The organism is Streptococcus agalactiae (assembly GCF_949788565.1).
GTDB classification, from domain to species: Bacteria; Bacillota; Bacilli; order Lactobacillales; family Streptococcaceae; genus Streptococcus; species Streptococcus agalactiae.
In genome coordinates this window covers 1-95,000 of record NZ_OX460931.1, presented here as the reverse complement: position 1 = coordinate 95,000, position 95,000 = coordinate 1, and the positions used below count along the sequence as shown (strand labels likewise).

Here is a 95,000-nt window from a genome sequence, read left to right as displayed (position 1 = left end):
TAACATCCTAGTTGTCTGTGCAACCCCACATCCTTTTCCACTTAACATATATTTTGGGACCTTAGCTGGTGGTCTGGGCTGTTTCCCTTTCGACTACGGATCTTAGCACTCGCAGTCTGACTGCCGATTATATCTCGTTGGCATTCGGAGTTTATCTGAGATTGGTAATCCGGGATGGACCCCTCACCCAAACAGTGCTCTACCTCCAAGAGACTTAACATCGACGCTAGCCCTAAAGCTATTTCGGAGAGAACCAGCTATCTCCAAGTTCGTTTGGAATTTCTCCGCTACCCACAAGTCATCCAAGCACTTTTCAACGTGCCCTGGTTCGGTCCTCCAGTGAGTTTTACCTCACCTTCAACCTGCTCATGGGTAGGTCACATGGTTTCGGGTCTACAACATGATACTATGACGCCCTATTAAGACTCGGTTTCCCTACGGCTCCGTCTCTTCAACTTAACCTCGCATCATATCGTAACTCGCCGGTTCATTCTACAAAAGGCACGCTCTCACCCATTAACGGGCTCGAACTTGTTGTAGGCACACGGTTTCAGGTTCTATTTCACTCCCCTCCCGGGGTGCTTTTCACCTTTCCCTCACGGTACTGGTTCACTATCGGTCACTAGAGAGTATTTAGGGTTGGGAGATGGTCCTCCCAGATTCCGACGAGATTTCGCGTGTCTCGCCGTACTCAGGATACTGCTAAGGTTAATCTATCATTTTAAATACGAGGCTGTTACTCTCTTTGGCTTACCTTCCCAGGTAATTCTTCTATAATGATTAATCCTATATCGCAGTCCTACAACCCCGAAGTGTAAACACTTCGGTTTGCCCTCCTGCCGTTTCGCTCGCCGCTACTAAGGCAATCGCTTTTGCTTTCTCTTCCTGCAGCTACTTAGATGTTTCAGTTCACTGCGTCTTCCTTCTCATATCCTTAACAGATATGGATACTAGTCATTAACTAGTGGGTTCCCCCATTCGGACATCTCTGGATCAGCGCTTACTTACAGCTCCCCAAAGCATTTCGTCGTTAGTCACGTCCTTCTTCGGCTTCTAGTGCCAAGGCATCCACCGTGCGCCCTTATTAACTTAACCTTATTAACCTAGTTTCTTTAAAACTAGAAAACTCATTAAATATTCACAGCGTTTTCGGTTTATTTTCTTGTTACTTTCTACAATCTATTTCTAGATCGTGGAATTTGATATAGATATTCAATTTTCAATGAACAATTTGAATCTTTCGATTCAATGGAGCCTAGCGGGATCGAACCGCTGACCTCCTGCGTGCAAAGCAGGCGCTCTCCCAGCTGAGCTAAGGCCCCACAAGACCTCTCAAAACTAAACAAGACACAAATGGCAGGTTTCCTTATCCTTAGAAAGGAGGTGATCCAGCCGCACCTTCCGATACGGCTACCTTGTTACGACTTCACCCCAATCATCTATCCCACCTTAGGCGGCTGGCTCCTAAAAGGTTACCTCACCGACTTCGGGTGTTACAAACTCTCGTGGTGTGACGGGCGGTGTGTACAAGGCCCGGGAACGTATTCACCGCGGCGTGCTGATCCGCGATTACTAGCGATTCCGACTTCATGTAGGCGAGTTGCAGCCTACAATCCGAACTGAGATTGGCTTTAAGAGATTAGCTTGCCGTCACCGGCTTGCGACTCGTTGTACCAACCATTGTAGCACGTGTGTAGCCCAGGTCATAAGGGGCATGATGATTTGACGTCATCCCCACCTTCCTCCGGTTTATTACCGGCAGTCTCGCTAGAGTGCCCAACTTAATGATGGCAACTAACAATAGGGGTTGCGCTCGTTGCGGGACTTAACCCAACATCTCACGACACGAGCTGACGACAACCATGCACCACCTGTCACTTCTGCTCCGAAGAGAAAGCCTATCTCTAGGCCGGTCAGAAGGATGTCAAGACCTGGTAAGGTTCTTCGCGTTGCTTCGAATTAAACCACATGCTCCACCGCTTGTGCGGGCCCCCGTCAATTCCTTTGAGTTTCAACCTTGCGGTCGTACTCCCCAGGCGGAGTGCTTAATGCGTTAGCTGCGGCACTAAGCCCCGGAAAGGGCCTAACACCTAGCACTCATCGTTTACGGCGTGGACTACCAGGGTATCTAATCCTGTTTGCTCCCCACGCTTTCGAGCCTCAGCGTCAGTTACAGACCAGAGAGCCGCTTTCGCCACCGGTGTTCCTCCATATATCTACGCATTTCACCGCTACACATGGAATTCCACTCTCCCCTTCTGCACTCAAGTCCTCCAGTTTCCAAAGCGTACAATGGTTAAGCCACTGCCTTTAACTTCAGACTTAAAGAACCGCCTGCGCTCGCTTTACGCCCAATAAATCCGGACAACGCTCGGGACCTACGTATTACCGCGGCTGCTGGCACGTAGTTAGCCGTCCCTTTCTGGTTAGTTACCGTCACTTGGTAGATTTTCCACTCCTACCAACGTTCTTCTCTAACAACAGAGCTTTACGATCCGAAAACCTTCTTCACTCACGCGGCGTTGCTCGGTCAGACTTCCGTCCATTGCCGAAGATTCCCTACTGCTGCCTCCCGTAGGAGTCTGGGCCGTGTCTCAGTCCCAGTGTGGCCGATCACCCTCTCAGGTCGGCTATGTATCGTCGCCTTGGTGAGCCTTTACCTCACCAACTAGCTAATACAACGCAGGTCCATCTCACAGTGAAGCAATTGCTCCTTTTAAATAACTAACATGTGTTAATTACTCTTATGCGGTATTAGCTATCGTTTCCAATAGTTATCCCCCGCTATGAGGCAGGTTACCTACGCGTTACTCACCCGTTCGCAACTCATCAGTCTAGTGTAAACACCAAACCTCAGCGTTCTACTTGCATGTATTAGGCACGCCGCCAGCGTTCGTCCTGAGCCAGGATCAAACTCTCATTAAAAGTTTGAGCTTTGCTCTTTTCTGTCTCGCTGACAGATTTATTGTTTTTTTGTCATTGACGGATTTACAGTGTAAATCCACCCTGCACATTCGTTCGTCTTGTTCAGTTTTCAAAGGTCTTTGCCTCTCTTGAGACAACTTCTATATTCTAGCAAACTTATTCTGCTTTGTCAACTACTTTTTTTAAGTTGTTAACTACGCGCTAATAGAAACTGCTCTCTTGAGACAACTTATTCATTATACTAAATATTTCTACTTCCTGTCAATACTATTTTTGTATTTTATAAATTTAGTATAGATATAACTATGCCTCTATATTCAATTAAGAGAAATTATATAACCACTATTGAGAAATGTAATCTAGCGATTAAATTCTTTGCTCATTGAAAATATCCAATAAATATAATAATGCATAAAACGCCTGCTTACGAAATATAAACAAAATTGTTTGTATTTCGTAAACAAGCGTTACCTATTTAACAATATATGATGAGTGTTCCCGCTGAGAATAATTCTCAGCGGTAGACCAGAGCTAGACTAAGAATCAATTGATTCCATCATCATAACACTCAACAAAATTGATAAAAATTATACTAATTCAATAATTGCCATTGGGGCAGCATCGCCACGGCGTGGTTCTGTTTTAAGAATACGAGTGTATCCTCCGTTACGTTCAGCATAACGAGGTGCAATGTCGTCAAAAAGTTTTTGAAGAGCTGTTGTTGATGTATATTTATCAGAAGCTTCATCATAGTTTTCTGATGCAATTTCATTACGTACATAAGCAGCAGCTTGACGACGAGCATGTAAATCACCACGTTTACCTAGAGTAATCATTTTTTCAACTGTTTTACGGATTTCTTTAGCACGTGCTTCAGTAGTTACAATTGATTCGTTGATAAGAAGATCGGTTGTCAAATCACGAAGCATTGCCTTACGTTGTGAGCTAGTGCGTCCTAGTTTACGGTAAGCCATTATGTCCTCCTATTTTATTTATCGTTTTTTAATCCAAGACCTAGATCGGCAAGTTTGATTTTAACTTCTTCAAGACTCTTACGTCCTAAGTTTCGGACTTTCATCATTTCAGGCTCAGTTTTTTCTGTTAAATCAAATACTGTATTAATTCCAGCACGTTTTAAACAGTTATATGAGCGCACTGACAAATCAAGTTCCTCAATTGTCCGGTCAAGCACTTTCTCATCGTTCACTTTCTCTGTTTCCTTCATTACTTCAGTTGCTTTAGCAACCTCTGTTAAATCAGTAAACAAGTTTAAGTGTTCAATTAAGACGCGAGCTGAAAGACCAAGAGCATCCTCAGGAATGATTGTGCCATTTGTCATGATTTCAATAGTTAATTTATCAAAGCCATCGTTACTACCTACACGAGCAGGTTCAACTTGATAATTAACTTTTTTCACTGGTGTATAGATTGAATCTACAGCCAATGTTCCCACTGGTGCATCATCTTTTTTATTTCCTTCTGCTGGAACATAACCTCGGTTTTTAGCAACTGTCATTGTTGCTTTCAAACTGTGACCTTCAGCAATTGTGAAAAGATAATGGTCAGGGTTTACAATTTCGATATCACTATCTGTTAAAATATCTCCGGCAGTAATTTCTGCAGGACCTTCAACGTCTAGTTCGATAATCTTTTCGTCTTCGACGTAAGATTTCACAGCAAGTCCTTTTACATTAAGGATGATTTGCATCACATCTTCACGTACACCTGGGATAGTATCAAATTCGTGTAATACTCCATCAATTTTGATTGATGTGACTGCTGCACCTGGAAGTGAAGACAGAAGCACACGACGAAGAGAGTTTCCTAGAGTTGTACCGTAGCCACGTTCTAGTGGTTCGATGACAAATCTGCCGTAATCTTTATTTTCATCAATTTTTGTTATTATTGGTTTTTCAAACTCAATCATTTAGTTACTCCCTCTTAAACGAAAAGTTGTGTACTATAAAATGCTATGATTATACACGACGACGTTTTGGAGGACGAGCACCATTATGTGGTACAGGAGTCACATCACGAATTGCAGTTACTTCAAGACCAGCTGCAGCAAGGGCACGGATAGCAGATTCACGACCTGAACCAGGACCTTTTACAGTAACTTCAACAGTTTTAAGACCGTGTTCTTGTGCAGATTTAGCAGCAGCTTCAGCAGCCATTTGAGCAGCAAATGGAGTAGATTTACGAGAACCTTTAAATCCAAGAGCACCAGCTGATGACCATGCAAGAGCGTTACCATGCACATCTGTAATCATAACAATAGTGTTATTGAATGTAGCGTGAATATGAGCAACACCAGATTCGATGTTCTTTTTCACACGACGTTTGCGTGTTGGTTTAGCCAATTGTTTTACCTCCTATTTTATTTTTTCTTACCTGCAATCGCAACAGCTTTACCTTTACGAGTGCGAGCGTTATTTTTAGTATTTTGTCCACGGACAGGAAGTCCACGACGGTGACGGATTCCACGGTATGAACCGATTTCCATCAAACGTTTAATATTCAAGTTTACCTCACGACGTAGGTCACCTTCAACTTTGATTGCATCAACTTCACGACGGATAGCGTCCTCTTGATCTGGTGTCAAATCTTTAACGCGGATATCTTCAGAAATACCTGCAGCTGCTAAGATTTTTTTAGATGTAGAAAGACCAATTCCGTATACATAAGTAAGTGAAATTACTACACGTTTGTCATTTGGAATATCAACTCCAGCAATACGAGCCATTTTATCTCCTTTCTATATTATCCTTGACGTTGTTTGTGTTTTGGGTTTGTCGGACAAATTACCATAACACGACCGTTACGACGAATAACTTTACAGTATTCGCAAATTGGTTTAACCGATGGTCTTACCTTCATGTTTTAATCCCTCCAATTATTTCGACTATTTAAAGCGGTATGTGATGCGTCCACGTGTTAAATCGTATGGGCTCATTTCAACAGTAACACGATCACCTACCAAAATACGGATGTAGTTTTTACGGATTTTTCCTGATACAGTTGCCAAAATTTGGTGTCCATTTTCCAACTCAACAGTAAACATTGCATTAGGCATAGTTTCAACAACTTTACCTTCAATTTCAATCACATCTTCTTTTGCCACGCAAAAGTACCCCCTAAATTTCGATTTGATGTCCTCTGTAAAGAGGTAACAATTATAAGTCAGACTAACTTAGTATATCATTACTAATCTACTTATGCAAGTAGATTAGCATAATTTATTTGAGTTCTAGCAACGCTTGTTCAACATCTGCAAAAACTTCTGTTATTTCTTGATTACCTTCAATATCTGTAACAAGACCAAGCTTACGATAGTGTTCAAGAATAGGTTCTCCTTGAGCAATATTAACGTCCAAGCGACGTTTGACAGTTTCAGGCTTATCATCTTCACGTTGATAGTAATCTTCTTCTTTATAATCTACTGGTGGGTTGAACACTTTATGGAAAGTTTCACCAGTTTTACGATTGATAATACGACCACTCAAACGCTCTACAAGACATGATGGATCCACTTTAATATTAATAACACCATCTAAGCGTAGTCCTAGTTCTTCAAGCGTAGCATCTAAGGCGTGTGCTTGTTCAATAGTACGTGGATACCCATCAAGTAAAAAACCTTTTTCTGCGATATCATCCTCAGCTAAGCGCTCTTTTACAATCCCGTTTGTTACTTCATCAGGAACCAATTCACCTTTATCAATATAACTTTTAGCTAAACGCCCCATTTCGGTTTGATTAGCAATTGCGGCGCGGAACATATCCCCTGTTGAGATATGAGCAACACCAAATTCTTCAACAATCTTAGCTGCTTGAGTACCTTTACCAGCACCAGGCAAACCCATAATTAAAAGATTCATTATAGTCTCCTTATTTTATTTTTAAATAAATCCAACACAGCGTGTCGGACTTATTAAAAAACAAAATAGAAGGTTGACAGAGTCAACCTATATTCTATTCTGTTGTATTCATGAATCCAACATAGCGTCTCTTTAAAAGATAGCCCTCGAGTTGTTTCATACCTTCAATACCTGTTGCAATCAAAATGAGTAAGCTTGTCCCACCTAACGCAATACTTGATGACAAATGCAACGCTTGTTGAGCAATAATTGGTAACAAGGAAATAAATGCTAGAAATACTGAACCAATTGTTGCTAATTTTTTCAATAGCGATGACATATATTCTTCTGTTTCTCGTCCTGGTCGAATACTTGGAATGTAGGACGAATTTTTTTGAAGATTCTCTGCTGTCTTTTCAGGGTTTACTTGTACAAAAGTATAGAAGAAAGAGAACAGAATAATCAAGATAGCATAGATAATCATACCGACTGGGGTTTGATAATTAAGTAATTCTTGGAGTTTAGTAAGCCAAGGAATTTCTTTACCATTTTGAAAGAAAGGAATAATCGTACTTGGAATTGTTGTAATCGAGCTAGCAAAGATAACGGGAATAACACCAGCTGGATTTACTTTTAGAGGAAGATATGAACTTGTAGGAGCTCCTTGAACAAGTTTTGTATATTGGATTGGAATTTTGTATTCAGCTTGTTGAATAAATGTTGTAAAAAATACAATTGCTAATACTGCTACAATAAGAATCCCGACAAAGATGTAAGAATTTGTAATTGCTGAAGAGCGTACATTTACAAAGAAATCTTCGTAGATAGTTGTAATTGCACTTGGAATGGAAGAAATGATACCCGCAAAGATAATCATAGACACTCCATTTCCGAATCCCTTATCAGTAATTTGTTCACCTAGCCAAGTAACCACCATACTACCTGTTGTAAGGATTGCACCAATAAGCAAATATGTTTGTACATTCGGAGTTTTAACTAAAGCAACACTTGATAGAGTGTTAAAACCAGCAGTAATACCAATTGATTGTACGAATGCAAGGAACAAAGAAATATAACGTGTAGCTTGGTTAAGCTTACGACGACCTACCTCTCCTTGTTTTCCCCATTCAACAAACTTCGGAAGAATATCCATTTGAAGTAGCTGAACAACAATAGACGCAGTAATGTAAGGGCTAACTCCCATAGAGAATACCGAAAAGTTTCTCATTGCATTACCACTAACTAAGTTAAGCATATTTAGAAATGGAAGTTCACCCATTTGTTCTAAACTCTTAACATTGATGCCCGGTACTGTGATATGCGTTCCGATACGAAATACAAGAAGGATAAAGATAGTAAATAAAATTTTATTTCTTACCATCTTTACTTTGAGTGCATCTCTAAGTAATTTTAAAAACATAATGAGTTACCTCTCATTAATTAGATGACTTCGATTGAACCACCTTTAGCAGTGATAGCTGCTTCAGCAGATTTAGAAAACTTAGCTGCTTTAACAGACAATTTCTTAGTTAATTCACCATTACCAAGAATTTTAACGCCTGATTTTTCAGCACGCACGATTCCAGCTTCTTTAAGGACAACTGGAGTTACTTCAGTACCATCTTCAAAGACATTTAATTGGTCAAGATTCACAAGAGCATATTCTTTTGCATTGATGTTTGAGAACCCACGTTTTGGCATACGGCGGAACAATGGAGTTTGTCCACCTTCAAAACCAAGGCGTACTCCACCACCACTACGCGCTTTTTGTCCTTTTTGACCACGTCCAGAAGTTTTACCATTACCTGAAGATGTACCGCGACCCACACGATTGCGGACTTTACGTGATCCTTCTGCAGGTTTTAATTCATGAAGTTTCATTATTTTTTCTCCTTATTTGTAAAATGCTAACGCCTTTACGAGGGGAAAGGTACTCCCCGCAAAGACTCGCCTATACGATTTGTTTAAATCGCACCAATAACAATCAGTGCGATTTAGCATTTAATTAAGCTTCTTCAACAGTTACTAAGTGAGAGATAGCGTTAACCATACCACGGATGGCAGCATTATCTTCCTTAACAACTGAAGAGTTTAATTTACCAAGTCCAAGGGCAACAACAGTTTTACGTTGTTCTGGTTTGCGACCGATTGGAGACTTAGTCAAAGTAATTTTAATTTGAGCCATTATAATCCCCTTTCTTATGCTAAGTCAGAAACAGAAATGCCACGTAAAGCAGCAACTTCTTCTGCACGTTTTAATTGTTTCAAGCCCTCAACAGTTGCGCGAACAATGTTGATTGGAGTGTTTGAACCAAGTGATTTAGATGTAATATCTGCAACACCTGCTAATTCGATGACGGCACGAACAGCACCACCAGCGGCAACCCCAGCACCCTCAACAGCTGGTTTCAACAATACTTTCGCTCCACCAAATTCTGAACGAACTTCGTGAGGAATTGTTGTACCGACCATAGGAACTTCAACCATGTTTTTCTTAGCAGCTTCAACAGCTTTGCGAATAGCTTCTGGTACTTCTTGAGCTTTACCTGTACCAAAACCAACACGACCATTACGGTCACCAACAACTACAAGAGCTGCAAAACGTAGACGACGTCCACCTTTAACAACTTTTGTAACGCGGTTAATCGCAACAACGCGCTCTTCAAGTTCTACTGCATTATCTTTAAATGCCATTATTAAGTGTCCTCCCTATTAGAATTTCAATCCGTTTTCACGAGCTGAGTCAGCCAAAGCTTTTACACGTCCGTGATAGAGATATCCACCGCGGTCAAACACCACTTCAGAAATACCTTTAGCTACTGCGCGTTCAGCAACAAGTTTACCGACAACAACGGCTTGTTCTGTTTTTGTTCCGTTAGAAACTTCTTTATCAAGAGTTGATGCACTTGCGAGCGTTACACCCGCTACGTCATCAATTACTTGAGCGTAGATGCCTGTATTAGAACGGAAAATGTTCAAACGTGGGCGATCAGCAGTTCCAGAGAGTTTACCGCGAACGCGACGGTGGCGTTTTTGGCGGATTTTATTTTTATCTGGTTTCGAAATCACAATTTTCACCTCTTAAATATATTGTTATGTCAAAATGACAATATTAAAATGAAAGGATAGAGAATTTGCAGAAAAGATTCTACAAAATCTATCAATCCTATTATTTACCTGTTTTACCTTCTTTACGGCGTACGAATTCACCAACGTAACGAATACCTTTACCTTTATATGGTTCTGGTGAACGTAAGCTACGAACGTAAGCAGCAGTTTGTCCAACGCTTTCTTTGTTGATACCGATTACGTTGATTGTTGTTGGAGTTGGCACTTCAAAAGTAACACCTTCTGGAGCTTCAACTTCGTCTTGGTGAGACTTACCAACAGAAAGAACAAGTTTTGATCCTTGAAGTTGTGCACGGTAACCAACACCGCGCATTTCAAGAGCTTTTTTGAAACCTTCAGAAACACCAACAACCATGTTGTTCAAGTTCGCACGAGTTGTACCATGAATTGTTTTCATTTCTTTTGAGTCGTTAGGACGAGTAACTGTTACTTCAGTCCCTTCAACAGTGATTCCAATATTTTTATTAAACTCACGAGTGAGTTCGCCTTTAGGTCCTTTTACAGTAACAACATTATCCTTGTTAATGATTTCAACACCTGCAGGCAATGTAATTACTTTATTACCAATACGTGACATGTTTATTTTCTCCTGTTAAATTGTCAAGTTGCTTGAGCAACTAGTTTTCACGGGGACTCATGAGACCACAGGATTATACTGTGAGTCAATGAGCATTTTAGGTAAAATTTTACCAAATATATGCAAGTACTTCTCCACCAACATTTTTTTGGCGAGCTTCTTTGTCAGTTAAAAGACCTTCAGAAGTTGATACAATTGCAATACCAAGTCCGTTAAGAACTTTAGGCATATCTTCATGTTTAGTATAAACACGAAGACCTGGTTTTGAAATACGTTTCAAGTTAGTGATAACACGTTCACCATTTTGTCCATATTTAAGGAACACACGGATGATGCCTTGTTTGTCATCTTCAATAACTTCAACGTTTTTTACAAAACCTTCACGTTTAAGGATATCAGCAATCCCTTTTTTAATGTTTGATGCAGGTACTTCTAACACTTCATGTTTTGCTTGATTAGCATTACGAATACGAGTTAAAAAGTCTGCAATTGGGTCAGTCATAACCATTTTTTAATTCTCCTCTTATTAGCAGTTTGAATTTAATCACTTGCTAATTAATGAGTCCTTACGGACGTTGTAAGACTAGGTCTTAGTATATTTGCGTTTAAAAATCAGTGCCATTATCAACGACACCTTTTAAACACAAAGCATCATTAATTTATTACCAAGATGCTTTAGTTACGCCTGGTACTTGACCTTTATAAGCCAAGTCACGGAAGCAAACACGGCAAAGTTGGAATTTGCGGTAAACTGAGTGTGGACGTCCGCATTTTTCACAACGAGTGTAAGCTTGCGTAGAGAACTTCGCTGGGCGTTTGTTCTTAGCAATCATAGATTTTTTAGCCAATTTATTTACCTCCTAGATTACTTTGCAAAAGGCATTCCAAGGCCTTTTAGCAATTCACGTGACTCTTCATCAGTGTTAGCAGTAGTAACGATAACGATATCAAGACCACGTACTTTATCAACGTCATCAAAGTTGATTTCTGGGAAGATCAATTGTTCTTTAACTCCAAGAGTGTAGTTTCCACGTCCATCAAATGATTTCGTTGGAACACCATGGAAGTCACGTACACGTGGAAGTGAAACAGAAACTAATTTATCCAAGAATTCGTACATACGTTCACCACGGAGGGTAACTTTTGCACCGATCGCTACACCTTCACGAAGACGGAAGCCAGCGATTGATTTCTTAGCTTTAGTAATAAGTGGTTTTTGACCTGAAATAAGTGCTAACTCAGCAGCAGCTTTCTCAAGATTTTTAGCGTTTGATACAGCATCACCAACACCCATGTTAAGAACGATTTTCTCAACTTTTGGCACAGCCATAACAGATGAATAGTTAAATTTTTCTGTCAACGCAGGAACAACTTCATTAGTATATTTTTCTTTTAAGCGATTTGCCATTATGCTTCTCCTTTCCTTCGTGATTAATCAAGCACTTCGCCTGATTTTTTGTTGTAACGAACTTTTTTGCCGTCAACAACTTTGTAACCAACACGTCCTGCTACACCATTTTTATCAAGAACTTGAACGTTTGACACATGGATTGGAGCTTCTTTTTCAACGATAGCGCCTTGAGGGTTTTCGTTATTTGGTTTTTGATGTTTCTTGATGAGGGCTACGCCTTCAACAACAACTTTGTTTACTTTTGGAAGAGCTTTAAGAACTACAGCTTCAGTGCCTTTGTCCTTACCAGCAATAACGCGAACTTTGTCGCCTTTTTTTACAAACATTTGAGTTTTTCTCCTATTTTTCTTACGCCTCGAAAGGCACCCTAGGAAATCCTAGGGGACTACGTTTGTTAATCTGAGATTAAAGTACTTCTGGTGCCAATGAAACGATCTTCATGTAGCCACCTTCACGCAATTCACGTGCAACTGGGCCAAAGATACGAGTTCCGCGAGGAGTTTTATCGTCACGGATGATTACAGCAGCATTGTCGTCAAATTTGATGTATGAACCGTCTGGGCGACGTGCACCAGTTTTTGTACGAACGATAACAGCTTTAACCACATCACCTTTTTTAACTGCTCCACCAGGAGTAGCTTGTTTTACAGAAGCAACGATTACGTCACCGATGTTAGCGAATTTACGTCCTGAACCACCAAGTACTTTGATAGTCAAGATCTCACGAGCACCGCTATTATCAGCAACTTTCAAGCGAGTTTCTTGTTGAATCATTTCAATTTTCTCCTTTTAGTTTGATTAGATAATAACAGCTTTTTCCACTACTTCCACAAGACGGAAACGTTTTGTAGCTGAAAGTGGGCGAGTTTCCATGATACGAACGATATCGCCTTCTTTAGCAACGTTGTTTTCATCATGTGCTTTATATTTTTTAGAATAGTTGATACGTTTACCATAGACTGGGTGGTTACGTTTAGTTTCAACTACAACTGTGATTGTTTTATCCATCTTGTCAGACACTACGCGTCCGTAAAGAGTTTTACGTTGATTACGTTCCATTTAGAATTTCTCCTTTCCCAATCTATTATTTCATTTCTGATTGCACAGTTTTAACACGTGCAATTTGTTTCTTAACTTCGTCAAGGCGAGCAGTCTTTTCAAGTTGACCTGCTGCAGCTTGGAAACGAAGATCAAACAATTCTTTTTTGAGTTCGTTTTCTTTCTTAGCAAGTTCTTCTTGAGACAATCCACGAAGCTCTTTAACAAAATCTTTAATTTCTTGAAGTTTCATGTCTTCTCCTTATTCTGCTTCACGTTTTACGAATTTGCATTTAACTGGTAATTTGTGGCTAGCAAGACGTAATGCTTCACGTGCAACTTCTTCAGAAACACCAGCAATTTCAAACATCACTTTACCACGTTTAACTGGTGCTACCCAACCTTCAGGTGCCCCTTTACCAGAACCCATACGTACACCGATAGCTTTTGCAGTGTATGATTTGTGTGGGAAGATTTTAATCCAAACTTTACCACCACGTTTCATGTAACGAGTCATCGCAATACGGGCAGCTTCGATTTGACGGTTTGTAATCCAGTGGCTAGTTGTAGCTTGAAGTCCGTATTCACCGAATGAAACTTCTTTACCACCTTTAGCCTCACCGCGCATTTTTCCACGGAATTCGCGACGGTGTTTAACACGTTTAGGTACTAACATTTGTTATTTGCCTCCTTTAGTGTTTTTACGAGCTGGAAGAACTTCTCCACGGTAAATCCAAACTTTAACGCCAAGTTTACCATAAGTTGTGTCAGCTTCTTCCCAAGCATAGTCGATATCAGCACGAAGCGTGTGAAGTGGAACAGTTCCTTCTGAATAACCTTCAGCACGAGCGATATCAGCACCGTTCAAACGACCAGAAACTTGAGTTTTAATACCTTTAGCTCCTGCACGCATTGTACGTTGGATTGCTTGTTTTTGAGCACGACGGAAAGCAACACGTTGCTCTAATTGACGAGCAATGTTTTCACCAACAAGGTGAGCATCTAAATCAGGTTGTTTGATTTCGATGATGTTGATGTGTACTTGTTTTCCAGTTAATTTGTTAAGTTGACCACGAAGAGCGTCAACGTTTGCTCCACCTTTACCGATAACCATACCTGGTTTAGCAGTGTGAAGTGAAACAATAACTTTGTTTACTGCACGTTCAATTTCAATAGTTGAAACTGATGCGTCAGCTAATTCTTTATTAATGAATTTACGGATTGCAAGATCTTCATGAAGGTAATCCGCGTATTCTTTTTCAGCATACCATTTCGCATCCCAGTCACGGATGATTCCGACACGCATACCAATTGGATGTACTTTTTGACCCACGATTTTACCTCCTTATTTTTCTGATACAACTACAGTTACGTGAGTTGTACGTTTGTTGATTGGTGAAGCTGAACCTTTCGCACGTGGACGGAAACGTTTCATTGTTGGTCCTTCGTTAGCGAATGTTTCAGATACTACCAAGTTTGCTTTTTCCAAACCAAAGTTGTTTTCTGCATTTGCAATTGCTGAGTTAAGAGTTTTCTCAATAACACGAGCTGCTTTGTTTGGAGTGAATTTTAAGATTGCGATTGCGTCAGCAACATTCTTACCACGGATAAGATCAAGTACTAAACGTGTTTTACGAGGTGAAACACGCACTGTACGAGCCATTGCTTTAGCTGAAGTAATTTCTGCCATTGTGTCCTCCTCCTATTAACGACGTGTTTTCTTGTCGTCAGCTGCGTGACCTTTGTAAGTACGTGTTGGTGCAAATTCACCAAGTTTGTGACCTACCATGTCCTCTTGGATATAAACAGGAACATGTTTACGTCCATCATAAACTGCGATTGTGTATCCGATGAAACTTGGGAAAATCGTTGAACGACGTGACCAAGTTTTGATTACTTTTTTCTTTTCGTCATTTGCTTGAGCTTCAACTTTTTTCATTAAATGCTCGTCGACGAAAGGTCCTTTTTTAAGACTACGTCCCATTTTGTAGTTTTCTCCTTTAAATAATGTACCACAACGGCCTGTACACTATAGTGTACTACCGAGCTGGCGGATTTGTATAAGATTATGCTATTAACCTATTATTTTTGGTTACGACGACGAACAATAAGTTTGTCTGATTTAGCTTTCTTATTACGAGTTTTAAGTCCAAGTGCAGGTTTACCCCATGGAGTAGATGGTGCTTTACGACCAACTGGTGCTTTACCTTCACCACCACCGTGTGGGTGATCGTTAGGGTTCATTACAGAACCACGAACTGTAGGGCGAACACCTTTCCAACGATTACGTCCTGCTTTACCAATGTTAACAAGTGATTGTTGTTCATTACCAACAGTACCAATTGTTGCACGGCAAGTACCAAGGATCATACGTACTTCACCTGATTGAAGGCGAACAAGAACATATTTACCTTCTTGACCAAGTACTTGAGCAGAAGCACCAGCGGCACGAATCAATTCAGCACCTTTACCTGGTTGCAATTCAATATTATGGATAACTGTACCGACTGGAATGTTAGCAAGCGGAAGTGCGTTACCAACTTTGATGTCTGCTTCTGGACCAGAAATAATGCGTTGACCTACTTCAAGGCCTTTAGGCGCAAGGATGTAAGCTTTAACACCATCAGTATAGTGTACAAGAGCAATATTTGCAGTACGATTTGGATCGTATTCAATTGTTTTAACAACTGCTTCAACACCATCTTTATTACGTTTGAAGTCAATCAAACGGTAATGACGTTTGTGTCCACCACCTTGGTGACGAACAGTAATACGTCCGTTGTTGTTACGTCCTGCTTTATTCTTTAGTGAAACAAGCAATGATTTCTCAGGAGTGTTTGTAGTGATTTCTGCAAAATCCAAAGAAGTCATATTACGACGGCCATTTGTCGTTGGTTTATAAACTTTAATACCCACGTTATTTCCTCCTTAGATTATTCAGCTTCAGCAGCAAACAACTCGATTGCTTTTGAATCAGCTGTAAGAGTGATAATAGCTTTTTTAGTTTTTGAAGTAAAACCTGTGTAACGACCAACACGTTTTGCTTTGGGTTTAACTGTCACAGTGTTTACACTTGCAACTTTTACTCCGTCAAATGCAGCTTCAACAGCTTGTTTGATCAAAAGTTTGTGTGCACGTGTGTCAACTTCAAATGTATATTTCCCTGCTTCAAGAGCAACCATTGATTTCTCAGTGATAACAGGTTTTTTGATTACGTCATACAAATTCATTATGCAAGAACCCCCTCGATTGTAGAGATTGCTTCTTTAGTAACAAGAAGTTTGTCTGCGTTAACGATATCAAGAACACTTGCAGTAGTTGCAGTAGCAACTGTAACGTTTGGAAGGTTACGCGCTGAAAGTGCAGCAAATTCGTTACCTTCTTCAAGGATTACAAGTACTTTTGAATCAATGCTAAGTGCTGAAAGAACTGACGCAAATTCAGCAGTTTTTGGAGCTGCAAACGAAAGGTTTTCTACAGCTACAAATTTATCTTCAGCAACTTTTGCTGAATAAACTGATTTCAACGCAAGGCGACGAACTTTTTGTGGAAGTTTGTAGCCGTATGAACGTGGAGTTGGTCCAAAGACAACACCACCACCACGCCATTGTGGTGAGCGGATAGAACCTTGACGAGCGCGTCCAGTTCCTTTTTGACGCCATGGTTTACGTCCACCACCAGATACTGCTGAACGGTTTTTAACCGCGTGAGTACCTTGGCGAAGGCTAGCGCGTTGGCTGATTACAACATCAAAAACAACTGATTCGTTTGGTTCGATACCGAAGATAGCTTCGTTAAGTTCAACTGAGCTAACTTCTTTACCAGTTTGGTCAAATAGTTTAACGTTTGCCATTTTAACTGTTTTCTCCTTTCTTATTATTTAGCAGCTTTAACTGCTGATTTGATAGTGATAAGAGATTTCTTAGCACCTGGTACGTTACCTTTGATGAGGACAACGTTTTTCTCTGGGATAACTTGTACAATTTCAAGGTTTTGAACTGTTACACGGTTACCACCCATACGTCCTGCCAAGCGTTTGTTTTTGAAAACGCGGTTAGGCGCAACAGGTCCCATAGAACCTGGACGACGATGGTAACGAGAACCGTGAGCCATAGGACCACGTGATTGACCATGGCGTTTGATAACACCTTGGAAACCTTTACCTTTTGATGTCCCTGTGACGTCAACAACATCACCAGCTTCAAATTGTTCTACAGATAATTCTGCACCAACTTCTAAGCCTTCAATGTTTTTGAATTCACGAATGAAGCGCTTAGGAGCTGTGTTTGCTTTTGCAACATGGCCTTTGGCAGGTTTGTTACTCAATACTTCACGTTTGTCATCAAAACCAACCTGAACTGCTTCGTAACCGTCTGTTTCAACAGTTTTAACTTGAAGCACAACGTTTGGAGTTGCTTCAATGACAGTAACAGGGATGAATTCGCCTGATTCAGTGAAGATTTGAGTCATTCCCACTTTTTTCCCTAAGATTCCTTTTGTCATGAGAAAATATTTCCTTTTCTTATTTTATTTCAAAAAGTTTTTTATGAGCGTTTTTTGTGCTCAAAAAAGTTTTTTACGAGCGTTTTTTGTGCTCAGAAATCAAATTAAAGTTTGATTTCTACGTTGACACCACTTGGAAGATCAAGTTTCATCAAAGCATCAACAGTTTTTTGTGTTGGGTTGATGATGTCTACCAAACGTTTGTGTGTACGCATTTCAAACTGTTCGCGAGAATCTTTATATTTGTGAGTCGCACGAATAATTGTGTAAAGACTGCGTTCAGTTGGAAGCGGAACTGGTCCAGCAACTGTAGCACCTGTACGTGTTGCAGTTTCAACGATTTTTTCTGCCGCTGTATCAAGTGTACGGTGTTCGTACGCTTTCAAACGGATACGGATTTTTTTGTTTGCCATCTTTTCTCCTCTCGTCTATTTACGATAATAGGCTAGCTCCTCAAGAAAACCAACACGAGTTGCGTGGCAATGCAACCTAGCGTGTCGCAACCTCTTGCATCATAGCTAAAGCTGTTCATACACAGCACCAGTATATGATATCAAAAAAAAACAGCACACGCAAGCATTATTTTATTTTTTTTCAAAAAAATGCAACCATTTCTGGTTACATTTTTTGAATATATCGATGATAGCGAACTTTCAAAAACAGCCACCTAAAGATATTATCTGCTATCGTAGCCATCCAAACCCCAAGCAAACCTAATTCAAAAACTATTCCTAATAAATAACCAAGAACTACTCTGATTAACCACATGCCTATAGTCGTTGTGTAAAATGGGAGTTTAGCATTTCCTAATCCTTGCCAAGCTGCTGTATAAATCAAGGTCCCAATAGTAGCAGGTACTCCTACGAAAGATAGCAAAATAACAATCAAACTTCCTTTAATGGCAGAAGGATTATTTGTAAATAACTGTGTCAATGGTTTGCCTGCAAGAAGCATAAAACTTGATATAAGGGTCATTAGAACTAAGCCAATATAATACGAACTTTGAATAGTTTCTTCTATAGATTCTCTATTTTTTTGTCCTACATATTTTGCAGTTAGGATAATTGTAGCAGTTGCGATGCCAAGTCCTGGCATATAATTAAATTGTGTCAAGGTTTCTCCAATAGCATTTCCCGCTACAACATTTGTACCTAACTGAACAACAATAGCAACTATAACAACATCTCCAGCTCGCATCATCAGACGTTCTCCTGCTGATGGTAAGGCAAGATTCAAAATTTGTGCACTGATTTTCCAAGTCATTCTTTTTATTATTTTTTTAATAGGAAGATACTTCGTAAGGATACAAATACCAATTAATCTTGCGATAAGAGTTGATACTGCCACTCCGACCAAACCATAGCGCCACTCAAAAATAGCAAAACCTGATAAGACTGCATTGAGGAAATTGACAAAAATACTGACATACATTGGTAAACGAGGTTGCCCTTGCACACGTAAAAATGAGCCTAGGGTGGTTAACATTCCTAAAGTAACAACACCTCCACCCACAATTGCTAAATATAAACCACCAACTTGTGCGACACTTTTTGTTGTCCCTAAAAGTTTAAAGAAAGTTTGTCCAAAAACAATCGAGATAATTCCTAATATTGCCCCTATCAGTAATGTTAGAAAAATGGCTTGAGAACATACTGAAATTGCATCATCCTTCTCACTACCTGCTAACGACTTGGCCAATAGACTTGCTATACTCGCCCCTAAAGCTATAAAAATAGCTTGATAAATAGTAATTATATTATTAGCAACTGAAACACCTGATACTGCTACAACACCTAACTGAGCCACTAGATAATTATCAACTACTCCCATGAGCATTTGTAAGATATTTTCAATCATAGCTGGTATAGCTAACTGAATAATCTCTTTACTATAACGCACAGCATCTCCTTTCTATTACCCAGAATCATTAAAAAGAGAGTGATGGGAAAATTTCTAAAATGTTTCTTTCTCACTCTAAATATTTTAAAACAATCGTATTTTTATTATTGTTTCAAACCTAGACACTCTTCAACCGTTTCTCGCATATTTGAGGTAGGTACTACCGTTCTATGGATTACTTCGGCCTTTTGTAGATCTGTAACCGCCCTAGGCAAAGAAACACCTGACAAATCGTTTAAGATTGAAATAGCAGCGAAATCCTGTATCTCTTCTTTATTTGTAATAGCCTTTGTAACAACACACGGGAACTTATAAGGACTTGCTGTTGACACAATTACTGTTGGAGTTTGATCTTTAGTTTCTGTCTGATAAGCTTGATAAACAGCTGATGCTACAGCTGTATGCGGATCCTCTATATACTGATACTGGTCAAATAAACGTTTGATGTCTAATTCAACAAATTGTTCTGTCGCAAATCCCGCTACAAAGCTCTCTAAAATATTTGCTTGCCTAGCCTCTAAGGCATACTCCCCAGTAGTCACTAAATCTTCCATTAATTTTTTAGTCGTTTCTGCATCATCGCCTAAAAGGTGAAAGATTAATCGTTCTAGATTAGAGGAGACCAAAATATCCATAGAGGGACTTGATGTCACTTTAAATTCTCGATTTTTATCGTAGGTTTGTGTCTTAAAAAAATCTGTTAGAACGTTATTATCATTTGAGGCACAAATGAGTTTGGTAACAGGTAATCCAATTTGACTAGCATAATATGCTGCTAAAATATTACCAAAATTCCCTGTAGGTACACTAAAATTAATTGGTTGACCAATTAAGATTTCCTTTGACTTAACTAATTGAGCATATGCATATATATAGTAAACAATTTGAGGAACAAGGCGACCGATGTTCATTGAATTGGCTGATGATAACTGCATATGCTGCTGTGATAATTTTGATCGAAGAATGGAATTATTGAACATTTCTTTAACCGAAGTCTGTGCATCATCAAAATTTCCTTCAATCGCAACAACATGGGTATTTTGCCCGGCTTGTGTTATCATCTGCAATTCTTGGATATAACTAACACCATTTTTAGGATAAAAGACAATAATCTCAGTTCCTGGAACATCTGCAAAACCTGCCATCGCTGCCTTGCCAGTGTCACCTGATGTTGCTGTTAAAATAACGATTTTATTATCAACCCCTTGTTTTTTGGCTGCTGTTGTTAGCAAATAAGGAAGAATGGATAAAGCCATATCTTTAAATGCAATTGTAGGACCGTGAAATAATTCAAGGTGATACCGTTCTCCAACCTTTACTAACGGGGCTATTTCAGTTGTATCAAATTTAGTATCATAAGCTTGACTAATACAGTAATCCAATTCTTGTTCAGTAAAATCATCAAAAAAAGCTGACAAAACGAGTTTAGCCACTTCTTGGTAGGAAGCATCCTTAAGTTTAGTGAAATCTAAATCAACTTTTGGAAATGTGATGGGGGTAAAGAGTCCTCCATCGTCAGCTAATCCCTTTAGAATCGCTTGACTAGCTGTCACTTTATTACTAGCATCACGTGTTGATTGATATACTATTGCCATAAGAATCCCTCTTTATATAAATATCTTTTAGTTATTGTAACACAATTTAATAACATGTCCATTGTTCGTTATATAATTACCCCCCCTTTATTAAAATAAAGGGGGGGCGTAATATCATTATCACTTTGTAAAGTCGAGAACTTTACGTCCTTGAATCAATCCTCTTTCCATTTCATCGAATACTTGAGGAGCTGTATCCACAGGCACTTTTTCAACCACCGGTACTACCAAGCCTTCTGCTCCAAATGCGAAGGCTTCTTCTAAGTCTTTACGAGTTCCAACTAAGGAACCAACCACACGAATCCCATCAAGTACTGTTTTTACAATACTCAATTCCATATATTCTGATGGAAGACCAACAGCTACCACTGTACCTCCAGCACGAACGCTGTCAATCGCCTGATTAAACGCAACTTTAGAAACAGCAGTCACAACCACTCCATGACAACCGCCTGTCTTTTCTTGAATATAGGCCGCAACATCTTTTATTTCTTTGCCATTAACTGTCAAATCTGCTCCAACCTCTTTAGCTAATTGAAGTTTATCTGCGTTAATATCAACAGCTACAACATGAGCATTGAATACTTTTTTTGCATATTGGACTGCTAAGTTTCCAAGACCACCTGCACCATACACTGCAATCCACTGACCAGTAGCAGCTCCAGCTTCTTTGATAGCCTTGTATGTTGTTACTCCAGCACAAGTGATTGATGATGCTTGAGCTGGATCTAATCCCTCAGGAACCTTAACCGCATAGTCCGCGGTAACAATAGCGTATTCACTCATACCACCATCAACACTGTATCCAGCATTTTTAACACTACGACAAAGCGTCTCACGTCCTGTAGTACAGTATTCGCAATGACCGCACCCTTCAAAGAACCATGCAATAGAGACACGATCACCAACCCTCAAAGACGTTACACCTTCTCCAATTTCTTCTACTATACCAATGCCTTCGTGACCCAAAATGCGTCCTGGTACCTGGCCGAAATCTCCATGTGCAACGTGTAAATCAGTATGGCATACACCACAGTATTCTACTTTTACAAGTGCTTCACCATGACCAACTTTTGGAAGATCATGCTCAACAACTTCAACACCTGTACTAGCTTGATTAACAACAACTGCTTTCATGATAAAACCTCCTAGAAATAAATATATCTTATTTTGTAATCGTTTACATTTTATATTGTATTATTCTTCACAAACTATGTCAAGTGATTTTCAGAAAATTTTTTGAAAATATTCTTAACCGGTTAATCTTTTTGAAACTAAAAATCCCACTCAATAGAGTGAGATTCTTCGACTGCTGTTACTTACGACGTCCTGGACGTTCCTCATAACCATAATAAGCATCTTCGATGATTTCTTGCATGTGATCTACCATCGGAAGGCGTGGATTTGCTGGTGAACATTGATCTTCATATGCTAAGAAAGCTAGTTCACGAGATTTTTCTTTCCATTCTTTTTCATCAATACCTTGGTCGCGGAAATTCATCTTAATACCTAAACGTGTTCCAAGGTCATACACAGCTTTTGCATATGATTCGACAGCTTCTTCTGGTGTTGCTGCTGGTAAGCCGAGTAATTTAGCAATATCTTGATACTTTTCATCAGCACGATAGTAATTGTACTTAGGCCATGTTGCTGTTTTAGCTGGACGAGTTCCATTATAGCGGATAACATACGGCAAAAGAATTGCATTTGTACGTCCGTGTACGGTATGGAATTGTGCGCCAATTTTATGCGCCATTGAGTGAGAAATACCTAAGAATGCATTGGCGAAAGCCATACCTGCCATAGTTGACGCATTGTGCATCTTTTCACGTGCTTCAAAATCAGCATCTTTTACTGAGCGTTCTAAGTAGTCAAACACAATTTTAATTGCTTGAAGAGCAAGTCCGTCTGTATAATCATTTGCCATCTGTGAAACATAAGCCTCTGTTGCATGTGTCAATACATCCATACCCGTATCAGCCGCAATAAAACCAGGAACAGTCATAACAAGGGCCGGATCAACGATAGCTACAGTTGGTGTTAATGAATAATCAGCGATTGGATATTTACGATTATTTGCTTTGTCAGAGATAACGGCAAATGGTGTCACTTCAGAACCTGTTCCAGAAGTTGTTGGAATAGCAACAAATTTTGTTTTCTTACCAAGTTCTGGGAATTTGAACGCACGTTTACGGATATCCATGAATTTTTGAACGAGGTCATGGAAATCAACTTCTGGTTGTTCATAGAAGAGCCACATAACTTTCGCAGCATCCATAGGAGAACCACCACCTAATGCAATAATAGTGTCTGGTTTGAAGGTACGCATCAAATCTGTTCCTTTCATTACTGTTGTAATGTCTGGATCTGGTTCTACTTCAGCAAAAATCTGATAAACAACTTTATTGCGACGAAGATCAAGTTGTTCAATGATACGATCCAAGAAACCAAGCTCAACCATAGCGTGATCTGTAACAATCATGACACGTTCAACATCGCGACATTTTTGCAAATATTGAATAGAATCACGTTCGAAGTATGTTTTTGAAGGGACTTTAAACCATTGCATATTATTTCTACGTCTTCCTACTTTTTTGATATTCAAGAGATTTATAGCACTAACGTTATCACCAACTGAGTTACGTCCATACGAACCACAACCAAGAGTCAATGATGGCAAGAAAGCATTGTAAACATCCCCAATACCACCAAAAGTAGAAGGAGAATTCCAAATAACACGGATAGCACGAATTCTAGTTCCAAATTCACGAGCTAAGTCTGCATCTTTTGTATGAATAGCAGCTGAGTGCCCTAGACCATTAAACTCAACCATTTGACGAGCTTTTTCAACACCATCTTCTGTAGATTCAGCTTTCAATACTGCAATAACAGGTGATAGTTTTTCACGTGTCAAAGGTTCTTTTTCACTAACTTCAGTACATTCTGCGGCAAGAATATTTGTTCCTTCTGGAACAGTAAATCCAGCTTGTTCAGCAATCCAAACTGCTGATTTTCCAACAATATTTGGATTTAATTTTGCACCAGCACAGTTTTTGCTATTTGCTTTTGCACCAAAACAGAATTCTTCAAGAAGAGCTTTTTCTTTCTTATTAACGAAATAGGTATGATAAGATTTAAATTCTTCAACAAATTCTTTATAAATTTCTTTATCAATAATAACAGCCTGTTCTGATGCACATACCATACCGTTATCAAATGATTTAGACATAACAATATCGTGAGCAGCTTGACGGATATTAGCTGATTTTTCAACATAAGCTGGAACATTCCCAGCACCTACACCAAGGGCAGGTTTCCCACATGAGTAGGCAGCTTTAACCATCGCATTACCACCTGTCGCAAGGATAGTGGCAATACCATCATGGTTCATCAAAGCATTAGTTGCATCAATTGATGGTTGTTCAATCCATTGGACACAATTTTCAGGAGCTCCAGCAGCAATAGCAGCATCACGAACAATACGTGCTGCATGTGCTGATGATTCTTGTGCTGATGGGTGGAAGGCAAAAATAATTGGATTACGTGTTTTAAGAGAGATTAATGACTTGAAAATAGCAGTTGAAGTTGGGTTGGTTGTTGGCGTGATACCACAGACAACTCCTACTGGTTCAGCAATTAATGTCAAGCCTGTGACATCGTCTTCTTCAATAACTCCCACTGTCTTTGTATGACGCATGTTGTTAACGACGTGTTCACATGCAAATAAATTTTTTGTCGCTTTATCTTCAAAGACACCACGACCAGTTTCTTCTACTGCATGAAGAGCAAGTTCTCCATGGGCATCCAAGGCTGCAACAGAAGCTTTAGCTACAATATAATCAACTTGTTCTTGATTAAGTTGACGCATCTCATCAAGTGCTTTTAAACCGTTTTGAACCAATGTATCAATTGCAAGAGCAACATCTGTAGTTTCTACTGCTTTAGTTTTTTCAGTCATTTGAGACTCCTTTTGATTTGTTAAATGTTTCACAAATTTGTTTACGAGATTATTATAGCATATTTAAAAACTTTGTAAATAGTTTCACAACTTTTTTGTGAACTTTTTTTCAATCTTTCGGAAACATTTCTTGAAAGCGCTTTAATTATATTTGTTTTTTCATTACTAATTTTCAGATTAAAGCCAATCGATTTCATTTGTATCACCATAAACGGAGGTATCTATTATTCGTTTTCACAAAAAAAGCCGAGTACATGACTCGGACTTGTTTATTTTGCAGCTCGTTGAGCTGATTTTTGAATAGCTTTTTTGACGTTACTAACATATAAATCAGCCCCTGTAGTATCGCTATCACTATAATGCACACCATCTGTATTTCCCCAGATTTCTGGATGTTCTGTCGCAACCTTATACCAGTCAGCAACCGTTATGTAATTATATTTTTTCATTAGCGAGAGTTCATAATCACGCACTGTCGTAACTTGACTCATATTTTTAGCATTATAAGGTGTTACTATAATCAAACGGTGTCCCTTAGGCAAAGATTTAATAAATTGGCTCAAGTCTGTCTTGTAGTTATCTAATGAATTCACACCAACTGCCAAAACAACAATTTTGGACAAGGCTTTATTTTGAATACGGTTTTCAAAAATATCAAATGATTTACTAAAATTACGACTCACCGCAGCATCTAATTGTACTTCTGGTAACAATTTATTAAAAGCAGCACTTGACCTTAAGGCAACTGAATCTCCGATTACTGTCACATCACTAAGAGCACCTGCATCCCCTGCGGCTAGTGTATGTGTTCGGTTAGTATTTGTTCTAGCTTGTTGTAACGAATTCTGCAATAATTCTGTCTCAAAACTACCTATACTTGGAGCTGTCAACATTGTCACTACAGTAATAAGAGTTAGTACCCCTCCGATACTAAATAACCACTTTTTGTAAGGCAACAAGTCAAATTCATAATCAAGGAATTTAGGTTTTCTACCTAAAATAAAAGGTTCAATGACATAAAACGATAATGTTGAGAAGACTGCTGATAATACTACTGTCAAAATAACAGCTATCCAGTTTGGGGATAAACGACTAAAAATAATATAAAATGGCCAATGAAAAAGGTACATACCGTAACTGATATCAGCAAGATAAGTAATCACGAAAGGTTCTGAAATATCTGGTGTATGCTCGTGTAAAATACGTGCATTGTAAATCATTACACTAGCAAAAATGCTAGACAATACAAAACCAAAAAGATATGTTAGCCGATTATCAAAATCAAGTGCAAAAGTTAAAATCATTAGAGCAGCAAAAGCACTACCCATCATGATTAAATTATGCTTCAAAGTCAGATTTTTGATATTTTTCTTGAATCGTCCGGTAATCTCTCGAATACCAGATATTGTAGCCACCATCGCTCCTAAAAAGAACGGAAATATATGTGATAATGTAGAGAAATATATCGTTGAAAAATTATCAACGAAAAAGGCTCTAACAAACATGGTAAGGAAGCTGACTCCAAAAACTCCCATGGAAATAAGGAACAAAGTCCCCCTCAATTGCTTTTGATCTTTTGATCTTTTCGATAAGAGCCATACCGTTAAGCCCCATAAAACATAAAAATGGACCTCAATAGAAAGACTCCAGGTATGCACAAATAAGTGAGGGATAAATTGACTTTCGTAGTTACCACCAGTCAAGATTTCGTAAAAGTTGCTGGTAAAACCTAAAGCAGTCATAATTTGAGAGCCAATACTTGCTCTAAAATCGCTTTTAACCAGAAATACAAAAGGTATTGTCACCAAAACCATCAATACTAATGGTGGGAAAATACGGTAAAAACGTCTACGACAAAAACTAACAAAATCAATTTTTTTCGTTTTAGAAAATTCATCAATCAACAAGGCCGTAATCAGAAAACCAGAAAATGTAAAGAAGATGTCAACGCCAACAAATCCTCCTGGAAAACTATTCTTAAAGAAATGGTAAAGTAAAACAAGTAGTAGTCCTGTTATACGTACCAAAGAAAACCATTTTATTCTCATTTTTGATAAATCCCCTGTTTAAATGTCCCCTTATAGACTTTCTTATTTTTAGCATTGAGGCGACCTTGTCCATCAGGTTGACCTTTTTTAAAGTCACCTGTATAAGACCAGCCATGAACTGAAACAAATGTTCCTTTCCCTTCAAAGACCCCATTTACAAAATCGCCCTTATAGTAATCCCCATTCTCATAGGTTAATTTACCTTTACCAGTCATATGGTGATTAACAATAGAGCCCACATATTTTATCTTGCCGCCATCATAGCTAAGGACTCCTTGACTAGAAGTCGTTAAGGTAAATACTGATAAACCAAAAACAACAATAATTATCAAAGATAATATTTCTAGATGAGTTCGTGTTATTTTAAAATTCTTCATTTCTACTTAATCTCTACTATTATTTATTAGCGTTAACCACTGTTTACAGCCATCATTGACTAGACGATAGGTTTCCTCAAAATCACCAGTATACCATGGATCAGGAACACCACCATCACAAAAAAGGCTAATCTTATCATCATAGGTTCCTTGTGATAGAGCTTTTAAATCCTTGACATTTTGCTCATCCATACCGATGATATAATCAAAATATGCTAAATCGTCTTTAGAAATAGGTTGTGACCCTTTATCGTTAGTGTAAGGAATTTGATAACGCTGCAAAATCGCTTGCGTTCCCCTATGTATAGGATTTCCATGCTCCCATGTTGAAGTCGCACGACTCTCAACCGAGAGGCTATCCTCCTTATCTAAATTCGCCATAACAAACTCAGCCATAGGGCTACGGCAGATATTTCCAAGACAAACAAAACAGACTTTCTTCATAGCAAACTCCTTTTGGTCTATTATAACAGAAAAAAGGTACTTATAATACGTTTAACTGCTCAAAGAATAACTACAACATATCTAATACTTAACATTGCATGAAAATTAAAAAATTAAGACTAGATACCCTAGCCTTAAAATGACTTATGTTTTATTTATCAAATCGCTGATAACCTAAATGTTCGTATGCCTTATCCGTAGCTACACGACCGGTACGGGTACGCATAATAAAACCTTTTTGAATTAAATAAGGTTCGTACATGTCTTCAACAGTATCTCGTTCTTCAGCAATATTAACGGATAGAGTTCCTAAACCAACAGGACCTCCATTATACATTTCAATCATGGTTCTTAAGATTTTTTGATCGACGTAATCAAGCCCCTCGTGATCAACATCTAACATCGTTAATGCTTTATCTGTAATATTGTCATCTATCAAACCATCTCCCATGATTTGAGCATAATCTCGAACACGTTTCAATAAACGGTTAGCGATACGTGGCGTTCCACGGCTGCGACGCGCTAATTCAGAAGCAGCTTCATAAGTAATTTTCATTTCAAAAATATCTGCTGTACGCTCAATAATTTCTGTCAAATCGTTTTCTTCATAATACTCCATATGCCCTGTAATACCAAAGCGAGCACGTAAGGGATTAGATAACATACCTGCACGTGTCGTTGCACCAATTAAGGTAAAGGGCGGCAAATCTAAATGAACACTTCTACTAGTTTCTCCTGCACCGATCATAATGTCAATATAAAAGTCTTCCATTGCACTATAAAGTACCTCTTCAACCGCCATCGGCATACGATGAATTTCATCAATAAAAAGAACATCACCTGGTTCTAAATCATTTAAAATGGCTACTAAATCCCCTGATTTTTCAATTGCGGGACCTGATGTTTGTTTGAGATTGACACCCAACTCATTAGCAATTACAAATGCCATGGTTGTTTTCCCTAAACCAGGAGGGCCAAATAATAACACATGATCCAATGACTCATCACGCAATTTAGCAGCTTCAATAAATATTTTTAGCTGATCTTTAACCTTATCTTGTCCAATGTACTCTCTTAAATACTGCGGACGAAGTGTACGTTCTACCAATTCTTCGTCACCCATTGCATCACTATCTAAAAATCTTGTCATGATATTATTATAACATTTGTATAGGAAAAGTTAAGAACTAAGTTGGTGTATTAGTATCTCCCTTATTTAAAGGAAGAATAAACTGATCTTATAGTTAATCCAACCTCAAAAAATCACAGAACAGCTTACTTAGCCCATATTCCACCAACCCATTCCTAAAAACAAATCAAATGAACCTAAATTTGATAATAGAACAAGTAATACTATTAAAAAACATTTTTTAATCACTATAATAAACTCCTAAATAATATTTTGTACGTTTATTATAAATTTTTAGACCTCAGAGTCACAGGACATCAATGTCCTGTTATATCTTCTTGCCACTCCAATTCTAATTTTTTAATTAGATGCTTGTCATCAATCATTTTTGAAAACATAATTGATTGTTGGTAAGCATTTTCTGCAGACTTTATATCATTGTCAATTGTAATGAAGTATTTCCATTGGTACATAAAATATAAAGGCATTTTATGAAAATCATGTGTTGACACCATCGTTTGTCGGCTAACTTCTAACATTTCTGCAAGACACTCTTCACTATTTAAACAAAGTCCAACAAATACACAATTCAGGAGTACATGATTAAACCAAAACAAATCTTCTGCTGTAAGTTTGTGGTTCTGACTTATCAAAGTTTTACATATAGTTTGAAATACTTCTTTAGTAAATGCTCTATTGTTAAATTTAGATACAACTGCACAAGTTAAAAACAAATCTATGATAATCAAATCATTAAGAGTATATTTTTCTTTATATTTTACTTTATCAAAGCATTCGCATAAAACCTCCACACCAAAATTAATGTCTCCTGTTTGATAGACTTCAAATTTAGCTTGTAAACTGTCAATTGCTAAGCACTCGTCTTCTGGAAGATTATCATAGAATTCTTCGAAAATATGATCAAACTGACATTCTCTTAATTTTAATCGTTCAGCATCTGCATAAGTTGGAATTCTTAAAATCAAATACTTCAACTCTTTATACCGTTTAGGTAATTCTAAGCTCTCTCCTCCTGTTAAAATATCCAATTTTACATTCAATTGTTTAGCTATGTAGTGAGCTTTAGTCAAGTTTGGAATTGACTGTCCACTTTCAATCCTAGCTAATTGTCTTACAGATAACTCAGTTTCATCACCACAAAAATCTTCGCGAGTAATATTTCTAGTTACTCTCAAATTTCTTACTTTACTACCAAAATGTTTTAACATTTTCCTTTAAAAACTAACTCCTAAATTTTTCTTCTTATTATATATTATCATAATAAACTCATTTTAAGTATGTTTTTTTAATATTAATTCCTTTTAAATCAATAAAAATTCCATTACTGGTTAAAAAAACGTTAACCAGTAATGGAATTTTCTTATTTTTCTAATCCTAGTCTTTCAAAAATATCATCAACACGTTTTGTGTAATAAATCGGATTAAATAGTTCATCAATTTCTTCCTGTGTAAGACAAGAGGTAACTTTGGTGTCTTCTTCTAAAAGTGGTTTGAAATCCACTTGATTGTCCCAGGAATAAGCTGTCTTAGGTTGAACTAAGTCATAAGCTTCTTCTCGTGTCATTCCTTTTTCAATCAATTTGAGCATAACACGTTGACTATAAATCAAACCAAAAGTTGATTCCATATTGCGCATCATATTTTCCGGGAAGACAGTCAAGTTCTTAACGATATTGCCAAAACGGTTGAGCATGTAGTCAATCAAGATCGTTGTGTCAGGTGTGATGATACGCTCAGCTGATGAGTGCGAAATGTCACGCTCGTGCCAAAGTGCCACGTTCTCATAAGCTGTCACCATGTGACCACGAATCACGCGCGCTAGCCCAGTCATGTTCTCTGAACCGATTGGGTTGCGTTTGTGAGGCATAGCAGAGCTACCTTTCTGACCTTTGGCAAAGAACTCTTCAACTTCACGTTGTTCTGATTTTTGCAGACCACGAATCTCTGTCGCCATACGTTCGATAGATGTTGCAATACTTGCAAGCACTGCAAAATATTCTGCGTGGAGATCACGTGGAAGAACCTGTGTTGAAATTTCTTGCGGACGGATGCCTAATTTGTCACAGACATATTCTTCCACAAAAGGTGGGATGTTGGCAAAGTTACCAACAGCACCTGAAATCTTACCAGCTTCCACTCCTGCGGCAGCATGTTCAAAACGCTCCTGATTACGCTTCATTTCAGAGTACCAAGTCGCCAACTTAAGACCGAAAGTCGTTGGCTCGGCATGAACACCGTGGGTACGACCCATCATGATGGTCATTTTATGTTCTCGAGCCTTATCAGCCACGATATTTGTGAAATTCTCAAGATCGCGACGAATAATGCCGTTAGCTTGCTTGTAGAGGTAACCGTAGGCAGTGTCCACCACGTCAGTCGACGTCAAACCGTAGTGCACCCACTTACGCTCCTCACCAAGCGTCTCAGAAACCGCACGCGTGAAAGCCACCACATCGTGACGCGTGTCCTGCTCAATCTCAAGAATGCGGTCAATATCAAAATCCGCCTTCTCGCGAATCTTAGCCACATCCTCCTTAGGAATCTCACCCAACTCAGCCCATGCCTCGTCAGCCAAAATCTCGACCTCCAACCAAGCACGGTATTTATTTTCCTCTGTCCAAATTGCCGCCATCTCAGGGCGTGAATAACGTTCGATCATTGTTTGTCTCCTTTAACTTATTTCATTAAAATACTAGAAATGACATTGCCTAACACCCCAGTTATGGTATTCTGAACATAATCATTTTTGAAGAAACTAGACATTTTATTGACAAAATTTTTCAATTTTCTTTCATCCTCTGCCTCACTAATTTCCAACAATTCTGAATATATCGCTTTATCCGCAGTAGATAGCTGAGTGTTAATAATTAAATTTAACTGCTCAACCATATCAGTCCATGGAATTTCCACACTTTTATGTATATCGGCATTATTAATATTAGAATCTTTTATGATAGTAGAACCATTTGATATATCCCCAGATAAACTAACTTGACTACCGTTATCAATATTTGTTCCAACTATATTACCACTACCTGAGACATCATTTCGACTAGATCCAGATTCATAATTATCGCCCTTTATATTTTGGTTTTTTATATCAATTTTTATATTTTGATTTTTGTTATTGAACGATTTTGTAATTACATCGAAAACTTTATCTCTAAAATTCGAATCTTTAAAATAAAGAAAATAGTCCCTGCTAGAGCCCAAGTTAAAAATAATATAATATTTTGAATTTAAATGTTGCTTATGCTTTTTATAAACTAGGTAAGCATAGCCTACCAAAAATATAAGTCCTATAAAAGGAGGAATCAGTCCTATAATAAATAATACAAATAAAATCACATAATCTAGCAACGTTATTGGAGATGAAAAATTACTTCTACTTACCATTGAGATAGACGTTATCTGAATACTGCTATTTTTTACTATTATTGCATTATCTTTGATTGCTAATGTATCTGTCTCTAATGTATTAGAATCTTCTCTACTTACACTTTTTAGAATATCTTGAATCAATTCTTATTTCTCCTTTTATTTTTTGAAATTAATTTTTGGAATGAAAGATGCCTACAAATAAGTCACAATTATCTTTTCAACAAAGCTACAACTATATTCTGTTATATACAAATACAGTCTTTTCTATATAATTATTTTGTCATCAGACTTTGTCTATATTCAAATGCTTCTGCTTTTTCAGTCAACTCGATAGCAAGTTCTTTATGCTCCTCTAACACTGCTTTGATGTCAGAAAATGGGACTTTAAAATACTCTTTTCGCCCATTAACTTTATTAATTTTATTTTTTTCAAATCTGTTATGTAACTCTTTTTCTAATGAAAAAGCTTCCTCACTAAAAATTAAGGCATGTACATCAAATTGAAATGGAACAGATGCACTCCCTAATTCGCGAATACGTTCCATAGGATCTAGACGCCTTGTAACACCAATCTTGTAAACATCTTCTCCAAATGCACCAATATTTGAAATGATATAAACATATCCAGCAGTTGCATGCCCTTCTCGATAATCAATATCTTCTTCTAACTCATCTAGTTCTGATAATTTATCTTGGTATTCTGCTAATTGAAGATTTAATTTTTCCTTTTCTTCCTCATTAGCTGTTTTAAGTAATTCTTCAACGTTATCTAACATCTGTTTAAAGTGTTTTCTATCTTTTTCAATTTGTTTTCTCTTAGCAGCTAATTCTGCTTGAAGTTTCTTATCTTCTCTTTCCTTCGCACGTTGTTCACGAAGAAGTTCTTTTTCTTCTAATTTCTGAAGTTCATATTCTACTGCTAATTGTAACTCTGAAATTTTTAGCTCAAGATAGTCATTAGATAGACATACCAAATTTCTTGAATACATCTTATTAAGCTGATTAAATGATTTAACAACTGCATCTACTTTTTTACTTAGATTAGTAGCCGTTACCTTTACCAGGTGAGCATCAACTTCTCCATTAAAACCTCTTATCATCGCTTTAATAAGTTGATTTTGCATTGCTCGTCCTTTTGATTTACTGTTATCCAGCAACATAGGTCTTACAATAACACCCGCTTTTTTATCTTTTACTAACTGTTTCTGCCTCTTTCTCAGAGTTTCCAATTCTTCTTTATACTTAGTACTATCTGAGAACTTATATTTTCTCTCAAAAAATCCGTACTCTTGAAGATCTAAATCATCATTAAGAACTATTACCTCTTTTTGTAAAGCTTTAAGTTCTGATTGGCGTTTCTTAAGTTCATCATCAAGTTTTAAAATATCTTTAGCAACCTTTATCTGCCTTGTTAAATCATCCAAAATAGATTGTTTATCTTTTAACTTACTTTCTAAACTACTGATTTTAGCTTCCAAAGCCTCATCTTTAGGCTTTCCGAATCCAAATAGACCCATTTATTCCCCCTAAAACTCCTCCACTTTATCCGCATCTTCCTTCAACACCGTCACATGTCCCATTTTGCGGTTATGTTTCGCTTCTAGTTTACCATACATGTGGAGGTGGGCGCTAGGGTTTTCGGCAACATAGTCAATTGCCTGCTGGACGTGTTGTCCTAGGACGTTAAGCATGACGGCTGGGGCGTGGAGCTGAATCTGAGGAAGTGGTGCGCCCAGTACACCCAAGATATGGGTGTCAAACTGTGAAAAGTTGCAGGCTTCGATAGAGTAGTGCCCTGAGTTGTGGGGGCGTGGGGCGATTTCATTGACGATGATGTCATCTGCGGTCGCAAACATTTCCACACAGAGGGTCCCTGATAGTTGGAGTTTCTTGGCAATCTGTACCGCCATTCCCTTAGCCTTGTCAGCTAGTTGGTCTGAGATGCGAGCTGGTACGATGGTTTTTGACAGGATATTGTTACGGTGGATATTTTCCTGAACGGGAAAGACCGTCACATCCTGTCCATTTCCAGACACGATGACTGAGATTTCAAGGTCAAAGTTGACAAACTCTTCCAAGACACACTCAGCTGAGTTGGCTAATTGCTGCGCCTCTGGCAGGTCTTCTGCTGAGCGGATAACCTTTTGCCCATGACCGTCATAACCACCTGTCGCTGTCTTGAGGACATAGGTCTTGGTCAAGTCAAGCCCCTCTAGGTCAAGGCTAGACGTCACCACCTTATAGGGAGCGACAGTCACACCAGCCTTATTTGCCAGAAAGTCTTTTTCAAAGATACGGTTTTGAGAAATGCGGAGCAGATCAGTCCCTTGCGGTAGCTGACCAACTGACACAACGGCATCCAGACCATCAGCATCGACATTCTCAAACTCATAAGTCAAAACATCGCAACGCGCAGCTAATTGTCCCAAAGCCTCAACATCATCGTAAGGCGCTACAATCACCTCGCTAACGCGGGAGGCAGGGCAGTCGCTAGCAGGATCCAGCGTGATGACCTTGTGGCCCATGTAGATAGCCGCAATCGCCATCATCTGCCCCAGCTGACCACCACCGATAATCCCAATGGTCTTAAATGAGTTCATTGCTTGACTCCTCTGCGATTTTTCCTTGTTCCTCATGGAAATGAGCTAGCGCATCAGCCAGATTTTGGTCCTCAATAGAGAGGATACGGAGGGCTGTCAGGGCAGCGTTAGTCGCTCCAGCTTCTCCGATAGCCATGGTTGCCACAGGCACACCACCAGGCATCTGCACAATGGAATAGAGCGAATCCAAACCTGAAAGGGCACGTGATTTGACAGGCACACCGATAACAGGCAGGGTTGTTTTAGCTGCTACCATACCAGGCAAGTGAGCTGCCCCACCTGCACCAGCGATAATGATTTTAATGCCCCGACCACGCGCCTCCTCAGCATGCTTGAACATGAGGTCTGGCGTACGGTGGGCAGAGACGACTTTCTTCTCGTAAGTAATGCCAAAGTTATCCAGAACTTCAGCCGTTTTTTGCATGGTTACCCAGTCGGATTTGGAGCCCATGATAATAGAAATAATTGGTTGCATAATTTCTCCTTTTTCAAACCTACCTTATGCTGTGAGGTCGTCATGAGCTTTCTTTCGTGTGTTGCTACGTTTTTCCACTCGTCTTTCTCTTTCTAGAAAGCCGAGGAAAAGACTAGTACTCCATCTTAGAAATCTCTTTGACAAAGTTTGTAGCCCAAAAGGTCTACAAACTTCCCTAAAATACCACAGCGGCGGTAGGTTTGGTTTCACAGCGACCTAAGGTCGCTGATTGCTAACGCTTTTTATTAAACTTGTTTGTGTTTTCTTTGTGTGCTTTTATTGAGCAGTAGTGTGGGACGAAAGCAAGCTAAATTCTATAAGACCTCCCATCACGGTAGAAATCACTCGAACAAGGCGACTTTGTCGCCATAGGAGCTGTCGCCTTTAGTTTGAAAGCGACAGCCACACTTTCAGCCTCCGCAGTGGTAAGAGTCATAACAGCATAGCTGTTATGACAAGGCAAATTTAAAGACCCTAGGCTTTAAATTTAGCCATGAAACCGAAGGTTTGCTGGCGTGCCGACCACATAAGGAGGGGGGGAACAAAAAAGAAAATAATTTACTAACAAGTCTTATTACTTAATAGCTTTGCTTCCGATGTCATTTCGGTAGAAGAGGCCTGTGGTGTCTTGTTGGGCAAGTTGGGTATAGATTTTGTCCTGCCCTGCTTTGACGCTGTCTTCTGTGGTGACGAGCATATAGACACGTCCACCGTTTGAGAGAAGTAGCTCGCTATTTTCCGCAAACTTAGCTCCTGCGTAGTAGGTGATGATGTCGCCGTCGGTCTTCTCAGGCAGTGGCACTCCTTTCTCGTGATCGAGCGGATAGCCTTCTGAGGCAACGACAACGCCAAGAGTCACGCCGTCCTTCTGCCAAGTGATGTAAGGCTCGATGCCCATCATGATGTCGTCAATATTCTGAGCGAAATCAGAAGTCAGGCGAGGGAGGATAATCTGAGTTTCAGGGTCACCGAAACGTGAGTTGAACTCGATAACCTTAGGGCCATCAGCTGTCAGGATAAGCCCCGCATAGAGGACACCTAGATAAGGACGCCCTTCAGCAATCATGCCCTCAAGGACAGGCTTAATGATGGTCTCAACCGCTGTATCCACCACGCTCTGAGGCAGATGAGGAACAGGCGCATAGGCACCCATACCGCCAGTGTTTGGTCCCTTGTCTCCGTCAAAAGCACGCTTGTGATCCTGAGCTGTCGGCATAATGTAGAACTTATCGCCATTAGCGAAGGCAAAGAGGGAGAACTCTTCACCATCCAAGAACTCCTCGATAACCACGCGCGCTCCTGAGTCGCCAAACTTGTTGTCTAGAAGCATCTCTTGCGCCGCCTCTACCGCCTGCTCAACGGTTTCAGCCACGACCACACCCTTACCTAGCGCCAAGCCATCAGCCTTGACCACGATTGGTGCGCCCTGCTCTTCGATGTAGGCTTTAGCTTTTTCAAAATCTGAAAATGTGCCATAGGCTGCTGTTGGAACATTGTATTTGACCATGATTTCCTTGGCAAAGTCTTTTGACCACTCTAGCTCCGCTGCTGCCTTGGTTGGACCAAAAGCTCTGAACCCAGCACTGTTGAAATCATCAACGATACCAGCTGCTAGCGCATCATCAGGACCAATAAAGGTCCAAGCAATCTCATTCTCCTTAACAAAGTCAATCAGTCTAGAATGTTCGGAAATTTCGATATTTACCAAGTCTAGACCATCCAAGGTCATACCATCATTACCAGGTGCCACAAAAACCTGATCTACATCCTTAGACGCTAACAACTTCTTAGCAATCGCATGCTCACGACCACCAGAACCAACAACAAGCAATTTCATATCAGAATAACTCCTATTAAATAATATAAAAAGAAATTTGCAACAAAAACGTATTATTTATAAAATTATAACACATTTGTTCGCTTTTAAGTTTTTTTATTACATCTTTTTTGAAAAATTAATAACATAATATATACTTCACATATATTATGTTATTAATCCTTCATATTGCTATTTAAAACTTATCATTGCTGTTTCTTAGAACTTAGTTTGGTCCCTCACTAACTTTATGTTATACTGAATATATTAAGCGCTTTCTTAAAGAGGAGAGGACCGTGTATTATGACTATTTATGACCAAATTGAGTCTGCTCTTGATTTAATGACTGATTTAGAACGTGAAATTGCTTGTTATTTTATGGGGCAGCCCATTTCAAAAGACGCTCTTGCTTCTACCATTGTCACTAAGCAACTACACATTTCACAAGCAGCCTTAACGCGTTTTGCTAAAAAATGTGGGTTTAAAGGCTATCGTGAATTTGTTTTTGAATATTTAAAAAGCCATGAGACCATCAGTCAACAATTATACGGTCTTCAAAATGACAACACTAAGAAAGTATTTATGAATTATCAAGAGATGGTTTCTAAATCCGCTGATATTATTGATGAAGAACAGCTTCTAGAAGTATCACATATGATTGAGCAAGCTGATCGTGTTTATTTTTATGGCAAAGGGAGCTCATCGCTAGTAGCTAAAGAATTTAAAATACGCCTTATGAGGCTGGGAGTGATTTGTGAGGCTCTGGATGATACAGATAGTTTCTCATGGACTAATAGTATTGTTAATGATAGATGCCTCGTCATTGCCTTCTCACTTTCTGGGAACACCAACTCTGTTATTGGTGCCTTAAAAATCGCAAGTTGTCACGGAGCTAAAACCGTTCTATTTACAAAACAACCTCACACAATTGACTATGCTTTTGACAAGATTATTCAGGTGGCCTCTGCTAGGCATTTAGACTACGGCAATAGAATTTCGCCTCAGATCCCAATGTTAATCATGGTAGATATTATCTATGCACAATTTTTAGATATTAATAAAATAGAAAAAGAGCGAATTTTTAGAGAAACCATTATTCAACGCTAAATGAAAATCGAGTAGAAATAATCTACTCGATTTTTTGCTTTGTAAATTGACTTCCTGTCAGTTGATCAAAAATATAGTCTTTTACTTGTACTGTCATTGGATCATGTCCATAGTCTGGTAATAAAAGATGCTTTTTAGTTGATGTCAGACGATTAAAAATGGCAAATTGAGTTGATGGAGGACAAATATCATCTTTCAAGGCTGTTAGTAAAACAACGGGGCAAGAAATCCTATGTGCAAAATTTTTAACATCAATATAAGCCAAAGTTTTTAACACATTATTTTCTGTTTTATGAAAAGGATCACTATATTTAAAATAGCGGAAGAGTTCGTCATAAGGCTCACTGACATTCCCTAAATCTAATACTCGTCTAAAGTCTGACAAAAATGGGTAAACAGCAACGGTCTTGACGATTTTGGGATTAAGAGCTGCAGCTATTAAAGCAAGTGCTCCACCTTGAGACCAGCCATAACTATAAAGTTGATTACTATCAACACTCTCTAATGTAGCAATGATATCAATCAATTGGAAAACATCAAGATAAATGTCTTTATAAAAAAGATGATTTGGTCCTGAGATCATTCCTCGCGCAATTTGGCCCTTAACTGTAATGCCATCAAAATGCCCCTTGTCTTGAGACTGTCCAGCTTGACCTCGAACATCCATTGAAACAACGCCGTAACCTGCTGCTACATAATTAAGTTGGTCACTCCAGTCAGGACTTTGGTTTTGGTAGCCATGAAAATAAAAAACTACAGGATAGGGTTTATTTGTTTTAGGGAATAAACATTTGGCATAGACAATAGAGTCATTGCTGCCTTTAAAATGAAGATCATAAGCTTGTGCAAAAGTAATATTGAAATCTTTTTTGTCTAGACGATACTCAATATTCCCTTGATATTTCATTGTTTGTTTTTTCCAGAAGTCATCAAAATCCTCGGGAATTTGGTCTTGACCTAGGTATTCTCTCATGTCATCTAGCGACATTGTTTCAGTCATATACCCGTCACCCCCTGTTTTTAAAATGGTAGTAAGCTCCTAGCATACCAGCTTGGTTTTCGTGTTGTGCAAAGACTATTGCTGTTTTTTCAGCAAGGCTTGTCACAAGATTTCGTTTCAAAGATTCACTAAGTTTATCTTGTAAATAATCTTTTTGAGCCATGATTCCACCACCTAAAACAACTTTTTCAGGATTTACCACATAAACCATATTAGCGATTCCTTGACCAAGGTAGTTTATCATACGGTCTATACTTGCAATACATTTCTCATTGCCTTCTTTAGCCTCCTGAAAAATACGACGTCCATCCCATCGGTTAATTTCATCTCCATGCGCTTTGGCAACATCAGCAATCAGTGCAGTTGTAGAGGCTAAATCTTGAAAATCACCATCTGAAAGGTGCATATAGCCAACTTCACAAGCAGAATTACTAAAGCCATGAAAAACTGTTTTATCAATAATCAGACAACCACCAATACCTGTTCCAATAGTAAGACAAAGCGCTATTGAACTATCTTTGGCACTACCTGAGACAGCTTCAGCTAATCCTGCACAATTAACATCATTTTCAATTTCTGTGCGTACTTGATAAGTGTCTTCTAAAACTTTCTTAAATTGTGTCCCAGCATAGTTTGGAATTTGAGGACCAGAGTAAAATATACATCCTTCATCTGGATCTACCATGCCAGCAGATGAGATAGCAATTCCATCAATGCTCCCTTCTGCTAGATAGGTATCGATAATTTGACAAACTTTTTGTAAAATGTCTGGACCACCTTTGTAGGCTTCTGTGGCAAGCTCACTTGCCTCAACAATACAACCTAAATTATCCACAATGCCATGCTTAATCATTGTACCGCCAATATCAATTGCTACTGTTCTGGTCATAATTATCTACCTCACTTTAACAAAACTGTTTTTTAGCATGTCTAATCATTTCTGCTGCCTCTTTAATAATAGGTTTATCTTCTTCTGTTACAGATGCTAAAGGTAACCGAACGGAACCTATAGTTAGTTGCTCATTGATTTCCAATACAGCTTTGATCACAGCATACATATTACCATGACCTGAACAAAGCTTTGTGATAATATCGTTAATTGTAAATTGAAGTTCACACGCTTTTTCTAAATCTTTATCAACAATTAACTGATTTAAAGTCAAGTATAATTCTGGCATTACGCCATAGGTACCACCAATACCTGCAGCTGCTCCCATGAGACGACCACCCAAAAATTGTTCATCTGGACCATTAAAAACAATATGATTTTCTCCTCCAATAGCCACAAAATTCTGAATGTCTTGAACTGGCATGGAAGAATTTTTAACACCAATTACTTGCGGATTTTGTAACATTTTTCGATATAAATCCGATGTCAAAGCAACCCCTGCTAATTGAGGAATATTGTAAATAATAAAATCAGTTTTTGGTGCTGCTTGACTAATAGTATTCCAATAATCTGCTATGGCATACTCTGGTAATCGAAAATAAATTGGTGGAATTGCTGCAATAGCATCAACACCCATAGCTTCAGCATGCATAGCCAACTCTACGCTATTCTTAGTATTATTACATGCCACATGCGCTATTACTGTTAGTTTATCCTTAGCAACGGACATAACATTTTCCAGTACAAGTTTACGATCTGCTACACTTTGGTAAATACATTCTCCTGATGAACCATTAACATAAAGTCCTTGAACACCTTTATCAATAAAATAATTGGTCAGGGCTTTTACTCGTTCGGGACAAATATCACCCTTATCATCATAGCAAGCATAAAATGCAGGAATAATTCCTTGATATTTTTGTAAATCTTTCATTGATAATCTCCTTGTTGTTTGCTGAAATAGGCAAATTGTTTTTGTAAAATAATAATTTTAAAGTAAGCAAAGGCGGTATAAGCAAAAATAAATATAGCTGACACTGTAAGCATAAATAAGAGACTAGACTGCACCATAATAAACCAAGTCATGATTAATAAAAACATCAATACACCAGTCCATTTCAAGTTTAAACATGCCATTATAAAGCTCTTTTTCACGGTATCTAAAAGAGACATTTCGTAGCGGGCAGCCATAGGAAATAGGTATATGCTCGTCATCACAATCAATAATAAAAAGGCGTAACAAGTTATCTTCAAGAAAGACACAATGAAACCTATTTGATAATGAAGAATTGTTAAATCAAATATGATCACAACCAAAATACTTAGTTCAACCAAACCTAAAAGCATACCTTGGAACCACTCTTTTTTTAGGTGTTTTATATACAATATTAAAAGATTTGTCTGATTACCTTCTAATTTTTGCCACAACGTTCGATACAAACTAATTTTAGCAGCACCAATAGTTACCAATGGTAGGCAAGTTATCATAAAAAGAAGGTTTAGTAATGCTAGATCAAAAACAACATTGCAACCTTGCATAAAGGGGTTGTTAACATCAAAAATCGCTGCTATTAATTGATTTGCTTTTTTCACAATATACTCCCTGTATTTCTTACGCCATTAACACTTTCAATACCCCTTTTTTGACATAATTACCTAGACTTCCCATACCATTTGGCTGATGAGCTTCTTCTGGGAAAAAGAAGGCTATATAATTATCTCTCAAATCAAAAGAAGTCTCTTCTGAGCACTTGACAAATCCTATATCGCCTAAGTATTCCTCTACCTCTACCTTATCACCTTTTCCCAATTTGATAACTTCATGTCCTTCAATGACATAATGTATATCAAGGTATTTTTTATGGTATTCAAAAATATGATCAAATGACTCACTAAGTTGATTTGATTGGACCATGAGTATCACTTCTGGGCTAATATGATAGGTGCCTACATCTAAATTCCTTAAATCATGACTTAGTAGATAATCAATCGCTAAATCTAAATTAGGATTAATATCTTTATAATGCGTTAAATTCAATAAATGATCGTAAATCATAATAAATCCTACCTATCCTTTAACAGCTCCCATTGTAATCCCCTGAGTAAAGGATTTTTGGAAAACTAAGAATACTGTCACAATAGGAACAGCAGCTAAGGCTGCACCTGCCATAATTAAGCCATAGTTTGTTGCCATTTCAGCCTGCATAGTAGCTACCCCAAGAGAAATGGTCAGATTATTTCTAGAAGTTAGCATAACTAATTGCATAAAATAGTCATTCCAAGTATTGATAAATGTGAAAATAGCTAGGGCAGCAAATCCAGGTTTGACAATTGGAAATGCTACATTAATAAATGTTCGAATCTCTCCACAACCATCAATTTTAGCTGATTCCAGTAATTCTGTTGGAATATTTTCAGAAAACTGTTTCATCAAGAAGACCCCAAAAGGCCAACCAACAAGAGGTAAAATAACCGCCCATAAGGTATCATGTATCCCCATAAAATTGATAATTCTAACTAATGGCACTAAAACAACTTGTTTAGGTAAAGCCATAGCAGCAATAAAAAGGGAGAACAATATTTTTTGACCGTAAAATCGTTTCTTAGCTAAAACATAGCCTGCCATTGACGATGTACAGCAAACTAGGAACATTGTCATAATTGAGATAAAGACACTATTCCAAAGCCATCTCAAAGCTGGGTTTTGTACAGTTAAAGCTTTAAAATTTTCTAAGGTCGGTGCTTTGGGCCACCATTGTGGGGGGATGATAATAGTATCAGGTTGAGATTTAAAAGCTCCTGTCATAATCCAATAAAATGGAAAGATAAAAAGCACTGTCAAAAGACAAAGGATAAGAGCCGTTAAAAAGTTATAAGCACTGAATGTTTTCTTTTTCATGTTTTCCTCCTAATATTCCACATCATTTCCTAAGATCTTAAATTGAGCAAAACTTATTAAAGCAATCATTACTGCTAGGAATACTCCCATAGTATTAGCATAGCCATATTCTGACAGTTTAAAGGCTTTTTCATAAAGATAATACATCAAAGTGCTTGTTGAATAATTTGGTCCACCAGATGTTAGGAGCTGGATTAAGGCAAAACATTGAAATGAATTAATTGTTGTTATAACTGCAATATAGAGTGTAGTTGGTAAGAGACTCGGCCATTTAATTTGCCAAAAAACTTGCATTTCATTGGCTCCATCAACACGCGCAGCTTCGCAAAGAGAATTGTCAATATTTCCCATCGCCGCAATATATAGAATAATAGGTTGACCAACTGAGGTCGTTAGCAAAATAATAATAATAGCAAGTAATGCCCAGTGCTTATCACCAAGCCAGCTAATATTCTGTTCAATGACATGACCTGATTTCAAAATGTAATTTAAAATTCCGGACATAGGGTCATAAATCCATTTCCAAACAACTGTGACTGCAACACTACCAGTTACTACTGGCAAGAAGAAGACACAACGGTAGAAAGAGCGTGAAAAAACATTTTTTTCATAAGTATTTGCAGCAACAAAAAGTGAGAAGAAAACCACTACTGGCACAGAGCCAATCACAATGATTACTGTATTTATCAAGGATTTCACGAAAATAGAATCATGAAACATACGATTGTAATTAGCTAGCCCAATAAAAGTGAACTGTGTCATAGAATAATTAAAAAAACTAGTGACAAAGCCCATAACCATCGGTGCAAAAACAAAAATTAAGAAAAATAAGAGAATAGGCGCTAGAAAAGCATAAGCTATCATCGTTTCCCTCATCTTTAACTTATTAGTACGCATACGGTACTCTCCTTTACATCTTAACTTGACTAAAAACTCCCCTTCTATCCCAATATGTGATTGACCATAGAAAAGGAGTCTCCTTAATTATTTAGCTGCTTTTTTAATGGTATCATTTGCTTTTTGAGTAAAGTCTTTCAAAGCATCTGCTGGTTTTTCATCACCATTGGATACAGATTGAACCATTGGGAACCATAAGGTTCTCATTTCAGAAAATCCATCGATAGTGTTGTAATATGGTGAATAATATTGAGTCCATTTTGAAATCTTCATCATACGTTTATCACCTTTATAAAGATCCCCAAATGATGTTCTAACTGGGAAAGCACCTGTACGTATAACATCTTTTGGTCCCCATTTTTTATCGTCAGCAATAAAAGTGATAAATTTCTTAGAGGCTTTTACTTTGTTTTCATCTTTATTATTAAAGACCGCAAAACCATTAACAAGGTATTCTAAATCTGGTTTTCCATCTTCTGATGGGAATGGCACTTCAAGGTAATCCACTTTACTTGACTCTAATAATTTTGCTTGAGTTTTTGGTTGAGCTGGAGCCCATAGGATAGTGAAAGCAGTTTGTCCATTGGCAAAGTTTTGAATGTCAGCTGAGCCATCATACTGAGACCCATTCATCAAGTAGCCTTTCTTAATCCATTCAACTATTTTTTTCATTGATTTTACAGAATTTTTAGTGTCAGTGGTATATTTTGTTACTTCTTTATCTGTTATTGGAGCACTATAAAGATTAGCAAAAAATGCACGTGGTCCTTGATCTCCTCCTTGCCCGTTTGCAAAGAATGAACCTGGTGTATAGCCTTTATTTTTTAGTGCTTTTAGTACTTTTTCAAAATCACTAGTAGTCCAACCTTCTTTTACAAGTTTCAAAACTCCTGCATCTTTAAGCATTTTTTTATTGAACGCCATATAAAATGGGGCAGAACTTATTGGATACATGTAGGCTTTATCGCCAGACTTAGAAGCTTGAATGATGTTCTTATTATTGACATCCTTAATAAATTGGTCTGTAAATAAATCGTTCAAATCTGCTAATTTACCATTTTTACCATATTGAATAATTCGCCCTGGTGCATCAAAAAGCACATCAGGTGCTGTCCCTGCTTCAATTGCTGTAGTGATTTTTTCAGGTCCAGATGTGAAATCAATTGTCTCTAGTTTTACTTTTATATTAGGATTTTTCTTTTCAAAAGCCTTGATGACTTTTTTCTCATAAGTACCTACTCCATCCTTAGCCTTTTCTTGAGTAAAAGTTGGAAAAGCCCACCACGTAATTTCGACTTTATCCTTCTCGGCAGCCATAACAGATTGACTACTGTCTACACAAGCAAACATTGATAATGCTGCAGCTCCGAGGCAAAAACCAATCACACTTTTTTTGATACTCATAACTATTCCCCTTTTTTATTTTGATTTTGATTTTTGAGTAACACTTTTAACTAAGTCCTGAGATGAAACGCTCCGCTATTTCTTTTGGTCTAGTGATAGCACCACCAACTACAATTCCTGCAACACCTATATGATTAATTTCATTAGCCTGCTTAGGAGTATGAATTTTACCTTCCGCAATCACATCTATACCGGCTTGACAAAGCTTATTAAGGAGTTCTATATCCGGTCCTTCTTCTTGGCGGCTGTAATCTGTGTATCCCGATAGAGTTGTACCCACAAAATCAACTCCTGCTTCAAAAGCATTTTTGCCTTCTTCAAAAGTACTTATATCAGCCATTAGCAACTGTTCAGGATATTTCCTTTTTATCTTTTGAATAAACTCAGCTACACTCAAACCATCATGACGCTCTCTAAGTGTACAATCTAAGGCTATTACTGCAATATCTAAACTAGCTAATTGATCCACCTCTGTCATCGTAGCAGTGATAAATGGTTCTTGTGGAGGATATTCACGTTTAATAATGCCGATGATAGGTAAATTAGTAACCTCTTGAATTTCCTTAATGTCGCGGACACTATTGGCTCTTATACCAACCGCTCCTGCTTCTTGAGCTGCCAAAGCTAAAAGAGGCATAACACCTCCACTTTCAGTATAAAGAGGCTCCCCAGGCAAAGCTTGACATGACACAATAATGCCATTTTTTATTTGCTTTTTAAAAGCTTCTTTACTTAGATGTGGCATATTCTCACTTCCTTATCTTTTTTAATTTTAGATATCTACAAACCTTATTATATCTATTTTTAAAGCGTTTTCAATAATCTTTACGGACTTAGATTTTAGTTTTAACGTTTTGATTTAGTCACGGTTAACGTGAAAGTAGTTTCAGACTTATAGCTTAATCTCCTCAATTTAATAAAAATTAGATAAGAACCTTGAAAGTCTATTCAAGGCATATAAAAAAGAAGCCAAATAGCTTCCTTTTTTATATTATTTGTTAAATGATACGTGAACGTGGTCATAGTGGTTGGCAGTAACGCCACCACGATCTGGCATTGCATTCCAAGTATTAGCAGGTCCATAAATACTATTTGTATTTGAGTAAAACTTTTGTTGCCAGATAACATATGAAATGTTATTTGCCGCCATATTTTGTGTAGAGTACTGTGCAACTTCATTACCAAGTGCTCGATTGGTACCTACAATAAAGTCAACTGCTAAACCTTTACCATGATCACCTGGATCACCCGCACGGTATGTACTGAATTCATTAACTCCATAAGTTGACGCTACTTTTTCTTTATAAGCCGCAACATGAGGTTGTAGCCCTGCATTTTCAGGATGTGCAGCTACTGCATTTGTTGTTGAAACTGGTTGTGCTACCGGTGTTGCTGTTGGAGCTTTTTGTGCTACCGGAACGCTCTTAACTTCAGTCGCTTGTAACTTACTGTCTGTAGCTGTTGAAGTCGTAGTCACAGGAACTGCTGGAGCTGATACATGCTCTGGTGATGCACCAGTTTCTACTTTAGGAGTGACTACTTTAGCACTTGCCACTCTAGGGGCTGCTACAGTTCTTACCGGTGATACTTTAGCTACTGGAGCTGGTGTTTCAGCAGCAACAGAAGCTGGTGATACTGTTGTTGACTGACTGACTGACGTCTGAGTTGGTTTAACTTCCTCTTTAGCTGCTGGAACTTCTGAAGTAATCGACTTCACAGGAGCTGGTGATACCTGTTCATTGGCTGCTGCTTGACTAACAGCTTGCTCTTGTGCTAATACTTCTTTTGATTTCAAAGCTGGCGCAGAAGAATATGTCTTCATTGGCGAAACAATCGTTGTTGCTGCTTCTGGTGTCATACCTTCCGAAATTGTATTGAGAGAAACTTTTTGGTCTGCAACAGAAACTTGATTGGTTTTCAAATCCACAGTAGCTGTTGTTTGACCAGCAGCATTTGTTGCTGGTGTTTCTATTTTCATTGAAGTGGCAGTATGACTCTTCTGATCGTAAGTTACTGTCAGTGTTGTCTCAGGATAAATAAGATTGATATCTGCAATGTTATTAATTTTTGCTAAGACATTCATATCAATTGACATTGCTTCTGAAATAACGCTTAGTGTATCACCATATTTCACAGTATATGATGATTTATTGTCTTGCTTTACCAAATCAGCCTTTACCTCTGAAACAGTACGTGCTGTCCACGTCGTATCTGTTTCTTGTGCTTGAACACTTGCGACTGATAATAGCGAAGCTGCCATTGTCGATGTCAATAGTACCTTTTTATTCATTTTCATTGCTTCAATTCCTATTTCCTTTTTATTAGTCCGAGACTATAATATCACACTTTACTGGACTATAAAATTATTTTCAGACGGTTTAAAGAAATTGTACTTAGTTAGTAACAAAACTGTCATTTAAAACAATGAATCAATACCTCAAACTATTTGTAAAGCAGTTCTTGACTGTTGTCAACGCGAAGCCAAACTGAACTACCATTAGCAAAGCGTGTTTTAGCCCAAGTTAAACCAGCTGTTCCTTGGATGGGTTTTTCTACAGTCTTAATAGTTTTAGGATTAAAGATAAAGTAACCACCTTTTTGAAGAACCTGGTCAGCTGTCAAATTACCATTAGCATCAACCTCATCAATTTCTGATGCTGGTATACCATTATCGTTCCAATCAAACCCAGTCGGCGTTAGGGTGTTATTTTTGACTAACCAAACACCATTAACCTTTTGTAATTCATCTACTCGATACACTTTTAATTTACTAGATTGATTCTGTACAGGAGCTGATTGTAATGGCTTAATGCTTGGAGCTGATGCTTGCGTTTTTCCACTAAAGGTCGCAACATTAGCAATTAGTGACGTTGGATTGATACGTCCATGGAAACCATTTTGAAAATTAGGGTTAGCTGGTAAAAATTCAAAATGAAGGTGAGGTCCCGTCGCCATACCAGTTGCTCCTACGTAACCGATGATATCTCCTTGTTTGACTTTTTCCCCAGTCCTAGCCACCACACGTGACATATGAGCGTAACCACTATGCATTCCATCCGCATGTTGAATCATGACACAATTTCCTGCTAAGTCTGTCATCCAAGAAAAGTTGGCTCCAGCTCCTGCAAATTTCACAGTACCATCTGCCACTGCCCTAATAATCGTTCCAGTCGGAACAGCATAATCCACCCCACAATGTCCAGGATAACCATTGAAACCTGTTGTAATTCTACCATTATCAATTGGACGGACATAAGTATCCGCTAAAACTCGGGAACCCGCAGATAAAACCATACCACCTAAAACAACTAAGGAACTTGCCTTAACTAACCATTTATTCAAGAAAAACCTCCAAATAGAATTAATATAATGAAGTGCTCAAACACTTGCAATTAACTTATTCGAAAATTTAAATCAAAATATCAAAAAAAGTACTCACCTTGATGAGTACTTAGGAGGTTTAATAAAAAGAAAAGTTTTTAGGATATACGTAGTATACCTGAGTTAACTTAAGAAAACCTAAACTACTATTTTTTAATGTCTAAAATGTCTCACGCCTGTGAAGATCATGGTCAAGCCATGTTTGTTTGCGGCGTCAATAGATTCTTGGTCACGAACTGAACCACCTGGTTGGATGATTGCTTTGATCCCTGCGGCAGCGATTTCTTCAATGTTGTCCGCAAATGGGAAGAAGGCATCTGATGCTAGAACGGCACCGTCAAGGTGGTCCTTAGCCTGCTCGATAGCAATCTTAACTGAGCCGACACGGTTGGTTTGACCTGCACCGAGTCCAAGCGTCATGTGATCGTTAGTAATAATAATCCCGTTAGATTTAACATACTTGATAGCCTTCCAGGCAAACTCAAGGGCAGTCGCCTCTTCTTCTGTTGGCTGGCGGTCTGTCACCACTTGCCAGTCAGATGGATTTTCAGCCACAACGTCTTGGTTTTGCACCAAAAGTCCACCAACTACGCCAGTGTACTCAGCTTCCACTTCGCTGGCAGCTTGGGCATCAAACGGCAACTCAAGGATACGCAAGTTTTTCTTTTTATTTGTGAGAATAGCTAGCGCTTCTTCTGAGTATGATGGTGCGATGATGATTTCCAAGAAGATAGGGTGCATCTTCCCAGCTGTCGCTGCGTCAACTTCACGGTTAAGGACAACAATTCCACCAAAGATTGAAACTGGGTCAGCTTCATAAGCGTAATCCCAAGCTGTCTCAATATCATCAGCCTGTCCGATACCACATGGGTTCATGTGTTTGAGGGCAACAACCGTTGGACTGTCTTTGAAATCGCGGATAATACGGATTGCTGCATCAGCATCACGGATATTATTGAAGGACAATTCTTTTCCATTGAGCTGTTTAGCTGAAGCGATTGAGTAGTCTGTTGGCAAGGCTTTTTGGTAGAAATCAGCGTCTTGTTGTGGATTTTCTCCGTAACGCATAGCCTGTTTAAGGTCGTAAGTGATGGTCAATTTTTCAGGCTTAGCCTCTCCCACTTGAGCTGTGAAGTACTCAGCAATCAAAGCGTCGTAGGCTGCCGTATGACGGAAGACCTTAGCTGCCAAGCGTTGACGAGTTTCAAATGTCGTCTGACCAGCGTCAGCCAATTCTCCCAAAACAGTCGCATAGTCCGCTGGGTCAACCACAACGGTTACGCTAGCGTGGTTTTTAGCAGCTGAGCGAAGCATTGATGGACCGCCGATGTCGATATTTTCCACCGCCAAATCGTAGGTCACGTCTGGGCGAAGGATGGTCTCCTTGAAGGGATAGAGGTTGACAACCACGAGGTCAATCAACTCAATATTGTTGTCCTTAGCAGCCTGAAGGTGGCTGTCAGCATCACGACGAGCCAGAAGCCCACCGTGAATGTTTGGGTGGAGGGTCTTAACACGACCGTCCATCATTTCTGGGAATCCAGTCACATCGTCGATGGCAATGGTCTCAACACCAGCATCATCAAGGGAAACCTTAGTCCCACCAGTTGAGATAATATCCCAACCCAAGTTTTTTAATTCTTTTGCAAAGTCAACAATTCCTGACTTATCAGAAACTGAGATTAAAGCACGTTTAGTCATGAGTTCTCCTTTTCTTACTTCAATCTATTTCATAGGCTATGTATTCATGAGAAAATTCATAACCGAGTTTTTCAGCTAAATTCAATGAAGTCCTTGTATGAGCATCCCAGCTAGGATAAATTCCCTTATCTAAACAAGTTAGTATCAACTGAGCTGCAACTATTGTTGCTAAACCACGCCGACGAAAATCTGGATGCGTATCTACTTCTATCTCGATCCCATTTTTATAGGTTGAATAAGATGAAGCTCCTGCAATGATATTCCCCTGATAATATATAACATAACCTATACCTTGTTTTTTATAGTACTGATAAGTAGCGTAATTTGCTACTAAATCCTGTGACCATTCCTTTTCTAAGCAAGAGTTGTAAACTTTCTCATCAATAGCACATAATTCAAAACCATTTGGCAACTGAGTAACAAACTTCTCTAACCTACTTCGCTCAAACAAAGTATCTTTTTTCGTCGCATAACGCTTAAAAGAATGAGCATTCTGACCATAAGTTGATTCAATCAAATCGGACCATCCTTTATGCTGAGGAACAAGGATAATATCCTCCCCAGAGCAAAATTCTAGTAGAAATAAAGTAGGCTGACCTGCTAGAAAACCAAAAGATGATTTCCTTCCCAATTTTGCCAAAGAAGATTTTGGTTGGTCTAAACTATCTACAAAAACTTCTCCCATAATACCTTGGACACACGACCAGATTATGGTCTCGTCCCAATCACCAAAAATAGACTCTACTATCTCTAAATTTTTCACTAGTTTCATTAGCTTATTATAACAAATTTTACTATTTTCTCTTTATGCCCAAGCTATCTAAGACAGCTGGGTAGAGTTGGTATTCGGTTTCGTGGATGCGGGTTTCAAAGCTTTCTAGACTATCATCTGCTAGGCGTGGCACGCGCACTTGTTGGATGACCTGACCGGTATCCACACCAGAGTCCACCCAATGGATGGTCACACCAGACTGGTCAACACCTGCCTCCCAAGCATCCTTGATACCGTGAGCACCTGGAAATTCAGGCAGATAGGTTGGGTGAATATTGATGATACGCCCTTCATAGGCTGAGAGCAAGGTTTCTCCGACAATCTTCATGTAGCCCGCCAGACAGACCAAGTCAATCTCGTGTTTGTCCAACAAATCAACGACGGCTTGCTCGTAAGCCGCCTTATTCTCAAACTCTTTGAGTTCAAAAGCGAAGCTTGGAATGGCTAAGTTCTGAGCACGCTCTAAAACATAGGCATCACGATGATCTGAAAAGACAAAACTAACTGGAAACTGCTCTGCTATGACCTGAAAGTTGGAACCATTAGCAGAAGCAAAAACAGCGATTTTCATATTCGATACAAAGGGATGATTCGGCTTGCCGAAAAATTTCGTAGAAAAATAGGAAAACGAACAACGACGCTTGCGTCTAAGTCGTTTTATCTTTTTTCCTAGAAATTTAATCCCGTGTTCAGTTAGGCAAACTAACTAAACACTCCTTTCCTATAAAATTTAGTGACTTATTTAATCACCACACTAGCATCAGCCTTCTTGATGATACGACCAATTTCATAAACTGGTTCGTCCAAGAGCTCTTTGACGCGGTTAACATTTTCAGGACTAACAGCTAGCATAAGACCGACACCCATATTGAAGATTTCAAACATTTCTTCGTGCTTGATGTCACCGTATTTTTCAAGCGCCTTGAAAATCGGAAGTACTGGCACCTTATCCTCATCGATTTCCGCAGCCAAATCATCCGCAAACATACGAGGAACATTCTCGATAAAACCACCACCTGTGATGTGGGCGATACCGTTGATCAGTTCTTCCTTGATCAATGGCAGAGCTGCTTTAACATAGATACGAGTTGGCTCAAGAAGAACATCCTTGAGTTGTTTGCCTTCAAGCTCTGGAAGCACCTCATCACCAGTGTAGTCAGCAAAGACACGACGCACCAATGAATAACCATTTGAGTGGATACCACTTGAAGCCAGTCCAAGAAGAATATCTCCTTCTTTTACTTTTGAACCGTCGATGATTTGAGATTTTTCAGCCACACCAACAGCAAAGCCAGCAAGGTCATAATCATCTTCGCCATACATCCCAGGCATTTCAGCGGTCTCACCTCCAATGAGTGCTGCTCCTGCTTGAACACAACCTTCTGCAACGCCAGCGACAACCTGTTCCAATTTGGCAGGTTCGTTTTTACCAGTCGCTACATAGTCAAGGAAGTAAAGGGGTTCAGCACCTGCTGCAATAATATCGTTGACACACATGGCAACACAGTCTTGGCCAATGGTGTCATGCTGTTGATATTTAATCGCAAGCATGGATTTTGTGCCAACACCGTCTGTCCCTGAGACCAAAACAGGCTCTCTAACTCCTGTTTTACTCAAGTCAAACATCCCACCAAAGCCACCTAGAGCTCCCATGACTCCCGCACGTTCTGTACGAGCAACGTGTTTTTTTATTCTTTCAACCACTTCATAACCAGCTTCAACATCAACACCAGATTTTGCATAAGCATTTTTTTCAGACATGTTTTCTCCTTATATAATTAGCAGAGCTTATTTCACTTTTTGAATATAAAAACTTGTTTTTTCTTCTAAACTTCTGAGGTATTCTTCTTCATAATCATAAAGCGGTGTTGGATAATGTCCATCAAAGTAAGCTACGCATAAACCACCATTTGGTGCTTTTGTTTCGAGTCCAATTGATTCAATCAACCCATCTAGTGAGAGATAGGTCAGACTATCTGCGCCAATAATATCACACACTTCGTCAACAGCGTGATTTGCTGAAATTAATTCTCGTCTTGTTTGAATATCAATACCATAAAAACAAGGGTACTTTAATTCTGGACTAGCTATAGCAACATGTACTTCACTAGCTCCTGCTTCTCTTAATAATCCGACAATCCTTCTAGAAGTCGTTCCTCTTACAATTGAATCATCAATCATAACAACGCGCTTTCCTTTGACAACACCAGATACCGCTGATAGTTTCATTCGAACACCTTGTTCCCTTAATTCTTGTGTCGGTTGAATAAAGGTTCGCTGCGTATACTGATTTTTTACAAGACCCATCTCATTTGGTAGTCCGGATTCTTCAGCAAAGCCCATAGCAGCCGATAAGGACGAATTTGGGACACCAATTACAATATCAGCATCCTGTTTAAATTCTTGTGCAAGACGCTTTCCCATATTTTTTCGAGCCGTATGAACATTAACACCATGTATAGTTGAATCCGGCCTTGCAAAATAGACATATTCCATCGAACAAATTGCCAGTTGCGTTTCATCAGTATAACGATCACATTGAATACCACTATCGTCTATAAGGATAACTTCGCCAGGTTCAACATCTCTAACCCATTTTGCGCCTACCACCTCAAAAGCACAGGTCTCACTGGAAATAACCCAAGCACCATTTTGCATTTGTCCAATTGACAAAGGACGAAAGGCATTAGGGTCAAGAGCAGCAATTAATTTATCTTCTGTCATCAGTAGATAGGCGAAGCCTCCCTTTACAGTGCTTAAAGCTTCTTTTACCTTCCCCATAAAACTTGGGTTATGGCTTCGACGAATCAAGTGCATCAAAATTTCAGTATCTGAGGAGGCATTGAAAATTGCACCTTGCTTTTCTAATTCTTTCCTTAAAGAAATAGCATTTGTCAAATTACCATTATGGCATAAAGCAAATTGCCCGTCATGAAATTTATAAAGAAAAGGCTGAATATTGCGAATATCTGCAGAACCTGCAGTAGCATACCGAACATGTCCAATAGCCGCATTCCCAGTTAAATTATCTAATTCAAATTGATTCTTAAAAACTTCAGAAAGGAGCCCAACATTTCGATAACCATAGAGTTTCCCATTATCATTCGAAACAATACCAGCACCTTCTTGACCGCGATGTTGAAGGCTATGAAGCCCAAAGTAAGTGACTTGAGCTGCCTGAGGATGCCCCCAGATACCAAATACTCCACATTCTTCGTTGAGAGATTTTACTTCGTATATCATTATTTTTTCCTAAATTATTTTTGCAAAAACTTCTTTATCGGTCACTAAGAACGGGATAAGTAACTTATCATTATCGTTCTTTTGGCTAACTCGATATTTATCGCTGTAACCAGAGTTTTTCTTCAGGCAAATTGATAGCTTAAAATTACTTACTCTATCAATGTGTAATTCTCATGCAGAAACTGTATACCTTTATCAAATAATCGCTGTGACTTACCTTGTATCGTTAAATTACGTGTGCCTACATACCATTTAAAAGTAACACTCTGTCTTTCTATTTCATCAACTAGTACAGAATCAATATATTTAACAACTCCTAAATTTGGATTATGTTCTTTTTCCTCAAACAATTCTTCTACTTTGATTTTAGGTAACTGCTTAACAAAATTTACAATCTCAATCATTTCCTCCTTATTTAAGGAATCAATAGAACATTCAAGATTATTCCCTACCTTAGCATATTTAATATCTAATTTTTTCAACAGTTTTTATTCCTTTCAATCATACAACTTGTCCCACTCTCACTTCCCTGTAAAGTATTTTACAGCACTTTCAAAGAGTTTTTGGTCTTTGTTACCAGGGATATTTTGGAAGAGGCCGTCTTCCCAGCGTTCTGAGTGCCCCATCTTACCGATGATTTGACCATTCTTACTGGTAATCCCTTCGATGGCATTGACAGAGCCGTTTGGATTGTATTTAGAATCCATCGATGGTTGTCCGTCAAAGTCCACATATTGGCTCCAGATTTGACCATTGTCTCTTAGCTCTGCAAATTCAGAAACGCTGACAACAAATTTACCTTCACCGTGTGAAACTGGAATGGCATGAATATCGCCGACCTCAACTCCTGCCAACCAAGGTGAGTTGGTATTTGCGATACGAGTCTCAACCATCTTGGCAACGTGCTGGTTGGCATCGTTATAGAAGAGGGTTGGACTTGTCTCACCAGCTTCCTCGAAGTTTCCGTATGGAAGAAGACCTGATTTAACAAGGGCTTGGAAACCATTACAGATACCAATGATAAGACCACCATTTTCGATGAAGCTGTCAATAGCTGCGCGGACCTTCTCGTTAAGCAAGATATTGACGATAAACTTAGCAGACCCATCTGGTTCATCCGCTGCCGAGAACCCTCCAGCAAAGAAGATGATATTTGCCTTAGCAATATTAGCAACCATAGTGTCAACTGAGTCAGTAATAGCAGCCTCATTCAAGGTTACAAATGGTACCAAGTTGACGCTAGCTCCAACCTGCTCAAAGGCCTTAGCTGAATCATATTCTGAGTTGGTACCAGGGAAGACTGGAATGTAAACCACTGGTTTTTCAATTGTTTCCTTAGCCTTGATAACAGTATCTGATACCACAGCAGGAACTTCTTCAAGAGCGTCTGTCTGTTCGAATTCTGTTGGATAAACCTCTTCCAATTTACCTTCGAAGGCTGCTAGAAGGCTAGCGCCAGCAAGGTCATTTCCATTGACAGTGACTGTAAAGTCTGCCAGAGTTTGACCGATTTTCACAGCGCCAGCGATTTCCTCAGCTGATGTAAAGACAAAGCCTCCGAGTTGAGCTGTCAAGCTGCTGTCAAGCTCTGCAATTTCAACAGAAGCACCTATACGGTTACCAAAAGTCATGAGAGCAAGACTCTCTAGGGCACCACCGTATTTAACGGCTGAAGCAGCGGTAATCTTATGTTGAGCTTGAATAGCCTCAAACTGGCTAAAGTTAGCCTTGATAAGGTCAAAATCAATATCTTCTGAAATAGCTTGACCTGGAATGTAGTAGATATTCTCACCAGCCGCTTTAAACTCAGGAGAGAGAACCTTGCGGCTGTCCGCTGTTGTCACACCAAAAGCTACCAAGGTTGGCGGTACTGTCAATTCTTCGAAAGTACCAGACATAGAGTCCTTACCGCCGATTGATGGCAAACCAAATTGAATCTGAGCCTCAATAGAACCAAGAAGAGCTGATACTGGCTGACCAAAACGCTCTGCCTGTTTATCCATACGCTCGAAATACTCTTGGTAAGAGAAACGTGCACGAGACCAGGCAGCACCCGTTGCTACCAAGCGAGCTGTCGCTTCAATAACAGCATAGGCAGCACCGTGATAAGGTGACCACTCTGCAATATAAGGATTGTAACCTTGAGCCATAACAGAGGCTGTTCTTGTCACACCATGTTGAACTGGCAATTTTTGAATAGAACTTTCTGTTGGTGTGATTTGGTAACGACCACCGATTGGGTGGTTAACGGTTGAACGACCAACAGATGAGTCAAAGATAGTTTGAAGACCTTTTTGACTAGCGTGATTGAGGTCAGACAAGACCTTAAGCGTATCTGCTTCAAGTGTCTCTGCTGATGTTGTGCGCGCTTCTGGAACTGTCAAGTCCTTGTCAACGACTTTAGCATCAACAACGACACGGACACCGTTGGTATCAAGGAAACGGCGTTCCAAATCAACAATTGTTTCATCATTCCAAGTCATGACAAGGTTTGGTTTTGCAGTAACAGTCGCAACCACAACGGCATCGATATTTTCCTTGTTGCAGGCTGCGATGAAGGCATCCACATCACTAGGACGAACAACGACTGACATACGCTCTTGTGATTCTGAGATTGCAATTTCAGTACCATTAAGACCTTGGTATTTAAGTGGCACCTTGTCCAAATCGATTTCAAGACCATCAGCTAATTCACCGATGGCAACACAGACACCACCTGCACCGAAGTCATTTGATTTCTTGATTAGGCGAGTGACATTACCATCACGGAAAAGGCGTTGAATCTTACGTTCTTCGATGGCATTCCCTTTTTGTACCTCTGCGCCAGCTGTTTCCACAGATTCAACCGTTTGAACCTTAGATGAACCTGTCGCACCGCCGACACCGTCACGACCTGTTTTACCACCGAGCAAGATGACCACATCGCCTGCTTCTGGTTTTTCACGAACCACATTTTCCTTAGGTGCAGCACCAACCACAGCTCCAAGCTCCATGCGTTTGGCTACAAAGCCAGGGTGAAAGTACTCACGCACATAAGTTGTCGCAAGCCCAATCTGGTTACCATATGAAGAATAGCCGTGCGCCGCAGTTTTAGAAATAACCTGTTGCGGCAATTTACCAGCACGTGTTTCCGCAATCGGAGTCGTAATATCGCCTGCGCCTGAAATACGCATAGCCTGATAAACGTATGAACGTCCTGACAACGGGTCACGAATGGCACCACCGATACAAGTTGCTGCGCCACCAAATGGCTCAATTTCTGTTGGGTGATTGTGAGTCTCATTCTTAAACATGAGGAGCCAAGGCTCTTCTACACCATCAACATCTACTTCAATTTCAACTGAGCAGGCATTGATTTCATCTGAGACTTCCATATCATCCAGTCGTCCATTGGCACGTTCATAACGACCAAAGATAGTCGCCATATCCATAAGTGTCTGCGGCTTTTCAGAACGACCAAGTTCATCACGCATGGCGATATATTTGTCATAAGTCGCCTGCAATTGTTTTTGGAATTTAGAAGCTGAAAAGTCGATGTTTTTCAACTCAGTTTCAAAGGTTGTGTGACGGCAGTGATCTGACCAGTAAGTATCCAAAACTTTCAACTCAGTCTCAGTTGGCACACGCCCGATTGATTTGAAATAATCTTGGATGAAGAGAAGATCATCGACCTCCATAGCCAAGCCCTGCTCTGCCTTATAGGCCGCAAAATCCTCAGCTTTATAAGTTTCGAAGAAATCAAGATTAGGGATCATCTTATCAGACACAGATAAAGCCTGCACTTCAAGTGGCAAGGTAATATCCTTGAAACGTGAATCAACAGGATTCAAAAGATAGTTCTTAACGGCTTCAAGCTCTGCTTCTGCAATATCCTTATTGACCAAGTAAAGCTGGGCTGTATTGACCTTAACCTGACTGTCACTTCCAAGCAATAGCAAAGCTTCTTGCGAACTAGCAGCACGTTGGTCAAATTGACCAGGAAGCGCCTCAATGGCAAAGAAGGCAACCTTATCAAGCTCCGCAGTGATTTCAGTTTCCGTCAAAAGACAGTCTGTCACCTGCTCAGAGAAAATATGCTTCTCAGCACGCGCCAGCAAATCCTCAGCCAAATTGAAGACATCATAGACCTGCACAATACGCAAATCCTTCAAAGAAGTCAGTTGTAGATTATGCGTCAACTCTTTCACAAGACTAGCCGATTTAATGCCAAAGTCAGCCTTTTTCTCAACAAAAATACGTTTATTCATATAAGATACCAAGTCCGACAAGGGAGCGACTGGAAAATAGGAGGATGTCTGAAATTGAGATTTCAGTAAGCCCAACCTTTTTTCTGAGTTTCCCGAACGGATTCAATTCCTTCCTCTTCTAATTACAATGCTATCAACTTCTCAAGTACAACTTGATAGACATCGGTCAAGCTACCAAGATCTCTACGAAAAACATCCTTGTCCATATGATTACCATCAGCATCCCAGAGACGGCAGTTGTCAGGTGAGAACTCATCAGCCAAGATGATTTTGCCATCCTTGTCAAATCCGAACTCCAACTTGAAGTCAATCAAGTTAAGCCCAATCTGAGCAAACCAATCTTTCAAGAGTTCATTAATACGGCGAGTCTCTCCTTTCAGATAAGCAATCTCCTCATCATTAACAATACCCAAAAACTTCACATGCTCATCATTGATAAAAGGATCATTCAGATCATCATTTTTGTAGTAAAATTCCACGATTGGAGTTTCAAGAACGAGTCCTTCTTCCACTCCAAAACGTTTTGAAAATGAGCCTGCTGTCACATTCCGTAACACCACCTCAAGTGGAATAATATCAACTTTTTTATTCAATTGTTCGTTTTTTGAAATTTGCTCAATATAATGTGTCACCACACCAGCCATATTTAATTTCTCAAAAATAAGAGATGAAATCTGATTATTTAGTGCTCCCTTGCCATCAATAGTCTCCTTACGAGCTCCATTCAACATAGTAGCTTGGTCTTTATAGACCGTTCTAATCACATTTTCATCTTTTGTACTATAAATATCTTTCGCTTTTCCTGTATAAATAAGCTGGTTATTCACTTGATTATTCGCCTTTCTCTTATTTTAAGAGTTATTCTAACACACAACATTATCTAATACAACAAAAACTTTATTTAAAATCAAAAAAAAGAAGAAACGTTCGTATTTTCTTCCTTTTTATTATTACTTATGTTCAATGATATAATCTAATAGTTGTTGGACGCTTGACATGTGTTCGACAGCCTCATCTGGAATCTCTAGATGAAACACATCTTCCAAATTGATAATAAACTCTGTTAAAGCGATAGAGTCAATTGCTAAATCATCATGTAACGATGACTCTGGTGTGATATCTAACTGTGGGTCACCAAGTTGCTGCCTTAATAATTCCAGCATCTTTTCAAAAACTTCATCTCTTGACATGAGTTCACTCCTATTCATCTGTAAAGGCATCAACTAATTGATCAACTACTTGAGTTTCCAACATTGTACGAACTTGCTTCAAAGTAGAATAAACAGCTTTAGAATCACTTGATCCATGGCATTTTACTATTGGAGCTTTTAAACCAAAAAGAACCGCACCACCCGCGCTTGAATAGTCCATACTATCTTTTAGCTGATATAGGCTATCTTTTAATAGAAGTGCTCCTAATTTAGCTTTCACGCCACCTGATTTAATTGAAGATTTTAGGCTTCCCATAATACTCATAGCTGTACCTTCCATTGTCTTTAGAACAGCATTTCCAGTAAAACCATCAGTGACAACAACATCTGCTACACTTGACATCAAATCACGTGCTTCAATATTTCCAATAAAATTAATAGAAGGCTCTGCTGCTAACAGTTCATAGGCTTCTTTATGAAGAGAATCGCCTTTTGTTTCTTCCGTTCCGTTATTTAAGAGACCTACACGAGGAACTTCAATACCACGGACATTTTTTGCATAAAACGACCCTAAAATAGCATATTGATGAAGATGAGAAGCTGTGTTTTCTGCATTAGCTCCTAAATCAAGCATATCAAAACCCATACCATCTAACGTAGGCATAGTTGACATTAAGCCTGGTCGATCAACACCTTTTATACGTCCTACTACAAACAAACCAGCAGCTAATAAAGCTCCTGTATTCCCTGCAGAAATAAAGGCCTGTGCAACACCATCTTTGACTGCCTTAGCTCCTAAGACCATCGAAGACTGTTTTTTACGACGAACAGCTTTAGCAGGCTCATCATCAGAATTAATTTTTTCTTCAGTATGAATAATACTAACTCGCTCCGTTACTGTTAAATATTTCTCAATTTTTTTCTGATCGCCATAGAGTTGTACTTCAATATCACTAAAATCTGAAATAGCTTGATTAACACCCTCTACAATAGCTTTGGGAGCGTAATCTCCACCCATAGCATCTACAGCAATTTTCTTCATGAATGAACTCCTCATAAAAACTTAGTGGCTATATTATAGCACGTTTCTTTATTTTTTTCACAAGAAGGCAATAATAGCTAATATCTAACAGATACTCTCACTCTTTCCAAAGAAAAGTATGCTAAACAACCTACTAATATCAAAGAACATAGTACTCCCCCTTCAAAACCAAAATCCCCACCATTCCAAAGAGCAAAGCTAGAATTTTCAGTAATTCTAAAAAGAGAAACAGGAGAATACCCCCCACTAACCTTATTACCTAATACACATCCCATAGTAAAATTCCATGTAGTATGAACTCCTGTAACAAAAAGAATATTTTTGGTCATATTAAAAAGAATAGAAAAAATAATACCAAGTAAAAATAAATTAAAAAGTGCTATTGCTGTGATACCATAGTTTCTAAAGTGGATAAAAGAAAATAACATAGAATTGCATAAAACACCTGCAAAACTACCTTTAAATTTGGTAACTGTTGTCATAACATATCCTCTAAATAAAATTTCCTCTGTCAAGCTTTGGATAAAGTATGCAAGAAATAAAAAGAAAAAAGGTCCAAAAGAAAAGGAATTGCTGGAAGAAATTTCCACAAAACCTGATAACCAGTGGCAAATATAAATAAAAAACATCAGTAAACTACCAGTAATAAATCCTGAGATCGTTGTTAAAACATTATTATCTTTAGTAAATCCCAAGGAAGTAAAATCCCTTTTTTGGAAATAGATTAAAAATAGTAAAATACTTGCCAAAATAGGAACAAATAGTAAAAGCGCAATGTATAAATTGAATTTATAATCATCAGGTAGCAATTTTACTACAAGGCGTCTACTTACAATGATGCCGATAACTTGAATTAGAACTGCACCAATAACTGGCACAAACCAGTTAGCAAAAAAGAGTTTATTGGTAATGTATAATGTTTTTTTCATCTCAAATATCCTAAAAATTAATTCCATATTAGTTTATCCTAATATTAAAAAAAAGAACATGACACTAATGTCATGTTCCTCTTTACAACTTAATCTGATTTCATAATACTTCCCCAACTAGACAAATCATCAATAAATTTTTTACTTTTAAGATGAATCCCTACATATTCATCGTAAATCATGTCCAAAAATTGACGAATTTTAAGTTTCATCTCAGGTTTCACAGAAATTGTTTGTAAATCATCAAATTGAATTGACTGAAAACGATTGATTAAGTACAGCATATTAGGATCTAGGTGGTTTCTTCTCTCGTCTTTATAATAATGGTTTGGACATAATAATCCAGAATATTTGTGTGAAAAATCAAAAGGTAATCCTGCCCTATGACAAAAAACACAATCATGAAAATTTAAAGCAACACCGAACCTCTCTAGTAGTTGTACTTCAAAAATATTCGTTAGAATCTCATAATCTAAACCGTCCTCAATCAATTCTAACGTTTTCTTTAGGAAAATAAATAATTGAGCATCCGCTACATTATCACTAATAGCCACATCAGCCAAAGAAGTAATATAACTCGCATATGACAACTTAAACAAGTCTGAATTAATTTCTTGAAATGCTAAAACTTCTTTATAATCATCAATATAAGAAAGACCATTATCATTAATTTTTAAAATAAAATGAGCAATAGTCAAAGGTTGGAGCACAGCATTGAATTTTGACTTTGAAGCATGCTTTACAAAAAACATCCTTTTCCCCTCAGTCTCCGTAAAGATTTTAACTAATTTATCATCTTCACGATAATTACGATTATACAAAACGAGACCGTATGTTTGACTAACCCTCATATGATTCCATAAAAACTTTCAATCTAGCCATTGCTGTTTCAATAACTTCCATACTAGCAGCATAAGAAAGACGTATATATCCTTCACCATATTTACCAAAAGCCACCCCTGGAATAATAGCTACAGCTTGTTGATAAGCAAAATCCTGACAAAACTTGAAAGAATCCTGTGGATAACTATCAGGTATTTTAGCAAAGATATAAAAAGCGCCACTCGGTTTAATTATTTTGAAACCAAGTTTAGACATTTTATCAATGATATAATCTCTACGTTTAATATATCCTTGACGCATAGGTAACGTATCATTTTTACCCACAGATAAGGCTTCTACCCCAGCAAATTGCGAAATAGTACTAGCAGCTGTCACCATGTATTGATGACTTTTAATGATTTGGGCAGTAAATGCTTCAGGAGCATACACCAATCCAACTCTCCAACCAGTCATAGCATGTGATTTTGATAAGCCATTAATTAAGATAGTTTGGTTAGGTAAATATTCTGCAATTGAAACATGCTGCTGACCAGTGTAAGTTAACTCAGAGTAAACTTCATCACTAATAACAAAAATATCATATTTTTTAAGGACTTCAGCTAATGCAGCAATTTCTTGCCTTGAATAGGTAATACCTGTAGGATTAGTAGGATAATTAAGTAAAACAGCCTTTAATTTTTCACCTTGTTGGATAATAGCCGTTTCTAACATTTCAGGGGTTAGTCTAAAGTCATTTTCTCTAGTATCAATTTCTACGATATCAGCTCCTACAAGGTTAACTATTGGCTCATAGCCTGGATAAGCGGGGGCAGGTAATAGAACAACATCACCAGCTTCTAAAATAGCTATAAGAGATGCAGACAGAGCTTCTGTGGCACCTATCGTAACCAAGATCTCACTATCAGGATTATAAGTAAGATTATATTTATCCTTTGCAAAATCTGCAGCAGCTTGCCTTAGAGCTAATAAACCGCTCATACCAGTGTAATACGATTGATTCGCATCAATAGCTGATTTAGCTGCTTCTTTAACATGATCAGGAGTGGTAAAATCTGGTTCTCCAAGAGTTAATTTTACCATTCCAGGTATATCTGAAATAGATTGATCAAACTGACGAATTAAGGAGACCTCTATTCTATCTAAGTACTTATTAAATCGTTTCTCTAATGTCATCATAACCTCCTGATAAGAAATAATATATTTAATTATACAAGAAAAATAATTTGTGTCCAGTTTTCCGTCATTAAATGATAAAAAACCTGTTAATAACAGGTTTTTTGTCATTTTAGTTTATTCATTTCAAATAATGGTGATAAAGGACGTTTCTCGTGAATACGAATAATAGCTTCACCAATCAATTCCGCAATTGAAATTTGTTCAATCTTATCAATCAAACGTTCTTCAGGGAGGTAAATCGTATCTAACACAATTAATTTTTCAATAGCTGAATTTTGAATATTATCCAAAGCCGGCCCTGATAAAACAGGGTGAGTACACGAAGCATAAACCGCTGTTGCCCCTGCTTCAGCTAAAGCGTCTGCAGCATGGCAAATAGTACCTGCAGTATCAATCATATCATCAATTAAAATACATTTTTTACCTTTGATATTACCAATAATATTCATTACTTCAGATGTATTCATTTTAGTAACACTACGGCGCTTATCAATGATAGCAATCGGTGTCTTTAAACACTGTGCCAGCTTACGTGCACGTGTTACACCACCATGATCAGGACTAACGACAACAACATCATCACCAACTAATCCCTGACGATCAAAGTAATCTGCAATAAGGGGAGCCCCCATAAGGTGATCAACGGGAATATCAAAGAATCCCTGAATTTGAGCTGCATGTAAATCAACTGTTAAAAGACGATCAACACCAGCAACTTCTAGCATGTTCGCAACGAGTTTCGAAGTAATAGGTTCACGAGAACGTGCCTTGCGATCTTGACGAGCATACCCATAGTAAGGCATTACCACACTAACAGACTCCGCACTAGCACGCTTTAAAGCGTCAACCATAATTAAAATTTCCATCAAATTATCATTAACTGGTGAGCTTGTTGATTGTAAAATAAAAACATGATGGCCACGAATAGACTCTTCAATATTAACTTGAATCTCACCATCAGAAAATTGGCGAACTGTCGATTGACCTAGCGGAATCCCAATCGTCTGAGACACTTTTTTCGCTAGTTCTTTGTTTGATGACAGTGCAAACAATTTTAAATTAGAATAAGACATGATTTCCTCCAAAACTTTAGTCCTATACCATTTTAACGCTTTTTACACAATTTTTCAATCCAAAATAAACCATACCTAATTAATAAACAAAAAGGAGACCACGAAAGATCTCCTTAGTATTCATTAATTTGGGTAAATATAGTAAACAGAGCCAGAGGCACTAGGGTTAAATGAACCACGGTAATTGCCAATGCTCATATTTCCAGCATAGTTTGATTCCATAACTTGGATAGATGAATTGTTAGCGACCGACGTTACTACTGCAACGTGCCCGTAACCACCACCATCATATGGCCAAACAGCTACTGCACCAACACGAGGGGTAGTTCCTACAGAATAACCAGCTGCACGTGCACTAGCACCCCACTGATTAGCATTTCCCCAATAGTTACCAACCCAAGAAGCCATTGACTTAGCTCCCCAAGTACATTGTCCCATTGGGTATGTGTTACTTGAATCATAACTTCTGACAACAGGTTTTGATACTGCTCTAGGTGTTGAAGAAACAACTGCTTTAGGTGCTTCAACTGCTTTAGTTACTACAGAAGGTTGAGCAACTTTTGGCTCATTAGTAGCTGTAGTTTTAGCAACAGTAGTTGCCGAAGAAGTAGCCGTAAGATTAGAAGGCTTTATTTCAGTTCTCGGTTGTGTTTGAACTGTTTCAGTAGGAGCTGTGGCAGACTCAACTTGTGCTGCTGCCTGTGCTTTTGCTACAGACTCAGCTTGTGCTTTTGCTTCAGCTTGTGCTTTCGCTTCAGCTGCTGCTTGTGCTTCAGCTGCCTTACGCGCAGCTTCCTCAGCTTGTGCTTTTGCCTGAATTAAAGATGCTTTTTTATTTTGGACTGTAGTCAATTGAGCAGATAACTCTAATTGAGCTGCTTCTAATTGTGCTCTTTGTGTTGCTAAGGCTGCTTTATTATTTTCGATAGCTTGCTTGTTAGCTGCTACAGTATTTATAGCATTTTGATTTTCAATTTGTTTAGCTTCTAAGGCCGCTTTGTCAGCTTCTTGTTGTGCTAACATCTTTTCATTAGCTGAAACAACCTCACGAATAGCAACAACACGATTAACAGCATCAGATACTGATTTCGAATTTAAAATAGTATTAATATAGTTAGTCAAGTTACCCTTTTGAGCACTACGAACTTGCTTTTTCAAAGATTCGTTACGTGCAACAATTTTATTAGAAAGAGTTTGAATCTCTTGACCTAACTGCTGAGATACAGCCTCAAGTTGAGCATTTTGCGCTTCTAATTCTGATTGTTGAGACTCTAAAGCACCAACTTGTCCTTTAATAGCAGTCACCTGGTTTTGTGCTGCTGCTTGTTGCCCTGATAAAGTATTGATTACTGAATCAGTAGCAGCAATTTTCGAGTCAAAGTCATCAGCGTTTACTGTTACGGCAGCAGTTCCAAGAGTTACTCCACTCACAAGGACTGCTGATAATATTCTTTTTTTCATTTTTACTAAACTACTCCTTTACGATAAGACATTAAATATTTTACCAAAAAATTCACGAAATTATATTACGTCATTGTTACATTTATATTTGAAATCAACTATTTCTAAATGAACCATAATCAAATCTAGAAAACGATAACCTTCTTCTATTCACTCTATCAATATAATTACTCCATAGTGAAACTAAAAGAGAAATAAAAAAAGAGTATAATTACTCTTAAAATTATAATATTTACGGAGAATAAGGGATTCGAACCCTTGCGCCAGTTACCCGACCTAACGATTTAGCAAACCGTCCTCTTCAGCCTCTTGAGTAATTCTCCAAATTAATATTAATGGGCACGAGTGGACTCGAACCACCGACCTCACGCTTATCAGGCGTGCGCTCTAACCACCTGAGCTACGCGCCCAAGCAAATGCTTGGTTTTACTTTTATGTAAAGTAAGCGGGTGACGAGAATCGAACTCGCGACAACAGCTTGGAAGGCTGTAGTTTTACCACTAAACTACACCCGCTAAAAACTTATATAATAAATGGCGCGAGACGGAATCGAACCGCCGACACATGGAGCTTCAATCCATTGCTCTACCAACTGAGCTACCGAGCCTATTGCGGGAGCAGGATTTGAACCTACGACCTTCGGGTTATGAGCCCGACGAGCTACCTAGCTGCTCCATCCCGCGATATCTTTAAAGGAGGATGTGGGATTCGAACCCACGCACGCTTTTACACGCCTGACGGTTTTCAAGACCGTTCCCTTCAGCCGGACTTGGGTAATCCTCCATATAACAAAAAATATGGACCTTGTAGGACTCGAACCTACGACCGCTCGGTTATGAGCCGAGTGCTCTAACCAGTTGAGCTAAAGGTCCAAAGTCTCAATAAAATAAATAGCGGCGGAGGGGATCGAACCCCCGACCTCCCGGGTATGAACCGGACGCTCTAGCCAGCTGAGCTACACCGCCATAAAAATATATCCATCGGGAAGACAGGATTCGAACCTGCGACACCTTGGTCCCAAACCAAGTACTCTACCAAGCTGAGCTACTTCCCGAAAAATATGCACCCTAGAGGAGTCGAACCTCTAACCGCCTGATTCGTAGTCAGGTACTCTATCCAGTTGAGCTAAGGGTGCTAAATATTATATGCCGAGGACCGGAATCGAACCGGTACGATGTTTACCATCGCAGGATTTTAAGTCCTGTGCGTCTGCCAGTTCCGCCACCCCGGCCTCTAACAAGCGAACGACGGGGTTCGAACCCGCGACCCTCACCTTGGCAAGGTGATGTTCTACCACTGAACTACGTTCGCACTAAAGACACTATTTATCCTATAAAATTGTAATGCCGGCTACATGACTTGAACACGCGACCCTCTGATTACAAATCAGATGCTCTACCAACTGAGCTAAGCCGGCAATCTACTAATGCGGGTGAAGGGACTTGAACCCCCACGCCGTTAAGCGCCAGATCCTAAATCTGGTGCGTCTGCCAATTCCGCCACACCCGCATTTCTAAATGACCCGTACTGGGCTCGAACCAGTGACCCATTGATTAAAAGTCAATTGCTCTACCAACTGAGCTAACGAGTCTACGGTCCCGACGGGAATCGAACCCGCGATCTTCGCCGTGACAGGGCGACGTGATAACCGCTACACTACGGGACCTATGGGAGTTAACGGGATCGAACCGCTGACCCTCTGCTTGTAAGGCAGATGCTCTCCCAGCTGAGCTAAACTCCCTTTGCTAAGCGACTACCTTATCTCACAGGGGGCAACCCCCAACTACTTCCGGCGTTCTAGGGCTTAACTTCTGTGTTCGGCATGAGAACAGGTGTATCTCCTAGGCAATTATCACTTAACTATTGAGTCTTATTCACTCAAAATTGAATATCTATAGTCTAACAAGAAACCGTAACGTTGTCAATATCTCTTTTTGGATAAGTCCTCGAGCTATTAGTATTAGTCCGCTAAATGTGTCACCACAATTACACTCCTAACCTATCTACCTGATCATCTCTCAGGGCTCTTACTGATATAAAATCATGGGAAATCTCATCTTGAGGTGGGCTTCGCACTTAGATGCTTTCAGCGCTTATCCCTTCCCTACATAGCTACCCAGCGATGCCTTTGGCAAGACAACTGGTACACCAGCGGTAAGTCCACTCTGGTCCTCTCGTACTAGGAGCAGATCCTCTCAAATTTCCTACGCCCGCGACGGATAGGGACCGAACTGTCTCACGACGTTCTGAACCCAGCTCGCGTGCCGCTTTAATGGGCGAACAGCCCAACCCTTGGGACCGACTACAGCCCCAGGATGCGACGAGCCGACATCGAGGTGCCAAACCTCCCCGTCGATGTGAACTCTTGGGGGAGATAAGCCTGTTATCCCCAGGGTAGCTTTTATCCGTTGAGCGATGGCCCTTCCATACGGAACCACCGGATCACTAAGCCCGACTTTCGTCCCTGCTCGAGTTGTAGCTCTCGCAGTCAAGCTCCCTTATACCTTTACACTCTACGACTGATTTCCAACCAGTCTGAGGGAACCTTTGGGCGCCTCCGTTACCTTTTAGGAGGCGACCGCCCCAGTCAAACTGCCCGTCAGACACTGTCTCCGATAGGGATTGCCTATCTGGGTTAGAGTAGCCATAACACAAGGGTAGTATCCCAACAACGCCTCAAACGAAACTGGCGTCCCGTTATCATAGGCTCCTACCTATCCTGTACATGTGGTACAGATACTCAATATCAAACTGCAGTAAAGCTCCATGGGGTCTTTCCGTCCTGTCGCGGGTAACCTGCATCTTCACAGGTACTAAAATTTCACCGAGTCTCTCGTTGAGACAGTGCCCAAATCATTACGCCTTTCGTGCGGGTCGGAACTTACCCGACAAGGAATTTCGCTACCTTAGGACCGTTATAGTTACGGCCGCCGTTTACTGGGGCTTCAATTCATACCTTCGCTTACGCTAAGCACTCCTCTTAACCTTCCAGCACCGGGCAGGCGTCACCCCCTATACATCATCTTACGATTTAGCAGAGAGCTGTGTTTTTGATAAACAGTTGCTTGGGCCTATTCACTGCGGCTGATCTAAAATCAGCGCCCCTTCTCCCGAAGTTACGGGGCCATTTTGCCGAGTTCCTTAACGAGAGTTCTCTCGCTCACCTGAGGCTACTCGCCTCGACTACCTGTGTCGGTTTGCGGTACGGGTAGAGTATATGTATCGCTAGAAGCTTTTCTTGGCAGTGTGACATCACTAACTTCGCTACTAAACTTCGCTCCTCGTCACAGCTCAATGTTAAAGATATAAGCATTTGACTCATATCACACCTCACTGTTTGACCAGACACTTCCAATCGTCTGGTTTAGTTAGCCTACTGCGTCCCTCCATCACTATATACTCTAGTACAGGAATATCAACCTGTTGTCCATCGGATACACCTTTCGGTCTCTCCTTAGGTCCCGACTAACCCAGGGCGGACGAGCCTTCCCCTGGAAACCTTAGTCTTACGGTGGACAGGATTCTCACCTGTCTTGCGCTACTCATACCGGCATTCTCACTTCTATGCGTTCCAGCGCTCCTCACGGTACACCTTCTTCACACATAGAACGCTCTCCTACCATGACACTTTTGTGTCATCCACAGCTTCGGTAATATGTTTTAGCCCCGGTACATTTTCGGCGCAGGGTCACTCGACTAGTGAGCTATTACGCACTCTTTGAATGAATAGCTGCTTCTAAGCTAACATCCTAGTTGTCTGTGCAACCCCACATCCTTTTCCACTTAACATATATTTTGGGACCTTAGCTGGTGGTCTGGGCTGTTTCCCTTTCGACTACGGATCTTAGCACTCGCAGTCTGACTGCCGATTATATCTCGTTGGCATTCGGAGTTTATCTGAGATTGGTAATCCGGGATGGACCCCTCACCCAAACAGTGCTCTACCTCCAAGAGACTTAACATCGACGCTAGCCCTAAAGCTATTTCGGAGAGAACCAGCTATCTCCAAGTTCGTTTGGAATTTCTCCGCTACCCACAAGTCATCCAAGCACTTTTCAACGTGCCCTGGTTCGGTCCTCCAGTGAGTTTTACCTCACCTTCAACCTGCTCATGGGTAGGTCACATGGTTTCGGGTCTACAACATGATACTATGACGCCCTATTAAGACTCGGTTTCCCTACGGCTCCGTCTCTTCAACTTAACCTCGCATCATATCGTAACTCGCCGGTTCATTCTACAAAAGGCACGCTCTCACCCATTAACGGGCTCGAACTTGTTGTAGGCACACGGTTTCAGGTTCTATTTCACTCCCCTCCCGGGGTGCTTTTCACCTTTCCCTCACGGTACTGGTTCACTATCGGTCACTAGAGAGTATTTAGGGTTGGGAGATGGTCCTCCCAGATTCCGACGAGATTTCGCGTGTCTCGCCGTACTCAGGATACTGCTAAGGTTAATCTATCATTTTAAATACGAGGCTGTTACTCTCTTTGGCTTACCTTCCCAGGTAATTCTTCTATAATGATTAATCCTATATCGCAGTCCTACAACCCCGAAGTGTAAACACTTCGGTTTGCCCTCCTGCCGTTTCGCTCGCCGCTACTAAGGCAATCGCTTTTGCTTTCTCTTCCTGCAGCTACTTAGATGTTTCAGTTCACTGCGTCTTCCTTCTCATATCCTTAACAGATATGGATACTAGTCATTAACTAGTGGGTTCCCCCATTCGGACATCTCTGGATCAGCGCTTACTTACAGCTCCCCAAAGCATTTCGTCGTTAGTCACGTCCTTCTTCGGCTTCTAGTGCCAAGGCATCCACCGTGCGCCCTTATTAACTTAACCTTATTAACCTAGTTTCTTTAAAACTAGAAAACTCATTAAATATTCACAGCGTTTTCGGTTTATTTTCTTGTTACTTTCTACAATCTATTTCTAGATCGTGGAATTTGATATAGATATTCAATTTTCAATGAACAATTTGAATCTTTCGATTCAATGGAGCCTAGCGGGATCGAACCGCTGACCTCCTGCGTGCAAAGCAGGCGCTCTCCCAGCTGAGCTAAGGCCCCACAAGACCTCTCAAAACTAAACAAGACACAAATGGCAGGTTTCCTTATCCTTAGAAAGGAGGTGATCCAGCCGCACCTTCCGATACGGCTACCTTGTTACGACTTCACCCCAATCATCTATCCCACCTTAGGCGGCTGGCTCCTAAAAGGTTACCTCACCGACTTCGGGTGTTACAAACTCTCGTGGTGTGACGGGCGGTGTGTACAAGGCCCGGGAACGTATTCACCGCGGCGTGCTGATCCGCGATTACTAGCGATTCCGACTTCATGTAGGCGAGTTGCAGCCTACAATCCGAACTGAGATTGGCTTTAAGAGATTAGCTTGCCGTCACCGGCTTGCGACTCGTTGTACCAACCATTGTAGCACGTGTGTAGCCCAGGTCATAAGGGGCATGATGATTTGACGTCATCCCCACCTTCCTCCGGTTTATTACCGGCAGTCTCGCTAGAGTGCCCAACTTAATGATGGCAACTAACAATAGGGGTTGCGCTCGTTGCGGGACTTAACCCAACATCTCACGACACGAGCTGACGACAACCATGCACCACCTGTCACTTCTGCTCCGAAGAGAAAGCCTATCTCTAGGCCGGTCAGAAGGATGTCAAGACCTGGTAAGGTTCTTCGCGTTGCTTCGAATTAAACCACATGCTCCACCGCTTGTGCGGGCCCCCGTCAATTCCTTTGAGTTTCAACCTTGCGGTCGTACTCCCCAGGCGGAGTGCTTAATGCGTTAGCTGCGGCACTAAGCCCCGGAAAGGGCCTAACACCTAGCACTCATCGTTTACGGCGTGGACTACCAGGGTATCTAATCCTGTTTGCTCCCCACGCTTTCGAGCCTCAGCGTCAGTTACAGACCAGAGAGCCGCTTTCGCCACCGGTGTTCCTCCATATATCTACGCATTTCACCGCTACACATGGAATTCCACTCTCCCCTTCTGCACTCAAGTCCTCCAGTTTCCAAAGCGTACAATGGTTAAGCCACTGCCTTTAACTTCAGACTTAAAGAACCGCCTGCGCTCGCTTTACGCCCAATAAATCCGGACAACGCTCGGGACCTACGTATTACCGCGGCTGCTGGCACGTAGTTAGCCGTCCCTTTCTGGTTAGTTACCGTCACTTGGTAGATTTTCCACTCCTACCAACGTTCTTCTCTAACAACAGAGCTTTACGATCCGAAAACCTTCTTCACTCACGCGGCGTTGCTCGGTCAGACTTCCGTCCATTGCCGAAGATTCCCTACTGCTGCCTCCCGTAGGAGTCTGGGCCGTGTCTCAGTCCCAGTGTGGCCGATCACCCTCTCAGGTCGGCTATGTATCGTCGCCTTGGTGAGCCTTTACCTCACCAACTAGCTAATACAACGCAGGTCCATCTCACAGTGAAGCAATTGCTCCTTTTAAATAACTAACATGTGTTAATTACTCTTATGCGGTATTAGCTATCGTTTCCAATAGTTATCCCCCGCTATGAGGCAGGTTACCTACGCGTTACTCACCCGTTCGCAACTCATCAGTCTAGTGTAAACACCAAACCTCAGCGTTCTACTTGCATGTATTAGGCACGCCGCCAGCGTTCGTCCTGAGCCAGGATCAAACTCTCATTAAAAGTTTGAGCTTTGCTCTTTTCTGTCTCGCTGACAGATTTATTGTTTTTTTGTCATTGACGGATTTACAATGTAAATCCACCCTGCACATTCGTTCGTCTTGTTCAGTTTTCAAAGGTCTAATGATATATCATAAAAATATATCCATCGGGAAGACAGGATTCGAACCTGCGACACCTTGGTCCCAAACCAAGTACTCTACCAAGCTGAGCTACTTCCCGAAAAATATGCACCCTAGAGGAGTCGAACCTCTAACCGCCTGATTCGTAGTCAGGTACTCTATCCAGTTGAGCTAAGGGTGCTAAATATTATATGCCGAGGACCGGAATCGAACCGGTACGATGTTTACCATCGCAGGATTTTAAGTCCTGTGCGTCTGCCAGTTCCGCCACCCCGGCCTCTAACAAGCGAACGACGGGGTTCGAACCCGCGACCCTCACCTTGGCAAGGTGATGTTCTACCACTGAACTACGTTCGCACTAAAGACACTATTTATCCTATAAAATTGTAATGCCGGCTACATGACTTGAACACGCGACCCTCTGATTACAAATCAGATGCTCTACCAACTGAGCTAAGCCGGCAATCTACTAATGCGGGTGAAGGGACTTGAACCCCCACGCCGTTAAGCGCCAGATCCTAAATCTGGTGCGTCTGCCAATTCCGCCACACCCGCATTTCTAAATGACCCGTACTGGGCTCGAACCAGTGACCCATTGATTAAAAGTCAATTGCTCTACCAACTGAGCTAACGAGTCTACGGTCCCGACGGGAATCGAACCCGCGATCTTCGCCGTGACAGGGCGACGTGATAACCGCTACACTACGGGACCTATGGGAGTTAACGGGATCGAACCGCTGACCCTCTGCTTGTAAGGCAGATGCTCTCCCAGCTGAGCTAAACTCCCTTTGCTAAGCGACTACCTTATCTCACAGGGGGCAACCCCCAACTACTTCCGGCGTTCTAGGGCTTAACTTCTGTGTTCGGCATGAGAACAGGTGTATCTCCTAGGCAATTATCACTTAACTATTGAGTCTTATTCACTCAAAATTGAATATCTATAGTCTAACAAGAAACCGTAACGTTGTCAATATCTCTTTTTGGATAAGTCCTCGAGCTATTAGTATTAGTCCGCTAAATGTGTCACCACAATTACACTCCTAACCTATCTACCTGATCATCTCTCAGGGCTCTTACTGATATAAAATCATGGGAAATCTCATCTTGAGGTGGGCTTCGCACTTAGATGCTTTCAGCGCTTATCCCTTCCCTACATAGCTACCCAGCGATGCCTTTGGCAAGACAACTGGTACACCAGCGGTAAGTCCACTCTGGTCCTCTCGTACTAGGAGCAGATCCTCTCAAATTTCCTACGCCCGCGACGGATAGGGACCGAACTGTCTCACGACGTTCTGAACCCAGCTCGCGTGCCGCTTTAATGGGCGAACAGCCCAACCCTTGGGACCGACTACAGCCCCAGGATGCGACGAGCCGACATCGAGGTGCCAAACCTCCCCGTCGATGTGAACTCTTGGGGGAGATAAGCCTGTTATCCCCAGGGTAGCTTTTATCCGTTGAGCGATGGCCCTTCCATACGGAACCACCGGATCACTAAGCCCGACTTTCGTCCCTGCTCGAGTTGTAGCTCTCGCAGTCAAGCTCCCTTATACCTTTACACTCTACGACTGATTTCCAACCAGTCTGAGGGAACCTTTGGGCGCCTCCGTTACCTTTTAGGAGGCGACCGCCCCAGTCAAACTGCCCGTCAGACACTGTCTCCGATAGGGATTGCCTATCTGGGTTAGAGTAGCCATAACACAAGGGTAGTATCCCAACAACGCCTCAAACGAAACTGGCGTCCCGTTATCATAGGCTCCTACCTATCCTGTACATGTGGTACAGATACTCAATATCAAACTGCAGTAAAGCTCCATGGGGTCTTTCCGTCCTGTCGCGGGTAACCTGCATCTTCACAGGTACTAAAATTTCACCGAGTCTCTCGTTGAGACAGTGCCCAAATCATTACGCCTTTCGTGCGGGTCGGAACTTACCCGACAAGGAATTTCGCTACCTTAGGACCGTTATAGTTACGGCCGCCGTTTACTGGGGCTTCAATTCATACCTTCGCTTACGCTAAGCACTCCTCTTAACCTTCCAGCACCGGGCAGGCGTCACCCCCTATACATCATCTTACGATTTAGCAGAGAGCTGTGTTTTTGATAAACAGTTGCTTGGGCCTATTCACTGCGGCTGATCTAAAATCAGCGCCCCTTCTCCCGAAGTTACGGGGCCATTTTGCCGAGTTCCTTAACGAGAGTTCTCTCGCTCACCTGAGGCTACTCGCCTCGACTACCTGTGTCGGTTTGCGGTACGGGTAGAGTATATGTATCGCTAGAAGCTTTTCTTGGCAGTGTGACATCACTAACTTCGCTACTAAACTTCGCTCCTCGTCACAGCTCAATGTTAAAGATATAAGCATTTGACTCATATCACACCTCACTGTTTGACCAGACACTTCCAATCGTCTGGTTTAGTTAGCCTACTGCGTCCCTCCATCACTATATACTCTAGTACAGGAATATCAACCTGTTGTCCATCGGATACACCTTTCGGTCTCTCCTTAGGTCCCGACTAACCCAGGGCGGACGAGCCTTCCCCTGGAAACCTTAGTCTTACGGTGGACAGGATTCTCACCTGTCTTGCGCTACTCATACCGGCATTCTCACTTCTATGCGTTCCAGCGCTCCTCACGGTACACCTTCTTCACACATAGAACGCTCTCCTACCATGACACTTTTGTGTCATCCACAGCTTCGGTAATATGTTTTAGCCCCGGTACATTTTCGGCGCAGGGTCACTCGACTAGTGAGCTATTACGCACTCTTTGAATGAATAGCTGCTTCTAAGCTAACATCCTAGTTGTCTGTGCAACCCCACATCCTTTTCCACTTAACATATATTTTGGGACCTTAGCTGGTGGTCTGGGCTGTTTCCCTTTCGACTACGGATCTTAGCACTCGCAGTCTGACTGCCGATTATATCTCGTTGGCATTCGGAGTTTATCTGAGATTGGTAATCCGGGATGGACCCCTCACCCAAACAGTGCTCTACCTCCAAGAGACTTAACATCGACGCTAGCCCTAAAGCTATTTCGGAGAGAACCAGCTATCTCCAAGTTCGTTTGGAATTTCTCCGCTACCCACAAGTCATCCAAGCACTTTTCAACGTGCCCTGGTTCGGTCCTCCAGTGAGTTTTACCTCACCTTCAACCTGCTCATGGGTAGGTCACATGGTTTCGGGTCTACAACATGATACTATGACGCCCTATTAAGACTCGGTTTCCCTACGGCTCCGTCTCTTCAACTTAACCTCGCATCATATCGTAACTCGCCGGTTCATTCTACAAAAGGCACGCTCTCACCCATTAACGGGCTCGAACTTGTTGTAGGCACACGGTTTCAGGTTCTATTTCACTCCCCTCCCGGGGTGCTTTTCACCTTTCCCTCACGGTACTGGTTCACTATCGGTCACTAGAGAGTATTTAGGGTTGGGAGATGGTCCTCCCAGATTCCGACGAGATTTCGCGTGTCTCGCCGTACTCAGGATACTGCTAAGGTTAATCTATCATTTTAAATACGAGGCTGTTACTCTCTTTGGCTTACCTTCCCAGGTAATTCTTCTATAATGATTAATCCTATATCGCAGTCCTACAACCCCGAAGTGTAAACACTTCGGTTTGCCCTCCTGCCGTTTCGCTCGCCGCTACTAAGGCAATCGCTTTTGCTTTCTCTTCCTGCAGCTACTTAGATGTTTCAGTTCACTGCGTCTTCCTTCTCATATCCTTAACAGATATGGATACTAGTCATTAACTAGTGGGTTCCCCCATTCGGACATCTCTGGATCAGCGCTTACTTACAGCTCCCCAAAGCATTTCGTCGTTAGTCACGTCCTTCTTCGGCTTCTAGTGCCAAGGCATCCACCGTGCGCCCTTATTAACTTAACCTTATTAACCTAGTTTCTTTAAAACTAGAAAACTCATTAAATATTCACAGCGTTTTCGGTTTATTTTCTTGTTACTTTCTACAATCTATTTCTAGATCGTGGAATTTGATATAGATATTCAATTTTCAATGAACAATTTGAATCTTTCGATTCAATGGAGCCTAGCGGGATCGAACCGCTGACCTCCTGCGTGCAAAGCAGGCGCTCTCCCAGCTGAGCTAAGGCCCCACAAGACCTCTCAAAACTAAACAAGACACAAATGGCAGGTTTCCTTATCCTTAGAAAGGAGGTGATCCAGCCGCACCTTCCGATACGGCTACCTTGTTACGACTTCACCCCAATCATCTATCCCACCTTAGGCGGCTGGCTCCTAAAAGGTTACCTCACCGACTTCGGGTGTTACAAACTCTCGTGGTGTGACGGGCGGTGTGTACAAGGCCCGGGAACGTATTCACCGCGGCGTGCTGATCCGCGATTACTAGCGATTCCGACTTCATGTAGGCGAGTTGCAGCCTACAATCCGAACTGAGATTGGCTTTAAGAGATTAGCTTGCCGTCACCGGCTTGCGACTCGTTGTACCAACCATTGTAGCACGTGTGTAGCCCAGGTCATAAGGGGCATGATGATTTGACGTCATCCCCACCTTCCTCCGGTTTATTACCGGCAGTCTCGCTAGAGTGCCCAACTTAATGATGGCAACTAACAATAGGGGTTGCGCTCGTTGCGGGACTTAACCCAACATCTCACGACACGAGCTGACGACAACCATGCACCACCTGTCACTTCTGCTCCGAAGAGAAAGCCTATCTCTAGGCCGGTCAGAAGGATGTCAAGACCTGGTAAGGTTCTTCGCGTTGCTTCGAATTAAACCACATGCTCCACCGCTTGTGCGGGCCCCCGTCAATTCCTTTGAGTTTCAACCTTGCGGTCGTACTCCCCAGGCGGAGTGCTTAATGCGTTAGCTGCGGCACTAAGCCCCGGAAAGGGCCTAACACCTAGCACTCATCGTTTACGGCGTGGACTACCAGGGTATCTAATCCTGTTTGCTCCCCACGCTTTCGAGCCTCAGCGTCAGTTACAGACCAGAGAGCCGCTTTCGCCACCGGTGTTCCTCCATATATCTACGCATTTCACCGCTACACATGGAATTCCACTCTCCCCTTCTGCACTCAAGTCCTCCAGTTTCCAAAGCGTACAATGGTTAAGCCACTGCCTTTAACTTCAGACTTAAAGAACCGCCTGCGCTCGCTTTACGCCCAATAAATCCGGACAACGCTCGGGACCTACGTATTACCGCGGCTGCTGGCACGTAGTTAGCCGTCCCTTTCTGGTTAGTTACCGTCACTTGGTAGATTTTCCACTCCTACCAACGTTCTTCTCTAACAACAGAGCTTTACGATCCGAAAACCTTCTTCACTCACGCGGCGTTGCTCGGTCAGACTTCCGTCCATTGCCGAAGATTCCCTACTGCTGCCTCCCGTAGGAGTCTGGGCCGTGTCTCAGTCCCAGTGTGGCCGATCACCCTCTCAGGTCGGCTATGTATCGTCGCCTTGGTGAGCCTTTACCTCACCAACTAGCTAATACAACGCAGGTCCATCTCACAGTGAAGCAATTGCTCCTTTTAAATAACTAACATGTGTTAATTACTCTTATGCGGTATTAGCTATCGTTTCCAATAGTTATCCCCCGCTATGAGGCAGGTTACCTACGCGTTACTCACCCGTTCGCAACTCATCAGTCTAGTGTAAACACCAAACCTCAGCGTTCTACTTGCATGTATTAGGCACGCCGCCAGCGTTCGTCCTGAGCCAGGATCAAACTCTCATTAAAAGTTTGAGCTTTGCTCTTTTCTGTCTCGCTGACAGATTTATTGTTTTTTTGTCATTGACGGATTTACAATGTAAATCCACCCTGCACATTCGTTCGTCTTGTTCAGTTTTCAAAGGTCTTTGCCTCTCTTGAGACAACTTCTATATTCTAGCAAACTTATTCTGCTTTGTCAACTACTTTTTTTAAGTTGTTAACTACGCGCTAATAGAAACTGCTCTCTTGAGACAACTTATTCATTATACTAAATATTTCTACTTCCTGTCAATACTATTTTTGTATTTTTTCTTTTATTTTTTAAAAGTTAATATTATTTATAGTAACTAACCTTCTATAGTTGATTAATGGATAGCATTTTTACCGTTGTCATGTTCATATTTCATCTTCTTGATTCACAAATTTAAACTTCATCTTCATAAAAACACCCCTCAAATTTTATCTAAATTTGAAGGGTGTTTGAAATTTATAAAGTTCTTTAAAAATATATGATGACTTATTTTTTATCTTCTTCTTGCATTTTTTCTTTTATTTCATCGTATGATAACGCTCTTGCTTTATCTTCATCATTTTCTGTCTCAGGCATTTTACCTGTCTCGAAAATTGACTTAATCTGAGCAGCATCAAGAGTCTCATATTTTAAGAGGGCTTCTGCAATTAATTTATGAGTATCGCGGTTTTCGTTGATAATATCAGCTGCCTTATTACGTGCTTCATTAAGAAGGTGACGAACTTCATCATCAATAAGTTGTGCAGTTTGAGCAGAATATGATTTTTCAGGTGACATTTGACCAGCCATCATTGCGTGGTTACCTTCGTATTGGACTGGGCCAAGTTTCTCACTCATACCATATTCAGTCACCATAGCGCGGGCCATGGCAGTGGCTTGTTCGAAGTCATTAGAGGCACCTGTTGTCTGAGCGTTGAAAATAATTTCTTCCGCTACACGTCCTCCCATAAGACCTGCTAATTGCTCTTTCATATCATCTTTTGAAAGAAGCATTTGATCTTCTTTAGGTAAAGCAATCATATATCCACCTGCACGACCACGTGGTACGATAGTAACTTTATGAACTACTCGCGCATTTGAAAGAATCAAACCGACAATTGTGTGCCCAGCTTCATGGTAAGCAACCATAGCTCTTTCTCTTTCAGAAATAGTACGATCTTTTTTAGAAGGACCGGCAATTACACGGTCTTCTGCTTCATCAATATCTGAAGCATCAATAACTTTTTTATTTCGTCGCGCAGCAACTAAAGCAGCTTCATTGAGAACATTCTCCAAATCAGCACCAACAAATCCTGGGGTTTGTTGAGCTACTACTTTTAAGTCAACATTATCTGCTAATGGTTTATTTTTAGCATGTACTCTCAGAATTGCTTCACGACCTTTTACATCAGGTTGTCCAACTAGAACTTTTCTATCAAAACGTCCTGGACGCAGTAATGCGGGATCTAACACATCACTACGGTTGGTAGCAGCGATAACGATAATACTTTCGTTTCCTTCAAAACCATCCATTTCAATTAAAAGTTGGTTGAGCGTTTGTTCACGTTCATCGTTTCCGCCACCCATACCAGCTCCACGTCGACGTCCAACAGCATCAATTTCATCAATGAAAATAATAGCACGTTCAGCTTTTTTAGCGTCTTCAAACAAAGAGCGTACTCGACTAGCTCCAACACCGACAAACATTTCAACAAAATCTGAACCGGAAATACTAAAGAATGGAACCCCTGCTTCACCGGCAACAGCTTTTGCTAATAGGGTTTTACCTGTCCCTGGAGGTCCTTCTAATAGAACCCCTGCTGGAATTCGGGCACCTAGAGATTTATATCGTTTAGGATCTTTAAGGAAGTCAACGACTTCTATTAATTCTTGCTTTTCTTCCTCTGCTCCAGCAACATCTGAAAATCGAACTTTAACCTCATCTTTACTAGATGATCTTGCTTTATTTTTACCAAAGCTCATGGCACCACGAGCGCCACCGCCACCGCCTTGGTTCATCATCATCATAAAGAAACCAATCATGATAACTAAAGGTAAAAAACTGGCAATATAAGAAATCCATGTCCCACTTGAACTTTCATGTTTGACCTGAATATTAGTGTTATTTTCTTCAGCAGCGCTAACAAGAGATTTTATTGAAGAGTCATTTGGTAGTATAACAGAATTAAATCCTGTAACTTTAGTAGCAACACTACCACCTAGAAAAGTAAAACTATTAGCTGATTTAATTGTTTTGGCTTTCTTATATGTCCCACTAACTTCAACAACACCACCACTTGGCTGGTATGAAATAGACTTAATTTCTCCAGCTTTTAATTGTTTAACAAGTTTTGTATAAGAAATTTGCTGGTTTTGAGAGCTAGTTCCTTTTAAATAGTATTGAAAGGTTGTAATAACCGCAATAATCAATAATATGTAAATAAAGGAATTTTTCAGAAAACCATTATTTTTATTATTTTTCATAGTTTAAGAGAGTACCTTTTTTCTATTTTGAGTAAATTTCTTCTTTTAACACACCGACATAAGGTAAGTTACGATAGTTTTCAGCATAGTCTAAACCGAATCCCACAATAAATTCATTTGGGATATCGTAACAAACGTAATCAGCATCAATATCTACCAATCGCCCTTCTGGCTTATCAAAAAGGGTTGCAACTTTGACAGAGTTAGCTTGGCGATACTTAAACATATCTCGAAGGTATTTTAATGTACGTCCAGTATCAATGATGTCTTCAATAAAGATTACATCTCTTCCTTCAATGTTAGTATCAACATCTTTTAAAATTTTAACTTCTCCACTACTAGTTGTACCACCGTGATAGCTTGAAACAACCATAAAATCAATTTCAACATGTGTATCAATATGCTTTAATAGTTCAGCCATAAAAGGCACTGACCCCTTTAATACACCTACTAATAATGGATTCTTACCTGCATAATCTGCAGTTAATTTAGCTCCTAATTCTTTCGTTTTCAGAATAATATCTTCTTCTGAATATAAAACTTTTTTTATATCATTTTCAAGCATGATGTCACCTTTTTTCTAAATTTTCAATATAAAGTTTGCCCTTCATTATATCATGTTCAGAAGGTTTTCTCAAATATGTTCTACCTGCAACAATCACAAATATCAACTCTTTATTTTGCTCCCCAATAACAGCTTCTTCTCTGTCTTTTAGAGTTATTTTCTCATCAATAAATAGACGGCGAATTTTTTTAGTGTGATTTCCTAAAAATATCCTATCCCCTTCTTTTCTTCTCCTTAAAATAATCGGAGAAGTATCATAAATAGGAATAGTAATGTCTGCTTGAGAAATGAATTTTCCATAGGAAAATAAATATTGTGAGAATATTTGTATATTATGCAATTCTAATCTTTTTTCAACCTTAAAACTATCCGTCTTAGGATGGATTTTTGTAATATGAAAACTCTCGTAATCCTTATGAAGAAAATAGCCCGATTTAATAGTATAGTCAATATTGGCTTTAGTTCTAATCAATTTTAATATTACTCTGAACTGTTCTTTACTCACTTGTAAATCTGGAAATTTGCTAATGTAATCTTGCAATAAAAATTCTTGGACAGAATGAGTTTGCCTTAAAAAATCATAGCAGTTTGTTACTTCGATGCTCCTTGTTAGGTCTGTTAAAGCCGTGAATAAACACTCTGTTTCCTCAGAGAGAGTTATGAGAGAATCTTTCAATTGATTATTTTCTCTTTCCAAAGCAGGAAAGTAGACGTTTCTTATTCGATTTCTTAAATAATCAGACGAAGCATTGCTAGCATCTTCAAAATGAAAAATATTTGGTAATAACTCCTTTTTATATGGAAGAAATGGTCTAATCAATTGACCGTTTGCAAAAGCACTCACTTGCTTAATCCCTGATAAATAGCGTAGCCTGCTTCCTCTTAAAATTCTCATAAATACAGTTTCAGCTTGATCATCAGCATGGTGAGCTGTTACTAAAGCCGTGTAACCTTCTTCACGCATAACTTTTGAAAAAAAATTGTAGCGATGGTTACGTGCTCTATCTTCTGAAAATATTCCTTGAAAATAAGAGATAAAGACAGGGACATCATGTATCTGTCCCCACTGTCTGATATATTCTTCTTCTTTTTCTGATTCTTTTCGCTGTCCATGATTTATGTGTGCAATACCAATACTAATTGATAACTCTTTTTGATACTGGTATAAAAATTGCAACAAATTTATTGAATCAATGCCACCAGAAACAGCAATTAGAACTTTCTGATGAGCGGTAAATAACCCTTTGGATAAGGTATCTTTCAAAATAGTGTTATACATATTATTTTAAAACCTGGTAAACGTCGTCAGCAATCTTAGTGATATCATCGTAAGATGATTTATCCGTAAAGATAATCATAATAAAAGGTTGTTCTGCATAAACAATAGCCGCATCATGTTTGTAGTCATAAGCATCTCCAATTTTATGTGCTACTTTAACTGGTATATTTTTAGGGATTCTTGTATTATCAAAATCAGTCTTTGATAGGTAATTAACAATATCTCCATTTTGATAATAAATTGCTTCCATCATTTTACCCGCAGCTTGTGGAGAAATCTGGCGTTTTTTCATATCCCAGTGCATACCAGAAATTGTGTCTACTTGTGTTTGAAACATTGAATCGTATTGATTATTGACATAATAACCTAGCATATTTGTTGCAACATTATCTGATTCCTTGGCAGTTGCTTCAAGTAACTCCTTAACGGTATATAATTTATGATCAGCTTTTTTCTCTAATTTCCCACTACCACTTGGATCATAGCTATTAGGAAATTGATTAACATTATCTTTGTATTCAAATTTGCTGTCCAATGACAGTTTTCCTAATTTTACTTGCTCTTGGCTAGCATAAAGTGTTGCTAATTTTGCAATACTTGCAGAGTACATTGACCTATCAATATTAATACCAGCTACTGTCTGTGTATTTAATTGTTTGATGTATATACCATATTTATCTTTATTATATTTTTCCAATAATACTTCTTGAACCTTAGCCATACGATTATCAGCAACCGATAGATCTTCTACTGATATCCAAAAACCACTGTCCGTTTTATAATAAATACCATGTTCTGTTTCTGCTTGTTCTACTAAATGCACTCTGGAATAAGGTTTTAAATTATTTTTAACTTCACTAACACCATTTGTGTAAGGTGCTTCATAAGTCACAAAAGAAGGTTTTAACCAATAATCCAATGAGACAGATTGCTGCTTAGAAACTAAATCATTAAAAATAGCTTCACGACTAGCCTTTATGAACTGTCCATTGGACAAAGTAAATACTGGAATTCCATTTGAATTAATTGTAAGAGAAACAATCGACAATAAAGTATTTGGAACTAAAGTCTCTCCTGTTATGGTTAAAGCTTCATCTTGAAAACTGCTTATTTCAATTTTTGTAGTTGGTCTCTCTGGAATAGCATCAAAATACATTTCCTTATCCACAACTGTCTGAGTTAAGGCGTATCGTCTATTTTGAGAAAGCGTTAATGGCTCCTCGGTACTTATAGCTGGGATTGATACAAAATATAAGCTACATAATAAGAAGGTTAAAACTTTCTTCATTACTTTTCTCTGCTCTCAATCTTTTCTTTTTCTACAATTGTTTGCCTAAGTTGATAATTCTTATCAGCTAACTCTTCTAGTTTGTCATCCGAGTAGGCTAGAAAATGTTCTATTGTTTCAATTAAATTATTCATAATTATTTTGGTAAAAGGTCTGGTAATGGGTAAATCATTTCGCCGGTCTTAGAGAAATAATACTTAGCTCGAGCATATTTTTGAACGTAATCTGGATTTTTTAGTTGTTTTGCTAGTAACTTCTGGTTCTCAGTTCTATTAGTTAATGTCTGATAGTCTTTCGTTAATTTTACAACTTCTTGACGACGTTCTTGTAAAGTTCTGTAACTCTTAACTAAATTATAAGTGGGTAAAATAAATAAAAGCATGACAAAAATAAGAACCCAACCCATTAAACGATTTTTTCGGCGTAACTCCTCAGCTTCGTAACGTTTTTTTAGATTCTCATCGTTAATATATTGATTATTTAACTGAACAACATTAGGCTTGCTCATCTGTTTCTATCCTTGTTTCATTAATAATTTCATACATCTTGATAGCATCTTCTTTCTTAGTGCTATCTTTCATTTCTAATACTTTAACGGTCAACAATTTATTACCAAAACGAATTTCAACTTGGTCATTAAGCTTTAGGTCAGTTGATGACTTTGCTAATACGCCATTCACCTTGACACGTCCTTTGTCTGCAACTTCTTTAGCAACGGGACGACGCTTAATGATACGCGACACTTTTAGATACTTGTCTAATCTCACTGATGATCACATCCTTCTATCTAAATTAACTCTACTATTTTAGCATTTTTTTTGAAAAATATCTGAACTGATAATATTTGTCAATATAATGTAACAAAAAGAGAGCTAATAGCTCTCTTAATTCTCTCAAATATCAAGTAAAAAACTTCTATTTTAATAACCTCTAAAAATATTTATGTCTTTCAAAAGTTGAGATGTTTGACGTGAAACATAATGTTGCTCGTACTATTCTTCTTGAACCAAACATTTTCTAAAAGAGTATCCAAATTTCCTTGCAACATTTCACTTAGTTATTCTTCTACTGGTTTACGTGACTTAATCTTGATAAAACATTCGGCAAATTTTAGAAGTTCTTCAATAATTTCATAATTTTTCTTATGTTTGATATTAAAAACAACTTCCATCTTACCATTTGTTTCGCTAATTCTAGCCTTAAGTTGAGTTTTTGATAGTGCTTCAAAATAATCTTGAGTTAAAAAATACTTCAAAGATGCTTTTTCAAATAGGATGCTTATTTCATTACCTTTTCTTTCTACTAATTCAGTAAAGGCAAGGTCCAGATAAGCTTTTAAAAGTCCTATTTCTAAAAGGTATGCAACTTGATCAGGATATTCTCCAAAACGATCTATTAACTCATCTTGTAAGGCTTCATAATCAGCCCTAGTTTCTAATTCACGAATACGCTTATATATTTCTATTTTTTGGCGCTCATCTGATATATATTCTGCTGGTAAATAGGCGTCAATTTGTAAGGCTAATTCAGCATTACCTTTTTGACGAATTAATGATTTCCCTTGTTTGGTGGCAATCGCTTGCTCTAGAAGCTGTGAATACATCTCGAATCCAACCGAATCAATAAAACCACTTTGTGAAGCTCCTAAAATATTTCCTGCACCACGTATAGATAAATCACGCATCGCTATTTTAAAACCAGATCCCAATTCTGTAAACCCTTTGATTGCATCTAGTCTTTTCTCAGAAATTTCTGTTAAAACTTTATCAGGTCTGTACATAAGGTAAGCATAAGCAATGCGATTACTTCTACCCACACGGCCTCTTAATTGATAAAGGGTTGACAAGCCCATATGATCTGCATTTTCAACAAAGAGGGTATTAACATTTGAAATATCGACTCCTGTCTCAATTATTGTCGTTGCAACTAAAACATCGTAATCTCCATTGATAAAGTCTATTAATGTATTTTCTAATTGAATTTCAGACATTTGACCATGAACAAAACCAATACTAGCTTCTGGTACTAACTCCTGAAGTTCTGAAACTTTCTGTTCAATAGTGTCAACTTTATTGTAAACATAAAAAACCTGTCCTCCTCTGTCTATCTCACGAATAATAGCTTCTCTAACTAAACCAGGATTTGTCTCCAAAACGTAAGTCTGCACAGGATAACGATTAGTTGGAGGTGTTTCAATGACTGATAAGTCTCTAATGCCAAGCATTGACATATGTAATGTTCTAGGTATTGGGGTCGCTGTCAAAGTTAAGACATCAACTTTTGTTTTTAATTCTTTTAACTTTTCTTTATGCTTTACACCAAATCGCTGTTCCTCATCAATAACTATTAACCCTAAATCCGAAAATACAACATCTTGAGAGAGAAGCCGATGTGTTCCAATAATAATATCAACTTGGCCCTTAGATAATCTTTTTAGTGTATCTGTTTGTTCTTTTTTGCTACGAAAACGACTAAGTACATCAACTGTAACAGGATAATTACTAAAACGTTCTTTAAAATTTTCAAAATGCTGCTGAGCTAGAACTGTTGTTGGGACTAAAACAGCAACTTGTTTATGGTCATTGACAGCTTTGAAAGCCGCACGCATAGCAACCTCTGTCTTACCAAAACCAACGTCTCCAACCAATAATCGATCCATCGGACGATTACCTTCCATATCCTGTTTAATTTCTTTTATCGACCGCAATTGATCCTCTGTCTCTACATATGCAAAATCATTATCAAAGTCATTTTGCATATTATCGTCAGGAGAAAATGCAAATCCTTGTAATTGACTACGCTCTGCATAAAGTTTCAACAAATCATCAGCAATATCTTCTACTTGCTTTGCAACTCTCTGTTTTGCTTTTTTGAAGCGACCATCATTTAACGTATTAATTTTAGGCTCTTTGCCATCTGCAGAGACATATTTTGTTAGAAGTTCAATTTGTTCTACGGGGATAGAGATACGATCAGCATTTTGATATTGAATAGTCAGATAATCACGATGAATACCTTGTATCTCAATTGTTTCAATACCTAAAAATTTTCCTACGCCATGAACATTATGAACAACATAATCGCCAACTGAAAGTTCATTATAATCTTTTAGACGTTCTGCATTACTAATATTACTGCGTCTAATTTTCCTTTTAACACGCCTATGATAAATCTCACGTTCAGTAATCAGAACAATTTTCTCATCTGCAAAATAAAAACCATTTGAAAGATGCCCAACAATAAGTTGTGACTCCTTTGGAACGATATCGTTTTTATCTGAAATGATTAAATCTAACCCATATTCTTTTAAGTTTTCTTGAAGGAGATTTAAACCTTTTTGAGAATCTACTTGCAACAGTACTGTCGCTCCAGATTTCTTATAACGATTGATTTCATCGACCAACAATGGAAATTGATTAAAAAATTCTTGCATTCCATATTGAGTAAAATGATGAAGTTTATCAAATTTCAGATTTCCTAATCCTTTGTGGAAATTTGAAAAGAAGGTTGCTGGTTGGTATTGTCTTAATTGCTTATAAGGATCTGAAAAATAGTTCAAACTAGAATGAGACTTGCCTTGTTGTAAATCTTCCGTCAGAAGGCTAGCTATTTCTAAATCTAACTTAGCATTTCGATCTACAATTTTTTGAAAATCATCAACAAAAAGTGGAGTTCCCTCAGGAATATAGTCTAATATTCCCCATTCTTTTTCATAAAAGATACTTAGAAAACGACGAATATCTGAGTGCTTAAAATGATTCTCAGTTGTAGATAAAACCTCGCTCAAATAGGCGCGTTGTACCTCACTAGCTGTTACTAGATAGCCCTCAAGTTTTTTCTTTGCACGCTCGAAATCTGCATCTTGTAAAATAATATCATCTGCTGGCGAAATCTGTACTGACTCTAATTGTTTAAGAGACTTTTGAGTGTCAATATCAAACTGCCTGATGCCATCTATTTCATCTCCGAAGAATTCCAAGCGATAAGGATATTCTTGTGTCATCTCAAAAATATCTAAAATATCTCCTCTTTGGCTAAATTCACCAGGACTAAATACTTGAGAAACTTTCTGATAGCCTAAATTGACTAGGTTCTTACTCAATTTATCTAAATAACATTCTTGACCGATTTCAAACTTATATTGACTTTTCGAGAAAACTTCCGGATTTGGTAATAGTAACCTTAAACCACTGATACTAGTAATCAAAACACCGTTTTTTTCTGGATCTTTTAGAAACCTCAGGGCACTGAGTCGTGAAATTGATTTATCTAATGAAGAGAAAATAAACTCTGCTGCAGGAACGTCATCAGCAAAAAATTGATAAACATTATCTTCTCCAATTAAACTTGATATATCACTTGATAATTTATCAGAATCATTTTGAGTGGCAGTGACTACCATAATTTTTTTAGATAACTTCTCGTAGGCTGATGCTATGGCAATAGCTTTACTTGCTCCTGAAAACCCCATAACTAATTGGCGACTATTAGTTACTAATCCAGAGTGCCATGTCCGCACCACTTTATTTTGGCTAAATAATTCTATAATATTCATTTTAAACCGTTGTATTTCTGCATTGTTTTTTGAAAATCATTCGTCTGTAAATAATAATTGACAGCATTGTCAACCTTATCAAGGGTATTTAATATCATAATTTCATCATTTTTATCAAACTTCCCTAGAACATGATTAATAACTGTCATACGTCCATTCGGACGTCCTATACCTACTTTAATACGATCAAATTCTTGAGTACCTAAATGAGCAATAATAGACTTGATACCATTATGTCCCCCAGCAGATCCTTTTTGACGAAAACGTATTTTACCGACTTCCATGTCTAAATCATCATATATGATAATCATATCCTTAATAGAAATGTTGTAGTAAGTAAGCAGGGCTTTTACCGCAATACCACTGTTATTCATAAAAGTAGTTGGTTTGATAAAATAAATTTTTTCACCGTTGATAAAATCACTACCTATCTCTGCTTTAAAATTTTTATCTTCTGTAAAGTTGACGTCAAGGTTTTTTACAATTCTGTCAACAGCCATAAATCCAATATTATGTTTTGTATCATTATATTTACTTCCTGGATTTCCTAATCCAACAATCATTTTTACCATTATCTTCTCCATTAAAACGCAAAAATGGTTAAGGATAATAACAATATCCTTAACCTAAAAGTTAACAAATTGATTATTTACTACTAGACATTGAAACGGAATTCCATGATATCGCCATCTTGAACAATATACTCTTTTCCTTCTTCACGTAACCGGCCAGCTTCTTTTACTGCTTTTTCAGATCCATATTGAATAAGGTCATCATATGACATCGTTACTGCACGAATAAAACCTCTTTCAAAATCTGAATGGATAATACCAGCAGCTTGTGGAGCTTTTATACCACGCTTAAACGTCCAAGCGCGAACCTCTTTTTCACCAGCAGTAAAGTAAGTTCCAAGGCCTAAAAGATGATAGGCAGCTCGTGTTAATTTATCAACACCAGATTCTGTTAATCCAATAGCTTCTAAAAATTCTAACTTATCTTCATCATCAAGTTCAGATATTTCTTCTTCAGCTCGAGCAGAAATCACAACTACTTCTGCACTCTCTGTTTCTGCAAATGCACGAATTTGATTAACATAGTCGATATCATCAGGATCAGCTACTTTGTCCTCATCAACATTAGCAACATATAAAACAGGTTTAGTTGTTAATAAAAAGAGACCTTTAACAACTTTTGCTTCCTCTTCTGTAAACTCAATGGTACGAGCTGATTTCCCATCTTCCAAAACAGGTTTAATCTTTTGTAAAACATTGAACTCTGCTACTGATTCTTTATCTTTTTGAGTTCGTGCCATTTTTTCAACACGCGCATAACGTTTATTGATTGACTCTAAATCAGCTAAGATTAATTCAAGATTAATAGTATCAATATCTGCTATAGGATCAACGAAGGCATCCTCACGACCTTGTTCACGCATAACATTTTCATCATCAAAAGCACGTACCACATGAACAATAGCATCCACTTCACGAATATTAGCTAAAAATTTATTTCCTAGACCTTCCCCCTTCGAAGCACCTTTAACAATACCTGCAATATCAGTAAATTCAAAGGTTGTCGGAACTGTTTTTTTAGGCGTAATCAATTCTGTCAATTTTTGCAGACGCTCATCTGGTACCTCTACCATACCAACATTGGGATCAATAGTCGCAAAAGGATAATTAGCAGCTTCTGCTCCTGCTTTTGTAATTGCGTTAAATAAAGTTGATTTACCAACATTTGGTAAGCCTACAATACCTGCTGTTAAAGCCATTTAGTGAGTCTCCATTCAAATTTCAATCAAGACTATTATATCAAAAAATAGAAGAAAAAGCGGTATGATGGTAAGAAAATTTCAGATTTGCTTATCATTATGCCACTCTTTCACCCTCATTTAAATTATCCACTCCGAAACAAAGGGAAGACCTAGAGCTTATAAGAAAGTTAATATAGCTAAGATAATTAGTAGAGATCGAATAATATTTCGAAAAATAAACAACTGTTCTGCAACTTTCGTCATTGTCAATGGCCACCTTTCTTCTTTCGATAACATTAGAATAGCTAATTTTCCAACAGCATACTAGCAATTATTTAGGAAAGTATTGGTTGCAAATATAGCTATAATTATTGGTTTAAAAGGACTTTCATGGTTGCAGTACTTTTTTCAATTTTCGCTCAAAATCATAACGACTCATCATAATCACATGCTGACAGTTAGTACACTGAATTTTAATATCAGCTCCTACTCTCAGTACCTTCCATTGATTAGCCTTTTTACCAGTTTCTTTAATTACACAAGCATGAGGTTTTTTCATTTCAACAAGTGATCCAACTTGATACATCTTTTCTCCTTACATATATAAATACCTTTTTTGACATTTTAAACTAATCTGATCTAACTCAACTATTTCGCCATCTATTTCAATCAAACTATCTTTAGGAAAATATACGGTCATAGCTTTGAAAGTCTGGTGTTTTATACTTTTAGAGGTAGTATGCTTTTTAAAAACCAAAGATAATAAAATACTTAATCGTTTTAGAAAAGTATGCCCTTTAGCGTAAACCATATCTAACTCTGCAGTTAAAGCACTTGCTTTAGGCCAAATAGTAATGCCACCTCCAAAATAAGTGTTATTTGCTAATGCGAAAAAATAAAGGTCATTTAGTTTTATCTGCTGTCCTGTCTCTCCTTCCACTAATACTTGTACTTTAGAAGAATGTAATAATGATTTGATAGCTATAACAATGTAAGTTATTTTTCCTAGACGATATCTATTCAAAATATTTTTTATTTTAGAGTTAGATGCTTTCCAAACGACATAGGCTGCAAAACCTAAATCTAAACTATTCAAAATCAACCCTTTATCATAAATAAAGCAATTAATTTCCTTTAATCTTTCTGTCTGAATAGCGGTAAGGGTTTCTTTGAGGTTAGGAATTTTCAAAGCTCTGGCAAAATCATTTCCCGAACCAACAGGATAATAAGCGCACGGAATATGTTGGGAGAGATAAGTCATTACTTTTGATAAGGTACCATCTCCTCCTATAATCATTAGATGATCACTTTCTTTAAAAGACCTTAGTATATTAATGACTTGTTTTTTTTCATCATCTTTCTGTTCTGTATAGAACACAGAAATATCTTCAGTATGATAAAGCTCCTGAATTTGACCAACAATAGTGGAGGCATTTTTATTACCAGCATGGGGGTTAGCTATTATATATAGAGTCATATTACTCATCATTATAGCATATCTTAGAATAAGAAAACTACCCAAGTTATTCTTGGGTAGTTTTCTTATTTAGTTAGTACGAACAGGAGTTATTAATTGTATGAAATCTTCAGTATCTTCACCAGGTGTCAAAGTAAATGGACGTACTGGAGAAATAAATCGAATCGTAACTGTTTCGCTTTTTACTGCTTTTAAAGATTCAATTAGGTAAGTTGGATTAAAACTAATATTTAAACTATCACCTTTAAGGCTAACAGTATCCAATTCCTCATTAACTTTACCAACTTCTGGAGAGTTTACATGAGCTGAGACTGTTTCATTTTGAATTTCTAAACGAACAGTACCGTTCTGAGTTGCATTCGAAATTAAATAAGCACGTTCCATAGCATGGCGTAAAGCATTTGTATTAAAGATAATTTCGGTTTCAAACTGATTAGTTAGGAGGCGATCAGTATCAGGGTAGTTTCCTTCAAGCAAACATGTATAGAAGCTGATATTTTCACTTCTAAATAACATTTGACTATCTGAGAAGAAAACCTCTACAGTTTCAATATCATCTGTAAAAACAGCCGAAAATTCTCGAAGGGATTTACTTGGAACAACCAAATCAAAATTATTAGCCGATTTCTCTAATTGGAAAGTGCGTTGACTCATACGGTGTGAATCTGTCGCAACAGCCTTAAAGTATTTATTTTGACTGATAACCAAATGAACACCTGTTAAGATTGGACGGCTTTCTTGTTGGCTAGCAGCAAAAGCAGTTTCATTAATAATTGATTTTAACAGTTTAGTTTCTAATGTTAATGGAGTATCTGTTGTCATTTCCTGCAGACGAGGGTATTGATCGACATCCTTACCTTTCAAAGTAATCTCTGATTTTCCACTAGTAAGAACAATTTGATGTTGTTCAATCTCTGTAAATTCTAAAGTTACATCTGGCAAACTTGAAATAATATTAATAAAGAAACCAGCTTCTAACAAAATAGAGCCTGGATTCGTTACTAGTAAACCTGCATTTTCATTTGAAGCAGGAATAGTATTTTCAATTGAAATTTGTCCATTTGACCCCGTTAAAATGATAGCATCTCTAGTCACTTCTATTTTAACAGTTGAAAGGATTGGAATCGCATTTTTATGACTAATAGCTCGTTTGGTTACTGTTAGAGCATGCAAGAAGAAATTTTTATTTATTGAAAAATGAATCATAGTATATCCTTTATATATTAGTATAAATTTAGTAGTAATAGTAGGTCCTGTTAAAGTTGTGAATAAGTATTATAACTTTAGTATTCATAAGGAAAATAACTTGTTCACAACCTGTGGAAAAGTCTCGTGTTTTTCTGATACTTATCCACAAAGCCTACCTGATTTTATTTTTGATAGTTTCTATCTCAATTCGTAAGTTGTCATCTTGAGCAACCATATTTTTTATTTTATTATAAGCGTGGAGAACAGTTGAGTGATCTCGTCCCCCAAATTCTTTACCTATTTTGGGGAGACTGTTATCTGTCATCTCACGAGCTAAGTACATGGCTACCTGCCTTGCAAGGACAATATCTTGTGTTCTTTTAGTTGCTTTTATCTCTTTTACAGTTACGCCATAGAATTTACCAACTTGTATTTGAATTTCTTCTATAGGAATAACAGTAACAATAGGACCGTCATTTTTACGTGCTCTGATAGCTTCTGCAGCTATATCTACTGTAATAGTTTTAGCATGCTTAAAGTCAGCAACTAGACTAATATTTTTCAAGGCTCCTTCTAATTCACGTACGTTGGAATCGAATTCTCCTGCTAAGTATTCAATGGTATCTTGAGGAAAATCATAAGGATATTCTTGAATTTTATTGGTTAAAATAGCAACTCGTGTTTCAAAATCAGGTGGTGTGATATTTACTGGGAGTCCCCAACTAAAGCGCGTGACTAGACGTTCTTCTAGATCATTTAATTGATTTGGATTTCGGTCACTGGTCAATACGATTTGTTTATCGTTTGTATGTAAAGCATTGAAAGTATTGAAGAACTCCTCTTGGGTTCCCCCTAAGGTTTTCTTAGCAAGCGACTGAATATCATCAATCAGGAGTAAGTCCAAGTTGCGAAACTTTTCTTTTAATTCTTCCATCGAATCTAAACGAATATGACTGACAAATTCATTAATAAAATTCTCAGCAGTGATGTATAAAACCCTCGCGTTTGGATTATCTCTTAAAACTTGATTTCCAATAGCATTTAGTAGATGCGTCTTTCCTAGACCAGGTCCCCCCCAGATAAATAGAGGATTATAAGTCGTGCCAGGACTATCAGCTACAGCAATTGATGCTGAAACAGCCCATCTATTTTCATCTCCTTGAACAAAATTAGCAAAAGTATATTTCTCTTTAAGATTAGAGTCGATTTTTCTAATTGGTAAAGTATTTACTTCATTGCTAGATTGCTGATAGTTAGAAAAACTAGTTTCTTGTAAATGTAAATCGTTTGAGACATAGTTAGCTGTAATTTCAGCATTGAAAATTTCAAAACCAGCTGTTAGGATAACAGGCCCCAAATTTTGTTCCCAGAATAGCTTTTTCATTTCAATGTTATCTAAAGTAATAACTGCAGTTTGATGTTCAATTTTGAGGAGTCTAGCCTCTAGAACAAAAAATTCATAAGCTGCTGGTGCTATTTGAGAACGAGATAGCTCTAGTACTCTATTCCAAAATAGTTGTTCGTTTTCCGTCAT

At 39.1% G+C, this 95,000-nt stretch carries 85 protein-coding genes, 29 tRNA genes, 8 rRNA genes and 1 pseudogene (1 of these 123 running past the window's edge); 1 reads left to right on the top strand and 122 read right to left on the bottom strand.

The window, feature by feature from the left end; all coding sequences use genetic code 11:
- From QOR44_RS00615 to purD, 47 genes are all read right to left on the bottom strand, one after another.
- A 23S ribosomal RNA gene (locus tag QOR44_RS00615) occupies nucleotides 1-1,095 on the bottom strand (it extends 1,808 nt beyond the left edge of the window).
- 154 nt (nucleotides 1,096-1,249) lie between these two features.
- Nucleotides 1,250-1,322: transfer RNA gene (locus tag QOR44_RS00610), tRNA-Ala, on the bottom strand.
- A gap of 54 nt (nucleotides 1,323-1,376) precedes the next feature.
- Nucleotides 1,377-2,925: ribosomal RNA gene (locus QOR44_RS00605) — 16S ribosomal RNA — on the bottom strand.
- Together the 16S and 23S rRNA genes with 1 tRNA gene alongside form the textbook arrangement of a ribosomal RNA operon.
- 587 nt (nucleotides 2,926-3,512) lie before the next feature.
- On the bottom strand, nucleotides 3,513-3,899 hold the full coding sequence (rplQ, locus tag QOR44_RS00600) for a 50S ribosomal protein L17 (RefSeq protein WP_000331497.1): 387 nt from the start codon (nucleotides 3,897-3,899) through the stop codon (nucleotides 3,513-3,515).
- A gap of 14 nt (nucleotides 3,900-3,913) precedes the next feature.
- Complete coding sequence (locus QOR44_RS00595; RefSeq protein ID WP_000568977.1) at nucleotides 3,914-4,852, bottom strand: DNA-directed RNA polymerase subunit alpha; 939 nt, start codon at nucleotides 4,850-4,852, stop codon at nucleotides 3,914-3,916.
- Nucleotides 4,853-4,901: 49 nt separating this feature from the next.
- Nucleotides 4,902-5,285: a 30S ribosomal protein S11 gene (gene rpsK, locus QOR44_RS00590; RefSeq protein ID WP_001118387.1), complete on the bottom strand. Its 384-nt coding sequence runs from the start codon at nucleotides 5,283-5,285 to the stop codon at nucleotides 4,902-4,904.
- Between the two features lie 17 nt (nucleotides 5,286-5,302).
- Nucleotides 5,303-5,668 carry a 30S ribosomal protein S13 gene (rpsM, locus tag QOR44_RS00585; RefSeq protein WP_000090785.1) on the bottom strand — a complete coding sequence of 122 codons (366 nt, stop codon included), beginning with the start codon at nucleotides 5,666-5,668 and terminating at the stop codon, nucleotides 5,303-5,305.
- Nucleotides 5,669-5,685: 17 nt separating this feature from the next.
- Nucleotides 5,686-5,802 carry a 50S ribosomal protein L36 gene (gene rpmJ / locus QOR44_RS00580; protein ID WP_000868345.1) on the bottom strand — a complete coding sequence of 39 codons (117 nt, stop codon included), beginning with the start codon at nucleotides 5,800-5,802 and terminating at the stop codon, nucleotides 5,686-5,688.
- Between the two features lie 25 nt (nucleotides 5,803-5,827).
- The gene (infA, locus tag QOR44_RS00575; protein WP_001040189.1) at nucleotides 5,828-6,046 is read right to left on the bottom strand and encodes a translation initiation factor IF-1; all 219 of its coding nucleotides are present in this window, start codon (nucleotides 6,044-6,046) and stop codon (nucleotides 5,828-5,830) included.
- A gap of 115 nt (nucleotides 6,047-6,161) precedes the next feature.
- Nucleotides 6,162-6,800 (bottom strand): adenylate kinase, encoded by a 639-nt coding sequence (locus tag QOR44_RS00570; RefSeq protein ID WP_001050419.1) that lies wholly within the window; start codon nucleotides 6,798-6,800, stop codon nucleotides 6,162-6,164.
- A 94-nt stretch (nucleotides 6,801-6,894) separates the two neighbouring features.
- Nucleotides 6,895-8,199, bottom strand: coding sequence for a preprotein translocase subunit SecY (gene secY / locus QOR44_RS00565; RefSeq protein WP_000478891.1), 1,305 nt, complete (start codon nucleotides 8,197-8,199; stop codon nucleotides 6,895-6,897).
- 20 nt (nucleotides 8,200-8,219) lie between these two features.
- Nucleotides 8,220-8,660, bottom strand: a complete 441-nt coding sequence (gene rplO, locus QOR44_RS00560; protein ID WP_000766093.1) for a 50S ribosomal protein L15 — start codon at nucleotides 8,658-8,660, stop codon at nucleotides 8,220-8,222.
- Nucleotides 8,661-8,784: 124 nt separating this feature from the next.
- A complete protein-coding gene (gene rpmD, locus QOR44_RS00555) occupies nucleotides 8,785-8,964 on the bottom strand; it encodes a 50S ribosomal protein L30 (protein WP_000057245.1) in 180 nt (59 codons plus the stop codon).
- Between the two features lie 14 nt (nucleotides 8,965-8,978).
- Nucleotides 8,979-9,473, bottom strand: a complete 495-nt coding sequence (gene rpsE, locus QOR44_RS00550) for a 30S ribosomal protein S5 (RefSeq protein ID WP_000874200.1) — start codon at nucleotides 9,471-9,473, stop codon at nucleotides 8,979-8,981.
- 18 nt (nucleotides 9,474-9,491) lie between these two features.
- On the bottom strand, nucleotides 9,492-9,848 hold the full coding sequence (gene rplR, locus QOR44_RS00545) for a 50S ribosomal protein L18 (RefSeq protein WP_001865622.1): 357 nt from the start codon (nucleotides 9,846-9,848) through the stop codon (nucleotides 9,492-9,494).
- Nucleotides 9,849-9,948: 100 nt separating this feature from the next.
- The gene (gene rplF / locus QOR44_RS00540; protein ID WP_000086620.1) at nucleotides 9,949-10,485 is read right to left on the bottom strand and encodes a 50S ribosomal protein L6; all 537 of its coding nucleotides are present in this window, start codon (nucleotides 10,483-10,485) and stop codon (nucleotides 9,949-9,951) included.
- A gap of 109 nt (nucleotides 10,486-10,594) precedes the next feature.
- Entirely contained in the window at nucleotides 10,595-10,993 is a 399-nt protein-coding gene (gene rpsH, locus QOR44_RS00535; protein WP_000245501.1) for a 30S ribosomal protein S8, read from the bottom strand.
- 154 nt (nucleotides 10,994-11,147) lie between these two features.
- Entirely contained in the window at nucleotides 11,148-11,333 is a 186-nt protein-coding gene (locus QOR44_RS00530; protein ID WP_001085698.1) for a type Z 30S ribosomal protein S14, read from the bottom strand.
- Nucleotides 11,334-11,350: 17 nt separating this feature from the next.
- Entirely contained in the window at nucleotides 11,351-11,893 is a 543-nt protein-coding gene (gene rplE, locus QOR44_RS00525; RefSeq protein ID WP_000013545.1) for a 50S ribosomal protein L5, read from the bottom strand.
- Nucleotides 11,894-11,916: 23 nt separating this feature from the next.
- Entirely contained in the window at nucleotides 11,917-12,222 is a 306-nt protein-coding gene (rplX, locus tag QOR44_RS00520; RefSeq protein ID WP_000497687.1) for a 50S ribosomal protein L24, read from the bottom strand.
- A 79-nt stretch (nucleotides 12,223-12,301) separates the two neighbouring features.
- Nucleotides 12,302-12,670: a 50S ribosomal protein L14 gene (gene rplN / locus QOR44_RS00515; RefSeq protein WP_000615920.1), complete on the bottom strand. Its 369-nt coding sequence runs from the start codon at nucleotides 12,668-12,670 to the stop codon at nucleotides 12,302-12,304.
- A 24-nt stretch (nucleotides 12,671-12,694) separates the two neighbouring features.
- Nucleotides 12,695-12,955 (bottom strand): 30S ribosomal protein S17, encoded by a 261-nt coding sequence (rpsQ, locus tag QOR44_RS00510; protein WP_000440811.1) that lies wholly within the window; start codon nucleotides 12,953-12,955, stop codon nucleotides 12,695-12,697.
- Between the two features lie 25 nt (nucleotides 12,956-12,980).
- Nucleotides 12,981-13,187, bottom strand: a complete 207-nt coding sequence (gene rpmC, locus QOR44_RS00505) for a 50S ribosomal protein L29 (protein ID WP_000775731.1) — start codon at nucleotides 13,185-13,187, stop codon at nucleotides 12,981-12,983.
- A gap of 9 nt (nucleotides 13,188-13,196) precedes the next feature.
- Entirely contained in the window at nucleotides 13,197-13,610 is a 414-nt protein-coding gene (gene rplP, locus QOR44_RS00500; RefSeq protein ID WP_000960950.1) for a 50S ribosomal protein L16, read from the bottom strand.
- A gap of 3 nt (nucleotides 13,611-13,613) precedes the next feature.
- The gene (gene rpsC / locus QOR44_RS00495) at nucleotides 13,614-14,267 is read right to left on the bottom strand and encodes a 30S ribosomal protein S3 (RefSeq protein WP_000529929.1); all 654 of its coding nucleotides are present in this window, start codon (nucleotides 14,265-14,267) and stop codon (nucleotides 13,614-13,616) included.
- Nucleotides 14,268-14,279: 12 nt separating this feature from the next.
- A complete protein-coding gene (rplV, locus tag QOR44_RS00490) occupies nucleotides 14,280-14,624 on the bottom strand; it encodes a 50S ribosomal protein L22 (RefSeq protein ID WP_000818141.1) in 345 nt (114 codons plus the stop codon).
- A 15-nt stretch (nucleotides 14,625-14,639) separates the two neighbouring features.
- Nucleotides 14,640-14,918, bottom strand: a complete 279-nt coding sequence (gene rpsS, locus QOR44_RS00485; RefSeq protein ID WP_000533765.1) for a 30S ribosomal protein S19 — start codon at nucleotides 14,916-14,918, stop codon at nucleotides 14,640-14,642.
- Between the two features lie 98 nt (nucleotides 14,919-15,016).
- Nucleotides 15,017-15,850 (bottom strand): 50S ribosomal protein L2, encoded by an 834-nt coding sequence (rplB, locus tag QOR44_RS00480; RefSeq protein WP_000511737.1) that lies wholly within the window; start codon nucleotides 15,848-15,850, stop codon nucleotides 15,017-15,019.
- Between the two features lie 17 nt (nucleotides 15,851-15,867).
- Nucleotides 15,868-16,164 (bottom strand): 50S ribosomal protein L23, encoded by a 297-nt coding sequence (locus tag QOR44_RS00475; RefSeq protein ID WP_001055343.1) that lies wholly within the window; start codon nucleotides 16,162-16,164, stop codon nucleotides 15,868-15,870.
- Nucleotides 16,164-16,787 (bottom strand): 50S ribosomal protein L4, encoded by a 624-nt coding sequence (gene rplD / locus QOR44_RS00470; RefSeq protein ID WP_000024418.1) that lies wholly within the window; start codon nucleotides 16,785-16,787, stop codon nucleotides 16,164-16,166. The genes QOR44_RS00475 and rplD overlap by 1 nt, the downstream gene beginning before the upstream one ends.
- A 23-nt stretch (nucleotides 16,788-16,810) precedes the next feature.
- Nucleotides 16,811-17,437, bottom strand: coding sequence for a 50S ribosomal protein L3 (gene rplC / locus QOR44_RS00465; protein ID WP_000160205.1), 627 nt, complete (start codon nucleotides 17,435-17,437; stop codon nucleotides 16,811-16,813).
- A gap of 104 nt (nucleotides 17,438-17,541) precedes the next feature.
- Nucleotides 17,542-17,850, bottom strand: coding sequence for a 30S ribosomal protein S10 (rpsJ, locus tag QOR44_RS00460; protein WP_001284518.1), 309 nt, complete (start codon nucleotides 17,848-17,850; stop codon nucleotides 17,542-17,544).
- Between the two features lie 205 nt (nucleotides 17,851-18,055).
- Nucleotides 18,056-19,336 carry an MATE family efflux transporter gene (locus tag QOR44_RS00455; protein ID WP_001270708.1) on the bottom strand — a complete coding sequence of 427 codons (1,281 nt, stop codon included), beginning with the start codon at nucleotides 19,334-19,336 and terminating at the stop codon, nucleotides 18,056-18,058.
- 104 nt (nucleotides 19,337-19,440) lie between these two features.
- Nucleotides 19,441-20,931, bottom strand: coding sequence for a threonine synthase (gene thrC, locus QOR44_RS00450; RefSeq protein WP_001029138.1), 1,491 nt, complete (start codon nucleotides 20,929-20,931; stop codon nucleotides 19,441-19,443).
- Nucleotides 20,932-21,051: 120 nt separating this feature from the next.
- On the bottom strand, nucleotides 21,052-22,068 hold the full coding sequence (gene adhP / locus QOR44_RS00445) for an alcohol dehydrogenase AdhP (RefSeq protein ID WP_283572655.1): 1,017 nt from the start codon (nucleotides 22,066-22,068) through the stop codon (nucleotides 21,052-21,054).
- A gap of 178 nt (nucleotides 22,069-22,246) precedes the next feature.
- A complete protein-coding gene (gene adhE, locus QOR44_RS00440) occupies nucleotides 22,247-24,889 on the bottom strand; it encodes a bifunctional acetaldehyde-CoA/alcohol dehydrogenase (RefSeq protein ID WP_000137036.1) in 2,643 nt (880 codons plus the stop codon).
- Nucleotides 24,890-25,158: 269 nt separating this feature from the next.
- Nucleotides 25,159-26,937 carry an acyltransferase family protein gene (locus QOR44_RS00435; protein ID WP_001220910.1) on the bottom strand — a complete coding sequence of 593 codons (1,779 nt, stop codon included), beginning with the start codon at nucleotides 26,935-26,937 and terminating at the stop codon, nucleotides 25,159-25,161.
- On the bottom strand, nucleotides 26,934-27,314 hold the full coding sequence (locus QOR44_RS00430) for an MORN repeat-containing protein (RefSeq protein ID WP_000787702.1): 381 nt from the start codon (nucleotides 27,312-27,314) through the stop codon (nucleotides 26,934-26,936). Before QOR44_RS00430 ends, QOR44_RS00435 begins: the two co-directional genes overlap by 4 nt.
- A gap of 6 nt (nucleotides 27,315-27,320) precedes the next feature.
- A complete protein-coding gene (locus tag QOR44_RS00425) occupies nucleotides 27,321-27,758 on the bottom strand; it encodes a low molecular weight protein-tyrosine-phosphatase (protein ID WP_000754818.1) in 438 nt (145 codons plus the stop codon).
- A gap of 151 nt (nucleotides 27,759-27,909) precedes the next feature.
- Nucleotides 27,910-28,908 carry a Holliday junction branch migration DNA helicase RuvB gene (ruvB, locus tag QOR44_RS00420; RefSeq protein ID WP_000196633.1) on the bottom strand — a complete coding sequence of 333 codons (999 nt, stop codon included), beginning with the start codon at nucleotides 28,906-28,908 and terminating at the stop codon, nucleotides 27,910-27,912.
- 296 nt (nucleotides 28,909-29,204) lie between these two features.
- On the bottom strand, nucleotides 29,205-30,116 hold the full coding sequence (locus QOR44_RS00415) for a helix-turn-helix domain-containing protein (RefSeq protein WP_000912100.1): 912 nt from the start codon (nucleotides 30,114-30,116) through the stop codon (nucleotides 29,205-29,207).
- Between the two features lie 152 nt (nucleotides 30,117-30,268).
- Entirely contained in the window at nucleotides 30,269-31,567 is a 1,299-nt protein-coding gene (purB, locus tag QOR44_RS00410) for an adenylosuccinate lyase (protein WP_000572893.1), read from the bottom strand.
- 17 nt (nucleotides 31,568-31,584) lie between these two features.
- The gene (locus tag QOR44_RS00405; RefSeq protein ID WP_000613836.1) at nucleotides 31,585-32,430 is read right to left on the bottom strand and encodes a hypothetical protein; all 846 of its coding nucleotides are present in this window, start codon (nucleotides 32,428-32,430) and stop codon (nucleotides 31,585-31,587) included.
- 131 nt (nucleotides 32,431-32,561) lie between these two features.
- The gene (locus QOR44_RS00400; RefSeq protein ID WP_000522367.1) at nucleotides 32,562-33,806 is read right to left on the bottom strand and encodes an SNIPE associated domain-containing protein; all 1,245 of its coding nucleotides are present in this window, start codon (nucleotides 33,804-33,806) and stop codon (nucleotides 32,562-32,564) included.
- Nucleotides 33,807-33,815: 9 nt separating this feature from the next.
- Nucleotides 33,816-34,889, bottom strand: coding sequence for a 5-(carboxyamino)imidazole ribonucleotide synthase (purK, locus tag QOR44_RS00395; RefSeq protein WP_001084000.1), 1,074 nt, complete (start codon nucleotides 34,887-34,889; stop codon nucleotides 33,816-33,818).
- Complete coding sequence (purE, locus tag QOR44_RS00390) at nucleotides 34,876-35,364, bottom strand: 5-(carboxyamino)imidazole ribonucleotide mutase (protein WP_001182534.1); 489 nt, start codon at nucleotides 35,362-35,364, stop codon at nucleotides 34,876-34,878. Before purE ends, purK begins: the two co-directional genes overlap by 14 nt.
- Before the next feature lie 574 nt (nucleotides 35,365-35,938).
- Nucleotides 35,939-37,201 carry a phosphoribosylamine--glycine ligase gene (purD, locus tag QOR44_RS00385; RefSeq protein WP_017647259.1) on the bottom strand — a complete coding sequence of 421 codons (1,263 nt, stop codon included), beginning with the start codon at nucleotides 37,199-37,201 and terminating at the stop codon, nucleotides 35,939-35,941.
- A 282-nt stretch (nucleotides 37,202-37,483) separates the two neighbouring features.
- Here purD and QOR44_RS00380 point away from each other — a divergent pair, with 282 nt between their 5' ends.
- Nucleotides 37,484-38,287, top strand: coding sequence for a MurR/RpiR family transcriptional regulator (locus QOR44_RS00380; protein ID WP_000158188.1), 804 nt, complete (start codon nucleotides 37,484-37,486; stop codon nucleotides 38,285-38,287).
- 22 nt (nucleotides 38,288-38,309) lie between these two features.
- On the opposite strand, the gene QOR44_RS00375 is transcribed toward QOR44_RS00380, so the two are convergent.
- The 75 genes and pseudogenes from QOR44_RS00375 to dnaA form a co-directional block, all read right to left on the bottom strand.
- Nucleotides 38,310-39,287 carry an alpha/beta fold hydrolase gene (locus QOR44_RS00375; protein WP_141444622.1) on the bottom strand — a complete coding sequence of 326 codons (978 nt, stop codon included), beginning with the start codon at nucleotides 39,285-39,287 and terminating at the stop codon, nucleotides 38,310-38,312.
- 7 nt (nucleotides 39,288-39,294) lie between these two features.
- Nucleotides 39,295-40,176, bottom strand: a complete 882-nt coding sequence (locus QOR44_RS00370) for an ROK family protein (protein ID WP_000198860.1) — start codon at nucleotides 40,174-40,176, stop codon at nucleotides 39,295-39,297.
- A 16-nt stretch (nucleotides 40,177-40,192) separates the two neighbouring features.
- Nucleotides 40,193-41,110: a dihydrodipicolinate synthase family protein gene (locus QOR44_RS00365; protein ID WP_000654090.1), complete on the bottom strand. Its 918-nt coding sequence runs from the start codon at nucleotides 41,108-41,110 to the stop codon at nucleotides 40,193-40,195.
- Nucleotides 41,107-41,769, bottom strand: a complete 663-nt coding sequence (locus QOR44_RS00360; RefSeq protein ID WP_000710136.1) for a YesL family protein — start codon at nucleotides 41,767-41,769, stop codon at nucleotides 41,107-41,109. Before QOR44_RS00360 ends, QOR44_RS00365 begins: the two co-directional genes overlap by 4 nt.
- Nucleotides 41,770-41,788: 19 nt before the next feature.
- The gene (locus QOR44_RS00355; protein ID WP_000638663.1) at nucleotides 41,789-42,232 is read right to left on the bottom strand and encodes a NanQ anomerase/TabA/YiaL family protein; all 444 of its coding nucleotides are present in this window, start codon (nucleotides 42,230-42,232) and stop codon (nucleotides 41,789-41,791) included.
- Between the two features lie 12 nt (nucleotides 42,233-42,244).
- Complete coding sequence (locus tag QOR44_RS00350) at nucleotides 42,245-43,075, bottom strand: carbohydrate ABC transporter permease (RefSeq protein ID WP_000730582.1); 831 nt, start codon at nucleotides 43,073-43,075, stop codon at nucleotides 42,245-42,247.
- A gap of 9 nt (nucleotides 43,076-43,084) precedes the next feature.
- A complete protein-coding gene (locus QOR44_RS00345) occupies nucleotides 43,085-43,972 on the bottom strand; it encodes a carbohydrate ABC transporter permease (RefSeq protein WP_001260031.1) in 888 nt (295 codons plus the stop codon).
- A gap of 87 nt (nucleotides 43,973-44,059) precedes the next feature.
- Entirely contained in the window at nucleotides 44,060-45,376 is a 1,317-nt protein-coding gene (locus QOR44_RS00340; RefSeq protein ID WP_000023462.1) for an ABC transporter substrate-binding protein, read from the bottom strand.
- 46 nt (nucleotides 45,377-45,422) lie between these two features.
- Nucleotides 45,423-46,121 carry an N-acetylmannosamine-6-phosphate 2-epimerase gene (locus QOR44_RS00335; RefSeq protein ID WP_001120327.1) on the bottom strand — a complete coding sequence of 233 codons (699 nt, stop codon included), beginning with the start codon at nucleotides 46,119-46,121 and terminating at the stop codon, nucleotides 45,423-45,425.
- A 246-nt stretch (nucleotides 46,122-46,367) separates the two neighbouring features.
- Entirely contained in the window at nucleotides 46,368-47,672 is a 1,305-nt protein-coding gene (gene sip, locus QOR44_RS00330) for a surface immunogenic protein Sip (protein WP_000783420.1), read from the bottom strand.
- Nucleotides 47,673-47,818: 146 nt separating this feature from the next.
- Nucleotides 47,819-48,718, bottom strand: a complete 900-nt coding sequence (locus QOR44_RS00325; protein ID WP_001045907.1) for a lytic exoenzyme target recognition domain-containing protein — start codon at nucleotides 48,716-48,718, stop codon at nucleotides 47,819-47,821.
- Between the two features lie 192 nt (nucleotides 48,719-48,910).
- The gene (gene purH / locus QOR44_RS00320; protein ID WP_000166556.1) at nucleotides 48,911-50,458 is read right to left on the bottom strand and encodes a bifunctional phosphoribosylaminoimidazolecarboxamide formyltransferase/IMP cyclohydrolase; all 1,548 of its coding nucleotides are present in this window, start codon (nucleotides 50,456-50,458) and stop codon (nucleotides 48,911-48,913) included.
- A 19-nt stretch (nucleotides 50,459-50,477) separates the two neighbouring features.
- Entirely contained in the window at nucleotides 50,478-51,230 is a 753-nt protein-coding gene (locus QOR44_RS00315; protein ID WP_000780018.1) for a GNAT family N-acetyltransferase, read from the bottom strand.
- Nucleotides 51,231-51,252: 22 nt separating this feature from the next.
- Complete coding sequence (gene purN / locus QOR44_RS00310) at nucleotides 51,253-51,801, bottom strand: phosphoribosylglycinamide formyltransferase (protein ID WP_000685110.1); 549 nt, start codon at nucleotides 51,799-51,801, stop codon at nucleotides 51,253-51,255.
- 167 nt (nucleotides 51,802-51,968) lie between these two features.
- On the bottom strand, nucleotides 51,969-52,991 hold the full coding sequence (purM, locus tag QOR44_RS00305) for a phosphoribosylformylglycinamidine cyclo-ligase (RefSeq protein ID WP_283572654.1): 1,023 nt from the start codon (nucleotides 52,989-52,991) through the stop codon (nucleotides 51,969-51,971).
- Nucleotides 52,992-53,018: 27 nt separating this feature from the next.
- Nucleotides 53,019-54,473 (bottom strand): amidophosphoribosyltransferase, encoded by a 1,455-nt coding sequence (gene purF / locus QOR44_RS00300; protein WP_000638885.1) that lies wholly within the window; start codon nucleotides 54,471-54,473, stop codon nucleotides 53,019-53,021.
- A 149-nt stretch (nucleotides 54,474-54,622) separates the two neighbouring features.
- Nucleotides 54,623-54,955, bottom strand: a complete 333-nt coding sequence (locus QOR44_RS00295) for a type II toxin-antitoxin system RnlA family toxin (protein WP_000732139.1) — start codon at nucleotides 54,953-54,955, stop codon at nucleotides 54,623-54,625.
- A 39-nt stretch (nucleotides 54,956-54,994) separates the two neighbouring features.
- Nucleotides 54,995-58,720, bottom strand: a complete 3,726-nt coding sequence (locus QOR44_RS00290) for a phosphoribosylformylglycinamidine synthase (RefSeq protein WP_017648270.1) — start codon at nucleotides 58,718-58,720, stop codon at nucleotides 54,995-54,997.
- A gap of 122 nt (nucleotides 58,721-58,842) precedes the next feature.
- Nucleotides 58,843-59,547 carry a phosphoribosylaminoimidazolesuccinocarboxamide synthase gene (purC, locus tag QOR44_RS00285; RefSeq protein WP_001064658.1) on the bottom strand — a complete coding sequence of 235 codons (705 nt, stop codon included), beginning with the start codon at nucleotides 59,545-59,547 and terminating at the stop codon, nucleotides 58,843-58,845.
- A 123-nt stretch (nucleotides 59,548-59,670) separates the two neighbouring features.
- Nucleotides 59,671-59,910, bottom strand: coding sequence for a phosphopantetheine-binding protein (locus tag QOR44_RS00280; protein ID WP_000085641.1), 240 nt, complete (start codon nucleotides 59,908-59,910; stop codon nucleotides 59,671-59,673).
- A 10-nt stretch (nucleotides 59,911-59,920) separates the two neighbouring features.
- Nucleotides 59,921-60,913 (bottom strand): phosphate acyltransferase PlsX, encoded by a 993-nt coding sequence (gene plsX / locus QOR44_RS00275; protein ID WP_000717409.1) that lies wholly within the window; start codon nucleotides 60,911-60,913, stop codon nucleotides 59,921-59,923.
- A 77-nt stretch (nucleotides 60,914-60,990) separates the two neighbouring features.
- The gene (locus QOR44_RS00270) at nucleotides 60,991-61,869 is read right to left on the bottom strand and encodes a CPBP family intramembrane glutamic endopeptidase (RefSeq protein ID WP_000420130.1); all 879 of its coding nucleotides are present in this window, start codon (nucleotides 61,867-61,869) and stop codon (nucleotides 60,991-60,993) included.
- A gap of 62 nt (nucleotides 61,870-61,931) precedes the next feature.
- On the bottom strand, nucleotides 61,932-62,693 hold the full coding sequence (recO, locus tag QOR44_RS00265) for a DNA repair protein RecO (RefSeq protein ID WP_001266269.1): 762 nt from the start codon (nucleotides 62,691-62,693) through the stop codon (nucleotides 61,932-61,934).
- A complete protein-coding gene (locus QOR44_RS00260; RefSeq protein ID WP_000171460.1) occupies nucleotides 62,683-63,858 on the bottom strand; it encodes a pyridoxal phosphate-dependent aminotransferase in 1,176 nt (391 codons plus the stop codon). The genes recO and QOR44_RS00260 overlap by 11 nt, the downstream gene beginning before the upstream one ends.
- A gap of 107 nt (nucleotides 63,859-63,965) precedes the next feature.
- Entirely contained in the window at nucleotides 63,966-64,934 is a 969-nt protein-coding gene (locus QOR44_RS00255) for a ribose-phosphate diphosphokinase (protein ID WP_000122450.1), read from the bottom strand.
- Between the two features lie 123 nt (nucleotides 64,935-65,057).
- On the bottom strand, nucleotides 65,058-66,395 hold the full coding sequence (locus QOR44_RS00250) for a CHAP domain-containing protein (protein ID WP_000746089.1): 1,338 nt from the start codon (nucleotides 66,393-66,395) through the stop codon (nucleotides 65,058-65,060).
- 235 nt (nucleotides 66,396-66,630) lie between these two features.
- Nucleotides 66,631-66,718 (bottom strand) — tRNA-Ser (locus QOR44_RS00245).
- Between the two features lie 13 nt (nucleotides 66,719-66,731).
- Nucleotides 66,732-66,805, bottom strand: a tRNA-Ile gene (locus tag QOR44_RS00240).
- 34 nt (nucleotides 66,806-66,839) lie between these two features.
- A tRNA-Gly gene (locus QOR44_RS00235) sits at nucleotides 66,840-66,910 on the bottom strand.
- A gap of 19 nt (nucleotides 66,911-66,929) precedes the next feature.
- Nucleotides 66,930-67,002: transfer RNA gene (locus tag QOR44_RS00230), tRNA-Phe, on the bottom strand.
- 2 nt (nucleotides 67,003-67,004) lie between these two features.
- Nucleotides 67,005-67,078: transfer RNA gene (locus QOR44_RS00225), tRNA-Met, on the bottom strand.
- A gap of 10 nt (nucleotides 67,079-67,088) precedes the next feature.
- Nucleotides 67,089-67,178: transfer RNA gene (locus tag QOR44_RS00220), tRNA-Ser, on the bottom strand.
- Nucleotides 67,179-67,193: 15 nt separating this feature from the next.
- Nucleotides 67,194-67,267: transfer RNA gene (locus QOR44_RS00215), tRNA-Ile, on the bottom strand.
- Nucleotides 67,268-67,286: 19 nt separating this feature from the next.
- Nucleotides 67,287-67,360, bottom strand: a tRNA-Met gene (locus QOR44_RS00210).
- Nucleotides 67,361-67,375: 15 nt separating this feature from the next.
- Nucleotides 67,376-67,449 (bottom strand) — tRNA-Pro (locus QOR44_RS00205).
- 7 nt (nucleotides 67,450-67,456) lie between these two features.
- Nucleotides 67,457-67,530 (bottom strand) — tRNA-Arg (locus QOR44_RS00200).
- Between the two features lie 11 nt (nucleotides 67,531-67,541).
- Nucleotides 67,542-67,626 (bottom strand) — tRNA-Leu (locus QOR44_RS00195).
- Nucleotides 67,627-67,634: 8 nt separating this feature from the next.
- A tRNA-Gly gene (locus QOR44_RS00190) sits at nucleotides 67,635-67,706 on the bottom strand.
- A gap of 33 nt (nucleotides 67,707-67,739) precedes the next feature.
- Nucleotides 67,740-67,812 (bottom strand) — tRNA-Thr (locus QOR44_RS00185).
- 10 nt (nucleotides 67,813-67,822) lie between these two features.
- Nucleotides 67,823-67,904, bottom strand: a tRNA-Leu gene (locus tag QOR44_RS00180).
- Between the two features lie 9 nt (nucleotides 67,905-67,913).
- A tRNA-Lys gene (locus QOR44_RS00175) sits at nucleotides 67,914-67,986 on the bottom strand.
- 2 nt (nucleotides 67,987-67,988) lie between these two features.
- A tRNA-Asp gene (locus tag QOR44_RS00170) sits at nucleotides 67,989-68,061 on the bottom strand.
- A 2-nt stretch (nucleotides 68,062-68,063) separates the two neighbouring features.
- Nucleotides 68,064-68,136, bottom strand: a tRNA-Val gene (locus QOR44_RS00165).
- Between the two features lie 3 nt (nucleotides 68,137-68,139).
- Nucleotides 68,140-68,255, bottom strand: a 5S ribosomal RNA gene (gene rrf / locus QOR44_RS00160).
- A gap of 74 nt (nucleotides 68,256-68,329) precedes the next feature.
- Nucleotides 68,330-71,232: ribosomal RNA gene (locus QOR44_RS00155) — 23S ribosomal RNA — on the bottom strand.
- 154 nt (nucleotides 71,233-71,386) lie between these two features.
- Nucleotides 71,387-71,459: transfer RNA gene (locus QOR44_RS00150), tRNA-Ala, on the bottom strand.
- A gap of 54 nt (nucleotides 71,460-71,513) precedes the next feature.
- A 16S ribosomal RNA gene (locus tag QOR44_RS00145) occupies nucleotides 71,514-73,062 on the bottom strand.
- Between the two features lie 145 nt (nucleotides 73,063-73,207).
- Nucleotides 73,208-73,281: transfer RNA gene (locus QOR44_RS00140), tRNA-Pro, on the bottom strand.
- Nucleotides 73,282-73,288: 7 nt separating this feature from the next.
- Nucleotides 73,289-73,362 (bottom strand) — tRNA-Arg (locus QOR44_RS00135).
- A gap of 11 nt (nucleotides 73,363-73,373) precedes the next feature.
- A tRNA-Leu gene (locus tag QOR44_RS00130) sits at nucleotides 73,374-73,458 on the bottom strand.
- An 8-nt stretch (nucleotides 73,459-73,466) separates the two neighbouring features.
- Nucleotides 73,467-73,538: transfer RNA gene (locus tag QOR44_RS00125), tRNA-Gly, on the bottom strand.
- A 33-nt stretch (nucleotides 73,539-73,571) separates the two neighbouring features.
- Nucleotides 73,572-73,644: transfer RNA gene (locus QOR44_RS00120), tRNA-Thr, on the bottom strand.
- 10 nt (nucleotides 73,645-73,654) lie between these two features.
- Nucleotides 73,655-73,736, bottom strand: a tRNA-Leu gene (locus tag QOR44_RS00115).
- Between the two features lie 9 nt (nucleotides 73,737-73,745).
- Nucleotides 73,746-73,818 (bottom strand) — tRNA-Lys (locus QOR44_RS00110).
- A 2-nt stretch (nucleotides 73,819-73,820) separates the two neighbouring features.
- A tRNA-Asp gene (locus QOR44_RS00105) sits at nucleotides 73,821-73,893 on the bottom strand.
- 2 nt (nucleotides 73,894-73,895) lie between these two features.
- Nucleotides 73,896-73,968: transfer RNA gene (locus tag QOR44_RS00100), tRNA-Val, on the bottom strand.
- 3 nt (nucleotides 73,969-73,971) lie between these two features.
- A 5S ribosomal RNA gene (gene rrf / locus QOR44_RS00095) occupies nucleotides 73,972-74,087 on the bottom strand.
- Nucleotides 74,088-74,161: 74 nt separating this feature from the next.
- A 23S ribosomal RNA gene (locus tag QOR44_RS00090) occupies nucleotides 74,162-77,064 on the bottom strand.
- 154 nt (nucleotides 77,065-77,218) lie between these two features.
- Nucleotides 77,219-77,291 (bottom strand) — tRNA-Ala (locus QOR44_RS00085).
- Nucleotides 77,292-77,345: 54 nt separating this feature from the next.
- Nucleotides 77,346-78,894: ribosomal RNA gene (locus QOR44_RS00080) — 16S ribosomal RNA — on the bottom strand.
- 490 nt (nucleotides 78,895-79,384) lie between these two features.
- Nucleotides 79,385-81,361 (bottom strand): ATP-dependent zinc metalloprotease FtsH, encoded by a 1,977-nt coding sequence (gene ftsH / locus QOR44_RS00075; protein ID WP_000794527.1) that lies wholly within the window; start codon nucleotides 81,359-81,361, stop codon nucleotides 79,385-79,387.
- A gap of 22 nt (nucleotides 81,362-81,383) precedes the next feature.
- On the bottom strand, nucleotides 81,384-81,926 hold the full coding sequence (gene hpt / locus QOR44_RS00070; protein WP_000892188.1) for a hypoxanthine phosphoribosyltransferase: 543 nt from the start codon (nucleotides 81,924-81,926) through the stop codon (nucleotides 81,384-81,386).
- Nucleotides 81,927-81,930: 4 nt separating this feature from the next.
- A complete protein-coding gene (gene tilS, locus QOR44_RS00065; RefSeq protein WP_000282855.1) occupies nucleotides 81,931-83,205 on the bottom strand; it encodes a tRNA lysidine(34) synthetase TilS in 1,275 nt (424 codons plus the stop codon).
- Between the two features lies 1 nt (nucleotide 83,206).
- Nucleotides 83,207-84,493, bottom strand: a complete 1,287-nt coding sequence (locus QOR44_RS00060; RefSeq protein ID WP_000757205.1) for a serine hydrolase — start codon at nucleotides 84,491-84,493, stop codon at nucleotides 83,207-83,209.
- Nucleotides 84,493-84,627, bottom strand: a complete 135-nt coding sequence (locus QOR44_RS00055) for an SP_0009 family protein (RefSeq protein WP_001061058.1) — start codon at nucleotides 84,625-84,627, stop codon at nucleotides 84,493-84,495. Before QOR44_RS00055 ends, QOR44_RS00060 begins: the two co-directional genes overlap by 1 nt.
- Before the next feature lie 2 nt (nucleotides 84,628-84,629).
- The gene (locus QOR44_RS00050) at nucleotides 84,630-85,001 is read right to left on the bottom strand and encodes a septum formation initiator family protein (protein ID WP_000042845.1); all 372 of its coding nucleotides are present in this window, start codon (nucleotides 84,999-85,001) and stop codon (nucleotides 84,630-84,632) included.
- Complete coding sequence (locus tag QOR44_RS00045; RefSeq protein ID WP_001234967.1) at nucleotides 84,988-85,260, bottom strand: RNA-binding S4 domain-containing protein; 273 nt, start codon at nucleotides 85,258-85,260, stop codon at nucleotides 84,988-84,990. The genes QOR44_RS00050 and QOR44_RS00045 overlap by 14 nt, the downstream gene beginning before the upstream one ends.
- Nucleotides 85,261-85,550: 290 nt before the next feature.
- The gene (gene mfd / locus QOR44_RS00040; protein ID WP_017647260.1) at nucleotides 85,551-89,048 is read right to left on the bottom strand and encodes a transcription-repair coupling factor; all 3,498 of its coding nucleotides are present in this window, start codon (nucleotides 89,046-89,048) and stop codon (nucleotides 85,551-85,553) included.
- Complete coding sequence (gene pth, locus QOR44_RS00035) at nucleotides 89,045-89,620, bottom strand: aminoacyl-tRNA hydrolase (protein ID WP_000240201.1); 576 nt, start codon at nucleotides 89,618-89,620, stop codon at nucleotides 89,045-89,047. Before pth ends, mfd begins: the two co-directional genes overlap by 4 nt.
- Before the next feature lie 83 nt (nucleotides 89,621-89,703).
- Nucleotides 89,704-90,819 carry a redox-regulated ATPase YchF gene (gene ychF / locus QOR44_RS00030; RefSeq protein WP_001218689.1) on the bottom strand — a complete coding sequence of 372 codons (1,116 nt, stop codon included), beginning with the start codon at nucleotides 90,817-90,819 and terminating at the stop codon, nucleotides 89,704-89,706.
- 159 nt (nucleotides 90,820-90,978) lie between these two features.
- A pseudogene (locus tag QOR44_RS10285) lies at nucleotides 90,979-91,083 on the bottom strand (DNA-binding protein); the annotation flags it as partial.
- Between the two features lie 106 nt (nucleotides 91,084-91,189).
- The gene (locus tag QOR44_RS00020) at nucleotides 91,190-91,387 is read right to left on the bottom strand and encodes a DUF951 domain-containing protein (protein WP_000285199.1); all 198 of its coding nucleotides are present in this window, start codon (nucleotides 91,385-91,387) and stop codon (nucleotides 91,190-91,192) included.
- Nucleotides 91,388-91,396: 9 nt separating this feature from the next.
- A complete protein-coding gene (locus QOR44_RS00015) occupies nucleotides 91,397-92,290 on the bottom strand; it encodes a diacylglycerol/lipid kinase family protein (RefSeq protein ID WP_181432722.1) in 894 nt (297 codons plus the stop codon).
- A gap of 57 nt (nucleotides 92,291-92,347) precedes the next feature.
- Entirely contained in the window at nucleotides 92,348-93,484 is a 1,137-nt protein-coding gene (gene dnaN, locus QOR44_RS00010; protein WP_283572653.1) for a DNA polymerase III subunit beta, read from the bottom strand.
- A 154-nt stretch (nucleotides 93,485-93,638) separates the two neighbouring features.
- Nucleotides 93,639-95,000 (bottom strand): chromosomal replication initiator protein DnaA (gene dnaA, locus QOR44_RS00005; RefSeq protein ID WP_000138202.1); only part of this gene is annotated, 1,362 nt, incomplete at its 5' end.

Excerpts from the sequence above, each read along its gene's own strand:
- rplQ (WP_000331497.1), bottom strand. The coding sequence starts at position 3,899 with ATGGCTTACCGTAAACTAGGACGCACTAGCTCACAACGTAAGGCAATG.
- QOR44_RS00595 (WP_000568977.1), bottom strand. The coding sequence starts at position 4,852 with ATGATTGAGTTTGAAAAACCAATAATAACAAAAATTGATGAAAATAAA.
- rpsM (WP_000090785.1), bottom strand. The coding sequence starts at position 5,668 with ATGGCTCGTATTGCTGGAGTTGATATTCCAAATGACAAACGTGTAGTA.
- rpmJ (WP_000868345.1), bottom strand. The coding sequence starts at position 5,802 with ATGAAGGTAAGACCATCGGTTAAACCAATTTGCGAATACTGTAAAGTT.
- QOR44_RS00570 (WP_001050419.1), bottom strand. The coding sequence starts at position 6,800 with ATGAATCTTTTAATTATGGGTTTGCCTGGTGCTGGTAAAGGTACTCAA.
- secY (WP_000478891.1), bottom strand. The coding sequence starts at position 8,199 with ATGTTTTTAAAATTACTTAGAGATGCACTCAAAGTAAAGATGGTAAGA.
- rplO (WP_000766093.1), bottom strand. The coding sequence starts at position 8,660 with ATGAAACTTCATGAATTAAAACCTGCAGAAGGATCACGTAAAGTCCGC.
- rpmD (WP_000057245.1), bottom strand. The coding sequence starts at position 8,964 with ATGGCTCAAATTAAAATTACTTTGACTAAGTCTCCAATCGGTCGCAAA.
- rpsE (WP_000874200.1), bottom strand. The coding sequence starts at position 9,473 with ATGGCATTTAAAGATAATGCAGTAGAACTTGAAGAGCGCGTTGTTGCG.
- rplF (WP_000086620.1), bottom strand. The coding sequence starts at position 10,485 with ATGTCACGTATTGGTAATAAAGTAATTACATTGCCTGCAGGTGTTGAA.
- rpsH (WP_000245501.1), bottom strand. The coding sequence starts at position 10,993 with ATGGTTATGACTGACCCAATTGCAGACTTTTTAACTCGTATTCGTAAT.
- rplE (WP_000013545.1), bottom strand. The coding sequence starts at position 11,893 with ATGGCAAATCGCTTAAAAGAAAAATATACTAATGAAGTTGTTCCTGCG.
- rplX (WP_000497687.1), bottom strand. The coding sequence starts at position 12,222 with ATGTTTGTAAAAAAAGGCGACAAAGTTCGCGTTATTGCTGGTAAGGAC.
- rplN (WP_000615920.1), bottom strand. The coding sequence starts at position 12,670 with ATGATTCAACAAGAAACTCGCTTGAAAGTTGCTGATAATAGCGGTGCT.
- rpsQ (WP_000440811.1), bottom strand. The coding sequence starts at position 12,955 with ATGGAACGTAATCAACGTAAAACTCTTTACGGACGCGTAGTGTCTGAC.
- rpmC (WP_000775731.1), bottom strand. The coding sequence starts at position 13,187 with ATGAAACTTCAAGAAATTAAAGATTTTGTTAAAGAGCTTCGTGGATTG.
- rplP (WP_000960950.1), bottom strand. The coding sequence starts at position 13,610 with ATGTTAGTACCTAAACGTGTTAAACACCGTCGCGAATTCCGTGGAAAA.
- rplV (WP_000818141.1), bottom strand. The coding sequence starts at position 14,624 with ATGGCAGAAATTACTTCAGCTAAAGCAATGGCTCGTACAGTGCGTGTT.
- rpsS (WP_000533765.1), bottom strand. The coding sequence starts at position 14,918 with ATGGGACGTAGTCTTAAAAAAGGACCTTTCGTCGACGAGCATTTAATG.
- QOR44_RS00475 (WP_001055343.1), bottom strand. The coding sequence starts at position 16,164 with ATGAATTTGTATGACGTAATCAAAAAACCTGTTATCACTGAGAAATCA.
- rplD (WP_000024418.1), bottom strand. The coding sequence starts at position 16,787 with ATGGCAAACGTTAAACTATTTGACCAAACTGGTAAAGAAGTTAGCTCA.
- rplC (WP_000160205.1), bottom strand. The coding sequence starts at position 17,437 with ATGACAAAAGGAATCTTAGGGAAAAAAGTGGGAATGACTCAAATCTTC.
- rpsJ (WP_001284518.1), bottom strand. The coding sequence starts at position 17,850 with ATGGCAAACAAAAAAATCCGTATCCGTTTGAAAGCGTACGAACACCGT.
- thrC (WP_001029138.1), bottom strand. The coding sequence starts at position 20,931 with ATGGCAATAGTATATCAATCAACACGTGATGCTAGTAATAAAGTGACA.
- adhP (WP_283572655.1), bottom strand. The coding sequence starts at position 22,068 with ATGAAAGCAGTTGTTGTTAATCAAGCTAGTACAGGTGTTGAAGTTGTT.
- adhE (WP_000137036.1), bottom strand. The coding sequence starts at position 24,889 with ATGACTGAAAAAACTAAAGCAGTAGAAACTACAGATGTTGCTCTTGCA.
- QOR44_RS00435 (WP_001220910.1), bottom strand. The coding sequence starts at position 26,937 with ATGAGAATAAAATGGTTTTCTTTGGTACGTATAACAGGACTACTACTT.
- QOR44_RS00430 (WP_000787702.1), bottom strand. The coding sequence starts at position 27,314 with ATGAAGAATTTTAAAATAACACGAACTCATCTAGAAATATTATCTTTG.
- QOR44_RS00425 (WP_000754818.1), bottom strand. The coding sequence starts at position 27,758 with ATGAAGAAAGTCTGTTTTGTTTGTCTTGGAAATATCTGCCGTAGCCCT.
- ruvB (WP_000196633.1), bottom strand. The coding sequence starts at position 28,908 with ATGACAAGATTTTTAGATAGTGATGCAATGGGTGACGAAGAATTGGTA.
- QOR44_RS00415 (WP_000912100.1), bottom strand. The coding sequence starts at position 30,116 with ATGTTAAAACATTTTGGTAGTAAAGTAAGAAATTTGAGAGTAACTAGA.
- purB (WP_000572893.1), bottom strand. The coding sequence starts at position 31,567 with ATGATCGAACGTTATTCACGCCCTGAGATGGCGGCAATTTGGACAGAG.
- QOR44_RS00400 (WP_000522367.1), bottom strand. The coding sequence starts at position 33,806 with ATGGGTCTATTTGGATTCGGAAAGCCTAAAGATGAGGCTTTGGAAGCT.
- purK (WP_001084000.1), bottom strand. The coding sequence starts at position 34,889 with ATGAACTCATTTAAGACCATTGGGATTATCGGTGGTGGTCAGCTGGGG.
- purE (WP_001182534.1), bottom strand. The coding sequence starts at position 35,364 with ATGCAACCAATTATTTCTATTATCATGGGCTCCAAATCCGACTGGGTA.
- purD (WP_017647259.1), bottom strand. The coding sequence starts at position 37,201 with ATGAAATTGCTTGTTGTTGGTTCTGGTGGTCGTGAGCATGCGATTGCT.
- QOR44_RS00380 (WP_000158188.1), top strand. The coding sequence starts at position 37,484 with ATGACTATTTATGACCAAATTGAGTCTGCTCTTGATTTAATGACTGAT.
- QOR44_RS00375 (WP_141444622.1), bottom strand. The coding sequence starts at position 39,287 with ATGACTGAAACAATGTCGCTAGATGACATGAGAGAATACCTAGGTCAA.
- QOR44_RS00370 (WP_000198860.1), bottom strand. The coding sequence starts at position 40,176 with ATGACCAGAACAGTAGCAATTGATATTGGCGGTACAATGATTAAGCAT.
- QOR44_RS00365 (WP_000654090.1), bottom strand. The coding sequence starts at position 41,110 with ATGAAAGATTTACAAAAATATCAAGGAATTATTCCTGCATTTTATGCT.
- QOR44_RS00355 (WP_000638663.1), bottom strand. The coding sequence starts at position 42,232 with ATGATTTACGATCATTTATTGAATTTAACGCATTATAAAGATATTAAT.
- QOR44_RS00350 (WP_000730582.1), bottom strand. The coding sequence starts at position 43,075 with ATGAAAAAGAAAACATTCAGTGCTTATAACTTTTTAACGGCTCTTATC.
- QOR44_RS00345 (WP_001260031.1), bottom strand. The coding sequence starts at position 43,972 with ATGCGTACTAATAAGTTAAAGATGAGGGAAACGATGATAGCTTATGCT.
- QOR44_RS00340 (WP_000023462.1), bottom strand. The coding sequence starts at position 45,376 with ATGAGTATCAAAAAAAGTGTGATTGGTTTTTGCCTCGGAGCTGCAGCA.
- QOR44_RS00335 (WP_001120327.1), bottom strand. The coding sequence starts at position 46,121 with ATGCCACATCTAAGTAAAGAAGCTTTTAAAAAGCAAATAAAAAATGGC.
- sip (WP_000783420.1), bottom strand. The coding sequence starts at position 47,672 with ATGAAAATGAATAAAAAGGTACTATTGACATCGACAATGGCAGCTTCG.
- purH (WP_000166556.1), bottom strand. The coding sequence starts at position 50,458 with ATGACTAAACGTGCTTTAATCTCAGTTTCTGATAAGTCAGGAATTGTT.
- QOR44_RS00315 (WP_000780018.1), bottom strand. The coding sequence starts at position 51,230 with ATGAAACTAGTGAAAAATTTAGAGATAGTAGAGTCTATTTTTGGTGAT.
- purN (WP_000685110.1), bottom strand. The coding sequence starts at position 51,801 with ATGAAAATCGCTGTTTTTGCTTCTGCTAATGGTTCCAACTTTCAGGTC.
- purM (WP_283572654.1), bottom strand. The coding sequence starts at position 52,991 with ATGTCTGAAAAAAATGCTTATGCAAAATCTGGTGTTGATGTTGAAGCT.
- purF (WP_000638885.1), bottom strand. The coding sequence starts at position 54,473 with ATGATATACGAAGTAAAATCTCTCAACGAAGAATGTGGAGTATTTGGT.
- QOR44_RS00290 (WP_017648270.1), bottom strand. The coding sequence starts at position 58,720 with ATGAATAAACGTATTTTTGTTGAGAAAAAGGCTGACTTTGGCATTAAA.
- QOR44_RS00280 (WP_000085641.1), bottom strand. The coding sequence starts at position 59,910 with ATGTCAAGAGATGAAGTTTTTGAAAAGATGCTGGAATTATTAAGGCAG.
- plsX (WP_000717409.1), bottom strand. The coding sequence starts at position 60,913 with ATGAAGAAAATTGCTGTAGATGCTATGGGTGGAGATTACGCTCCCAAA.
- QOR44_RS00270 (WP_000420130.1), bottom strand. The coding sequence starts at position 61,869 with ATGGAATTAATTTTTAGGATATTTGAGATGAAAAAAACATTATACATT.
- recO (WP_001266269.1), bottom strand. The coding sequence starts at position 62,693 with ATGAGGGTTAGTCAAACATACGGTCTCGTTTTGTATAATCGTAATTAT.
- QOR44_RS00260 (WP_000171460.1), bottom strand. The coding sequence starts at position 63,858 with ATGACATTAGAGAAACGATTTAATAAGTACTTAGATAGAATAGAGGTC.
- QOR44_RS00255 (WP_000122450.1), bottom strand. The coding sequence starts at position 64,934 with ATGTCTTATTCTAATTTAAAATTGTTTGCACTGTCATCAAACAAAGAA.
- QOR44_RS00250 (WP_000746089.1), bottom strand. The coding sequence starts at position 66,395 with ATGAAAAAAAGAATATTATCAGCAGTCCTTGTGAGTGGAGTAACTCTT.
- ftsH (WP_000794527.1), bottom strand. The coding sequence starts at position 81,361 with ATGAAAAATAATAAAAATAATGGTTTTCTGAAAAATTCCTTTATTTAC.
- hpt (WP_000892188.1), bottom strand. The coding sequence starts at position 81,926 with ATGCTTGAAAATGATATAAAAAAAGTTTTATATTCAGAAGAAGATATT.
- tilS (WP_000282855.1), bottom strand. The coding sequence starts at position 83,205 with ATGTATAACACTATTTTGAAAGATACCTTATCCAAAGGGTTATTTACC.
- QOR44_RS00060 (WP_000757205.1), bottom strand. The coding sequence starts at position 84,493 with ATGAAGAAAGTTTTAACCTTCTTATTATGTAGCTTATATTTTGTATCA.
- QOR44_RS00055 (WP_001061058.1), bottom strand. The coding sequence starts at position 84,627 with ATGAATAATTTAATTGAAACAATAGAACATTTTCTAGCCTACTCGGAT.
- QOR44_RS00050 (WP_000042845.1), bottom strand. The coding sequence starts at position 85,001 with ATGAGCAAGCCTAATGTTGTTCAGTTAAATAATCAATATATTAACGAT.
- mfd (WP_017647260.1), bottom strand. The coding sequence starts at position 89,048 with ATGAATATTATAGAATTATTTAGCCAAAATAAAGTGGTGCGGACATGG.
- pth (WP_000240201.1), bottom strand. The coding sequence starts at position 89,620 with ATGGTAAAAATGATTGTTGGATTAGGAAATCCAGGAAGTAAATATAAT.
- ychF (WP_001218689.1), bottom strand. The coding sequence starts at position 90,819 with ATGGCTTTAACAGCAGGTATTGTAGGCTTACCAAATGTTGGTAAATCA.
- QOR44_RS00020 (WP_000285199.1), bottom strand. The coding sequence starts at position 91,387 with ATGTATCAAGTTGGATCACTTGTTGAAATGAAAAAACCTCATGCTTGT.
- QOR44_RS00015 (WP_181432722.1), bottom strand. The coding sequence starts at position 92,290 with ATGATGAGTAATATGACTCTATATATAATAGCTAACCCCCATGCTGGT.
- dnaN (WP_283572653.1), bottom strand. The coding sequence starts at position 93,484 with ATGATTCATTTTTCAATAAATAAAAATTTCTTCTTGCATGCTCTAACA.